55 protein-coding genes, 8 tRNA genes and 2 rRNA genes (1 of these 65 cut by a window edge) are annotated in these 81,728 nt (G+C 28.1%); 51 read left to right on the top strand and 14 right to left on the bottom strand.

Annotation, left to right across the window (positions count from 1 at the left end; translation table 4 throughout):
- Positions 1–122 precede the first annotated feature (122 nt).
- The 9 genes from SAM46_RS03650 (at position 123) to SAM46_RS03610 (ending at position 20,468) form a co-directional block, all read left to right on the top strand.
- Complete coding sequence (locus SAM46_RS03650; protein ID WP_078747224.1) at positions 123–2,354, top strand: ATP-dependent DNA helicase; 2,232 nt, start codon at positions 123–125, stop codon at positions 2,352–2,354.
- A gap of 1 nt (position 2,355) precedes the next feature.
- Positions 2,356–2,916, top strand: a complete 561-nt coding sequence (gene pth / locus SAM46_RS03645; protein WP_078747223.1) for an aminoacyl-tRNA hydrolase — start codon at positions 2,356–2,358, stop codon at positions 2,914–2,916.
- Positions 2,909–3,799, top strand: coding sequence for a tRNA lysidine(34) synthetase TilS (gene tilS / locus SAM46_RS03640; protein ID WP_078747222.1), 891 nt, complete (start codon positions 2,909–2,911; stop codon positions 3,797–3,799). Before pth ends, tilS begins: the two co-directional genes overlap by 8 nt.
- Positions 3,800–3,878: 79 nt before the next feature.
- Positions 3,879–5,987: an ATP-dependent zinc metalloprotease FtsH gene (gene ftsH, locus SAM46_RS03635; protein ID WP_318635593.1), complete on the top strand. Its 2,109-nt coding sequence runs from the start codon at positions 3,879–3,881 to the stop codon at positions 5,985–5,987.
- A gap of 47 nt (positions 5,988–6,034) precedes the next feature.
- Entirely contained in the window at positions 6,035–6,928 is an 894-nt protein-coding gene (locus SAM46_RS03630; protein ID WP_078747388.1) for an alpha/beta fold hydrolase, read from the top strand.
- A gap of 282 nt (positions 6,929–7,210) precedes the next feature.
- Complete coding sequence (locus SAM46_RS03625; RefSeq protein ID WP_318635592.1) at positions 7,211–15,664, top strand: ABC transporter permease; 8,454 nt, start codon at positions 7,211–7,213, stop codon at positions 15,662–15,664.
- Entirely contained in the window at positions 15,664–16,638 is a 975-nt protein-coding gene (locus SAM46_RS03620; protein WP_078747367.1) for an ABC transporter ATP-binding protein, read from the top strand. The genes SAM46_RS03625 and SAM46_RS03620 overlap by 1 nt, the downstream gene beginning before the upstream one ends.
- A 182-nt stretch (positions 16,639–16,820) precedes the next feature.
- Complete coding sequence (locus SAM46_RS03615) at positions 16,821–18,482, top strand: IS1634 family transposase (RefSeq protein WP_318635591.1); 1,662 nt, start codon at positions 16,821–16,823, stop codon at positions 18,480–18,482.
- 339 nt (positions 18,483–18,821) lie between these two features.
- Entirely contained in the window at positions 18,822–20,468 is a 1,647-nt protein-coding gene (locus SAM46_RS03610; protein WP_318635590.1) for an IS1634 family transposase, read from the top strand.
- Positions 20,469–20,604: 136 nt separating this feature from the next.
- On the opposite strand, the gene SAM46_RS03605 is transcribed toward SAM46_RS03610, so the two are convergent.
- The gene (locus SAM46_RS03605) at positions 20,605–20,817 is read right to left on the bottom strand and encodes a TM2 domain-containing protein (RefSeq protein WP_078747385.1); all 213 of its coding nucleotides are present in this window, start codon (positions 20,815–20,817) and stop codon (positions 20,605–20,607) included.
- An 87-nt stretch (positions 20,818–20,904) separates the two neighbouring features.
- On the opposite strand from SAM46_RS03605, the gene lysS reads away from it, so the two are divergent.
- Positions 20,905–22,368, top strand: coding sequence for a lysine--tRNA ligase (gene lysS, locus SAM46_RS03600; RefSeq protein WP_078747384.1), 1,464 nt, complete (start codon positions 20,905–20,907; stop codon positions 22,366–22,368).
- A 108-nt stretch (positions 22,369–22,476) separates the two neighbouring features.
- The gene (locus SAM46_RS03595) at positions 22,477–23,463 is read left to right on the top strand and encodes a DNA-methyltransferase (protein WP_222884932.1); all 987 of its coding nucleotides are present in this window, start codon (positions 22,477–22,479) and stop codon (positions 23,461–23,463) included.
- Here SAM46_RS03595 and SAM46_RS03590 read toward each other — a convergent pair.
- Positions 23,460–24,296: a hypothetical protein gene (locus SAM46_RS03590; RefSeq protein ID WP_078747383.1), complete on the bottom strand. Its 837-nt coding sequence runs from the start codon at positions 24,294–24,296 to the stop codon at positions 23,460–23,462. The genes SAM46_RS03595 and SAM46_RS03590 overlap by 4 nt on opposite strands.
- A 246-nt stretch (positions 24,297–24,542) precedes the next feature.
- Here SAM46_RS03590 and SAM46_RS03585 point away from each other — a divergent pair, with 246 nt between their 5' ends.
- Positions 24,543–25,559 carry a DDE-type integrase/transposase/recombinase gene (locus SAM46_RS03585; protein ID WP_318635589.1) on the top strand — a complete coding sequence of 339 codons (1,017 nt, stop codon included), beginning with the start codon at positions 24,543–24,545 and terminating at the stop codon, positions 25,557–25,559.
- Between the two features lie 297 nt (positions 25,560–25,856).
- Complete coding sequence (gene lepA / locus SAM46_RS03580; protein WP_078747266.1) at positions 25,857–27,665, top strand: translation elongation factor 4; 1,809 nt, start codon at positions 25,857–25,859, stop codon at positions 27,663–27,665.
- A 52-nt stretch (positions 27,666–27,717) separates the two neighbouring features.
- On the opposite strand, the gene SAM46_RS03575 is transcribed toward lepA, so the two are convergent.
- Genes SAM46_RS03575 through SAM46_RS03545 form a run of 7 tightly spaced genes read right to left on the bottom strand, consistent with a single transcriptional unit; the run spans position 27,718 to position 39,057 of the window.
- Positions 27,718–30,081, bottom strand: a complete 2,364-nt coding sequence (locus SAM46_RS03575) for a YobI family P-loop NTPase (RefSeq protein WP_078747265.1) — start codon at positions 30,079–30,081, stop codon at positions 27,718–27,720.
- Complete coding sequence (locus SAM46_RS03570) at positions 30,074–30,778, bottom strand: hypothetical protein (protein ID WP_078747264.1); 705 nt, start codon at positions 30,776–30,778, stop codon at positions 30,074–30,076. The genes SAM46_RS03575 and SAM46_RS03570 overlap by 8 nt, the downstream gene beginning before the upstream one ends.
- Positions 30,756–33,011, bottom strand: coding sequence for a hypothetical protein (locus SAM46_RS03565; RefSeq protein ID WP_078747263.1), 2,256 nt, complete (start codon positions 33,009–33,011; stop codon positions 30,756–30,758). The genes SAM46_RS03570 and SAM46_RS03565 overlap by 23 nt, the downstream gene beginning before the upstream one ends.
- Positions 32,986–35,157: a S16 family serine protease gene (locus SAM46_RS03560; protein ID WP_078747262.1), complete on the bottom strand. Its 2,172-nt coding sequence runs from the start codon at positions 35,155–35,157 to the stop codon at positions 32,986–32,988. Before SAM46_RS03560 ends, SAM46_RS03565 begins: the two co-directional genes overlap by 26 nt.
- Positions 35,150–36,829, bottom strand: a complete 1,680-nt coding sequence (locus SAM46_RS03555; protein WP_078747261.1) for an AAA family ATPase — start codon at positions 36,827–36,829, stop codon at positions 35,150–35,152. The genes SAM46_RS03560 and SAM46_RS03555 overlap by 8 nt, the downstream gene beginning before the upstream one ends.
- Positions 36,822–38,585, bottom strand: a complete 1,764-nt coding sequence (locus tag SAM46_RS03550) for a P-loop NTPase family protein (protein ID WP_078747260.1) — start codon at positions 38,583–38,585, stop codon at positions 36,822–36,824. The genes SAM46_RS03555 and SAM46_RS03550 overlap by 8 nt, the downstream gene beginning before the upstream one ends.
- A complete protein-coding gene (locus SAM46_RS03545) occupies positions 38,569–39,057 on the bottom strand; it encodes a hypothetical protein (RefSeq protein ID WP_078747259.1) in 489 nt (162 codons plus the stop codon). Before SAM46_RS03545 ends, SAM46_RS03550 begins: the two co-directional genes overlap by 17 nt.
- Before the next feature lie 321 nt (positions 39,058–39,378).
- Between SAM46_RS03545 and rpsL the strand changes: the two genes are divergently transcribed.
- From rpsL to SAM46_RS03460, 17 genes are all read left to right on the top strand, one after another.
- Positions 39,379–39,789 carry a 30S ribosomal protein S12 gene (rpsL, locus tag SAM46_RS03540; protein WP_078747258.1) on the top strand — a complete coding sequence of 137 codons (411 nt, stop codon included), beginning with the start codon at positions 39,379–39,381 and terminating at the stop codon, positions 39,787–39,789.
- Between the two features lie 59 nt (positions 39,790–39,848).
- A complete protein-coding gene (gene rpsG, locus SAM46_RS03535) occupies positions 39,849–40,319 on the top strand; it encodes a 30S ribosomal protein S7 (RefSeq protein WP_305938017.1) in 471 nt (156 codons plus the stop codon).
- A gap of 14 nt (positions 40,320–40,333) precedes the next feature.
- Entirely contained in the window at positions 40,334–42,424 is a 2,091-nt protein-coding gene (fusA, locus tag SAM46_RS03530) for an elongation factor G (RefSeq protein WP_078747368.1), read from the top strand.
- 108 nt (positions 42,425–42,532) lie between these two features.
- Positions 42,533–44,458, top strand: coding sequence for a DNA topoisomerase IV subunit B (gene parE, locus SAM46_RS03525; RefSeq protein WP_078747369.1), 1,926 nt, complete (start codon positions 42,533–42,535; stop codon positions 44,456–44,458).
- A 155-nt stretch (positions 44,459–44,613) separates the two neighbouring features.
- Positions 44,614–44,805, top strand: coding sequence for a 50S ribosomal protein L28 (gene rpmB / locus SAM46_RS03520; protein WP_078747370.1), 192 nt, complete (start codon positions 44,614–44,616; stop codon positions 44,803–44,805).
- 162 nt (positions 44,806–44,967) lie between these two features.
- Positions 44,968–46,474, top strand: a 16S ribosomal RNA gene (locus SAM46_RS03515).
- Positions 46,475–46,735: 261 nt separating this feature from the next.
- Positions 46,736–49,622 (top strand): 23S ribosomal RNA (locus SAM46_RS03510).
- The 16S and 23S rRNA genes sit together here with 8 tRNA genes alongside, the layout of an rRNA operon.
- A gap of 114 nt (positions 49,623–49,736) precedes the next feature.
- Positions 49,737–49,813: transfer RNA gene (locus tag SAM46_RS03505), tRNA-Pro, on the top strand.
- 5 nt (positions 49,814–49,818) lie between these two features.
- A tRNA-Ala gene (locus SAM46_RS03500) sits at positions 49,819–49,895 on the top strand.
- Positions 49,896–49,900: 5 nt separating this feature from the next.
- Positions 49,901–49,977 (top strand) — tRNA-Met (locus SAM46_RS03495).
- Between the two features lie 29 nt (positions 49,978–50,006).
- Positions 50,007–50,082, top strand: a tRNA-Ile gene (locus tag SAM46_RS03490).
- Position 50,083: 1 nt separating this feature from the next.
- Positions 50,084–50,176 (top strand) — tRNA-Ser (locus SAM46_RS03485).
- 22 nt (positions 50,177–50,198) lie between these two features.
- A tRNA-Met gene (locus tag SAM46_RS03480) sits at positions 50,199–50,273 on the top strand.
- A 2-nt stretch (positions 50,274–50,275) separates the two neighbouring features.
- A tRNA-Asp gene (locus SAM46_RS03475) sits at positions 50,276–50,352 on the top strand.
- A 1-nt stretch (position 50,353) separates the two neighbouring features.
- Positions 50,354–50,429, top strand: a tRNA-Phe gene (locus SAM46_RS03470).
- Positions 50,430–50,521: 92 nt separating this feature from the next.
- The gene (gene ileS, locus SAM46_RS03465) at positions 50,522–53,182 is read left to right on the top strand and encodes an isoleucine--tRNA ligase (protein WP_078747375.1); all 2,661 of its coding nucleotides are present in this window, start codon (positions 50,522–50,524) and stop codon (positions 53,180–53,182) included.
- Between the two features lie 4 nt (positions 53,183–53,186).
- A complete protein-coding gene (locus tag SAM46_RS03460; protein ID WP_078747374.1) occupies positions 53,187–53,864 on the top strand; it encodes a signal peptidase II in 678 nt (225 codons plus the stop codon).
- Between the two features lie 114 nt (positions 53,865–53,978).
- On the opposite strand, the gene SAM46_RS03455 is transcribed toward SAM46_RS03460, so the two are convergent.
- The gene (locus SAM46_RS03455) at positions 53,979–55,070 is read right to left on the bottom strand and encodes an IS30 family transposase (protein ID WP_449871057.1); all 1,092 of its coding nucleotides are present in this window, start codon (positions 55,068–55,070) and stop codon (positions 53,979–53,981) included.
- A 150-nt stretch (positions 55,071–55,220) separates the two neighbouring features.
- On the opposite strand from SAM46_RS03455, the gene SAM46_RS03450 reads away from it, so the two are divergent.
- The 4 genes from SAM46_RS03450 (at position 55,221) to rpmA (ending at position 57,667) form a co-directional block, all read left to right on the top strand.
- Positions 55,221–56,675, top strand: a complete 1,455-nt coding sequence (locus tag SAM46_RS03450; RefSeq protein WP_078747341.1) for a YitT family protein — start codon at positions 55,221–55,223, stop codon at positions 56,673–56,675.
- A gap of 64 nt (positions 56,676–56,739) precedes the next feature.
- A complete protein-coding gene (locus SAM46_RS03445) occupies positions 56,740–56,982 on the top strand; it encodes a hypothetical protein (protein WP_078747342.1) in 243 nt (80 codons plus the stop codon).
- Between the two features lie 117 nt (positions 56,983–57,099).
- The gene (gene rplU / locus SAM46_RS03440) at positions 57,100–57,399 is read left to right on the top strand and encodes a 50S ribosomal protein L21 (RefSeq protein ID WP_078747343.1); all 300 of its coding nucleotides are present in this window, start codon (positions 57,100–57,102) and stop codon (positions 57,397–57,399) included.
- 7 nt (positions 57,400–57,406) lie between these two features.
- A complete protein-coding gene (gene rpmA, locus SAM46_RS03435; protein ID WP_078747344.1) occupies positions 57,407–57,667 on the top strand; it encodes a 50S ribosomal protein L27 in 261 nt (86 codons plus the stop codon).
- Between the two features lie 40 nt (positions 57,668–57,707).
- Here the strand turns inward: rpmA and SAM46_RS03430 are convergent, their stop codons facing one another.
- Entirely contained in the window at positions 57,708–58,433 is a 726-nt protein-coding gene (locus SAM46_RS03430; RefSeq protein WP_159442416.1) for a DNA-processing protein DprA, read from the bottom strand.
- Positions 58,434–58,612: 179 nt separating this feature from the next.
- Between SAM46_RS03430 and SAM46_RS03425 the strand changes: the two genes are divergently transcribed.
- The 3 genes from SAM46_RS03425 to SAM46_RS03415 are packed head-to-tail and all read left to right on the top strand — an operon-like array spanning position 58,613 to position 62,990.
- Entirely contained in the window at positions 58,613–59,650 is a 1,038-nt protein-coding gene (locus SAM46_RS03425; RefSeq protein WP_078747346.1) for an NAD(P)-dependent oxidoreductase, read from the top strand.
- Positions 59,628–60,794: an aquaporin gene (locus SAM46_RS03420; protein ID WP_235645900.1), complete on the top strand. Its 1,167-nt coding sequence runs from the start codon at positions 59,628–59,630 to the stop codon at positions 60,792–60,794. The genes SAM46_RS03425 and SAM46_RS03420 overlap by 23 nt, the downstream gene beginning before the upstream one ends.
- 60 nt (positions 60,795–60,854) lie before the next feature.
- Complete coding sequence (locus tag SAM46_RS03415; RefSeq protein ID WP_078747347.1) at positions 60,855–62,990, top strand: Tex-like N-terminal domain-containing protein; 2,136 nt, start codon at positions 60,855–60,857, stop codon at positions 62,988–62,990.
- Positions 62,991–63,187: 197 nt separating this feature from the next.
- On the opposite strand, the gene SAM46_RS03410 is transcribed toward SAM46_RS03415, so the two are convergent.
- Entirely contained in the window at positions 63,188–64,102 is a 915-nt protein-coding gene (locus tag SAM46_RS03410; RefSeq protein ID WP_318635587.1) for an IS30 family transposase, read from the bottom strand.
- A gap of 289 nt (positions 64,103–64,391) precedes the next feature.
- Complete coding sequence (locus SAM46_RS03405; RefSeq protein ID WP_078747362.1) at positions 64,392–65,156, bottom strand: MAG0110 family membrane protein; 765 nt, start codon at positions 65,154–65,156, stop codon at positions 64,392–64,394.
- 97 nt (positions 65,157–65,253) lie between these two features.
- Here SAM46_RS03405 and SAM46_RS03400 point away from each other — a divergent pair, with 97 nt between their 5' ends.
- From SAM46_RS03400 to SAM46_RS03380, 5 genes are all read left to right on the top strand, one after another.
- A complete protein-coding gene (locus SAM46_RS03400; RefSeq protein ID WP_078747363.1) occupies positions 65,254–66,570 on the top strand; it encodes a C1 family peptidase in 1,317 nt (438 codons plus the stop codon).
- A 144-nt stretch (positions 66,571–66,714) separates the two neighbouring features.
- Positions 66,715–67,983 carry a potassium channel family protein gene (locus tag SAM46_RS03395; RefSeq protein ID WP_078747364.1) on the top strand — a complete coding sequence of 423 codons (1,269 nt, stop codon included), beginning with the start codon at positions 66,715–66,717 and terminating at the stop codon, positions 67,981–67,983.
- A 1-nt stretch (position 67,984) separates the two neighbouring features.
- Positions 67,985–68,824, top strand: coding sequence for a deoxyribonuclease IV (locus SAM46_RS03390; RefSeq protein WP_078747365.1), 840 nt, complete (start codon positions 67,985–67,987; stop codon positions 68,822–68,824).
- A gap of 155 nt (positions 68,825–68,979) precedes the next feature.
- On the top strand, positions 68,980–69,132 hold the full coding sequence (gene rpmG, locus SAM46_RS03385; protein WP_078747366.1) for a 50S ribosomal protein L33: 153 nt from the start codon (positions 68,980–68,982) through the stop codon (positions 69,130–69,132).
- A 95-nt stretch (positions 69,133–69,227) separates the two neighbouring features.
- Positions 69,228–69,578, top strand: coding sequence for a hypothetical protein (locus SAM46_RS03380; RefSeq protein WP_318635586.1), 351 nt, complete (start codon positions 69,228–69,230; stop codon positions 69,576–69,578).
- Positions 69,579–70,180: 602 nt separating this feature from the next.
- On the opposite strand, the gene SAM46_RS03375 is transcribed toward SAM46_RS03380, so the two are convergent.
- Complete coding sequence (locus tag SAM46_RS03375; RefSeq protein ID WP_318635585.1) at positions 70,181–71,209, bottom strand: hypothetical protein; 1,029 nt, start codon at positions 71,207–71,209, stop codon at positions 70,181–70,183.
- 261 nt (positions 71,210–71,470) lie between these two features.
- Here SAM46_RS03375 and SAM46_RS03370 point away from each other — a divergent pair, with 261 nt between their 5' ends.
- From SAM46_RS03370 to glsA, 9 genes are all read left to right on the top strand, one after another.
- Positions 71,471–72,088, top strand: a complete 618-nt coding sequence (locus SAM46_RS03370; RefSeq protein ID WP_318635584.1) for a DDE-type integrase/transposase/recombinase — start codon at positions 71,471–71,473, stop codon at positions 72,086–72,088.
- Between the two features lie 66 nt (positions 72,089–72,154).
- The gene (locus tag SAM46_RS03365) at positions 72,155–73,816 is read left to right on the top strand and encodes a kinetochore Spc7 family protein (RefSeq protein WP_078747094.1); all 1,662 of its coding nucleotides are present in this window, start codon (positions 72,155–72,157) and stop codon (positions 73,814–73,816) included.
- Positions 73,817–74,031: 215 nt separating this feature from the next.
- A complete protein-coding gene (locus SAM46_RS03360; protein WP_318635583.1) occupies positions 74,032–74,631 on the top strand; it encodes a hypothetical protein in 600 nt (199 codons plus the stop codon).
- A gap of 97 nt (positions 74,632–74,728) precedes the next feature.
- Positions 74,729–75,790, top strand: a complete 1,062-nt coding sequence (locus SAM46_RS03355) for an aminopeptidase P family protein (RefSeq protein WP_078747096.1) — start codon at positions 74,729–74,731, stop codon at positions 75,788–75,790.
- Positions 75,774–76,724, top strand: a complete 951-nt coding sequence (gene pip, locus SAM46_RS03350; protein WP_235645893.1) for a prolyl aminopeptidase — start codon at positions 75,774–75,776, stop codon at positions 76,722–76,724. Before SAM46_RS03355 ends, pip begins: the two co-directional genes overlap by 17 nt.
- 233 nt (positions 76,725–76,957) lie before the next feature.
- Positions 76,958–78,148 (top strand): phosphopentomutase, encoded by a 1,191-nt coding sequence (locus SAM46_RS03345; protein ID WP_078747098.1) that lies wholly within the window; start codon positions 76,958–76,960, stop codon positions 78,146–78,148.
- A 121-nt stretch (positions 78,149–78,269) separates the two neighbouring features.
- Positions 78,270–79,253 carry a LacI family DNA-binding transcriptional regulator gene (locus SAM46_RS03340; RefSeq protein ID WP_078747099.1) on the top strand — a complete coding sequence of 328 codons (984 nt, stop codon included), beginning with the start codon at positions 78,270–78,272 and terminating at the stop codon, positions 79,251–79,253.
- Between the two features lie 114 nt (positions 79,254–79,367).
- A complete protein-coding gene (gene gadC / locus SAM46_RS03335; RefSeq protein ID WP_222884929.1) occupies positions 79,368–81,278 on the top strand; it encodes a glutamine/gamma-aminobutyrate antiporter GadC in 1,911 nt (636 codons plus the stop codon).
- Positions 81,278–81,728 carry the beginning of a glutaminase A gene (glsA, locus tag SAM46_RS03330; RefSeq protein ID WP_078747100.1) on the top strand. It continues 485 nt past the right edge of the window, so the window shows 451 of its 936 coding nt (coding positions 1–451); its start codon is at positions 81,278–81,280; its stop codon lies off the right edge, out of view. Before gadC ends, glsA begins: the two co-directional genes overlap by 1 nt.

Raw genomic sequence — 81,728 nt, 5'->3', positions numbered from 1 at the left:
TATTAGTTATCCACAAGATAAAAATGTTAATAACTATGTGGAAAACTTTTTATTTATAAACATTAATATATTTATTATTTTTCTAGATATAGAAAAAATAAAACTTTATAATTTAAATAACTATGGCACAATCAATTTTTAAAGGAAAATTTGTAAAGATTTTAAGTGGCTCAAAAGAAGAAGGTTGGGCATTTTTATTATTCAAATCTAATAATTCAAATATGAATTATCCAGTATATTGCAGAAGTAATGTACCTGATTTATTTTCTGATTACGAAATAACAGTAACTGAAAGTGCAAAAAATAAAAATTCATTTATTTTGAGTAGTTTTGTACCGATTATTGAGAAAAAAGATATAAATTGAGAAGATTTTATATCAAAAAATGTGCCTAATATAGGTAAATTATCAGCTAAAAAAATAATTGATGCTTTTGGAAATGATTTATTTAAAATGATTGACCAATTAAATGAAGATAATAATGAAGAACAATTATTAGCTGTGATGACATCAAAACAATTAAATTCATTAGTTAAGTATTATCAAGAAAATAAAATAAGAATTAATGCTTTAATGGGTGTTTCTGATGAAGAACACAATAATATTCAATTCTTTTATTCAAGAAATATGTCAGATTTATTAGAGGTTCTTAAAAAACATCACAAAAAAGATGATATGGATTTTGTTGATTATTACAAAAATCAAAACCCATATTCACTTTATTTAAATAAAATATACCCTTCATTACCTGTGATTGACGAATTTGCTATTGAAATCGGTTGAGATTTAGCTTCAATTAATAGATTTGAAGCATATTTAGATGATATTATGGAACAATTAGAAAATGATAATTCAACCCTAATGTCTTATGATCATATAGTTAATCAACTACAATTTATTTTTGATTATGATATTAAAAAAATATATGAATATTTAGAATATCTTGTGCAAAAAGATAGATTAGTTAAATCATTTGATCAAAAACATAATGTGTATTTATCACGTAAACAAACTGTTGATAAAGAAAAATTTATTGCAAACAAATTAAAATATCTAAATAAGAAAAAATGTTCCGTAGTTCTAAAACCTAAAAAAGAATATGAATTAGATCAATTGTCAGAAAATCAACAAAAAGGTTATTACAATTTCATAGATAAAAATGTTTCTGTTGTTTCAGGAGGACCCGGAACAGGAAAAACATTTGTTATTAAACATATTTATGATACTTTAAGTAAAAGTGATTTAGCTGATGGTATTGATTATGCTATTTTAGCTCCAACAGGAAGAGCGGCAACGAATATCACATCAAAAATTAATAACCGCGTTAGAACAATACACAGCTTTTTACAAATTGCAAATAGTAATGAAGAAGTTTGCAGTGAATATCTTAAAAAACTTAAAGATATTAAGGTTATTGTTATAGATGAATTCTCGATGGTTGATATTAATATATTTGATAAATTACTAAATTCATGCCCTTCAATTGAAAAAATTGTTTTAATAGGTGATGTTGATCAACTCCCACCAATAGGACCTGGTGATTTATTAAGAGAAATTATAAAATCTAAAAAATTCCCGGTAACTTTTTTAAATGAATTTTATAGAAGTGATTGTGAATCTATTTGAAAACACTTTAATGAAATAAGAAATAATGGATATCCTGAATTTAAAAAAGATGAAGTTGATTTATGCCAAGCTTCTTATCAAGATATTAATCAAAAAGTTGTTGAAATATACAAAAATAAAGTGAAAAAATACGGCCTAGAAAATGTTATATTACTATGCCCTACATATAAAGGTGATAATGGTTTATTTGAAATTAATAGATTAATTCAAAATGAAATTAACCCTAAAAATGAACCATTTTTATCTTATAAGAGAAATGGTCGTCCAGTAAGTTTTAAAATAGGAGATAAAGTAATTCAATTAGAAAATAGACTAAATGAAGATATTTGTAATGGTGATATAGGTTATATAAGTGATGTAACATACACAAATAATAAAAATAAGAAAAAAGAAATTGCTAGTGTAGAAGTTACATTCAAAAGACAAGATAATTGAAAAATGACAATTAAATACACTAAGGCTGAATTTAATGAACAAGTCTCACTAGCATATGGAACAACAATTCATAAATTCCAAGGTAGTGAATTAGATGTTATTATTTTCTTAATACACCCATCTCATAAAAGAATGTTAAGTAAAAAACTACTATATACAGCTGCATCTAGAGCAATGAAAAATCTAGTAATAGTAACAACAAATGATACAAATTATAATGAAGTAATATTAAGAAGCAATGTTTATGAAAAACCAATATTAACTCATTTTGCACACTTTTTAAATGGAGAATAATATGAAATTAATAGTTGGATTAGGAAATCCTGGTGAACAATACAAATTTACAAGACATAATGCAGGTTTCTTAACAATAGATAAAATATGTAAAAAATTACAAATTGAATTAAATAAAAATAAATTTAATGGTGTTTATGCAAAAGTTGATGATTTAATTATTGCTAAACCATTAACTTATATGAATGATTCAGGAAGTTTTGTAGCTGCTTTATGTAATTTCTTTAAAATATCACCAGATGATATTTTGGTTATACACGATGAAAAAGACTACCCCTTAGGAAAAAGCACCATAAAAATAGGTGGATCCGGTGGATCACATAATGGTGTAAGAAGTATTGTGCAACAATTAGGTTCTCAAGATTTTAAGAGATTAAAAATAGGAATTACCACACCACATGAATCTCAATTAAGAGATTTTGTGTTAGGAAGATTCACTGTTGAACAAATGGAAATACTAGAACCTGTTTTAGATAGAGCTGCTAATGCTGCGATTTCATTTGCTTTTAATGATATATTAACTGTAATGAATAAATATAATACAAGAAGCAAAAATGCCTAAACCTACATATAATAAATGTTTAATTGCAGTTAGTGGTGGATCTGATAGTATGTTTCTATTAGATAGATATAAAAATCAAAATATAGTAGTAGCTCATGTTAATTACCATCAAAGAGAAGATAGTTCTATTGAAACTGAAATTGTTAAGAAATTTTGCAATAAAAACAAAATACCTCTTTTTATTCTAGAATTAGCTAAAGAAGACTATGAAAAAGGTAATTTCGAACAATGAGCGAGAGAAAAACGTTATAAATTCTTTAAAGAAATTTATGATAAAGAAAATTGTGATGTTTTATTAACAGCCCACAATAAAGATGATTTTTTTGAAAGTGCTTTAATGACATACGAATCAAACCGACAAAAAGATTTTTATGGAATTAAACAACATAATTTTGTTTATGGAATGAATGTATATCGGCCATATGTAAACAAATATTGAAAAGATTATATAGCACACAGATGTATTTATGAAAGAATACCATTTCATATTGATTCTTCTAATTTTAGAACAAAATATACGAGAAATAAAATCCGTATGACTTTTCATAATCAACCATTTAAGAAAAATATGTGATATTTATACTTTGTTTCAAAAAACAAAAAACTAAATCATGTTAATAAAAAAATAGATGCAGAATTTGTTTTATGAGAAGATAAAAATTTTTCTCAAGATGAATTTATTAATCTAAAATATAAAAATAAATTAGTTTACAAATATATAAATAAAAATTACGAACACATTAATTTAACTTCAGGAAAAATAAATTCAATTGTTCAATTTATATTATCAAACAACAGAACCTCAAAATATAAATTAGCCGATAATATCTATATTTATAAAATAAAAGGTTTGTTAAAAATAAATAATAATCCTACACATTAGCAAGTAAATAATACATTTGCTAATGTTATTTTTTAAAATAACATTGTATAATTATTATTAATTTATTAGAAAGGATGCTATGGAATCAAAAAAGAAAAAAATATGATCTTCAGTAATTACATCTATAGTTATTATTTTATTAATAGCGATAGGTATTTATTTATTAATAAATAAATTAAATGCACCTAATCAATGATCTACATCAGATTTTATTCATAATTTAACTACTGCTGGTACTCCAGACGGTGGTACATTTAAAGATATTATATTTAACCCATTTCAAAACCAGATAACTGGTTCATATGTAAATAACCAAGGTTATGTTTCAAACTTTGTTACTGGTGGTAGTGTAGGTACTATTACTGATATATTAAAAGGACAAGGTTTTGACTTAGGAAAAATACTTGCAAATTCAGATGTTATCAAAGCATGAAATGTTGTTCAAGCTCCTACTCCTGGATTCTTCTCAACATACATTTTACCTTTCATACCAACATTAATTTTCATTATCTTAATGATTGTTATCTTTAGATATCAAATGAAAATGATGAATGGTCAAGGTTCTTCTATGTTTGGTGACCAATCTCCCGCACAAAAAATTAAAACAGATAAGAAATTTTCTGATGTAGCAGGAAATAAAGAACCAATTGAAGAAATTAGTGAAATAGTAGATTACTTAAAAAATCCTAAAAAGTACGAAGTTTCAGGTGCTAGAATGCCTCGTGGTATTTTATTAGGCGGTCCTCCCGGAACAGGAAAAACTCTTCTAGCTAAAGCAACAGCTGGTGAGGCTGACGTACCTTTCTACTTCGTATCAGCTTCAAACTTTGTTGAATTATTCGTAGGTATGGGAGCCAAAAGAGTTAGACAAGTAATAGCTGAAGCTAGAAAAAATGCTCCAGCAATAGTATTTATTGATGAACTTGATGCTATCGGTAGAACAAGAGGTAGTGGTATTGGTGGAGGTCACGATGAACGTGAACAAACACTTAACCAACTTCTTGTTGAAATGGATGGTATAAAAGAAAACTCAGGACTATTATTTATAGCTGCTACAAACCGTACAGATGTTTTAGACCCAGCTTTAACTAGACCAGGTCGTTTTGATAGAGTTATTACAGTAGGATTACCTGATGTTAAAGAACGTGAAGCTATTTTAAAACTACATGCTAAAGGAAAAAGATTTGCTAAAGATATTACATTCAGTAATGTAGCAAGAAGAACACCTGGATTCTCAGGTGCACAACTTGAAAATGTTATTAACGAATCAGTATTATTATCAATTCGTGAAGGAACTAATGTGATTACTAGAGATCAAATTGATGAAGCAATTGATAGAGTAATGGCAGGTCCTGCTAAAAAATCAAGAACAATTACAAAAGAAGAACTTACAATGGTTGCATACCATGAAGCTGGCCATGCTGTAGTTGGTATAAAAGTTCCTGGTGGAAATAAAGTTCAAAAAATAACTATTATTCCTCGTGGCCAAGCAGGTGGATATAACTTAATGATGCCTGAAAATGAAAAATACAACTACACCAAAACAGAATTATTAGCATCTGTAGCAAGCTTTATGGGTGGTAGAGCAGCTGAAGAATTTATTTACGGAGAACAAAATATTTCAACAGGTGCTTCTGATGATATTGCCAAAGCAACTAATATAGCTCGTAGAATGGTGACTGAATTTGGTATGTCTGATTTAGGTCCGATTAAATACCAAGAAGAAGAAGGCTCACCATTTCTAGGTAAAACACTAGCTACATCATCATCCCTTTCTAACCAAGTTAGTCATGAAATTGATTTAGAAATTAGAAAAATAATGTTAGAGGCTAAAAAAATAGCTTCAGAGGTAATTAAAGAAAACACTAAATTATTAGAATTAATTAAAACTTTATTACTAGAAAAAGAAACAATTGTTGCTGAAGAAATTGATTACATTGCTAAAAATCTAGAACTTCCTCCAAGAGAAATCGAGAAAAAAGAAGAAAATGAGCAACCTTTAAATCTAGATGATTTAATAAAAATGACTTCAGAAAATAATAATCAAGATTTTGATAATTTATCACAAGATGATAAAAATATCTTATTAAGAAAACATGAAATAGATAAAGCTAGAGAACAAGCTAGATTAGATATGAGAGCAAAAGAAATTGAAGATGCAAGAAAACAAGCTCGCAATAATAAATAATACAAAAAGATTGTGAGAAATCACAATCTTTTTATTAGGAGACAATTATGGAAGAAATTATTCTTAAAAGTCATGATAATTATGAATTATCACTTCATTTATTTGAAGTAGAAAATCCAAAAGGCTATGTACAAATAATACACGGAATGGAAGAACACCAAGATAGATACAATTACTTTGTTTCTAAAATAAATCAAGCAGGATATACTGTATTAACTAGTGATATGCGTGGACATGGTAAAAACGCACCAGTTAGAGGTTTCTTTGCTGAAGAACATGGGGATAAAGTATTATTAGATGATTATAAATTAATCACAAATTACTATCTAAAAAGATTTAATATAGATAAAGTTATTTTATTTGCTCACTCAATGGGAACAATAATTGCGAGAAATTTAATGCAAACTGAATCAAATAAATATGCTAAAGTTATTTTATCTGGATATCCAACATACTTTACTTTAACACCTGTAGGAATAGCTTTATCTCACAGTTGGCAATATTTTAAAGGTGCAGCTACTTATTCACCATTTATCAATTATTTATCAGTTGGAGCATTTAATAAAAAAATAAAAAATCCTAGAACCAAAGTAGATTGAATATCAAAAAATCCACAAAATGTGGATGATTACTTAAATGATGATTTATGTGGGATTGGGTTTAAAATTTCTGCTTTTAAAGATTTATTCCATTTAACTAATAATTTAAAGAAAGTAAACAATTACAAAGATGTTAATAATATTCCAATTTTAATGATAAGAGGTGCTGGTGACCCATGTACAGGATATGCAAAAGGTGCTAAGCGATCAAGACAATATTTACAAAAAGCTGGATTTAGTAAAATAAAATATATTGATTATCCAAATTGTAGACACGAATTACTTAATGAAGAGATAAAAGATATTGTTATAGATGATATTATTTCATTTATTAATGAGTAATTTTATAGAGGTTTTTAACCTCTATTTTTATTTTCTTAGGAGATGAATAATAATTAAAAAATTATTAAATTAGTATCTAAAAAAATATCAAAAGTTTTAATAAAGGAAATTAGACACATAAATCTAGATTAGACAATATTTAAATATAACTATATTTTAGTGCTAAAAGTAATTATATAAATATATTAACAATATGGTATTGTTTCCATATGCTTAAGTAATATATGGAATAAAAAAAGCTATAATTTTAAATATTATTTATAAGCTATAGAATGGAGTAATATGAAAAATCTGTTTAAAGAAGTTTTTAGATCACTTTTCAAAAATAAAGCAACTGTAGCAGGATTAACCATCTTGGTGTTTCTAACATCAGGAATTTTTACTTTGCTTCACGATACTGCTCAGTCAATGAAATTACAATATAACAAAATTAAGAATCAATCTGTAGCACATGATTTAACAATTGATCTTAATTTATCAACCAATGCTAAAGCTTATAATGATGGTTATTTAATAAATGGTTTAACTCAAGCTAATGCCTTACCTGAAGCTTATAATAAACCAATTTTATACGCAGAGGATAATTATAAAAAAATATTTAATGTTATAGATTTACGTAAATTAGATCAAGATTTTATCTCATTAAGTAATTTTGTCAATTTAGAAGATACTAAAGATAAATATATTAAAAGAAGCGATTTTATCAGAATGTATAATCAAAATAAATCTGATGATGAAGCTTATACAAGTTTAAAACTTGATTACTCTACTCCAAACAAAACATTAGTTTTAACAAACAACGATTATATTTTTCCGCTTTATCAGAAAAATACAGATAATAAATTTACTGAATACAAGACAGAACATAAATTACTAAACACAGATCAAATTCATTTTGATAAAGAATACAAATTAAACGATATTGCTTATGTAACTAATCCATCTAATAACGAAATAATTGCATCACAATTACCAATGATGTTCATTAATGTAAATACAAAAGAAGCTACATTTAATTTATCTAAAGGGCAGAACTGAAAAAAAACAGCTTCAGTTATTGAAGTTGCCCCAAGTAATTATGCAGAAAAATTAGGTTTTAATAAATATCAAAGTAAAGATTATATTTTTGTTAGAGATAATTCTTTAACACCAACATTATTTCAATCAAATGATAACTTAAATAATATTCAAAATTTAATTCAATCTAAAATTAAATTGAATTTTGAATATAACGATTTATTTAAAAATGAGTATGTTAGTTCCCTACAACCAGAATATTTTACTTTTAAACACGGAACAAAATATAATGTGCCATTACAATGAGCCGCTAAACAAGAAGTGGTTACATATTACCAAAGAAAACTTTACCAAACTACTTACACTGATTACAAAGATAAATGAGAAGGTGCTTATGTAGGGTTTATGGAATATTTAATTAATAATAATCCAGAAGGTAAAAAAATTCCTAAAAACTTCGATAATTTTTCATATTGAGAAAAAGACATAACAGGTTATTTATATAAATTTAATACTGATGGAACTTTAAGTAATCAATCTGAGCAAGTATCACATCAATCTCCTGTTGTTTCAAAAGAAGAAGTATTAAATAAAAAATTAATGCTAGCACCAATTGAACAACAATATGGAGTAGCACAAGTGGATAAAGAAAAACTCACTTATTTAAAAAATTCAATTAGTAAGAGTTTTATTCTTGTTCAAGATTTTATAAATAAAAACAAAACAGATACATCTCTGCAAGAAGTATCTGTGAAATTATTAGAAGTTATTAATAAATATAGCGTCGAATTAAAAGGAATTGAAAATCCTAATTATGATCAATTAAAGACAAAGTATTTCGAATTTACTGCAGATATTAAGAATCTGATTAACAATTATAATATTAAAACATTAAAATTACCTGATTTTAATATGCATAGTGGAACCGATATTCCTAACTATGAAACATTTAGATATGAAACTCCAAGAACAATAGCTGACTTAGAAGGATTTAACCAAGACACATTAACATATAATAATTATGAAAGACTGGTTAATAAAAATATATTAGGTCAAACATTTAATGAGATTAAAACAGGTGCTTTAAATATTGTTAAGAAAAACATTTATGAAAAAGTTAAAGAACAAGTTGGCGAAAATAATATAGGTATTAAGCAACAACTTACTATTGATGCTTTTAATGATAAAACTAATGAAAAAAATGTATTCCAATTTATCAATATTGGGGATCAAGACGGAAAAATAAATGGTATTTCAAACAACATTAACAAATTAATTAACGAAATCTCTAATCCAACCGAAATTAATTCAATGTCTTTAAAAATTGACAATTACTTTAAAACAAAACAATTAAGTTATGATATAGCAGCAAAAGTTTTAGTTAATTCTTCATGAAATGTTGTTCCATTCCCAGAATATATTAAAACAGATTATTCATATGATAAAGTTATTATCACTGATTATAATGATGCAAACAAGAAACAAGATGTTATTTATGGAAGAAAAGTTTTTAAATTAGCAAATTATGTTGAAAACGCAAATGACAACACACCAGAATCAGACTACAATGTATTTAATGGATATGGTATTATCGGACTTCAGATAGGACCAAATTGATATCTATATTTATTAAAAGCAATTTATAAAGAAAATGAAAAAGACATTGATTTTTGAGTTAATGTACCATTAGCATCTGATGAAACATCTTCAAGTGATGATAGTATTAAACGTGGAAATGGATTAATTGAAGAATTGGATGTAAAATATTTCCTACAAGATAATAAGTGAACGGTTAAAGCTAAATTAAACCCTAATGGTTGAGTAGAAAAATCATCTGAATATGAAAATGCTGTTTATATTCCGTTTGGATATAGAGGACCATTAAGTGAGATATTAGCACAAGCAATAAATCAAAAATCTATGTCAATAGCTGTTGAAAATATGCAAAGAGCTTTATTAGACACAGATTTAATTAAAAAAGGATTTATTCAAAAAGATGTAGTTTATGCATTTACTGAAGCTGTTAAATATTCATTTGATTTAAATGATTTCGCCAGTGTTTTTGCTTCTGGAACAATTAATTTATCAGCAGTTTCGAAAATTATAATTGATACTTTATATCATATGTCTCACAATATAAATGGAGATTATGTAAATAAATTCCTTGTAGGAATATTTAAAAAAGTTAGAGAAGAAGTTTCACAATATCCAACAGTAGAAGAAAGAAAGAAATATTTAACTGATGAAGTTCAATCTCTTTTCAATCTTTTATCATTAATGGGTCAGAATCAATTATCAGAACTTATATCACCTGAATCACTAGTTGAATTTTCAAAAGATCCAATTATTTTCCTTGATAGCATAATTGACCTTATAAACTCAATAGATTTTATTAAATTCACTGATGATATTCACGAATTTCTTCAAACAACTTATAATAATGAAATTGAAGAAGAAATTATAGATGAAAGTGGCAATAAAAGAACAATTATAAGACAACAAAAGTTATCTATGCATCAAATGTTTATTTGATTATTTAAATCAATTGATCAAGATTCAGCTAAGAAAGCTATCTTTAAATTAATTGATAATATAAATCTTAACTTTATACAAGATGCAAATAACACTAAAAATCCACTTTATTTAGTTTTAAAAAATATGTCTCCAATTGTTACAGGATTAATAAATAGAATTAATAATAAAAATGATGGTCAAAGTGATTTTCAAAATGTATTAAATGGCGTTAAAAAATTCGTGCAAATGTTTGATTTACAAATATTTGCAAAAGCTTTAGAATCTAAATTAAAATTAGAGAAATTTAATCAAACAACTGCAATTTATAGTTTTATTCTTAATGATTTCACTAAGTATTCATCATACTACTCGGCTGCTTCATTAAGTAATATTGATTATATATACGCATTATTAAATGCATTCTTCTCAGTACCTGGCTCAGATAATGAATTTAAGCAAAATATTATTGATATGCTTAATTTATCTTCTAAAGGACAAAGTATCGCTATTACAGATGGCAAATATTTAACAATACCAGCACCAGATTCTGATAAATTAGATTATTTCTATTTCTTAGGAATGCAAAATTCTCAAGAAAATAAATCAAACAGAGAAAATAGAGATACATTTAAATTAGAAAGCAATGAAAATGTAGTTAAATTTAACACAGATAATACATTTTTAAATGTATATAATTTCTTAATTACATTCAAACAATGAATAGATAATAATGTAATAAATGAAATTAATTACTCAAAATTACCGCAAGAATTACAAAATCTAGCTAAAGATATATTTGGTATTAATAGAACAAATCAAACAATTCCATTAGATAAAGCTAATGAAATTGTAAATGATATGTTAGAAGCATTTGATATGCTAAAAGCTTCGGGAATTAATCCGTTATTAAATTCTTCTACTTCATTATCCGATTTAATTATTTGATACAAAAATGTTGAATTTAACCCTAGAAACCAAACATATACATTATTAAGAAAAGTATTAGAAAAATTCATTACACCTACAAAACTAGAAAGCAATGTATTTAATGCAATGAAAGAAGGTTTTGGAGTATATAAATTCTGATTAAAAATATTTAATGATAATTCCGATGTTTCATTTGAAGAAAGAATTAATTTTGCAAATAATTTATTAGCTCTAGCTAACAACAAACAAGTTTTAGACAGTTTTAATAGTTTTGAATTATTCCAACCTGCTGCTGAAAATATTATTGGTTATGAAACAACAGGATTTGGTATTACGCGTTCAATTGCTAATTTATTTGCAATGAAAAATGAATTCTTTACAACAGATCAAGAGGGAAATTATTTAAATCCACTATTGGCTCAATTTGTTCAAGATAATATTAAATTTAAAGATTGAATTAAAAATAATGAAATTAATATAACTAGAGCATTTTCATACATTGGTACTTCTGATTTATATATGAAAGTTAATCTGCCTGCAAATACAAAAGATAACAGCAATGTAACGGAGGGCGATAGGCAAAAACTTATATCACCATTTTACAACGCTGACTCAGTTGTGATCTACTATTTAATTAACGGTGTATTAGCTAATGATAAGGTACAAAAATATTATCCATATATTTCATATTTAATTGATAGTCAATTTAATACACAAAATTCACTAGTAGCAGCTGGTGTTCCAGATATTATCTTTTCTAATTTATTAATCATTAACCATCCTGAATTATTAATATGATATTTAACTGATACTAATAAAGTTGGTGAACTAGGTAAAAATAATGCTAACTTAGCATACTTAGTATCTAATAAATTAATCAATTATGAATATTTAATTAAAGAAAAACCAGATTATATTTATCAATTATTACAAGCTTCAATTAAAACATCTGTAGTTAACCCAGTGTTTGAAAAAGAAAAAGAAGTTTCATTAGCATTAGATGATGATTTATTCTATAAATGAATCAACGAAATGAAAAATAATCCTGATGTTAGCTACAAGCCTTTTGGTGTAGATATTATTGATGTTATTTTAAAATCAATTGATACAATTACCGGAACTAATAAAATGACCAATATTATTAAATATGATCAAATTGGTTCATATATTGCGAAGGTTAACTATGCTTGATTATTAAGAAATAACAAGAAAATTTATTCAGGTAAACTTCCTAAAAAACCAGATGAAATGGTTGAGTTATTAGATAAATTACCTGAAGATTACAAAATTAATGTAAATGGTTCAGAATACATTATCATTGGAGAAGATTTAACATATGACAATATATATCCAGTACTTGATGAAGCTAATTTACAATTAGATCCTAAATCACAAGCTATTGTTTATGTAAATTCACAAGGATTTGACAGAATTAAACAAGCCTACAGAGGAAATGTCGTTAAAGAATATTTATTAGTTAAAAATTCAACAGACAAAAACAATATTCAATTAAAAGCGGATTTAGACAAAATTATTAAACAAGAAACAGTTGCTAAAGATGACTTCCAAAGAGTGTTTCTAGATGATGAATTAGATATGCTTAACCCTGAAAGAAGTATTAGAATTACAGCGATGAAAGGAATAGTAAAATCTGTTGATTATTCATCAAAAATTTTACTTTCAATTCTTGTTACTTTAGTGGCTATCTCAATTATTTTCATTATTAAACGTTATATTTCAAATAAAAACAAAGTAATTGGTATTTTAGTTGCTCAAGGTTATACACCAATTGAAATTGCTCTTTCAATGACCGTTTTTGCATTCTTCACAATATTTATTGGGGATGTCATAGGTTACTTAACTGGATTCTTACTTCAAGGTGTTGGAATCAAGATATTAGATAATTATTGAACTGTCCCTATTGAAACACTTAACTTTAGTTGAGTATCATTAGTTGTTAATATTGTTATTCCATTACTTGCGATGTCGATTCTAATAATAGTGGTTTCACTACGTTCATTAAGATTTAAATCAATTGACTTAATGAGTGGAATTGTAGAAGTTGCTACCGGAGAAACTTATAAGAAATATGCTCAAGGATTTAGTAAACGTAGTGTTAAAACTAAATTCTCTGCTTCATTAATCTTTAATAGTTTCTGAAAACTATCTTCATTTGGAATTAGTATTATTCTAACTTCTTTAACAACCTTATTTGGATTTGCCACATTTGGTGTCTTTGAAGAATCAATCCAAAAAACATATCAAAATAGAAATTACAATTATAGATTTGATTTATATTCACCAACACTTGAAGGTGGAGCTATAAATCCATATGAATCAAGTAAATTAGAAAATAATCTATATGTACCAATCGGAGATATTTCTGAAATTGACCAATATAAAGCGGGATACTTTAAACCAGGAGTTTCAACTGCTGTTAATGAAAATGGTAAAAATGGAAATCCTAACGAATTTGATGGACATGTAATTTCTCAATTCTCAATTAATATTACAATTGATTCAGTAGTTGGAATTGACCCATGAAATGCTGTTTATAACTCATTACCAGATTCACAAAAATCACGTATTATCAAAGTTAGAGATATTGTTGGAAAAGCTTTAGAGCAAACACAATCTCAAGTAGTCTTTGATAAAGATGGAAATGTTGATGTTGATAAAACAACATTAAATGGTGTAGAAGGATTCTTCCAATATTATCCAAATAAAGATGTACCAATGAATGGTAAGTTCTTCTACATGAAATTAGACAATTCAAGAACAACATATGATATTGTTTTAATAAATACCTCTAAATATAGAGATGAATATAGACAATTTTTAGTAAACGGATACAAAAAAATAGCTCAAAATAATGATGAGTTATTGAAGAAAAATCCTAAAGCAGAAACTATAAATGATTTCTTTATTTCATTTGGTGGATTATACTTTAACCCACAATGAGATGAAGTATATTCTTATGTAGATGCAAATATAACATCTATTAAAGGTTGAGCTTCTAAAGAAAAAGCCAATAATTTAAATGTTAGATTATATGGATATTTACCAAATTCAAAACAAGTTAAAATAATTGCTTCAAATGGCCAAGATTTATTAAAGAAAATTAATGATGAGTATGATCAAAATCCTAATGCTGAAGCAATTCCGCTAATTATTAATGAAGTTGTTTCGCAATCATATGGATTAAAAGTTGGACAAAGTATCGAAATTAAACCAAATAACACCGTAGATAGATACAAAAATGTTTTAGATGAAGAAATAAATCAAACTTCAGGTGAAAAATTAAAAGATAAAATATATAAATTTGTAATTCGTGGAATAAATCCTTCATATATTAATAATGAATTTATTATTCCTAAGAATGCCGCAGATAATATTCTTGGATTAACTCAATTAACATATAATCCCGCTTACCAAAATGGTGTTCCATTCAATGGAGTGCTATCAAATAACCCATTACCAATGCAAATATTAAACTCAGCTTCACTTTACTCAATGAGTGGATATTGACCAAGTGTTGATTCGTTTGATACTGAAAGCTTAACTGATAAATCAATTGGTGAATTATTTGACGGAATCTTTGGTTCAACTACCACAGTTGCTAACTCTAAGATAAATGGAGCAATGAGAAATATAGGATATAGCGATGAAGAAATAGCCAAATTCTTTAATCCACAATATTCAGGCAGTTCAGATGTAAATGCATTGCAAGAAAGTTATAAAGTAGCTAAAGCTGAAGCAACTAAGTACATAGAAAAATTTGCTCGTATATTTGAAAATAAATTATATGTACCATCAGCTGCTTCAATTGATTCAAAAGATATTGAAATCAACTTTACTATGACTATAGCTAAAACAGTGCAAATTGTTGTATCAATTATTTCAATTCTTACATTTATTGTATCAATAGTTATTCTTGTAATTATTTCTACAATCTTAATTAATGAAAATGAAAAGAATATTGCTATTTGAGCTGTGCTTGGATACAGTGAAAAAGAAAAATTAAGAATATTCTTCAGTATCTATATACCATTTATTCTATTCTCAATATTAATCTCTCTTCCGATAGCTTATGGATTAATTTCTATATTCAGTTCATTCTTAACCTCAGCTGCCCATATTGCTATTCCACTAGCAATTACAGCTGCAAATGCATTCTTAACAATTGGAGTCATTTTATTAGTATTTATATTAACTGCTTCACTTGCATGATTTGCGATTAATAAAGTAAAAGCTATTGATTTATTGAAAGGAAAATAATGCCTCAAGAAAATAATGAAAAAGAAAAAAACAACTCACAAACACAAGAGCATACATTAGAAACTCAATTAGAAGAAGTTGTTTTAACTAAAAAAACTGCTGATACTAAAATTACAGTTAAAAATGTTTTTGAAGTCTTAGACTCTGATGGCGGTGCTAATAAAATTACTGTCGATAGATCAATTGCTAAAAAATTAAGAAAAGCTGCTAACAAAAAGAGAGTAAAAGACGATCATAAAGATTTAAAGAATACAGATGATAACATTATTGAAGTTAGAGATGTATCAAAATACTATTTAGCTGGTAATAATGTTACACGTGTGCTGAAAAACATATCATTAAATATTAAAAAAGGTGAATTTGTCATGATATTTGGTAAATCAGGAGGCGGAAAATCTACCTTACTAAACCTTATATCAGGACTAGATAGACCTTCACGTGGTGATGTGATAGTATGTGATGAAAATTTACCTTATATGTCAGATACCCAATTAACATTATTTAGAAGAAAACATGTTAGCTTTATCTTCCAAAATTACAACTTATTACAAAACCTTAATGGTTATGATAATGTGGAAACTGGAGCTTGATTACAAAAAGATAAAGAAAAACAACTTGATATAAATAAATTGTTTGAAGAGTTTGAAATTGAAGATATTAAAAATAAGTTCCCTTCACAAATGTCTGGGGGACAGCAACAACGTATTTCGATTTTAAGAGCTCTAGCTAAAAATTCTGAAATTATCTTTGCTGATGAACCTACTGGTGCTTTGGATGAAGCTACAACTGAAATAGTTCTTTCATATTTATATGATATTAATAAAAAATATGGAACTACTATTGTTATGGTTACTCACAACCCGATAATTGAACCAATAGCTGATAGAATCTTTTATGTTAAAAAAGGTAGAATTGATAAAATTAAATCAAACCACAGCACAATTCATCCTAAAGATATTAAATGAACAGATTAAAAAATTAGATACCACATATGATGTGGTATCTTTTCTTCATTGTTTAAGGTCTAATCCTATGTTTCCAAGTTAGGACCTATTTTTTCAATCAGTTAATGTCTTCTTATACATAGTATAAGGAGATAATTTTTTTATCTTTTTTATTACATAATTACACAGAAAAATGGTAAAATATTAGTGATATGAAGAAGTGATTAGTTACAAAAACAAAGAAAAAAGATGATTACTATGTTGGATTAGCGATATCAGCCGGTTATGGTAAAGGATACGATAAAAGCATAAGTATTGGTTCATTATCAAAATTATCTACAAAACACAATGATCCTATTTCTATACTTAAGAAAATTGCTGAAAGTTTACCACTAGATGCTGATAAAAACTATGTGAAGAATAAAGTTGCTGAATATTTTGAAACATCTAAAATAGAAATCGGAACATATAATGTAGGGATTGAATTACTTTATAAAGTAATTGATGAAATCAACTTATTTAAGGATATCAATACGGGTAAAAGAAAAGAATGTGAACAAATATTTAAGTTTTTAATAGCAAAAAGAATATTAGAACCCGAGAGTTTAATTCGTAGTTTCAATCTGAAAGATAAATATGTAAATGAAATAAACATTCAAAAATCAACAGTTTACAACTTTTTGGACTTTGTTGCAGATAACAAACAAAAACTAGTAGCGAACATAAATGAAAAAATGAATGTATCAACTAAGAGAGAAGCAAATTTGATATTTTTGGATGCTACAACTCTATATTTTGAAACATTTGTTAATGCTAACGAGAATTTAAAAGAAAAGTTTTCATTAAAAAGAGCTGGATATTCTAAAGATGGTAAATTTAAAGAAGATCAAGTAGTTTTAGGTATGGTAACAGACACAAACGGAATACCATTAAATTTTGTTTTATTACCAGGTAATATAGCTGATCAAAAAACTTTTATCCCTACAATTCATGAATTAAGTGAAATATACAATTTACAAAATGTAACTGTTGTTGCAGACAAAGGAATGAATTCGGCACAAAATAAGGATTATGTAAAGTATCAAAATATGCATTATATTTTTCCTATTAGATTGAAAGGCGAATCACACAAATTCAAGCAATATGTAGTTAGTGAAACTGATTACCAAAAAGTTGATGGTTTATTATATAAAGAAATTCAACAAGTAGATGATAGAGCAGAAAATAGAATAAAATACAGAAGAATTATTATATATGACACTTGAAAAGCTAAAAGAGACAAGATATTAAGAAAAGAAGTGCTCGATAGATTTGACAAAATCAAAGGAAAAGACGGTACAGCAACAGCAAAAAGTATGATTTCCTATAAGAAATATAAATTCTTCAAAGAAATTCAAGAATCAAAGATTGCAATAGATGTAGAAATGCTAAAAGAAGATGCTAAACTTGATGGTTATGTCGCATTCGAAACAACTAGATATGACCTAACCGCAAGAGAAATAGTTGATATATACAAAAAACAATGAACAATTGAGAGAAATTTCAGAGATCTTAAATCAACATTAGATGCTAGACCAATGTATGTAAGAACAGATAATCACATTTTTGGACATATAACCATTTGTTTTTTAGGATTAGTTGTATTAAATTATTTAACTTGATATATAAATCATAAGCAAAAAGATAAATGAGGTGTTTTAGATAGAGTTACTCCATCTCAAATAATAGAATCAATAAAAGTAGCTAACATAAACTTCACTAAAGTTGATGGCAAAATTACTTATTCATCTTCATGAGATAATGAGATATTTAGAAATGAAATTGAGTTATACAGAGAAATAAAAATGCTTGTATCTGATGGTTTTTCTGTGTAATTTTCACTATGTCAAAAAATATAGCCCTACACTGTAGAGCTATTTATTTTTTCACTTTGTTAACTTGGAAACATAGGAAGGTAGAATTGATAAAATTAAATCAAACCACAGCACAATTCATCCTAAAGATATTAAATGAACAGATTAAAAAATTAGATACCACATATGATGTGGTATCTTTTCTTCATTGTTTAAGGTCTAATGTATAATCCTCCTGAGTTTCCAAGTTGGAAGCTCTTTTTATTTAATTTTCGACGCCTTTTATACATAGTATAAAACAACAAAAAAATTTTTACTTTTTATATATTCATTACATTCATAAAGTGGTATAATAATTATATGGAAAGCAAAGCTAAGTTACATATAATGAAAAGTAAAAACAAAGACAAAATATATTTATCAGTTTGTAAAACTTTAGGTTTTGGAAAAGGATATAAAAGAATTGTTGGTTTAGGATATTTGGAAGAACTTGAGAAATTAAATCCTAATGCATTGGATATATTAAAGCAAAATGCAAAGGTGATTCCGATTGACTCTGAAAAAGAATATGTAAAAGAACAATTAATTAATTCTTTAAATAATGGATATTTTGAAAATAGATTAGTTAACTATGGCATTCAAAACTTATATTCAATTATAAAAGAATTAGAAATATTTAATTCACTACCTAAAACCAAGCATAAACAGCTAGAACAATTATTGGAATATTTTATTTCCTCAAGAATCATACAAGCTGACAGCATTATTCAGACATTCAATAAAAAGATGATTTCATCAGTGAAATCAAGCTTAAAAAAAGTAGTTTTTTATAATGTTTTAGATTTACTCGATGATTATAAAGTCGACATTTTAAAAAGAGTTAACAAAGTTATTTCTGAAAAGACAAAAAGAGAAATTGAATTAGTATTTTATGATTCATCAACTGTATATTTTGAAACTTTCAAAAGAGATGGTTTAAGATTTCCGGGTTATTCTAAAGATGGAAAAATCAAAGAGGATCAAGTTGTATTAGGTATGGCAACAGATTCAAATGGTATTCCTATACATTTTGAGCTTTTCAAAGGTAATACAATGGATGCTTCAACTATGATTCCATTTATCATTAAAATGACTCAAACTTATGATGTTAAAAATATCACCATCATAGCTGATAGAGGTATGTCTTCAAACAGAAACATCAGATTTTTAGAGCAATTAGGAATTGATTTTATAATTTCATATCGTGCAAAAGCTGGCTCAAATCAATTTAAAGAATATATTTTTAATGAAAGTGATTGAATTGAAAATGGTGAATTTAAATATAAAGAACAAGAATATGCGTCAATGTGAAATAAAAAGAGATTAAATGGACATAAAAGAAGAAGAATTGTAACTTTCAGTGAAAAAGAGCTAAAAAAGATAAAGCTGACAGAGATGTTTTTAATTAATAACTTCATTAAAAAACAAAACAAAAATGGTGTTGTTAAAGGTGAAGATTTAATAGGAATTAAAAAATATAAGTTCTTTAAAACAAATGACTCTATAAATTTTGTTCTTAATTATGAAAAGATTGAACAAGATAAGAAATTTGATGGTATTTATGTATATGAAACTTCAAGAATGGACTTATCACCTGAGGAAATAAAAAATATTTATCATAAACAATGACAAATAGAAGAAAACTTCAGAACATTAAAAGCTCACTTGATGTTAGACCAATTTATGTGTGAAACGATAAACATATTCGAGGACACTTTGTATTATGTTTTTTTAGCTCTAGTAGTTTTAAAATACTCTTTATATAAAGTTAATGAATATTTACATAAATATGGAGTAATTGATAAATTTACAAATAATAGATTAATTGAATCAATAAAATCAGCTGTTATGGTTGAAGAATTGGTAAATAATCAAATTGTTAGAAAAACATTTATAAATAAAAGCTCTGATAATAAATCAGATTATGAAATTGTAAACAAAGCATTAAATAATATTTTATGTATGTAATTTTTATGATTAAAAAATCATACAGCTCTATTTGTAGGATTGTATGATTTTTAATATTATTTAACTTGGAAACTCAGGAAATGAACAGATTAAAAAATTAGATACCACATATGATGTGGTATCTTTTCTTCATTGTTTAAGGTCTAATGTATAATCCTTGATTGTCTTTAAATGCACCTACAATAGCTAATACTATATCAATTATGTATCATATACCAAATCCGCCAGCTGTAATTAATTTTAAAATTCCAAGTAATACATTTCCAGCATAAAATCTATCAATACCCAATGCGCCTAAGAAAATTGATAATAATACTAGAGCTACATAACTTTTATTACTTTTAATCATAAAAATACTCCTTTTATATAAACATTTATTTAATATAATTATAAAACAATTGATAAATCAATCAATATCATTTAAATAGGAGATATTATGGAAAAATACACAGAACAAGAACTTATTAGACGTAATAAATTAGATTTTTATAAAGAAAATAATATAGAAGCATTCGCTAAAGCGAATAATTTAAAAGCACTTTCATATTCTGATGACATTGAAGCTAAATATAACCAATATTCTAAAGAAGAACTTGATGAAAAAGCAATATCAGTAGCTATAACAGGAAGAATTTTAACTATTAGAGGACCTTTTATTCTATTAAAAGACTATCATGGTAAAATGCAAGTTTATTTCAATAAAAAAGAACATTCTGAAGAATTAGTCAAGTTAGTTGCTTCATTTGACTTAGGTGATATTATCTATGTTGAAGGGCTTGTAATGAAAACACACACAGGTGCTGTAACAGTCAAAGCACAAAATATTAAATTATTAACTAAAGCTTTAAAACCATTGCCTGATAAATATCATGGACTTGCTGATGTTGAAGAAAGATATCGTCACAGATATGTTGATTTGATTGTAAATGATGAATCAATGAAAACATTTTGAACAAGAACTAAAATAATTAGTGAAATTAGAAGATATTTTGATGAACAAGGATATATGGAAGTAGAAACACCATTTTTACACGATTACTTATCAGGTGCTTCGGCTAGACCATTTACAACACATCATAATGCTTTAGATCAAGAATTTGTATTAAGAATAGCAACCGAAATTCCTCTTAAGAAACTTTTAGTGGGTGGAGTGGATAAGGTATATGAAATTGGGCGTATTTTTAGAAATGAAGGTATAGATACAACACATAACCCTGAATTTACTTCTATTGAATTCTATGAAGCATATTCTAATCTAGAAGGTATGATGCAACATACTGAAAAGCTATTCAAGAGATTAGCTACTAAACTTGGAAAAGAAATGGTAGTTAATAAAGGTGTAGAAATTGATTTAACTAAACCATTTAATAGAGTTGATATGGTCGAAGCTGTTTCAGAAGCAACTGGAGTAAACTTTAGAGAAATTAGTTTTGAACAAGGTAAAGAAGTTGCAAATAAATATGGTATTAAAGTACAAAAATTCCATCAATTAGGACATATAATTAATGAATTATTCGAAGAATTAATTGAAAAAACATTAATTCAGCCAACATTTGTTTATGGTCACCCAATTGAAATATCTCCATTAACAGCTAAAGGAAGTGACCCAAGATTTGTTGAACGTGCTGAATTATTCATTAATACTAAAGAATATGCGAATATGTACACTGAGCTTTCTGATCCAATTGATCAATTACAACGTTTCCAAGAGCAATTAGAAGAAAAGAATAATGGAAATGATGAAGCAAGTGATATTGATTGAGATTTTGTTGAAGCATTAGAATATGGAATGCCACCAACAGGTGGTTGTGGAATTGGAATTGATAGATTAACAATGCTATTAGCTGAAAAAGATTCAATCCGCGATGTCTTATTATTCCCTACAATGAAAAGAAAATAATTAAAGTGAAATCGTTAGCAATTGCTAACTTTTTTATTTATTTTGTATAAAAAAATACCAATATAAATATAATTATTTTACCTACTAAATTTTATCTAAAGGAGTCTTATGAGCAAATTATTTTACGACATAAAAAATATCGATTACAAAGTACTCTTATCTCAAATACAAGATAAAAGCATTGATTTTATTTGTATTGATCCTCCATACGGAAAAATAAAAGGTATGAAACTATCTGGCCAAAAAAGAATAATTGATTGAGACACAAATATTAATTGAGATGAAATGTTTGAAGAATTTAATCGTATTATAAAAGATGGTGGTACTATTGCTTGTTTTGGTCAAAACCCAACATATGCTAGTATGATCTTATCTAATATCAAAGACTATAAATATGAATTAATTTGACAAAAGAATAATGCTGCTCAAGGATTCCATGCAGATAAAATGCCTTTAATTTTTACTGAGAACATAGCTATCTTTATTCATAATGAAAAAGCACAGAAAAAAAGAACATTTAACAATATTGCAAGTGAAAAAGAAATAGATAAAAATCAATATTATTGTAGATGATATGCTCAACAAATGTTTAAATGAATAAATAAGCCTAGAAGAGGAATACATCATGATTTAGGTCACCGAAAGTTAGAATTTTGGTTCTATTTTGTTGGTGATCAATTTGGATTATTGAGTGAAGAATTATATGAACAATTAATTTCTAAATATCATATTAATAAATGAGACAAATTCATACCATATGAAGAATTAAAATTAATTTGAAAAAAAGAAAAAGAATTAAATAAAGGTGTAAGGTTAGACTCATCTGAATATTCAAAAACTTTTAGCAATGTTTTAAATGTCGCTAAAGAGCAAAAATATTTCCATCCAACTCAAAAACCGGTTGAATTAATGGAAAAATTAATTCTTATGTATACAAAAGAAAACGACACAGTACTTGATTGCTTTATGGGGTCTGGTTCAACAGGAATAGCTTGTTTAAAACATAATAGAAATTTTATTGGATGTGAATTAGACGAAGAATACTATCAAATTGCAAAAAAAAGAATAGAAGAAACTATTAGTAATAAGTTTTAATCTATTCTTTTTTCATATTTTTGCACTAAATAACTTATATCATCTACTTGTATTTTAAATGTTAATACAGATTTTGAGTTTTTGTTTTGTACCTTTGGCATAACATTAAGCATAACAAGTAAAGCAGTTATCCCGTTATTCAATGCAACACGTAATCTAAAAGGTGATTTCGTTCCAGTAGAATATAACAATCTAATTGATTTATTTTGTGTTTGAAATGAGTCTGTGTCTTCTAATAATGCGGCTTCTTTTTTCAATCAATTTTTATCTAGAAAATGTAAATCATCAAGAGATATATCATCATTTATATCATTTGTATAATCCCTTATTACATCAATTACATCTTTCTCTAAGCGATGAATAGATGTAAACATCTTGCTAATTACAGAACCATCTAATGAAATAAGTATATTATTAATAGAATCGTTAATTAATGGATCAACAGCCTGTCTATTAGTGATATTTTCAGTCTGTATTTTCTTTAATATTGCTTCATATTTACCTAGAGCTTTATTAAATTTAAAATTATTTAGTTCGGTATATTTCAATATCATAGATGTATTTAATAAATCAAATGTACCATGATATTTATTATTAGTAAATTTTTTAGTTTTTACAGATAATGAAATATTATTATTTTCACAATATAAGTCAGCTCTGTTTTGTGTACCACCCTTTAAGATAAATTTAAAAGGTTTTTCGATATTGTGAAAATAATATTTACTAAAAAGTCTCGATAAATAAGTAAAGTTACTTGGATTGTTTAGAAATTTTAATAATGCAATTTCTCCATTAACACCCGATTTATGTGGACTGCCGTCAGTTTTAAACATATATAATCTCCTAGAAATTTGTCATGTCAATTATATAAAAAATCGGACGAGCTTATAAAGATATTCAGGACAGCAAATGTGGTAACTGAATATAGGAAAATGGCACTCAATTAGTCAATTCGCAAAATCATTAAGAGATGTAATAAATGATGTTCCTTTAAGATATATTTATCAAAAGAGAAAGAATTAGGTTGAACTGATACCGATGTTTATGATAATTGGTTTAGAAGATTTAAAACAAATGTCTTGAAATTCACAAATAAGAAATTAATTGAATTTATTCCGTATAATACTTATAATAATTTAGACTATAAGAAAAGAAACGGAATTTCTATGAAATCTATTAAAAAGAAAAATCAAGATAGAAAAATAACAAAACCAAATAATATCAGTGATGAAGACTATGAAATTATCTTAAATGTGTTATTAGATGAGATTTTAGGTGAAAACTCAACTAAAAAAGATAGAAATAATAAAGTCTCTGAAGTTATAGATAAAATCAAAAAATCAAAAAATCAAAATGTAAAACATCTACAGCACAGCTATGCAGATTATTTCGCATTCATCGTTCAAGATTTTATGATAGAAAACATAATGTTGGTTATAAGAAAAGAAAAGATTCGAAAAGTAAATAACATTGAATATATAGTCACAGTTAATGAAATGTTTAAAGAACACAAAGGTAGAATTGGATCCGATAAAATAGCTGGTTTAATTAAAAAGAATAAATACTTTGACATTTCACAACCAACAGTTTCAAAAATAATGGTAAATTCACATCTATATGTAAATAGCTCAAAGAAACCTAAGAAATTCAAAGAAGATAAAAATACAAAAGACGACTTTGACTATCTTGTAGGTTTAGATAAACGTAAAAATTTAAAGCCACTGGAAGCAGCATCTGGTGATTTTATGGTTATAAGTAATAATGATAAACACTATCATTTACATATGATTAGTGACATAAAAACTGGAAAAATACTTGCTTATAATTTAAGCGATAATCAATCTGCAAAAGTTGTATTGAAAGATATTTGCAAATTACCTAACAATATTTCAATCTTGAATACTAATTATGGAAGACAGTATTTCGATAAAGAAGTTAGAAAAGAATTGAAGAAGAGAAATATCAGACAGTCAATGGGTATTGCAGGTAAGTCTAATGATAACCTATGAATTGAATATATTTTGGAAGAATTAGACAAGAATTATTCTCTCAACACAATATCGAAAAATTATCAATTAATCATGTGAAAATATTAATAGATGAATATGTAGATTATTGAAATAATAAAAAGCCTATTAAGGCCTTAAATTACATGTCACCGAATGAATATTTAGATTTTTTTGATGAAAGGAACTGTCCTAAATATCTTTTTTAGTTCGGGAATTAAAAAAGTTCGCCGTAACGAACTAATTATCATAAGAAAGGCGAGTATATTTTCCGCAAGCAGCGATACCTTATAGATATCTCATTCTTGATTTCTCAAGCACTGTGATTATTATACTCTCTTTTGTTATTTTCTATAAAAAAAATTTAAAAATTATAAAATATATAACATGAATAAAGACAAGATAAGAAACTTCTCAATAATTGCTCATATTGACCATGGAAAAAGTACTCTAGCAGATAGAATACTTGAATACACAAATACTGTAGCAAATAGAGATTTAAAGGCACAATTTTTAGATTCAATGGATCTTGAACAAGAACGTGGAATTACTATAAAATTAAATGCTGTTCAAATTAAATATAAAGATTATATTTTTCATTTAATTGATACTCCAGGGCATGTGGATTTCAATTATGAAGTATCACGTTCTCTAGCTGCTTCAGAAGGTGCATTATTACTAGTTGATGCAACACAAGGAATCGAGGCACAAACATTAGCTAACGTTTACTTAGCGCTAGAAAATAATCTTGAAATTTTACCTGTTATTAATAAAATTGATTTGCCAAGCGCTAATGTAGAAGAAGTGAAAGAAGAAATTGAAAACGTTATTGGTATACCTACAGATAATGCAATATTAGTATCAGCTAAAACGGGACAAGGTGTACATGAATTATTAGATTCAATAGTTAAATATATTCCAGCACCAAAAGATGCGGATGATAATAAACCTTTAAAAGCATTAATATTTGATAGTTATTTTGATCCATATCGTGGTGTTGTTATGTTAATTCGTGTATTTGAAGGAAAATTAAGAACTGGAGATAAATTCCTTTTTATGTCTCGGATGAATGATGAACAACCATATCATGTAATTGATTTAGGGGTTAGAAATCCTTATGAAACTAAAAAAGATGAATTAGTAGCTGGAGAAGTAGGTTGAGTATCAGCTGCTATTAGAGATGCTAAAGAAGTAAATGTTGGTGATACTATTACACTAGCTAATAATCCAACTGATAAAGCTCTTCCAGGATATAAGAAAATGAAACCAGTAGTATTCACTGGGTTTTATCCAATTGATACTAGAGATTACATGGATTTAAAAGAATCATTAGAAAAAATCTCTTTAAGTGATTCATCTATAACTTGAGAACAAGAAACTTCTAAAGCATTAGGTTTTGGTTTTAGAGTCGGATTCCTTGGAATGCTTCATATGGAAATATTACAAGAAAGACTAGATAGAGAATATAAAGTAGGTATTATTGCTACTTCTCCATCTGTTGAATATAAAGTAACAACTACAAAAGGTCAAGTTGAATTAATTTCAAATCCAACATTATTCCCTGATCGTACATTTATTGAAAAAATTGAAGAGCCTTATGTAGAAGCAAGTATTTTTGTTCCAAATGAATATATTGGTAATGTAATGGAGTTATGTCAAAATAAACGTGGAATATATAAATCACTTGAAATGGTTGATTCAAGACGTTCTAAAGTAGTTTATGAACTTCCTTTGGCAGAAACTATATTCGACTTCTTCGATAGATTAAAAAGTAGTACAAAAGGTTATGCTTCATTTGAATATGAATGAATAGGATATAGAGAATCTGATTTAGTCAAAGTAGACATTTTATTAAATGGAGATAAAGTTGATGCTTTCTCAATAATTACGCATAGAGAAAAGGCTTATGAATCAGCTCGAGAATTATGTCAAAAACTAAAAGATGCAATTCCAAGGCAAAACTTTGAAGTACCTGTACAAGCAACTATAGGTGGAAAAATTATAGCTAGAGAAACTATAAAAGCTTATAGAAAAGATGTTACCGCTAAACTATATGGTGGTGATGTTACAAGACGCCAAAAACTTCTTAAAAAGCAAAAAGAAGGAAAGAAACGTATGAAGAAACTTGGTTCAATAGAAGTTCCACAAGAAGCTTTCTTATCTGTACTTAAAACTAATATTGATCCGAAGAAATAATTTAAAATATCAGCTACCTATTAATCAGGCTGCTGATATTTTTTCTTATTAATTAATTCACAATATTAAGTACTTTATTTAATAAATTTACTTCTCGAGTTCCTTCATTTAAATAAGCCCTAACTGATTGAAGATTATTATTTTCTTCTATTGAAATTAAAAGTAATTTTAGGAAATTAAGAGATATAGTTTGTAAATTATAGAAATCTTCACTATAAGGAATTAATTTATTAGATATTCTTAGTGTGAGTTCTCTTTGATTATTTAAATAAGCTTTCTTAAAATCATTTCCTTGTCATATACCTAATGAAAACATTAAATCAATATTATAGATATCTTCAATATCTTGTGTGTTATATTTTCATAAATATTGATTTGATTCATTTGATTGATTATTGAAGAAGTATTTGAATTCAACATCAATTTCTGAAGAATTAATATCTATAGTATTATTAACTACTATATCTATTATATTTTTAGGTAAATCATTGTCTATTTGTAATAAATGATTCATTGTACAGCAAGTTTCAAGAATATTAATTATTTTAGTATATCTATAAACTCATTTAAAATCATTATTAGTTTGTTGCAATAATTTATCAATTAGATATTTTTTTATTCCACTAAATAATGAATTTAAGTTTTGGTTTGAATAATTTAAATAACTAGCTTCTAATTGAAATTTATTATAATCACTAGCGAAAAAGGTTCTTATATAAACATTGTACAATCTCATAAAATCAATTAAAAATGAAACATAATCTTTATTTTCTTTATTATAAATATCAAAGTAATAGAATGCTAAATTTCAATTCTTTAAATCGTCAATATAATTAATGTAACTTTGATTATTAGTAAACTCTTCATCGAGATATTCTTTAAATAAAACATATGTTCTATAGTTTGAAATTTTCGTAGATATGTGATTTATAAAACTTTGGAATAAGTTCAAAGTTAATACATCTACACTTTTACTGGTATAAATATTATCGATATTTGAAATATTAAATTTATCCAGAATAACTTGTTGGATTTGAGAGTTAGAGAGTTTATTATTTAAATAATCATTATCATAATTAATAATAGCATCAAAAAATTTTGTTTTATCATCTACATCAGTAAAAATAGAATCTGATGTAACATAAATAAATTGAATAGCATTAGATTGATTATGATTAGTAAAATTGTTTTTTATCATTTGATTAATTTCACTATTTAAATCATGCAATGACGTAAATATATCTTTATTATGTAATCTATCTAAATCTTCAAATATCAATGCTTTATTAGGATGCTTTTTATCATAAACATTACATATTAAAGAAATTAGTTTATAAATATATTTCTTATTTTCACTAAAACCTTGCTTTTCATCTGAAGCTTGAATATTTGTGCCCATTATTTGTAAAGAATCAAATTTAATTTTTGAATATGATTTATTTCTAATTCAAAAATATGATTTTCAACAAATAACAAATGAAAGAAATACAATTGATATTAAGAAACCAATATGTAATATTAAACTTATATGTCATCAATAAGTATTTACATCATCTGATATATTTATAGTCTGGCCATTTATGCTGATTTTTTGAACTTTATCAACAAATATATCAACAGGATAATTAAATAATTTTAAAGTTATCAGAGTTGTTCCAAAAATTAATGTGCAAAATAAAGATATTACAAAGAGTAAAGAAATAAATTTAGAATGTCTTGTAGTTGATTTTAACGGAACTTGATGTCTCTGTATATCTTTATCGCTGATACATGATTCAAGTTTTGAAATGATTTTTTCTTCAATAAAATTAGTTGAAATATCTTTGTTGCCATCTAAATCATAATCGCCTATCGAGATAGATATAGGAAGTGAATAAGAATTTAAGTTTTGCTTATAATTTGTATAAAAGAGTTTTGCAAGATTTATAAAGTTTAATGCAATTTCAGAGTATTTAATATTATTTGAGTTATTTTGTGAACAATGACAAGATTCAAAATCTATTAGAGTAATATTTTGTATTTTGCCATCAAAATATTCCATTATATTTCTATTAATATGTGAACTTATAATATGTTCCATCATATTATAATAATCAAAAACGGCAGATTTATTAATATTATCATCTTCAATATCTATAAATTTCTTTAATTCTATATCTAAAGCAGAGTTGCTATTTTCAATAATGTTTTTATATGTATATAATCAACTAATAAAAGTTGACTTTCCCTTTCCGTATGTGGCAATAAATCCTATATTTTTTATACTATCATCATTATGAATATCACAAAAGGTATTATGATAATATTCATAAATTAATTTGTGAAGATTGAAAAATGTAAGAATGAATTCAGAAATGTTGTTTTTATCATAATTCTTCTTTAACTTTAAAGGTATAAATTTGATTATATTATTCATATTCATCCTCCATAGGAAGAACACCTGGTTCGGAGAAATCATAGCAAGATATATTGTTATTCGGAAAAGAATTAAAAAATGCTTTTGGTATTATATGATTGAACAAATATTCATTATTTGTAATTTTCTCTTTTGGCATAATTTGATTTCAATAGGATAATAAAGGAATCTCATATATTTTAGGGAACATCTTCATTTCCAGTGAAAAATTACCTTCCTTTTCAACAAATAATTTGGTTAATAAATCATCATCATCATCAAAATACCAATGATTTCAGGAACTTAATGTGAAATCTTGTTTTGAATCATTAAATGTATTATAAACATCTAAAAATTTATCATAGAAAACATTTGATGCAAAAAACAATAAATGATTTAAAAACTCATTAAATGTTATAGTAGTTGTGGGAGGGGTTTCCTCATAAACATCATCTGGCATGTAAACTGGTCCTAATTTATCATCATCAGAATAAATACCAGGATCTATAAAGTCGATTTTCTCATTAAATATAGGTAGTTTTCAAAATAATGATTGATATTGTTTACAACACAATGCTGAAAATGATTTAAAAATATGATTAATATTGCAACAATATAAACAATTATCACTTTTACATGTTATTTGTTTACTAATTAAATGATTAACGAATTGATTCATTATAGTTGAGATGGCATTAAGTGAAAGTGAAAAAAACATATTTTTTGTTATAACAACTTTTTACACTTTCAAAAAGGATTTCAGAATATATAAATGAAAATAATTTCTCATTTAAGGAAGACTCATGGACATTATTATATTTATCAAAGTTAAGCATTAATCCATAGTCTATAAAAATATGATTAAATATAGATAAGAAGTATTTAGTGTCATCAATATCAATGAAATTATATTCATCCTTTTTTTCTTTATATATACGATCAATATCATATATATATGATCAAAACGGCATCTTAATATCTATTTCTTTATTATTGATTGAATAGCCTTTGCGCTCTATTATATGTCCGAATGTTTGCTTAATTCTTTCTGTCAACCATGTAATATCATCATCAAATAGTCTATTTGATTTAGCTGATTGAAACATTGAAATAAATTTCTGTAATAATTCTTGGATTTCATCAATATCGCGTTTTAGATATTTTGATATATACCACAACTCGAAATGTTGTAAAAATTCCGGCTCAGAAAGAAATAATATTTTATTTGCAATTAGTGTCTCTTGTTCTTTAAACCTATTGTGATTTCTGCTTTCATTTTGACTTAATACAATAAAGAAGTTATTTGTACTCTTGATATCAGCACCATTTTCATAAATAAAACCTAAATTTTCGTGTAAGTTAATTATTGTAAATTCATTTGCGTTCATTGATGAATTAAGGTTATTAATATAAAGATTTTTTATATGAACATTATGTAAAAAATAAGAAGTTTTAACCAATGAAAATCTAATTTCGACACCTAAATAATTAAAATTAATATTATCTCATGAATTCGTAACAGAAATTTGTTCATTTATTAACCTTACTGGTACGGTTATAAAAATAATAATTTCATCATTATCTGAAGCGTCAAAGAATAATGATTCTTCAGAATAATCGAAAATATAAATTTTCAGAAATTGAACAGTTATATCTTTGAATTCTTCATGTAAGAATAAATCTTCATATTCTTGATTTGTTTCAGATATTCTTACTCCGAAAAGATTTCCATTAATATTTGTTGATTCTAATGTATCGCAGTCATGAAAGCGAAATAAATTGTTATTTATGTTTCCATCAATATTATTTATTAACGAGACATCATTAATTAATAATTTCATTTCACTATCGTATATTTGGAAAATGCCATAATCTTTAACATCTATTAAAGTTTCTGTAACTTTAAAATGAATATAATTTAATAATTGATTAAGTTTAATTTTAAATGTAGAACGAAATTGACCCACAATATTTTCGTTACCTAAAATATAAGTGTAGTATTCATCTCTAAAATACTTAGACAAATTCAATACCCAATAAGTGTTATATTTATCATCAACACTTAATTGATATAAATATATATAGAAAATATTTTCGCTAAGACTTGAAATGAATGAATTTAGTTTATTAATATTGTTAAATACATATAGTCTGTCTGTATCAGAATCAAAGATTAAGTTATTATCTATATTAGTTATTTTATTTTGCTTATGTAATTTAATAATATTTATAATTGGTATATCATGTTTCTTTTCTTCGGTATTATTTATATCATTATCATTATTGTTTATATAAATTTCTATATCAAAATCATGTACTGACTTTTTTGACACCAAAAGTCAATAAGATAGTTCTTTGTAAGCTTTATAAGACACACAATTTAAAAGTTTATAAAGATTATCCAAATTACTATCTATATTTCATTTAAATCTTAGATTATGTGATTTAAAATAAGAAGATTCTAATAAAGTATGGTTAAATAATGAATTTAAGAGAGAAGCATTTATATCATTAATAGATGAAATATTGTTTCGTTTTCTGTGAGCTCATAAATAGTCAATTGAAATTTGATTTTTGTTATCATGTTCAACAAATCTTGTCAATCGAATATATTCACTACGATTATTGTCTAACAAAAATTTAATAAGTTTAGATATTTCTATCTCTAATTCTTCATCTTTTAGAGAATCGTCATCATTTATTAACTTATTTTCGCATAATTCAGATGCATATTGAACAATAATTGTAACAATAATATATGCAATTGATTTTATATCAATATTAGTTGCTAATATTTTATTTTCGTCTATATATTTCAAATATCCTTTTAGAACTCAGTATGTAGAATTAAGGATAATATTATCTATAAACTGATTATATGTAGATATACTATCTGTAGTATATTTATAGCTATAAAACTTATTATTATCTTCTTTGATGTGATTGTTCATTGAAAATTACCTCGTATATTTCATTATAATTTTGAATTAAATGAATTTTAACTTTTTCACATATTTTAGGTTCTATATCTTTAATATCCCTTTCGTTTTCAAATGGAATAAAAAATTCTAAAACTCCATCGCGACAACCACCTTCAATTTTTTCTTTTATACCACCAACAGGCTGTAAATTGCCTTTTAAATCAATCGATCCTGTAAACGCAACATTTTTTGGAATGGTTATATTTAATAAGTCAGATAATATTGATGTAACAAAAGCCACACCTGCTGAATCACCATCACTTTTAATATAAATTTGATCAAAAGATAAGGTAAATAATAAATTACTCAATTCTTTCTGAATGTTAAAATTATTCTTATTTGACACAACATAGCGAAGAGCAATAGTTGCCGAATTCTTAATAACATCTGATGCATTAGAAAGGAACTCTAAAGAAGGTGTATTAGATTTAATTTCCGTATGAATACATATTACATTTGATACACCCGATAGATAGGTAAAAGAGTTTACAGATAATGCATTAACCATACCAGGAACACGTGTTTTATGTTTATATAAATTTCTGTAATACTCTAACTCAGTCAATTTCTTTTCATAAAAACTCTTAACTATTTCATTATCTATAACTTTAATATCATTAGCAATTGCATAATATAGAAGAGTTTCCAATTCTTGCTTTAATTTACGTACACCTTCTTCAAAAGTTATTTTTTCAATTAATGTTTTAATAACTTGATCAGTTATAGTGTAAAAACTATCGTGCGAAATCCCATATTGCCTTTGCATATCAATTCATATCTCTTTTCCTATATTTACTTTTTCTTCCATTGTAAAAGGCATAAGGGTTACGAATTTAACACGACTAATTATTTCACTAGGTATATTTTGAATATAATTTGAGGTCCCGATGAAAATTATTTTAGATAAGTCGTACTCTATTTGTAAAAAGTTATCATAAAAATGATCATTTTTTTTATCCAAAACATCTAGCAATTCAGCAAATAAATTAGGATTCATTTTATCTATTTCATCAAGCAAAATAATAGGATTTGAAACACCCACTTCTTTCAATTTTTGAAGAATAATGCTTGGCTGGTAATTATTACCTTTAAAGTATCCTATTTGACTAATTCCCCCTAATGAGATTTTGATAAATTTTCTATGTAGTTGCTGCGCTAGTTTTTCTACAAAAAATGTTTTACCAGTTCCAGGCGCTCCATTAATAATATAAGTAGGGGCTTCAATTACTTTATTATCGTTATTAGTAAAACTAAAATTATCAATAACTATAGATGCACTATTATAATAAAGTAGATCATGATTTCTTTTTAAAGTAAGTTTTTTCAGAGATGAAACATAATTTTTGTAATCCTTATAAATATCTTCATAAATATTATTGGAGTTACTATTAAGATACTCATCAAAAAGTGTACTGTAACTATGGATTATCTCGTTTGATATTTTTCTTCATGGGAGCTGAATAAGGAGTTCATTTTTATTATTTAAATAGTTTCATTCATCTGCAGACATATTTTCTAATCTTTTAGAAATCAATAAAGCTACTTTTTTATTATTGTATTTAGTCAAAACTCACTCTGGAATATTTTTATAATCCTTGATATTTTGGCTTGTAAGTCATTTATCCAGATGCTGCATAAATGATATAAACGGATCATGAATTGAGTCAGATGGATTTATAAAATTATTTAAGAAATCCTTTTCATCATTAAATATCTTTAAATAATAAGTTAATTTAAAAATTTTTTCAATTAATGTGGAATTAGTAGTTATGTCCATTTCTTTTCATAATTCAACGTTTTGACTTTCAATGAATTTAAGTGAAGAGGAAACTAGATTTTGCAATATGGTATTATCTTCCTTTGATAATAATTCAAAATCTTTATTTAATGTTTCTGTTAACTTTTTATTGCAAAAATCAATTATTTTTAAAGTGTATATATGGAAATTATCCATATTTTCTTCATTTAATACTTCAGCATTTAAATCATATATCTTCTCTTTATGAGAATTAACTACATCTAATTTAATGCTTTTATCATCAATTTTTTCAGTAGTAAAATACTTAAAAGTTATATATGGTAGTAACTTATTTGAAGTTTGAAAGTTTTTATTCATTAGCTTTCTCCAATCTATTCAATAAAGTATCGAAATAAATTTTTATAATTCCTTCTTGTTTCTCGAGTGACAATTTGCTTAAATCTGCATTAATTTTTGTGGTTAATTCTCTTGAATTTGATAAATTTTGATTAATAATCAGTTGTTTTATATATTCATTAGGATTAATAAATTTAATATGTCTAGAATCAGATATTGCTTTTAAGTTTCTCTTTGCAAGTGTGGTTAGTTCGTTAGTTCCTAGATCATTAAACATAAATAAATTAGTAATATCTTTTATAAATTTTTCAGAAAAATAATTTTTTAATAAACAACTAACATGATTACTGTTCAAATTTGTTTCTGTAATTTCTTTTATATAAAGATTGCTAGTAAAAATAATAATATTGTTATTAAAAGGTATTTTCTTATTATCTATATTAACTATAAAATTCTCATCTAAAATTTCCTCCAGAACATGTGGAAATTGTTTAATGAAATTAGATTTCTCTATTTCATCAAACAAAATAACATTATTTTTTTGAATTAACAATTTATTGCATAATGAATTTGGGTGCTCATTATTACCTATAATAAGTTCGATTCAATTTTGATAGTTATCTAGTCTTGAACAATCAATATAAATTAAGTTATTATTAGTAAAATTTTTACTTATACTTTTTGCGGTTTGAGTTTTTCCTATACCCGATTTTCCTAAAAAGAAAAATGAGTAATTATTATTATTGATTTTATTAACTGTAAAATAAAGATATTTTGATAATTCTTGAATTATATGTTTTTGACCCACGATATCTTTATTTAGTTTTTTCTCAATATTATTTTGATAAATAAGCTTATCTGAAATAAAAAAGTATTTATTAATAGATTTTGTAATTTCATGGATAGTGATTTCTTTGTTATCATTAATAGCAATATTGAATATATAGTTTATGTCGTTATATATATCATTTGAATAAGCTAGAATTTTAGTAGTAATATAACATATATTAATTTGATTTAACTTATGTTTTCTTATTTCATTTAATTGATTAATATAATCTTGAATAATGATTTGTTTATCAACACCGTCATTTCTTATTATCATAGAAACAAACTTAGATAACATATCATTATGGAAAAGTTGTTTGGCATTAATTATCGAATTATAATTAAAAGCAAATGATGTGTTTTTTATATCTAATATGTTTATAAGGTAATCATAAAAAGTGAAATAATTTCGATTGGATATATATGTTGCTCCTTCATCGAAATCAAAAATATTTTTAAAGTAAACTAGAAATTTTTTATCAGGGTTGCTGAGTAAAAAGCTGCTTAAAAATACAATAAAATTATTAAAGTACTCCTCGAATTCATCTCATTTAGTGGTTTTATTATCACTTTGAAAAATTTTCTTACAATCAAATATATAGATTGATAGATTGTCATTTATATGAGATATATTAGAAAGAACTTTTTCAACAGTGTCATAGTCCGAATCGCGAAAACAAAAGTTTACACTATTAGATATAAAGTTGTTTACTTCTTTTGAAAACAAATCATAATCAATATAATAAAAGTCATTTTCTAATTTAAGTTGAGATATCGAATCTAAATAAACGTTTTCTATATCGCTCTTACTCTTTTTTTGTTTATTTAATCTTTTATTTCGTATCTGTTGCAATCTATTAGTCATATTTAACCTCGAATGTGTTATCTTTAATAGCAACTAAAATCGAATTCGTTTCTTCTTTTAAATTTGATGTTATGTTATTAATAATATTCATCTCCAATTCATAAATATCTTTTATTTGATAGCTATTTGCAAAACGAATAGTTAACTCTTTATTTAGGATATTTTTAACATAATGCTCTAAATCTTTTTTTAGGTGTTCTAGTGAGCTATTGTTTCTTTTTATCAATTCATTATCCAGGAATAGAATTTGATTAAATCTGTTGATAAATTCAATTGGATAAAATAAAGATAAAAATGATTTTATATCAGAGTTTTGGCTTAACTTAAAGGCATTAGAAATATTCCAATCTGTATCTATTACAATTATTTTGGCTAATTTGCAATTAAATTCATTACCGAAATTATCTGTTACAACACCTTCATCGACAACCCGCATAAGTTTTAATAATGTATTTTTAGAACATTTTTGTATATTTTTAAATACACATAATGCATTTGCATTTTGTTTAACGGCATTAATAAAGGATGCTGTATCATTCAAATTTGAACTAAAGATAAATTCAGATGATATTTTTTTAAAGTTAAATATAAAGAAGTTATTTTCCTTATATAATTCGTCATTAATTTGCTTTAATGATTCATCATTAATATTATCGTATGCATCAATAATAAATAAACTTCTTGGTTTTTTATTTAATAGGCAATAATAATTTGTTTCATTTTCTATAAGAGAACTAAATGTATTATTGAATGCATCATCATTAGAAATATGTAAATTCATATTTTTTTGTGGTTCTATAATATTTAAGTAATTTTGAGTAAAACTATAAATGCATTTCCAAAAATCATCAATATTATTTATTGATTCATTATTATGCTTTAAATAACTAACTATATTATCGAAATAAATTTCATATAAGAAGTTTGTAAAAATTCCAACAAAATTATCTAATTGTTCATTTGATAATTTAAAATTTAAAAAACCTAATTTTGTGATGAAAATTTGTTTTCAAAGTTCTTTGTTATATTTAAGTTTTGAAATTTTATGAGTATACAATTCATTTTTATTATTATTTTGAATTAAATTTGCATAGTTGTTATATAAACCTGTTTTCATACCACATATAGTGATAATGTTTTTATGGAAATTCAATAGTAGGATTTTGGCAGATTCATTGAGATTTATACCGTTTTCTTCATTAGAATTAATCCCGTATAACATTACATGATCAATATTTTGAAAATTTAAAATAGTTTTTTCCTTGTAAGGTATTATTTTTTCTAATGTATCATAAAAATCACCAAAAACTCTTGTGTCGCTATTAACTGATCTACAATGGTGAGCTAGTAAGAATCCTGGACTTATAAAATTTATAAATTTGAATTTCTCATTTTCAATATATTTATTAAATATATTGAAAAACATTCAATAATCATTGTAACTTTCATAAACCATTAAAATATTTTTATTCTGTTCAAGTGCTGTAATAAAATTATTTGTTAGATATTCATCAAGAACAATATTTTCAAGAATGATTTCGGAATCAAGCAAATCAAAATTTGAATAAAACAGAATATTTAATCAGGCATCATAAATATTTAATATATTTTCTGCTTTTGAATCCTCGATATAACCTGCTCTAACATAGTTTGTACTGTTGGATCCTCGTCATCGTAGTCTGTTTGAAATATTTTCTAAATCTTCTAAGAGTTCATTACCATCAATATATTTATTTTCTCTATATTCATCAAACAACCCCTTTTTTATCTTTATGTAGTTCTTTATATATCCTGAATAATTTAGATTTACTTTCTAAATATTTAGAATAGAGTTCATCTGTGTCGATAGAACTATCTATTTTTTTTATAAACGAAAAAGCTGAATTATTTTTATTGGGATCTGAATTTGCACCTTCTCTTATCAATAAATCATTTATAAATCACAGCATAATAAGCTGTTTACTCGTAAGATGAAAATCCTTTAGCTTAATTTCGGTATGAGATAAATTTTTATCATTGTCTGAATTATTAAGTATTTTTGGAATAGAGAGCATATCCAATAATTCCTCTTTATACACATTAAAATCTCTTTTATACTGTTCAGAGATCGTTTTGAGTGTATCATTTAAAATACGCTCATAATTAATATTCATTTTGCTTATATCTAGCAAGTCTAGTCAATTAATAATATTTTCAAATTGTGGCAAAATAATTTTTTTATTAGTCATAATTTCCTTATATTTTAATGTTATCAATATATATATATATTGATTTATATTGCAATTTTTAAGCCTACAGATAAGTAATAAAAATTAAAATTAATAATATTATTCGTGTTTAAAGTGAATAAAATAGATATCAGTTTGTATGTTTAGTTCCTGAATAATTTCTTTATAGATAAAAATATATGAAAAAAATTTAAAAAAATATGATACACACGGATAAGTTGTTATATAATACATTAGCTATTTTAGATAGCCTAAAATTACAATTAAATTATTAATCTTATTTTTATATGAATTTTTAAAATAAATGAAAGGAAGCAAACAATGCCAACAACTAATCAATTAGTTACAAATGGTCGTAGTTCAAAAACAAGAAAGCAAAATGCACCTGCATTAAGCTTAAGCTACAACTCATTAATTAAAAAAGCAAAAAAAATGGCATCACCATTTAAACGTGGTGTATGTACTCGTGTTGCTACAATGACACCTAAAAAACCTAACTCAGCATTACGTAAATATGCTCGTGTTAAGTTATCAAATGGAATGGAAGTTACAGCTTACATCCCTGGTGAAGGACACAACTTACAAGAACACTCTGTTGTATTAATCCGTGGTGGACGTGTTAAAGACTTACCTGGGGTTAGATACCACATCGTTCGTGGAACACAAGATGCAGCTGGTGTTGCAAAACGTAACCAAGGACGTAGTTTATACGGAGCTAAAAAAGCTAAATAATAAAAGCATAATTTTATAAATTAATTACATAAATATATTAAAAAATTAGGAGGACAATTATGTCAAGAAAGAAAAGTGCACCAATCCGTGAAGTACTTGCAGATCCAGTTTTTAATTCTGTAATCGTTACAAAATTAATTAACCAAATTATGCTTGACGGAAAAAAATCAATTGCTCAAGATATTTTATATTCAGCATTTAACATTATTAAAGAAAAAACTAATAGAGAACCAATGGAAGTTTTCTTAGAAGCTGTAGAAAACATAACACCTCAATTAGAAATTAGAACAAGAAGAATAGGTGGAACAAACTACCAAGTTCCTACAGAAGTTTCTCCACGTAGAAAACAAACATTAGCATTAAGATGACTTGTTCAATATTCTAGATTAAGAAACGAAAAAACAATGGATGTTAGATTAGCTAACGAAATCATTGATGCATCAAACAAAACAGGTGGAGCTATCAAAAAACGTGAAGACACACATAAAATGGCAGAAGCTAACCGTGCTTTCGCTCACTTCAGATGATAGTTTTATAGGAATATATGGCTAGAGAATATGAATTAAAAGATTACCGTAATATCGGTATTATGGCCCACATTGATGCAGGTAAAACAACAACTACCGAAAGAATCTTATTCCACACAGGAAAAATTCACAAAATAGGTGAAACACACGATGGTGCTTCGCAAATGGATTGAATGGCTCAAGAACAAGAACGTGGAATTACAATTACTTCAGCTGCTACTACAGCTTTCTGAAAAGGTAAAAGAATCAATATCATCGACACACCAGGTCACGTTGACTTCACAGTTGAAGTTGAACGTTCACTTCGTGTATTAGATGGTGCTGTTGCGGTTCTTGATGCTCAATCAGGAGTTGAACCACAAACAGAAACAGTTTGAAGACAAGCTACAAACTACAAAGTTCCTCGTATCGTTTATGTTAACAAAATGGATAAAGCTGGAGCAGATTTTGCGGCTTCAGTTGCATCAGTTAAACAACGTTTAGGAGGGAATGCAGTTGCTATCCAATGACCTATTGGAGCAGAATCTGATTTTGAAGGTTTAATTGACCTTGTTACATTAGAAGCTATTAAATACAATGGAGAAGCTCAAGAAGAAGAATTCCCAACAGAAATTCCAGCTCACTTACAAGATATTGTTGCAGAAAAACGTCAAGAATTATTAGAAGCTGTTGCTAACTTCGATGAAGATTTAATGATGGCTGTACTTGAAGGCGGAGATGTAACAGTTGAAGAATTCAAAAAAGGAATTAGAAAAGCTACATTAACATCAGAATTCTTCCCTGTTGTTTGTGGAACATCATTCAAAAACAAAGGTGTAAAAAGAATGATTGATGCAGTAGTTGACTATTTACCATCACCATTAGATGTACCACCAATTTTAGCTTACGATGGAGAAAAAGAAGTTAAAGTTGAAGCTACAGATGAAGGAAACTTTGCTGCATTAGCATTCAAAGTTATGACTGACCCATATGTAGGATCATTAACATTCTTCAGAGTTTACCGTGGAGTATTAGAAAAAGGTAGCTACGTATACAACTCAACTAAAGAACAAAAAGAACGTATTGGACGTATCTTACAAATGCACGCAAATAACCGTGTTGAAATCGATGAATGTCGTGCAGGTGATATTGCCGCTGCTGTTGGACTTAAATATACAACAACAGGTGATACATTAATTGATGAAAAATCACCAAAAATCGTTCTTGAAAAAATGGTATTCCCAGAACCAGTTATTTCACAAGCTCTTGAACCAGAATCAAAAGCAGCTACTGAAAAACTTTCATTAGGATTACAAAAATTAGCAGCAGAAGACCCAACATTTAGAACTTACACAGATGAAGAAACAGGACAAACAATTATCGCAGGTATGGGTGAATTACACCTTGATATCATTGTTGACCGTCTAAAACGTGAATTCGGTGTTAAAGCTAAAGTTGGAGCTCCTCAAGTTTCATACCGTGAAACAATTACAATTCCAGCAGAAGTTGAAGGAAAACACATCAAACAATCTGGTGGTAAAGGACAATATGGACACGTATGAATTAAATTTGAACCAAACCCAGATGGTGGATTTGAATTCGTTGATAAAATCGTTGGTGGTAAAATTCCTAAAGAATACATTAAATCAATCCAAAAAGGACTTGAAGAAAAAATGGCAGCTGGTATTTTAGCTGGTTACCCAATGATTGATATTAAAGCTACATTATTTGATGGATCATACCACGATGTCGATTCATCTGAAATGGCTTACAAAATCGCTGCTTCTAAGGCTCTTACAAAAGCTAAAGATAAAATTGGAACAGTATTACTTGAACCAATCATGGATGTTGCAGTAGTTGTGCCATCAGATCACATGGGAGATGTAATCGGTGACTTATCACGTCGTAGAGGACTTGTAAACGACCAAGAACAAAGAAATGATGGAGCTGTTATCGTTAAAGCTATGGTTCCACTTTCAGAAATGTTCGGGTACTCAACAGAACTTAGATCTATGACAAGTGGTCGTGGAACATACCAAATGCAATTTGATCACTACGAAAAATGTCCTAAATCAATCGCTGATGAAATCATTAAACGTAGAAACATTCAAGATAAAGATGAAGATTAATATTCATTCTTTTCAATAATAATTAGTTAGTGCTAGTCACTAACTTTTTTATTTAGAAATCTAACCATTTTATTTATTTTCATAAATAAACTGTTTATAATTAATTTTATGAGTAAAACAAATGAATATAATGCAAGTAGTATACAGCAGCTTAAAGGTTTAGAAGCTGTCAGAAAAAGACCGGGGATGTACATCGGAGGAACTGATGTACATGGTTTACATCACCTTGTTTGAGAAATTGTTGACAATGCAATTGATGAGGCTTTAGCAGGATATGCAACAAATATTGATGTTATATTACATGATGATGATTCAGTTGAAGTTATTGATAACGGACGTGGAATTCCTGTTGATAAAATGAAAGGACAAAGCAGAACAGCGGTTGAATTAATTTTTACTGAGTTACATGCTGGTGGAAAGTTTGATTCAGGAGCTTATAAAACATCTGGTGGATTACACGGGGTTGGGTCGTCTGTTGTTAATGCTTTATCTACAAAATTAATTGCAACAGTTTCGAGAGATAAAAAAATATATGAAACAGTATTCCAACAAGATACCATTTTAGTACATACACATGAAATCGGAACAAGTAAAAGTAATTGAACATCAATTCGCTTTTGACCTGATTATGCATTTTTCAAGAGAGCTAAATTAAGTTTTGACAAAATTTCTGAACGTTTAAAAGAAAGTTCGTTTTTAATTTCAAACTTAAAGATTACCTTAACTGATGAAAAGAATAATAAAAAAGAAGTTTATGAATATTCAAAAGGGCTTGAATCATTTTTAAACTTTATAAATGATTCTAAAATAAGCATTACTCCGCCAGTTTCATTTCAAGATAGTAAAAAAGAAATTGAAGTTGATTTTGCTTTCCAATGAACAGATTCTTATAATGAAATAATATTAAGTTTCGTTAATAATGTTAAAACTCGTGATGGTGGAACACATGAAATTGGTTTAAAATCAGCTTTTACTAAAACAATGAATGAATTTGCATTACGTGAAGGAATTGTAAAAAATGGTAAATTGTTTGATGGAGATGATATTCGTGAAGGACTTTCTTGTATCTTATCATTAAAAATACCAGAAAACTTATTAGAATTTGTTGGTCAAACAAAAGATAAATTAGGAACTCCTGAAGCTAAAAATGTTGTTGAAGAAATTGTTTCAAAATATTTAGAAATCTGAATCAACGAAAATAAATCATTAGCTAAAGATGTTTTGGACAAAGTCAAGAAAGCATATGATTTAAGACTAGAAGAAAGAAAACTTCGTGAAGAAAGTAGAAAATCTAAAAAAATAGCATCAGAAAAACTCATATTAAGCGATAAATTAACACCTGCTACATCAAAAGATGCAAGTGAAAAAGAATTATTTCTTGTCGAAGGAGATTCTGCCGGAGGAAGTGCTAAAAGCGGACGTGATAGAAAATTCCAAGCTATATTGCCACTTAGAGGAAAAGTTATTAACTCTGAAAAGAAAAAAATCAGCGAAGTATTAAAGAACATTGAAATCAGTACAATTATTAATACTATAGGAGCTGGTTTTGGTAAAGATTTTGATGTTACTAAGTCTCAATATAATAAAATAATCATAATGACAGATGCTGATACTGATGGAGCCCATATTCAAGTTTTACTATTAACATTCTTTTATAGATTTATGAAACAATTAATTGAAAAAGGTATGGTTTATATCGCTCTTCCACCTTTATATAAGGTTAGTGGTAAGAATTCTAAAAAAATTACATATGCTTGAGACGAAGAACAATTAAAAGATATTCTTGAAGAAACTAAAGAACCATATGAATTACAAAGATATAAAGGTCTAGGTGAAATGAATGCTGACCAATTATGAGAAACTACAATGGATCCCAAAACTAGAACATTAATACAAACAACTATTGAAGATGCTTCGTTAGCAGAACGTAGAGTTAGTGTATTAATGGGAGAAAATGCAGAATTTAGAAAAGATTGAATTGATAATAATGTCGATTTCTCATCTGAAGATGATTTCATGGAATTAATTCAATAACCATCATTAAATGAAATAATCATAACTATGTCTAAAAATTTAAAATTTAGTAAAAAATAATTTTATGCTATAATAAATGCACTTTAAATTATTATTAATAGTAATAATCTAAATAATCGATTTTAAATAGCTACTTAAAAAAGAAAGGATTATTTATGTCAAGAAGAGATGTTCTTACAGGTAAAGGGCCTCAATCAGGAAACAAACGTTCTCATGCTTTAAATGCTACAAAGAGAAAATTTAATCCTAACTTACAAACAGTAAGAGTGACAATTGATGGTCAAAAAATGAAACTTAAAGTAAGTGCAAAGACACTAAAAACTTTAAAAACAAAAGGAATGATATAATAAATTTCATTCGTTCGAACGATAATAAAAAAATAGCAAAAAATGCTATTTTTTTATTTTGTGTTTAAAATTTCTGTTATATAATAATAACACCTAACAGCTAAAAAGCTTTAGTAAAGTTCTTTGAAAACTAGATATATACAATGTACATGACAGTCAATTTTTTTCGAGAGTTTGATCCTGGCTCAGGATGAACGCTGGCTGTGTGCCTAATACATGCATGTCGAGCGGAGTTCTTCGGAACTTAGCGGCGAATGGGTGAGTAACACGTACTTAACGTACCTTTTAGATTGGGACAACGATGAGAAATTATCGCTAATACCGGATACTTATAAGGAAGGCATCTTTCTTATATAAAAGGAGCTTTCAAGCTCCACTAAAAGATCGGGGTGCGGAACATTAGCTAGTTGGTGAGGTAATGGCTCACCAAGGCTATGATGTTTAACGGGGTTGAGAGACTGATCCGTCACACTGGGACTGAGATACGGCCCAGACTCCTACGGGAGGCAGCAGTAGGGAATTTTCCACAATGGACGAAAGTCTGATGGAGCGACACAGCGTGCAGGATGAAGGCCTTCGGGTTGTAAACTGCTGTTATTTAGGATGAAAAAATAGTAGAGGAAATGCTATTATCTTGACAGTACTAAATCAGAAAGCAACGGCTAACTATGTGCCAGCAGCCGCGGTAATACATAGGTTGCAAGCGTTATCCGGAATTATTGGGCGTAAAGCGTCTGTAGGTTGTTTGTTAAGTCTGGCGTCAAAACTTGGGGCTCAACCCCAAATCGCGTTGGATACTGGCAAACTAGAATTGTGTAGAGGTTAACGGAATTCCTTGTGAAGCGGTGAAATGCGTAGATATAAGGAAGAACACCAACTTGGCGAAGGCAGTTAACTGGGCACATATTGACACTGAGAGACGAAAGCGTGGGGAGCAAACAGGATTAGATACCCTGGTAGTCCACGCCGTAAACGATGATGATTAGCTGATGGGAACCATCGGCGCAGCTAACGCATTAAATCATCCGCCTGAGTAGTATGCTCGCAAGAGTGAAACTTAAAGGAATTGACGGGGATCCGCACAAGCGGTGGAGCATGTGGTTTAATTTGAAGATACGCGTAGAACCTTACCCACTCTTGACATCTTCTGCAAAGCTATAGAGATATAGTGGAGGTTAACAGAATGACAGATGGTGCATGGTTGTCGTCAGCTCGTGTCGTGAGATGTTCGGTTAAGTCCTGCAACGAGCGCAACCCTTATCCTTAATTAAATACCTTAAGGAGACTGCCCGGGTAACTGGGAGGAAGGTGGGGACGACGTCAAATCATCATGCCTCTTACGAGTGGGGCAACACACGTGCTACAATGGAAGGTACAAAGAGAAGCAATATGGCGACATGGAGCAAATCTCAAAAAACCTTTCTCAGTTCGGATTGTAGTCTGCAACTCGACTACATGAAGTCGGAATCGCTAGTAATCGTAGATCAGCTACGCTACGGTGAATACGTTCTCGGGTCTTGTACACACCGCCCGTCACACCATGGGAGCTGGTAATGCCCGAAGTCGGTTTAGTCAACTACGGAGACAACTGCCTAAGGCAGGACTGGTGACTGGGGTGAAGTCGTAACAAGGTATCCCTACGAGAACGTGGGGATGGATTACCTCCTTTCTACGGAGTACAAAATAACAATTTATTTGTTACTTATTTACAATTTACCTTATTATAATAAGCTGTCATTATATATCTAGTTTTGAGAGAACTTTCTCTCTTATGTTCTTTGAAAACTGAATAGTAAAGATATTAATATAACAACGACATCAAAAAATAAATTAGTCAATTTGTTTTGTGATACCGAGAAATTATTAGAAATAATAATTCGTTAAAATGTCTTTGAATACATCAACAACAATAGGAAAATATTGTTACAACTTTTAAATAAGTAAGAGTTTGTGGTGGATGCCTTGGGTCTGAAAGTCGATGAAGGACGTGATTACCTGCGATAAGCCTCGTGGAGCTGGATATAAGCACCGAAACGGGGATTTCCGAATGGGGAAACCTAACTAGAGTAATGTCTAGTTGCTATGGAATGAATAAAATAGTTCCATTTGCGAGACACGTTGTGAACTGAAACATCTTAGTAGCAACAGGAAAAGAAAATAAAAATGATTTCATCAGTAGCGGCGAGCGAACGTGAAAGAGCCCAAACCAGTTTTTTAAACTGGGGTTGTAGGACTATCTACATAAAGTTACAAATCTTTGTTATAGCAGAATAGTTTGGGAAAACTAAGCACAGAGGGTGATACTCCCGTAAGCGAAATAGCAAAGACTTTTGATAGTATCCTGAGTAGGGCGGGGCACGTGAAACCCTGTCTGAATCTGCCGGGACCATCCGGTAAGGCTAAATACTAATCAGACACCGATAGTGAACTAGTACCGTGAGGGAAAGGTGAAAAGAACCCCGGGAGGGGAGTGAAATAGAATCTGAAACCACTTACTTACAATTAGTCAGAGCCCGTTAATGGGTGATGGCGTACATCTTGCAGTATGGACCGGCGAGTTATGTTAACATGCGAGGTTAAGCAGAAAAAAGCGGAGCCGCAGAGAAATCGAGTCTTAATAGGGCGTCTAGTATGTTGATATATACCCGAAACCATGTGATCTATTCATGAGCAGGCTGAAGCTTGGTTAATCCCAAGTGGAGGGCCGAACCGTAGTACGCTGAAAAGTGCCCGGATGACTTGTGAATAGCGGAGAAATTCCAATCGAACTTGGAGATAGCTGGTTCTCCTCGAAATAGCTTTAGGGCTAGCGTGTGATGTTAAACTTTGATGGTAGAGCACTGAATATGGAATGGCCGCGTCTAGCGGTACTGACTATAATCAAACTCCGAATATCATTGTGTATTATCATGCAGTCGGAACCGGGGTGCTAACGTCCCGGCTCGCGAGGGCAACAACCCAGATCGTCAGCTAAGGTCCCAAAATCGTGTTAAGTCAGAAAGGTTGTGAGATTTCATAAACAACTAGGAGGTTGGCTTAGAAGCAGCCATCCTTTAAAGAGTGCGTAATAGCTCACTAGTCAAGAGATCTTGCGCCAATAATGTAACGGGAGTAAAACACGATACCGAAGCTACGGGTACATTTAGTACGTTAGAGGAGCGTTCTTAATGCGGCGAAGTCAGACCGTGAGGACTGGTGGAGCGTTAAGAAGTGAGAATGCCGGTATGAGTAACGATTTGAGGTGAGAATCCTCAACGCCTATTGGGAAAGGTTTCCTGGGGAAGGTTCGTCCACCCAGGGTTAGTCAGGACCTAAGGAAAGGCTGAAAAGCGTATCCGATGGACAACAGGTTAATATTCCTGTACCACCTGCGTAAGTGATGGAGTGACGAAGAAGGATAACACTACCTATTATTGGATTTAGGGATAAGTGATTACTGGTGAATCTAGTTAAATGCGGATTCTATAACTGGGAGTCATAATGTATAGCTACTTGTAGTGAATTGTGTGATTTCATACTTCCAAGAAAAGCTTCTAAGCGTTATAAAACAAAAGGTGCCTGTACCGAGAACGGACACACGTTCCCAAGATGAGTATTCTAAGGCGAGCGAGAAAACCAATGTTAAGGAACTCTGCAAATTAACCCCGTAAGTTCGCGAGAAGGGGTGCCAACATTTGTTGGCCACAGTAAATTGTGAGGGGCAACTGTTTATCAAAAACACAGCTCTCTGCTAAATCGTAAGATGAAGTATAGGGGGTGAAGCCTGCCCAGTGCCCGAAGGTTAAGCGGATTTGTTAGCTATGCGAAGCATTGAAGTGAAGCCCGGGTGAACGGCGGCCGTAACTATAACGGTCCTAAGGTAGCGAAATTCCTTGTCGGCTAAATACTGACCTGCACGAAAGGCGCAATGATCTCTCAACTGTCTCAACATTGGACTCGGTGAAATTATGGTCCCAGTGAAAACGCTGGGTACCCGCATCAAGACGAAAAGACCCACGTGGAGCTTTACTACAACTTTGTATTGAAACTTGGCCTAACATGTGTAGGATAGGTGGGAGACAATGAGGCTAGGACGCCAGTTCTAGATTAGTCGACCTTGAAATACCACCCTTGGTATGTTGAGTTTCTAACCTGCTACCGTAATCCGGTAGGGGACAGTGCGTGGTGGGTAGTTTGACTGGGGCGGTTGCCTCCTAAAAGGTAACGGAGGCGTTCAAAGGTACACTCAATACGGTCAGAAACCGTATGTAGAGCGCAAAGGTAGAAGTGTGCTTGACTGCGAGACCTACAAGTCGAGCAGGTGCGAAAGCAGGACTTAGTGATTCGGCTGTACGTCATGGAACGGCAGTTGCTCAACGGATAAAAGTTACCCTGGGGATAACAGGCTTATCTTGCCCAGAGATTACATCGACGGCAAGGCTTGGCACCTCGATGTCGGCTCATCGCATCCTGGAGCTGGAGTCGGTTCCAAGGGTTTGGCTGTTCGCCAATTAAAGCGGTACGCGAGCTGGGTTCAGAACGTTGTGAGACAGTTCGGTCCCTATCTGATGTGGGCGTTGGAATATTGATGAGAGCTGCTCTTAGTACCAGATGGACTGGAGTGGACGTACCGCTGGTGTTCCAGTTGTTCCGCCAGGAGCATAGCTGGGTAGCTAAGTACGGAAGGGATAACCGCTGAAAGCATCTAAGTGGGAAGCCTCCTCAGAGATAAGTATTCCCTTGAAATTCCTTGTAGACTACGAGGTTGATAGGATGGAAGTGTAAGTGTAGTAATACATTCAGCTGACCATTACTAATAAATTGATAGGTTTAAAAGTTATGTATTCAGACATTTTAATGAATTATTAACATAGCTATTACTATTCAGTTTTCAAAGAACATAAAAAATTTTGAAAATATAAAAGATATAGTATAATATTTTTGCAGTTCTTGGAGAAGTAGCTCAGTTTGGTAGAGCACTACATTTGGGCTGTAGTGGTCGCAGGTTCAAATCCTGTCTTCTTCACCATTTATGGGGGGTTAGCTCATTTGGCTAGAGCGCCTGCCTTGCACGCAGGAGGTGGTGGGTTCGAATCCCATACTCTCCACCATTTATGGCACTGTAGCTCAGTTGGTTAGAGCATCCGGTTCATACCCGGAAGGTCATGAGTTCGAATCTCATCGGTGCTACCATTTTATACTGTTAAATATTTACAACATCCGGACCTATAGCTCAATGGTTAGAGCAACCGGCTCATAACCGGTCGGTTACAGGTTCGAGTCCTGTTGGGTCCACCATGGGTGATTACCCAAGTCTGGCTGAAGGGACTAGTCTTGAAAACTAGCAGGGGCTTCACGGCCCACGGGGGTTCGAATCCCTCATCACCCGCCATATTTAATGGTATAATATTCATAGCAGAGTGGAGCAGTGGTAGCTCGTCGGGCTCATAACCCGAAGGTCAAAAGTTCAATTCTTTTCTCTGCAACCAATGGTCCAGTGGTAAAGTGGTTTAATACGCCTCCCTGTCACGGAGGAGATCGCGGGTTCAATTCCCGTCTGGACCGCCATGGCCTTGTAGCTCAGTAGGTAGAGCAACAGATTGAAGCTCTGTGTGTCGCTGGTTCGATTCCTGCCGAGGCCACCACAGAAAAATTCCTCTATTTTGTTAGCAAAAATGTGTTAATAAAATAGAGGAATTTTATTTTAGATAAAATTTAAAGATTCTGAAAGGAAATTATGGATTATAAAAAAACATTAAATATGCCTAATACATCTTTTGAAATGAGAGCTAATTTAACATCTAAAGAACCTATATATAGAGAAAATTTATTAAAAAATCAAGTGTATAAAAGAGTTTTAGAACTACATAAAAATGATCCTAAATTTATCTTACATGATGGTCCACCATATGCAAATGGAGATATACATGTTGGCCATGCAATGAATAAGATTTTAAAAGATTTCATCGTTAGATATAAAACTTTAAGTGGATTTTATTCACCATATGTACCAGGATGAGATACACACGGCCTGCCAATTGAACATAAAATGTTGCAAGAAATGAATGTTTCGAAAGAAGATTTAGATCCAGTTACATTACGTAAAAAAGCTCACACCTATGCATTAAGCCAAGTAGAACGTCAAAAATCACAATTTATGCAATTACAAATCTTTGCTGATTTTGAAAAAATATATATAACACTAGCTCCAGAATATGAAGCTAAACAATTAGAAGTATTTGCTAAAATGATGTTAGATGGTTTAGTATATAAAGGTTTAAAACCAATCTACTGATCACCTTCATCTCAAAGTGCTTTAGCTGAAGCTGAAGTTGAATATCAAGATGTAAAAAGTCCTTCAATTTATGTTAAAATGCATGTTGAAAAATCAAATTATGATTTAATTCAACCTGGTGATTGTTTCTTAGTGTGAACAACTACCCCTTGAACATTAATAGCTAATGCTGCAGTTGCCTTAGGTAATGATATTGAATATCTTGTATTTAATCATGATGGAACTAGATACATAATGGCTAGCGATTTATATAATGATTTCATAGCTAAATTAAATTGAGAATCTGAAGTAATTTCAACATTTAAAGGTAGTGAAATTAATGGTAAAGAAATTTTCTACTATACACCGATATTACATCAATTAGCACCAGCTGTAATTGGACACCACGTTACAAATGAATCCGGAACAGGAATAGTACATATTGCTCCAATGTTTGGTGAAGATGACTTCTTAATTGGACAAAAGAATAATTTAGAAAAAATAATGCATATTTCTGATAAAGGTTACATCGAAAATACAAACACTCAATTTGATGGTAAATTCTATATGGATGCTAATAAAGATATATCAATCTTTTTAGGAGATGATGTAGTACATTTCCAATGAGTTAAACACTCATATCCACATGACTGAAGAACGCATCAACCAATTATTTTTCGTGGTACACCTCAATGATTTGTTTCTATTGATAAAATCAGACAACAAATTTTAGATCAAATAGATTCTGCTGTTAATACATACCCAGAATGAGCTAAAAACCGTCTTTTCCAAATGATTGAAAATAGACATGATTGAACTATTTCGCGTCAAAGAACTTGAGGATTACCTTTAATAATTTTCTATGATCAAGATGGAGAAGCTATTATAGATCAAGAACAATTTGATCACATAATTAATTTAGTAAGACAACATGGCAGCGATATTTGATGAGAATGAGATACAGAACAATTATTATTACCTAAATATCAAAATAAAAACTTTACTAGAGAAATGGATATTATGGATGTTTGATTTGACTCGGGAGTTTCATCAATAGCTGTTGATATTGATGGTAATGTTCAATCACCATATGACTTATATTTAGAAGGTATTGACCAATATAGAGGATGATTTAATTCTTCTATTATTACTTCAGTAGCTTATAAAGGCATTTCTCCTTACAAAAACTTAATTTCACATGGTTTTGCTCTTGATGGAAAAGGCGAAAAAATGTCAAAATCAAAAGGAAATGTAATTGCTCCAATTGATGTTATAACTAAACGTGGTGCAGATATTCTTCGTCTTTGAGTAGCTAATAGTGAATATACTAATGATGTTTCTATTTCAAACGAAATATTAGATCAAAATACCGAAATTTATCGTAAGATAAGAAATACCATTAAATTTATTTTAGGTAATTTAGATCAATATAATTATGATGCTAACACTACAAGAACGGGTATTCACTTATTTATTAAAGAACAATTAAATTACATTAAATCAGAAGTATTTAAAGCTTATGATGAATATAAATTTATCAATGTAATCAAATTAATTAACAACTATTTAGTTGAACTTTCCTCTTTTTACCTTTCTGTAACAAAAGATATCTTATACATTAGAGAAAGAAATGATGCAGAAAGATTAATGGTTCTAGCTAACTTATATGAAATCTTAGATTTCTTATTACTTGCTTTAGCTCCGATTTTACCTACAACAATTGAAGAAGCATATTCACACTTTAATAAAATTAATAAGTATGATTCAATAATGTTTGAATCGTACAACAAGAATGATACATACTCACAAGCTGTATTAGAACAATTCAAAGAGTTCTTTGATTTAAGAGATAAAGTTAATGTTTTAATTGATGAAGCAACCAAAAACGGCATTATTAAACGTTCTAATGAAGTTCAATTAATTTTACCTAAACAAAGTGATTTCATTAACTGCCTTGATTTAAAAACATTATTAATGGTAGGTAACATTGTCCAAGGTGATGAAATAAAAGTTGAAAAATTTAAATCTGTTAAATGTAATAGATGTTGAAATCACTTCGAAGAAAACGTGATGCAAGGTGATTTATGTCCTTTATGTTTTAGTATAATTTCTAAAATGGAATAATAATATGAACAAAGCACAAACAAGTTGAGAAAGATATAAAAGTCAATCAGTTAATAATTGAAATAATTACAAAATTTATTTCAAAACAAAATGAAAACGAATTTTAGCAGCTTATATTATTATGCTGATAGCATTTACAATTATTTATACAATTGATCAAGTAACTAAAACATTACTTTTTTACCATGTAGATGTAAATGCAATGGAAGCAGCTGGCAACAGTACTTGATATATAGGTAATCATACAGGGATTGACCCTGAAAAAATATACCCTTCATCTAATGAATGATTAAAATATGGAATAATTGGTATTAGAAGTATATGACATAAAGGGGTAACTTTTATGTCAACTAATAATATTGTCTTTATACAAGTTTTAAGTTTTATAATTGCAATTGGAATTTTATTAGTTCCACTTTATCCATCAAAATATATTTATTGATATGCTGTATTTTACGGAATATTATTAGCTGGGGATTTGGGTAATGCAACTGACAGAATTGCTTTTAGCGGATATGTTAAAGATTGATTCTATTTCCCTTGATATGATAGAGGAACAATGAATTTTGCTGATGTTTCTGTAATTTTTAGTGTTATAGCTATTGTGATTACAGTACTTACAACAACAATTATTGACTGAAATAAAGAAAGAAAAAATAATAAACAAGACATTGAATCATAGTTATAAAAACTATGAACTGAAATGCAATCTCCATTGCAACATAAAGAATTCCTAGGGATTAAAATAATCTCTAGGTTTTTTATATAAAAACTCGGTTTAAATAACCGAGACACTCTAATATTTCTTGTTCTTAAAGAACTTGTTTTTCTTGTAATTTGATTCACGTTGTCTTTTAGTTTTTATGAAGAATTTTTCATCACCTGGTATTGGTGTTCATTGTTCTTTATAATAATTTCAATTATAGAATAATTCATCTGCGCTCATTCAATCAAATATTTCTCTTGGCATAGAATTAATTTTGTCTTGAGTTTCTTTAATTTCATCGTCAGATACTAAATTAAAATTTTTACCTTTCTTATAAAATCTTCTAACAATACCATTAAAGTTTTCTATACTTCCTTTTTGAAATGAAGCATAAGGATTAGCTTTGTAGACATAAATTTTAAGTCTATATGCAAGATAAAAAAGAGTTCTAAATTCAAATCCATTATCAGCTGTTACACTTTTAACATTTAATTGATATTTCTTTATCAAGTTTCATAAAGCTTCTGCTATTTTTCATGGATTTTTACCTTGGAATTTTGTTATTATTCCATATCTTGTTAATCTCTCTTGAAATATTAATAAGTGATAATTATCAGCACCAGATTTACCAACTATTAAATCTACTTCTCAATGTCCAAATGTATTTCTTTGATTAATTCTGCTGGTCTGGAATCAAAACGGTCTTACTCATCTAGCACCAACTAGTGTATCAACAACAGTTTTTAATTTTTTGCCACCTGGTTTATAATACATTCTTAATCTTTCTTTTTTCTTAATAACTCATTGATTAGAATTTATTCAATTAAATACAGTTCTCAATGATGGAATTTTGATGTCATAATTCATTTTCACAAATGTATATGTTGGCTTGACACCAAAAGTTTTCTTATCGTATTTAGAAACAAAAATACTTGAGAATTCCTGATATTGATTGATTTGATTTAATAGCTTAAAATGATTTTTTCATTCATTTCTAATATCTGATTTATTTTGAGCTGAAAATGCATTATATCCCCAAAAATCAGAGTTATTTGTAATTTCTCTATACAATGAACTTTTATTAATTTTAAGAATTTTAGATATCTCTATAACTGAGAAATTTTGACTTAATAATAGTTCGATTTGAACTCGTAATTTGAATGTGATTCTTGTATAATTTATTCGAAATCCTTCCCGAGGGTTTTCAGTGGAGCACAAAAAAACAGTACTCCACTTTTATTATACTTTAATAAAAGTGTTACACTGCAGATTGCAATTCAGCTCATAGTTATAAAAACTATGATTTTTTTTAAAATATAATAAAATTAAGCAATGAAAAAACAGCATAATACAAGTGAAGGAAAATCGAAGTTTAAATTACCAACTTCTAATGATAAAATTAAGAAAAAAATGTGAACTGAAATTCTAAAAAAGAAGCCAGTTGATAATTATTTAATTTCACAATCTGCTCCAGCTATTTTAGATACCGAGAAAATTATTTCAGAAGAAGAGTATTTAAAATACAAAATGGGACAATATCTTTTAAATAATAAACAAAAACAAAAAAGATTAACTTTTAAAGAATTTATTTTAAGATATTGATTTAGAGTTTTGCTCCTATTTTGTGGCGCTTTAGTATTTAACTTTGGAATTCACATTTTCTTAGCTAAGTCTGATACTATTCCATCAGGAATAACAGGGATACCAACTATTTTGCAATATTTATTCCCAGTCATGAGACAATATTTTGCTTTAATTTATTTTGCTTGCAATGTGCCCTTATTTATTATATTTTGAAAGAAAGTCAAACGTTCATTTCTAATATATACACTTGTATTTATGTTCTTTTTACAAATTACCAACTTCATTTTTGTTGAACATGCAGTTCATGTGTGATTCTTTGACAAAATAAGTTTTTTACATAATGATTATGATGATTTTACACTTATATATAATCCAAGCGAAATGGTAGATTTAAAAGCAATTGAAACTTCTCAATTTAAAATAAGTCCTGAATATCAACCTGGTACTGGATGAAAAACATTACCTTTAATTCAAGCTGTTAATTACTTAGAAAAAGGAACATTAACAGAATTATTAAAAGTAGCTAATGATAATCCATTATTGTCAAATATAATTTCTCCACAAGATTTAAATAATTGAACTTTAGAACAATTAAGTCAGCTTGTGTGATATGCTGAAGGGCAAACATGACCTATTCTTTTATACGGAAGTATAGGAGCTGCTTTTATAGGAATGGGAATAGCCTTATCTTGAAAAGCTGGTGGTTCAACAGGGGGAACAGATATTATAGCTTATTTCTTTTCAACGAAATATAAGAAAAGTGTTGGCGGAATATTATCTATGGTTGCTTTAATAACAGCCTGTGTGTACTTAGTAATCTATGGCTTTGTTAGACCTAATATAAATGGAGAAATATTTGGTATGAGAGAATTATCAACATTTGCATATTTAATTGTGACTAATGTTGTAGTTAATATCTTATATCCTAAATATAAGAAAGTTAAATTAACAATTATTTCTTCAGAACCTGAAAAAGTAATTGCTTACTTTAAGCTTATTAATTACTGACACAGTTATAGACTTGTTAGATTTAAATCAGGATATACAGGAAAATATCAATATAAAATTGAAACAGTTGCTTTATTATTGGAAACTAAAAACATAATAAGTGACTTAAAATTAGTTGATCCAAAAATTTGAATTTCAGCAGTTTCTGTTGGAGGTGTTATTGGATCATTTAATACAAAATTTGTGGAACAGTAGTTATGCTGTTCTTTTTTTGTGCTTTTAGTTTAAAAAATTATTTATAAAACGAAAGGAGGTAAATATGACATTAAACGAGTTGCAAAAAATTAAAACTAGTGATCTTAGCGATGTAACTCCTGGTTTCGGTATAATGGGAGCAATAACTGCTGTAACTGGTGTAATTGGATTAATATCACAATTTGTTAGTTTATATAAATCATTTAGGTCATCATCTGGACAATATAAAACAAAAGAAGCAGAATATAAATGAGATGATAAAGCTAAAAATGAGCCAAGAATACTTGAAAATTACATATTATTTTAATTTTTTAATTTTTAATAACAAGGTATAATATGCATGTTACTTCAAGTAACCGTACTGAAAAGGTTATTTAAGAGCTTACGCCACCTTAAAGACGAGCCACTATTTTGGAGGTATTGCATGTTAGCAATTATCGAAACAGGTGGGAAACAACTTTTAGTTAAAGAAGGTCAAACAATCTTTATCGAAAAAATCGAAGGTGAAGAAAATACAGAAGTAAAATTCGACAAAGTTTTACTTATCAATGATAAAATTGGTAGACCATACTTAGAAGGTGCAGTCGTAACAGGAACTATCGAAAAACAAGGTAAAGCAAAGAAAATCGTTGTTTACCGTCACAATGCGAAATCAACTCACAAGAGAAAACTTGGACACCGTCAACCTTATACACGTGTTAAAATTACAGGAATCGCAGGTTAATTAAACTATGGCACATACGAAAGCCGGTGGGTCAACACGTAATGGTCGTGATTCACATTCAAAACGTTTAGGTGCAAAACTAGGAGACGGACAATTCGCAACAGCAGGATCAATCATTTATCGTCAAAGAGGAACAAAAATTTTCCCAGGACAAAATGTTGGTCGTGGTGGAGATGACACTTTATTTACAAAAATCGATGGTTATGTAAAATACGAAAGCAGAAGAAACAGAAAGTATGTTTCAGTATATCCTGAAAGACAAAATTAATATACTTAAATAATAAAATGTGCTATCATTAGCACATTTTTTATATATTTATACATTCAGAAATTAATGTAACATAATTAGCTCCACTTTTGATTAAAATATCGTTTCCATCATCTGGAGTAGAGCTCGGAAAACAATTAATTTCCTTACCAATATCATTAAAATAATCAATTAAATGAAAAGCTTTTGAATCCTTATCCAATGAAAAAATAATAGCTTGAGTAGCAATAATTGAAGCAATTATATTAGATTCTTTATAATGATGTCTTTTAGGATGAACACCTAAAGGATATTGCGAGATAAATAGTTCATTATTTAAATCAATATCTTGAGTATTTATTCTATCAATGCCTTCTTTTAAAATATGTATAATCTTTCCTTTATGTTGTCGAAATAGATTAATAATATTTCTCTCTTTTTCATATCCATTAGTAACTAAAATAGAGTTTTTTACCAACGTTTCAATATTCGCACTTAAATACTTAACATTCGTATTTTCGTTAATAATATACAATCTATTTTTTTCTCTTAATAAGTTTGCATTCCCTTTATAATAAAGGACATAAGGCGGATATCTTAGGATATTAAAATCGCTTGGATATGTATCATCAAGAATAGTAAAGTATCTAACATTAAGTTGTTCATATAATTGTTTCCATTCGATTAATTGTTTGCGACTGATTTGTTTAAAATTTTTAATTTCTTTGAAAATTAAAAATGAGTCACCTTTATATTTATTTGATGTATAAAATAGTAATTCGTTCATTATTCCTCCACTATTTATATACAAAAATCACATTATGAACAATTTTAGGAAATATGCTTAATTTCAACTTTTAATACTACTGTATAGAGCATTTAATTATTTTAGTTTTTAAACTAAAATAATATAATATACACAAAATACAAAACATTTACTTTACACAAAATTATTTAGGAGAAATTATGAAAATAGCTTTCTTTGATTCGAAAGACTATGACGTTAAATCATTTAATGAATATAACAATGGGAGACATGAAATAACATTCTTTAAAGAAAACTTAAACTTAGATACAGTTAAGCTAGCTAAAGGATATGATGCTGTATGCGGATTTGTTAACACATATGGTGATAAGGTTATTTTAGAAGTATTAGCTAAAATGGGAATTAAATACTGATTCCAAAGATCAATGGGATATAACAAAATTGATATTGCTAAAGCTAATGAATTAGGAATAGAAGTATTTAGAATTTTTAATTACTCAGCTGAAAGTATTGGAGAATTTGCTTTCGCTACAATGTCAGCTTTAAATAGAAACTTATTAATTGCAAATTCAAGAGTGCAAAAATACAACTTTTCACTTAATGGGTTAGATGGAAAATGCATTGGTAATTCAACTATTGGGGTAATTGGCTCAGGAAAAATTGGACAAACTTTTATTAAAATTGCTAAAGCAACAGGGGCAAGAGTATTAGTATTTGATGCTTTTGCTAGAGATAACTTCCCTCAATTAGCTGAACAATTTGGATTTGAATTTGTTTCACTAACAGAATTACTTCAAGCAAGTGATTTCATTTCAATTCACTGTCCATTATTACCTTCAACAAGATATTTAATTGACCAAGATGCAATCAATACTATGAAAGATGGTGTTATTGTAGTTAACACGGCTAGAGGTGAAATCGTTGATCTTAAAGCTATGTTAAATGGATTAAAATCAGGAAAAGTTCGTGGATTTGCAACTGATGTTTTAGAAAGAGAAGAAGGAAGATTTTACGAAGATGTTTCATCTCGTATAGTTGAACTTAAAGCTATGGATCCAGAATGAAAAGAATTAATCGAAATGGATAATGTACTTGTCACATCACACCAAGCTTACTTAACAGATTTAGCATTAAGTCAAATTGCACAAGCAACATTAGATAATGCTGATAATGCACAAAAAGGAGACTTCTCGAAAGCATTAAGGCTTATGGAGAATGGTAAAATTCAAAATGGATAATGGAAAGCTTATTAATAATACTAATATTAAGCAAGATAAAGCACAATCTCGTGTAAAAGCATTTTTTAATGAATTATTTAGTTTTTTTAAATTTAAACCTTTAGAAAGAATGAATGCAGAAAAACCTAGTGATCTTCGTACATGATTAGTACATGGAATTTCTGAGTTTTTTGGAACAATATTAATTTCTTTAGGACTAGCTGGTTTATCAATTTATACTAAATCAGGATATGTAGCTGAAACTTATTTATTACATCCAATTATTGTTGGATTTTATGCTGGGTTTATAGTGGTTGGAACTTGTTTATTCTTATTTTTACGTTGGAGCTGTGATTTAAATCCGGCTGTAACGATATATAGATATTTAAACGGTAGAAATAACGGTTGATATGCTACATATAAAATTATTATTCAAATGTTAGGAGCTATAGCTGCTGGAGCAATTATTTATGGATTAGGAAAAGTATCTGCTAAAGATGGATTAATTTCTAATGCCCCTATTACAGCTATTAGTGCTGCTAATAAATCATTTATTGATTATTCTAACTATAGCAGAGGTGGATTCTTAGCTGCTGGTTCAACATGAATTTTCTTTGTTGAATTAGTTATGACTTCAATCTTATTATTCCCAATTTTTTCACCTAATATTAATAACAAATATCGTGATTTATTAATCATGTTTGTTATTTCACTTAGTGTTTGAATGGGGATTTTAGGTGGTTCAGCCGCTATTAACCCTGCAAGAGGACTAGCACAACAATTTCCTGTGTTATTATTCGAAGGGCATTCAGATTTATTTATTCAAACAACAGGTAAAGGAATTGAAAAATTCAGTAACCTAGGATTTACTGATGAACAATTACATTTAGTAAAAATTAAAGATTACTTAAATGCTAAAGGTCAATTAACACCAGAAGGCGTTAAACTAATAAGAGAAAATGGAATCTTATGAGATTCTATTACATACGGGACATTAGCTATGGTAATTGGTGATGTTATGTCTCCTGTATTCTACTTATTTGTACAAGGTGCAACTCAAAAAATGGTCAATCCGCTTGTTACAAAAATTATTTCATTTAAAAACTATAGAGCACAATCAATAACAACACCTGAAAAAGAAAATAAAGCTAAAGGCAAAAAATAATATTTATTTCATACATATATTATTAAATATATGTATGATTTTTATTACTAGGAGGATAATATGGATATAGAAGCAATTAAATTAGTAGCGAAAGAGCTCAATATCTCAGAACAACAAGTATCAATTGTATTAGATATGTTATCAGAAGGTTCAACAGTACCATTTATTTCACGTTATAGAAAAGATAAAACAGGTGGACTTGATGAAGAACAAATCTATAAAATAGAAGCTGAATTTAAATATAAAAATGAATTACTTGAAAGACAACAAGCAATTATTAAAATTCTTGAAGAAAAAGATTTATTAACAAAAGAATTAAAGAACAAAATTCTAGCAACCACTATTAAAAGTGATCTAGAAGCAATATATGAACCATTTAAGGTTGGAAAAGTAACTAAAGCTTCAAAAGCTATTGAATTAGGACTAGAACCATTAGCTAAAAGAATTTTTGAAAATAAATCACCTAATTTCAATAGAGAAATAGAAGCTAAAAAATATCTAAATGAAAACATTGAATCTGTTGAATTTGCTTTAGAACAAGCAAATTACATTATTGCACAATGAATTTCGCAAGATTTTGAAATTAGAGATAGAATTAAGCAAGATATTTTAAAATTTGGAACACTTAGAACAAGTGAAACTAAAAAAGCTAAAGAAATTGATGAGGATAAGAAATTCACAAATTATTATGATTTTTCAATTCCTATTAAATACATAAAAAATCACCAAGTTTTAGCTATAAATCGTGGTGAAAAATTAGGTATTTTAAAGTTAACTTTTGATTATAAGCATGAAATTCTTGAAACTATAATTTTAAAGAAAATAGATAAAACTAGAAATAACAAGCCAAATGTCATTGATGCTATTAAAGATTCATTAAAACGTCTAATTTTACCAAGTATAGAGCGAGAAATATTTAGTGATTTATTTGCAAAAGCGGAAGCTTCAAGTATCCAAATTTTTGCAAATTCTGTTGAAAAATTACTTCTTGCTCCAGCAATGTGTGGCCATAATATTTTGGCAATTGACCCGGCTTTTGTTAACGGATGTAAATTGGCTGCTTTGAATGAAAATGGGGATGTATTAGAAATTAATAAGATATTTCCGAATGCACCATTAAACAAAACTAAGCAAGCTGCTGAAATTACATTAGATATGATTCATAAACATAATATTGATATTGTTGTAATTGGTAATGGAACAGCATCTAGAGAAACGGAACTATTTATTGCACAATTAATTAAGCAAAATAATTTAAATGTTAAGTATGCAATTGTTTCTGAAGTTGGGGCTAGTGTGTATTCGGCTTCTAAATTAGCAATAGAAGAGTTTCCTAATTTACATGTTGAAGAACGAAGTGCTATTAATATAGGAAGAAAATTCCTTGATCCACTTAATGAATTAGTTAAAATTGATCCAAAATCAATAGGTGTTGGTCAATATCAACATGATGTTAATCAAAAAGAGTTAGAACATTACTTAGATTTCAAGGTACAAAAAGTTGTTAATGAAGTTGGAGTGGATTTAAATACTGCTACTAAACACATATTAACCTTTATAGCTGGATTAAGCGAAAAAAGTGCACAAAATATCATTGAATATAGAAATTCAAAACCTAATAAAAAATATGAATCAAGATTCGAAATAAAACAAGTAAAAGGTATTGGGGATAAAACATTTGAACAATGTATCGGTTTCTTAAGAATATTTACTTCAAGTAATTTCTTAGATAAAACAATTATTCACCCTGAATCATATCAACTAGCAAATCAAATTATTAATGATTATAAATTAGTATTAAGTGATGATGGGATTGATGTTTCTGACTTAAAAATTGATGAATTAGTTAAAAAATACAATAGTGATAAATATACAATTGAATTGATTTTAAAAGCTTTTAGTACACCTACTAAGAAAATTACTGATAATAAACAAGGGTTTATCTTAAAAGATAATATTACAAATGTTGAAGATTTAGCTATTGGTTCAATTGTTTCAGGAACTGTTGAAAATATCACCGATTTTGGTATATTTATGTATATTGGAATTAAGCAAAGCTTATTTATTCACACAAGTAATTTAAAATTAGAAAATGGAAGTACAGTATTTGAACAATATTATCCTGGTCAAATTTTAAAAGCCAAAATAACAGAAATAGATTTAAATAGAAACCGTATTGGTGGTAAAGAAATATAAAATAAAAAGTTGGCAATGAATACTGTCAACTTACTGAAATGCAATCTCCATTGCAACATAAAGAATTCCTAGGGATTAAAATAATCTCTAGATTTTTTTATATAAAAACTAGGTTTAAATAACCGAGAACATCTAATATTTCTTGTTCTTAAAGAACTTGTTTTTCTTGTAATTTGATTCACGTTGTCTTTTAGTTTTTATGAAGAATTTTCATCATCTGGTATTGGTGTTCATTGTTCTTTATAATAATTTCAATTATAGAATAATTCATCTGCACTCATTCAATCAAATATTTCTCTTGGCATAGAATTAATTTTGTCTTGAGTTTCTTTAATTTCATCGTCAGATACTAAATTAAAATTTTTACCTTTCTTGTAAAATCTTCTAACAATATCATTAAAGTTTTCTATACTTCCTTTTTTGAAATGAAGCATAAGGATTAGCTTTGTAGACATAAATTTTAAGTCTATATGCAAGATAAAAAGAGTTCTAAATTCAAATCCATTATCAGCTGTTACACTTTTAACATTTAATCGATATTTCCTTATCAAGTTTCATAAAGCTTCTGCTATTTTCAATGGATTTTTACCTTGGAATTTTGTTATTATTCCATATCTTGTTAATCTCTCTTGAAATATTAATAAGTCATAATTATCAGCACCAGATTTACCAACTATTAAATCTACTTCTCAATGTCCAAATGTATTTCTTTGATTAATCTCTGCTGGTCTGGATCAAAACGGTCTTACTCATCTAGCACCAACTAGTGTATCAACAACAGTTTTTAGTTTCTTGCCACCTGGTTTATAATACATTCTTAATCTTTCTTTTTTCTTAATAACTCATTGATTAGAATTTATTCAATTAAATACAGTTCTCAATGATGGAATTTTGATGTCATAATTCATTTTCACAAATGTATATGTTGGCTTGACACCAAAAGTTTTCTTATCGTATTTAGAAACAAAAATACTTGAGAATTCCTGATATTGATTGATTTGATTTAATAGCTTAAAATGATTTTTTCATTCATTTCTAATATCTGATTTATTTTGAGCTGAAAATGCATTATATCCCCAAAAATCAGAGTTATTTGTAATTTCTCTATACAATGAACTTTTATTAATTTTAAGAATTTTAGATATCTCTATAACTGAGAAATTTTGACTTAATAATAGCTCGATTTGAACTCGTAATTTGAATGTGATTCTTGTATAATTTATTCGAAATCCTTCCCGAGGGTTTTCAGTGGAGCACAAAAAACAGTACTCCACTTTTATTATACTTTAATAAAAGTGTTGCACTGCAGATTGCAATTCAGCAAGTTGGCAATGAATACTGTCAACTTTTTTGTATATGATAGTTTATTAGTTGTAATAATTAAATTGCATACTATTTTGTTTAATTTCTTTTTCCACCCATCATTAATGAGATGATGTATCATAATAATTGTGCATAATTAATAAATAGAATAATTCCATCAGTCATTGCTCTAGAAAGCATTTCTTTTCTACCGATGTATTGGGCTGCATCAGCATTTTTTCTAATTTGTCATCATGAAACAATCATGTTAACTGAAATTAATAATGTACCAATAACTGTTGTATATCATCCAGCTCTGTAAACAAAGAATGAAACTATAAAGGTAATGATAAATCCAATAAATAAAAATGTTGAAAATACTCATAATAATCTAATGTTAACTAGATTGAATAATCCAAGTATAGCTGCTATTACCATAACACCAGCTGGTATCATCATAATAGCTATCATTTTAGGTAGTGTATTAGTTGAAATCTCAAGTCCTTGATAGGCAAAGTACATATAAAATGAAGCTGCTATCATAATTCCGTAAAAAATTATAAAAATAGGAAGGGATATAAACTTCAATATAATACTTTTCGATAACGAAATAACTCACATAAAGATTACATTAAACACAAGTAATCCGATAACAACACCGAAAACTACACTCCAATTTGTTTCATACCATATTTGAAAATGTTCTGTACTAAATCAAAAACTTAGTCCGATTGAAAGAGAAAGCATAAGAGCTAAACTTAAAGTAAAAGTTGCTAATATTACAGAGTAATATTGCACTCTAGAACTCATAGCTTCAGTTTTTTGGTTAATTTCACCATATTGTTCTTGTCTTGTTAAATTCATAATATTATTTTACCACTAATATACAGTTATACAAAAAAGCACATTATGACTATAAAAATACTAAAAACTTGTATGATATAGATATTTAAGGAGAAATATGGAATTAAAATTAGAAACATTACATAAATTTGAAGAAAAATATAATAACAATCCAAATAATAAATTAATTGAAAACGCTGTGATTAAAAACGGTATTAAAAATACATGTTTAAATCATGAAGTATTAATTAAACATGATTTTGTATTTGATATTGAAACTACTTTAGGAGATATTACTTCACAAAACCAAAGTGGAAGATGTTGAATTTTTGCTTCATTAAATATGGCTAGAGTGGATGCTATGAAAAATTTAAATGTTAAGTCTTTTGAATTTTCACAAAACTATTTTGCTTTTTATGATAAATTAGAAAAAGCTAATACTTTCTTAAACTTAGTAATTGAAAACATTGACAAAGATAATACTGATCGTTTAATGTATCATTTAATTTCGAAATCAAGTGCTACAGATGGTGGATATTGAGAATGATTTGCAGCATTATTAAGAAAATATGGTGCTGTTCCTAAAAGCATAATGCCTGAAACATTTTTATCAGGAAATACTAATGAAATGAATGAACAAATTGATTTACACTTAAAACAAGCTTTTAATACTTTAAAAGAGATGCATAAAGTAGGAAAAAGTCTGCAAGCAATGCATCAATATAGAGAAGAGGTTTTATTTGAAGTCTATGATATTGTGTCTAAATGTTTAGGAAGACCACCGAAAGTATTTACTTATGAATACAAAGATAAAGATGATAAATATCAAAAGATTCAAAATATAACACCAAAAGAATTTTTTGATAAATTTGTAGGAAATGATTTTGATAACAAAGTAGATTTAATTCACGATCCTAGAGGTATTTATCCATATGGAACAAAATACATTTTAAAATATCAAGATTCAATTTATCAAAATAGTGAAGTTGCAATGATAAATGCTTCACTTGAAACAATTAAGAAAGCTGTTATTCTATCATTAAAAGATAATGTACCTGTTTGATTTGGCTGTGACGTAGACCCATTCAAGGATAATAAATCAGGAATTTTTGATCCCGAATTATATTTATATGATGAATTATTTACCCCAGTTCATAATTTAGATAAATCAGCTAGAATTGATTTATTTAATTCTTCATTAAATCATGCAATGGCTTTTGTTGGTGTTAAAACTAATGAAGGCAAACCTATAGCTTGAAAAGTTGAGAACTCATGAGGTGATAAATCAGGAAATAAAGGTATTTATTCAATGTCTGATTCTTGATTTGATGAATATAACTTCTCTGTAATTGTTGATAAAAAATATGTTGATGAAGCTTTATTAAAAGATACAAATGAAAAAGTGTATCTTGAATTATGAGAACCTCTTGCATAATAATTGACAAAGGAATGTGCTTAACAAACATAATATTCCTTTGTTTTTATTTAAATGTTAATGGGTCATTTAAATGTAAGAAGCATTATAAAAAATAATATTTTTTATAAGAATATTAATAAATAAACTTTTTATAATATTTATATGCAAATAAAACAGTTATATTTAGATAATAAGCCGTCTATATTAAAGATTATTTCTTTAATGACATGATCTAATACTAAAATCCCTAATTCCTTAACTAAAGAAAAATCTAAAATCAGAGCTATGATATTTATTTATGCGGGAATTATTACATTTTCATGTCTTGTTTCATTTTTAGCACTAGTTCAATCATCTGGTGAACATTGGAACAAATTTCTAGCATCCGTACAAATTTTAACTTTCTTCATTTTTATAATTGATTATGCATTGCATTTAATTACATATCAAGTACATTATAAATTACCGAAATTGCCTATGTGAAAAGCTGCTTTACGCTATATCTTTTCATTCAACGGAATTATTATTTTATTCTGTATTCTTGCATCCTTTAATGCAATTGCTTATTTATTGCCTGATAATCAGGCCGATACTTTTGCTCAATCAGGAGCAGCTAAGTTTTTTAATGATATTAAATCACTAACGATTTTTAAAATGATTAGATTCTTCTTCATTTTAACATTGTTTGCTCCATTTCAAATTATTACTCAAGTATTTACACAACAAAGAAAAGTTCTTACTTATGTATTTATTTTAATCATCATTTTAATCATACTTTTTGCACTTATTATTTGAAATAATGAAGCGAATTACTTAGATGAACAAAGAATTTTATGAATGAAAGATGATATTATTAAACCTAATATGAATGCATGGTTAGAAAATAACTCATGAGCTAAAAATATAGGACAGCACAAAGGAAATCCATCTTATAAAGAAATTTATAATTTCATTTTCTCATCTAATTTAGAAAGTCAATTGGATAAAATGGGAATGTCATCTTCTCTAAATAGTATCCAACATATTAAAAGTGAAATTGAAAATGCTGTATCATCTGCTGGTTATCCAATTTCATTTTGAAATGCCATTTACTTTACAACTATTACATTAACAACGATAGGTTATGGAGATTATGTGCCACATGCACCTGTAACAAAAGGAATAGTAATATTTATTTCTTTAGTATCAATCGCAATAATTGCAATTCCATCAGGGCTTATTGCTGGTTCATTCCTGTCTGAAATGCAAAAACATTTCAAAAATAAGGACAATAATAATTCAGAAGAAGATGACAATAAAGAAGAAATTAAAGAAAAAATGTCAAAAATAAAAAATGATATTGATAAAGCCTTAAATAAAAGTCTTGATCAAAATGCAAAAACCCAAAAGGACAAAAAAACCGAAATACAAAAAAACAATGAAGGGAAGTAATATGATACTTTTAGGATCCCATGTGTCTTTTAAGGCACCTAATTATTTATCAGAATCATGTGAAATATCAATTAATCAAAATGCAAATACTATGATGATATATCTAGGAGCTCCACAAAATGTACGTAGAGTTGATGTAGATAAATATGGATTAGATATTTATGAAGATAAATATGAATCATTAATACCAAGAGAGCGAATAGTAGTACATGCTCCTTACATTGTAAATCCTTCCAATCCAGACAAAGCACAATTTGCAATTGATTTCTTAGTTCAAGAAATTAAAAGAATGGATTATGCAGGATTTAAATATTTAGTATTACATCCAGGAGCTTCTGTAGGATATGATGTTGAAGAAGCTTTAGATACTTTAGTAGATAGCTTAAAAGAAATTATTGCTAGAACTCCTGATTCAAATGTAGTTATTTGTATTGAAACAATGGCTGGAAAAGGAACTGAAGTAGGAGTTAATTTTGAACAATTAGCTCATATTTTGCAATGAGTTAATAATGATAGAGTACAAGTGTGCTTAGATACTTGTCATGTATGAGATGCTGGATATGATATAAAGGATTATGAAGAATTTAAAGATGAATTAAGAAAATGAGATATATTAAAACATATTAAAGTTATACATTTAAATGATTCTAAGAATGAAGTTGCTTCACATAAAGATAGACACGCAAATATTGATAAAGGTACAATAGGATTAAAAGCATTACAAAAATTCGTTTTTGATCCTGATTTCGAAAACATTCCAATTATTCTGGAAACACCAGTGCCAGAAACTGGGCCTATTTATAAAGAAGAAATAGCTATGCTATTAAATAAGGATAATTAATTTAAAATAAAAGAATATATCTAAATTTCAGTCTTATTTATTGATATATTAAGGATTTTGTGTATAGGTAAAAATAAAAATATAAAAAAATTATTTTTGCTATAATAAATAAGAATTTTAATATTGATATCAAATTAAAAAGAAAAGGAGCAAATATGGCTAGAGAAGGTTACACATTAGTGTGCACAGAGTGTAAAATGGAAAACTATATTTCTAAGAAAAATAAGAAAAACCATCCAGAAAAAGTTGAACTTTCAAAATACTGTTCAAAATGTAATGCTCACACAAACCACAAAGAAAAGAAATAATTTCTTTTCCATTCACATTCAGCAAAAATATGCTGAATTTTTTTATTATCTCGAGCTTATAAAGATATTCAGGACAGCAAATGTGGTAACTGAATATGGGAAAATGGCACTCAATTAGTCAATTCGCAAAATCATTAAGAGATGTAATAAATGATGTTCCTTTAAGATATATTTATCAAAAAGAGAAAGAATTAGGTTGAACTGATACCGATGTTTATGATAATTGGTTTAGAAGATTTAAAACAAATGTCTTGAAATTCACAAATAAGAAATTAATTGAATTTATTCCGTATAATACTTATAATAATTTAGACTATAAGAAAAGAAACGGAATTTCTATGAAATCTATTAAAAAGAAAAATCAAGATAGAAAAATAACAAAACCAAATAATATCAGTGATGAAGACTATGAAATTATCTTAAATGTGTTATTAGATAGATTTTAGGTGAAAACTCAACTAAAAAAGATAGAAATAATAAAGTCTCTGAAGTTATAGATAAAATCAAAAAATCAAAATGTAAAACATCTACAGCACAGCTATGAAGATTATTTCGCATTCATCGTTCAAGATTTTATGATAGAAAACATAATGTTGGTTATAAGAAAAGAAAAGATTCGAAAGTAAATAACATTGAATATATAGTCACAGTTAATGAAATGTTTAAAGAACACAAAGGTAGAATTGGATCCGATAAAATAGCTGGTTTAATTAAAAAGAATAAATACTTTGACATTTATTAATTAAAAAGTTGAAAGTCCACCTAAGTGGTAAATTGAGTAGTTCCTCAATATTGCTGTATAAATTTTACAAAAATGTTCCAAAAGTGTGAAGAAAAATACAGCCTGAGCTTAAAATTCTTTGTTATTTAGATGAAACTGTTGAAATATTTAGAAGTTTTTAACCTAATTATTCTTCCTGTTTTATCATCAATAAAATCACGATATTGATTATTTATTGCGTTGAACATTTGTGAAATATATTCAAAATTAACATATCTCGGAAACTTGCCTTTTGGTAGAAAGTTTCTGATTTTTTATGAGCATTTTCTATGCTTCCTTTTGTAATGATGAATATGTATCGCACTTGTAAATAACCGGAATTTCTCTTATTTCATTTAACTTCACATTTTCCGAACCATTGTCTATGATTAGAGATAAAATGGTTAAATTGTGATGATTAATCAATTTAAGAAGTGATTCTTTTATTGAATCTGCATCTCGCCGAGTTAATATCCCAAATAACATTCTTGTCTTTCTTTCTAGCAAGGTAAGAATACAATATTTAGCTCTTAAATTAAGAATTACTGTGTCCATTTCATAATGTCCAAATTCTTCTCTGTTTCTAATTGTTAATGGTGCGAGATGAATAGAAATACCAAAGTTAATTTTCTTAGATTGCACTCCTTTAGGCTTTTCTCTTGCCACGTAGTTTATCTCAATTAGATTTTGAAATACCTCTTTTGATTTCAAAATAAAAATAGAGAAATCAACATCTTTAACGTATTCTTTATCCATAAAGTAATAAAAAGCTTGTGGCGTAGGTATAAAAGCATTTTTATCCTTCAATTGTTCTTTATAGTAATCCAAGAATGTCGTTACTGATATTAGTGGTTCAAATTTCTTTTCATTATCTGAAAGTAAAATACCTTTAGATAATTTTCTCTTAACAATTCTGTGTTGTTTACTTCAAAACCTTCAGAAGCGAACAATATCATCTCATTTTGAAATTGTGTTTTCATGAATTTGTTGAACTGGATTTTGAACATTTTGCATTTTGAGCTGAACTCATTCACGATGTGAAACTTTAAAAATTGTTGTTAGTCTATTTTTACAATTACTGCAAAATTTGTATGAGTCTTCTGCTGTGTAATTTCACATAGCTAGTTTTAAATTTTGCTTGAGAACTTTAGCTGATACGTTCATTGTTTTTGAAATATCATTCAGTGTTTCATGTGTTGCGAAATATTTAAACATAATAGCTAGCTTTTCCATGTTGAAATGAGTTATATTTTGCTCTCTGAGTTTGTTTATGCCCTTATGGATTTTGTTTATTTCGTTATCATTTAGTGAATCCATTATTGCAAAATGATAATATGCTTCTCTTTGAGTTTTTGATATAACCGATTGATATACTTTTTCCTCAATTTTTATGCAAAATACTCTTTTTTGTTATACTTCAAATCTATTAACATTATAATTAAGTTAGTTCCTTCCTTTAGATTTGCAATTTTATTATACAAGGAACTACAAAAAAAGCTGTTAGCTCACGATTAGGTGGATTGACAGCTTTTTAATTTATAATACTTTGACATTTCACAACCAACAGTTTCAAAAATAATGGTAAATTCACATCTATATGTAAATAGCTCAAAGAAACCTAAGAAATTCAAAGAAGATAAAAATACAAAAGACGACTTTGACTATCTTGTTGGTTTAGATAAACGTAAAAATTTAAAGTCACTGGAAGCAGCATCTGGTGATTTTATGGTTATAAGTAATAATGATAAACACTATCATTTACATATGATTAGTGACATAAAAACTGGAAAAATACTTGCTTATAATTTAAGCGATAATCAATCTGCAAAAGTTGTATTGAAAGATATTTGCAAATTACCTAACAATATTTCAATCTTGAATACTGATCATGGAAGACAGTATTTCGATAAAGAAGTTAGAAAAGAATTGAAGAAGAGAAATATCAGACAGTCAATGGGTATTGCAGGTAAGCCTAATGATAACCTATGAATTGAATATATTTTTGGAAGAATTAGACAAGAATTATTCTCTCAACACAATATCGAAAAATTATCAATTAATCATGTGAAAACATTAATAGATGAATATGTAGATTATTGAAATAATAAAAGACCTATTAAGGCCTTAAATTACATGTCACCGAATGAATATTTAGATTTTTTTGATGAAAAGAACTGTCCTAAATATCTTTTTTAGTTCGTCTTTTTTAATTTATTTTCATAATTTAATACATTACTCTATAATAATATACATAAGGAATATATGAAGAATACAAGAATTGATTTACTAACAGGATTCACACTAGTAGGAAATTCATTCATGCCCGCGAATACTATAACATATAACAAGAATATAGATATAAATGAATTAAACGAGGATATTCTATATAAAAATTCAGATGATAAAAATTTAGAACATAAATTAAAAGAAGAATTAGGTGAGGATGAATATAAAAAAAGAAAGCTCATTATTAACAATATAATTGAGCAAAAAGAAGAATTAAAAAATGCAATACCAAAAAATGAGAAAGCAAGGTTAATAATTAATTCTATTGATAAATCAGAAAAAATAGAGAATAATGCTTATGACTTATATGAAATAAGGGGAATGGCAGATAAAGTTAAACAGTTGGCATCGCAAGATATAACTGATTCATCACTAAAAGATGAATTAGAACAATTAAATACTAATAAGGTTATAAACCGAATCCGTTCTACTCAATCGCATCCTAAAATTATTTTGTCAGCGAGACAGAATAAATCATTTTATATACCTCAATGAGAATATGATAAAGATGATCCAGAAGGTATTAAATATGCTAAAGAAGCTAAAAAATTTAAAACACAAAAAGAATATGAAGCTGAACTTAATAAGATAGTTGAACGTGTAAATGAGGAACAAAAGCTTAAAGAAGAACTAGAAAGAAAAAGATTAGAAGAATTTAATAAAGAAATGTCTGAAATTACTGTAGATATTGATTTAAATTCACCTACCATAGATAATGATGTAAAAAGAGCTATTTCTAATAGTTTTGGCTATTTGGTTGATTCTCTTGAAGCACATAATGAAGTTATGGGTGATTGACTAACCAAAACTAATAACATGAATATAGTAAGTGCATCTTTTACAGCAATTGCTTGGGGGCTATTTGCTGCTTTTAGCGTTGCTTCGTTTTTCACATTTAATGCATTCGCTGCCCATGCTGCTTCTGCTTTATTACAAGCATCATTTATGACATATTTCACAAAAAGAAGTTTTGATTCATACTATGAAGGTGCAAAAAGGCTATCTGAATTTCAAGAAGTTATAAACTCGAAAGAATTCAAATTATGAAAAGAAATAAAATACACTAAACATTACGAACTAAGACAATGAATATATACAATGAAAAAAATAATGAGTGAGAATAATATAAATTTTGATGATATACTAAAATTCGATTCATTTATAAATACAGCATTGGATTCATTAGTGAACCAACAAAAGGGGTTTTCATTAGGTTTCTCTTATTTTGCAAGTGGAAAATCATTCACAAAATGAATACATCAACTAATATCAAAATTATCAGTTAAACTATCTGAAAAAATACCAACAATTGCACCATTGCTAACTGCATCACTAAGTCCTGATATATTAAGTTCGACATCAAATCTATTATTTAAATGAAAAGATCTTATTTCAAGAAATTATTTTGGGACACTCAATAAGAAACTTGCACAATTAGAAAAACTAATTAATGTTAAGAAAACAATTTTAACTAAAGCATCAGCACTTGTGCCGATAATGGCTATACTAAATATTGCAGATTTTTGTTTAACTATTGTTTCAATTTTACATGATATTAAGTTAAATACTAATCTCATTAATATGGCACAAAAAATTAGACAGAAATATGGATTCAAAGACTTATTATGAAATCAATAAAATTGAAACAAAATACACGCCAAATAAATAAATATAAATTGATTTCCAATTACAAGAATGACATCTTATACATTACCAGAATTGTATGTTGAATGCACTTAGAATTATTAACAATCATCTTATTGTGATTTGTAACAAAGGGCTGAATTTTATTTATCTTACTAAATCCTTTTCTTATAAGAAATATTTTTAGATTTTTAAAACAACGGAAAAGATTGAAAAAAAACTTCCTTGCCTTTAATTTACCTTCAATATATATTAGGGATATTGAACACCCCTATAAAAATTCATGAATTTATAAATTTATAAAAAGTAAATTATTTATAGAAAATAAGAAATTAGCTGTTAATAAAAATATTAATAAATATTTTCAAATAAATAATTCTGTTAATAATTTTAATATTTTTGCTGAAAGTAGAAATTATCTCTTATATAGTTGTTTAAACAAATTAATGAAATATATTGCAATTATTGATGGTTTAAGCTACTCAATAATAAGTCTTATATTTATATATGGTATTACAAATATAATTACAGTTGAAACTGTAGATAAGTCAGAGTTTTTTGCTTTCTATGGCGAATATCTTCTTTATATTTTAGGATATTTAGTATTTATGATGATAGTTATAACTCCATTGAGATGAAAAGTGCATTCGAAAATTATTTATTATTGCAATGAATATGCTATTCTAAATGCATATAATCTCAAAATTTCTGAAAAAATGGACTTGTTATCTAAATACAAAAAGAATTATATTCAAAAAGTATATATGAAATCCCTAAGGAAACAAAAAAGCATTGATTACGATAAATAGTCAATGTTTTTTTAACTAATATATCCTAGAAATTGATTTATTTTCAATAATAAACAATAGTAATATAATTTAGTAACTTAAAACACAAGGAGATAAAATGGACAAAAGAAAATTAGAAGAAATGTTTGAACAAACAGGAGTTGATGCTTTAATTTCAGAAGCTCCTCAAACAAGATTATGATATGCTGGAGTACAAACATCTGATGGTTTTATTGCTATCGAGAAAGATAAAGCAACATTATTTGTTGATGGTAGATACATAGAATATGCAAGCAATAATGCGAAAAATGTAGATGTAGTATTAATAAAAGGAAATTCTTTATCAGAATGATTTAAAAATAGAGGATATAAGAAAATTGCTCTTGAAAAGAACTATTTAACAAAAGAAGTTCAAGATAAAATCGTTTCTATGGTTAATCCTGAAGAAATTAAATGAGTTGATGCACAAGCTTTAAGAGTTATTAAATCAAAAGATGAATTAAAAATTATGCAAAAAGTAATTGATATTTCATTATCAGCTCTTGAAGAATTTAAACAATGAGTTAAACCAGGTGTTACAGAAAAAGAAGCAGGAGCTTATTTAAACTATTTACTTAAAAAACACGGGGGTGATAAAGAAGGATTTGATGAAATTGTTGCAACTGCTTCTTCATCAGCTGAACCACACCATCATACAACTGACAAGAAATTAGAAGAAGGATGCTTATTAAAAGTTGACTTTGGTGCTAGATACAAAGGTTATACAGCTGATATTACTAGAACTTGAATTCTAGGCGGAGAAGATAAAGTAAGAGATTCCAAAGCTTTAGAAATCCTTAACATTGTAAAAGAAGCCGCAGCTGCTGGAAGAGCAAGTGTTAAACCAGGTATGAAAGCTAGTGACGTAGATAAAGTGTGTCGTGATTACATAAAATCAAAAGGTTATGGAGATTATTTTGTACACTCAACTGGGCACGGTTTAGGAATTGATGTACATGAATGACCTTCTATTTCACCTTTATCACAATGAACATTAGAACCAGGAATGATTTTAACAGTTGAGCCAGGAATTTACATTGAAGGTCTTGGTGGAGCTAGAATTGAAGATGATGTTTTAGTAACAGAAAACGGACATTATGTATTCTCAAGAAAAGAAGAAAATAATGAAACTATTTTCTAATATCGAACCTTATGGAAAAGGTTATTTACAAGTAGATGATATTCATAAAATTTATTATGAAGTAAGTGGAAATCCATCAGGACAACCTGTTATGTTTTTCCATGGTGGTCCAGGTGGAGCAACATCACCTAAATGTAGAAGATTCTTTGATCCAGCCTTTTATAAAATAATTTTATTTGATCAAAGAGGTGCCGGTAAATCTTTACCATATTGTGAATTAAAAAATAATAATACTCAAGAATTAGTTAATGATGTTGAAAAATTAAGACAATACCTTAAGTTAGATAAAGTAGTAATTTTAGGTGGTTCATGAGGCTCTACATTAGCAATGTGTTATGCTATTAAATATCCCCAAAATGTTAAAGCTTTGATTTTACGCGGTGTATTTTTAGCTAGACAAGAAGATATTGATTTCTTATATGAAAAAGGTGCCGATGTCTTTTATCCAGATTACTTTGAAAAATATGCTAATTATGTTGCGAATGAGCAAGGTAATTCTATATTAGAAAAGTATTACAAATTATTAATAGGAAATGATAAAGAAAAAAGAAATAAAGCGGCTGAATTATTCGCAAATTGAGAATCAACTGTTGTCTCAATTAATAAAGCAAATATTAAGCCTAATTTCAAGCATGATTATCAAATCGCTTTATTAGAAGCGCATTATTTCATGAATAATTCATTTTTTCCTAATGATAACTATATTTTAGACAATATAGATAAGTTTAAAGATATTAGAACAATAATTGTACATGGAAGACAAGATATTGATACTAGACCAATTGGAGCTTGATTAGTCGCTAAAGAATTAAGTAATTGTACTCTAAATCTTGTTGATGCAGCAGGACATACACAATGAGATGCTAGAAACCAAGCAAAATTACTTGAAGCTAACGAAATTATTAAGGAAGAAATAAGAAATAAATTAATCTAGACATATGTTTTTCATATGTCTTTTTCTATACATTTTTTAGCTATTTTGAATAAATAAGCAATTAGATAAATAATATGCTAATTAATTTATCTAAAGAAACATTTAATACTTAAATATAGTAGTAAAAAATTGGAAATATTTCTTTTTAAATATTTAAATAATATTTAAAAAGTTTTAAAATAATAACGATGTTATAAATAACTATAACGTCCATATATTTAAAGGAGAATATTATGGCTAAATTTAGACGTGTATTTATGATCGTAACAGATGGTCTAGGAATTGGACCAGATGCCGATCAAAAACGTTTTGGAGATGATGGAGCTAACACAATTCGTTCAGCTTCTATGGTAGAAGAATTTAAAATTGATACTTGAAAAAAATTAGGTATTGGTAATATTACAAACTTAAACGGAAATTACCATGTAAAAGAACCAATGGCATACATGGCAAAAGTACAAGAAGTTTCAAATGCTAAAGATACATTAGCAGGACACTGAGAAATGATGGGAATTAAAACAGAAGTTCCATTCCCTACATTTGCTGAAACAGGATTTCCACAAGATTTAATTGCAGAATTAGAAAAAGCATTTGATGGAAGAAAAATTGTATGTAATAAAGCTGGTTCAGGAACAGAAATTATTGATGAATATGCTCAAGAACAAAAAGATACAGGAGCAATCATTGTTTATACATCAAATGACTCAGTGCTTCAAATTGCTGCTCATGAAGAATGAATCGGATTAGACAATCTTTACAGATATGGTAAAGAAGCTAGAAGAATTTGTTCTTCAAAACCAGAATGAAACGTTGGACGTATTATTGTTAGACCATTTATTGGTACACCTGAAACAGGCTACACAAGAACATTTAACAGACATGATTACGCTAACCAACCAAGACCAATGATTTTAAATGAATTACAAAAAGCTGGAATTGAAGTTATCGGAATTGGAAAAATTAATGACATTTTCGTAGGTCAAGGTATTTCAGAAGCTATTCACTCAGATGGTGACATGGATGGAATGGATAAAACAATCGAATTAGCTGAACAAGATGGAGAAAACAAATTCATCTTTACAAACTTAGTTCAATTTGACTCACACTACGGTCACAGAAGAAATGTTCACGGATATGCACAAAACATTGCTGATTTAGATGCTAAATTAGGAAAATTAATTAATGCAATGCGTGAAGATGATTTATTAATCATGACAAGTGATCACGGTAATGACCCATTATACCCAGGATTCAACCACACAAGAGAATTCTTACCAGCTACAATTTACTCAAAATCATTTAAATCTCCAAGAGTATTACCTAACTTCACAGGATTAGGAACATTAGGGAATATCGTTGCAAGAAACTTCGGTGTTGATATTGTTACTGAAACAGGTGATGACGTATTTGAAGAATTAGTATAATAAATAATTATCGCACTACACATAATATTGTAGTGTGATTTTATTTGCTTTTAGTCCTAAAGAATAATAATGAAAAGGCAAAATGTGGAACAAAATTTCCACAAAATGTTATAATTATTGCATGACTGAACACAAGAAAAGTAAACAAATTTCTTATAAAGATATTTCAACTATAGCAAATGTTTCTATATCTACTATTTCTAGATACTATAATGGGGGTTATGTATCTAATAAAACTAAGCGTAAAATTGCTTCGGTTGTTAAAGAATATGAATATATTCCTAACCATGGAGCAAGAATGATTCGTGGAAAAGATACATCAGTATTTGCTATAGCTCCAATATTTGGAAGTAGTTTGTACCAATATATTATTAATGGGATTATAGCTGCTTGTTCTCGTAGTAATAAAAGAGTTATTACTACTTACTCAAACCCATCAACACAGGAATACATTGAAACAATCAAATATATGCTTTCATGAAGACCTACTTCATTAGTTGTTTTTGTACCTGAATATGATGATTTATTATTTAAATACTTAAGAACAATAGAAAATGTTGCTATTGTAGTTTATGGTTACCAAGTAGATGGATTAAGTTGGATTATCCCAAATGAAATCCAGGGATTTTATGATGTAACTATGGACTTTTATAAGCAATTACCTGAAGATGATAAGAAAATACTTTTCTTGCAAGACCGTAAACTATTAACAAGACAAAAAGAAAAACGTTATGCCGGTTTTCTAAAAGCTTGTCAAGAAACTAATGCTGAATGCTTAAAATATGAAATTTCAACAAGAAAAAATGAAAAAGATTTAAAAGAATTCATTGCATTCGCTAAAGAACATAACATAAATAATGTTGTTTGTTCTACACACGATTCATTTATTTCACTTGCTACTCAAAATCAAAGATACTTTAAATTAACTGATATTGGGTATCAATCAATATATGATAATTTAAAAATTTATTCAAGCAAAATTTTCATTGACTTCCCTTTAATAGGGCTAGAAATTGAAAATATGATAACAAATCAAAGAGAAAAGAAAACTTTACAACAAAAAGAAATTGACTTAAAATTAATTTCATCCGTAAAGAAAGATTAATAAATATGGAAAAAAATAAAAATTTCCATATTTTTTTATTTTTAATAAAAAAAACACTTTGTAAAAAAATAAAATTATTGTGTCAAGATGACGAAATAAAACAAGGAGGTATAAATGTGGAAGTTTAATTCCAAAAAAGCAACAACCACTACTTCAAATAACACAACTTCAACAATGAGTGTTAAACAAAAAAGTAATAAAGCTTTAAGTTTATTTGCTTTGATTTTAATGAATATAGTAGCTGTTGTTAGTTTAAGAGGATTACCAGCAGAAGCTGAATATGGACTTGGTTCCGTGTTTTACTATGTTTTTGCGGCTATATTCTTCTTAATACCAGTTGCTATTGTAGCGGCTGAACTAGCCTCTACATATCCACAGAAAGGTGGAGTATTTAGATGAGTAGGTGAGGCTTTTGGACCTAAGCTAGCTTTCTTATCTATGTTCTTATTATGAGCTGAGGTAACTATTTGATTCCCAACAGCTCTTACATTTGGTGCTGTAGCTTTAGCTTATATTGTGCCAGACTCGGCAGTCGCCAAGGCTATTGCAAGTAATAAAGTTTTCGTTCTTATCATTGTGCTAATAATTTATTGATTAGCAACAATCCTTTCATCATTTGGAACTAAGGCATTTGCTAGAGTTGCTAAATGAGGTGGAATTATTGGAACAATTATTCCTGTAGTAATTTTAATTGGATTCGGATTTGCTTATGTAATTGCTGGAAATGAGCCAGCTATTCCAATTCATGCACAAGACTTGTTGCCTAAATTAAAAGGATTTGACTCATTAGTTCTAGCTGCTGGAGTATTCCTATTCTATGCTGGAATGGAAATGAATGCAATTCATGTTACAGAAATAGATAATCCAAAGAAAAATTATCCACTTGCTATTATGATTTCATCAATGGTAACAGTTCTTATCTTTATTTTAGGTACACTAGCTATTGCATTCATCTTGCCTGCTAGTGAAATTAACTTAACTCAAGGATTACTAGTAACTTACATCAAAGCATTCACTTGAGCAGGTGTACCATGATTAGCTCCTATATTAGCTGCAATGTTAGCTATTGGGGTATTAGCTGGAATAGTAACCTGAGTATCTGGACCTAGTGTCGGTATGCTAGCTGTTGCTAAAGCAGGTTACTTACCAAGATGATTCCAAAAAACCAATAAACGTGGAATCCCAATTCACTTATTAATGGTTCAAGGGATTATTGTAACCATTTTATCAACATTATTTGTTGTGCTACCTTCAGTTGAAGCGGCATATCAAATCTTAAGTCAATTAACATCTATCTTATACTTAATTATGTATGTGCTAATGTTTTCGGCAGCCATATATTTACGTTATTCACAACCAAATAGACCTAGACCATATAGAATTCCTGGGCCTAAGAATATAGGTATGTGGATATTTGCTGGTTTAGGATTAATCGGAAGTGGATTAGCATTAATTGTTAGCTTTGCTCCTCCATCACAAATTCAAATTGGAAGCACAGCTGCCTATATTGCTATATTAGTTGTTGTGACAATTGTATTCTGTGTGCTACCATTTATCATACTTGCATTAAGAAAACCACATTGAGTTGATCCTAATAGTGATTTTGCTCCATTTACTTGAGAATTAGAAGGAACAAAACCTGGATTAATTAACCATTCAGGTTCCGAAACAAATGAATTAGCTAAACAATACTTTGATAATAAAATCAAAGGTGATATTGTAATGTTTGATAAAGAAATTGAACACAAGATTGATGAATTAAAACAATATGTAGCTAAAAAAGAAGAATTATTACTTATTAAACTAGGACATGAAAGTTTAATGTATGAAAAAGCCGAAGAAAAAATTCTTAAGAAAATTCAAAAGCAAAATGATCAAACTTTAAAATCAATTTCAAAAGCACAAAATTCATCTGTAAAAATTCACACTTTAAATCAAAACAAACCTACTGAAGCTAAAGTTGCGGACACAACAGCTGATACAAATTCTAATGTGGCAGACACCGATACTGAAAGTAAGACTTAATGAATTTAGAATTAATCAAAACTACTTTGCAAGAAGCATACAAAAAGCACAAAAGTGATAATGGTGGCAAGAATGCTAGTTATATTCCTTATTTAGCAAATGTACCATCAGAATTATGCGGAGCAACAGTAGTAACTGTAAATGGTGATGTAATATCATTTGGTGATGACAACTATGGTTTTGCTATAGAGTCAATATCAAAAGTTTGCACACTAGCTCTTGCTATGGAACAAACTGATGCTCACACTGTTAGATCAAAAATTGGTACAAGTACAACTGGATTACCATTTAATTCAGTTATGGCATTAGAATTACATAAAGATAAACCATTATCCCCATTAGTTAATGCTGGAGCAATGGCAACAACAAGTTTAATTCAAGCTGATTCTAAAGAAGACAGATGAAATAAGATACTTAATTTCCAAAGAAAAATGATGTCAAGTGATGTTG

This window comes from Mycoplasmopsis verecunda (genome assembly GCF_033546915.1).
Classification (GTDB): Bacteria; Bacillota_I; Bacilli_A; order Mycoplasmatales; family Metamycoplasmataceae; genus Mycoplasmopsis; species Mycoplasmopsis verecunda.
This window is presented reverse-complemented; position numbering and strand designations above follow the sequence as displayed.